General features: G+C 74.7%; 94 protein-coding genes and 2 pseudogenes (2 of these 96 only partly in view). 59 read left to right on the forward strand and 37 right to left on the reverse strand.

The features are described from left to right. On the reverse strand, window positions 1-546 hold the 5' portion of the coding sequence (locus ACQEU6_RS43795; protein ID WP_499339700.1) for an ABC transporter substrate-binding protein. 435 nt of this gene lie to the left of the window's left edge; the window shows 546 of its 981 coding nt (coding positions 1-546); the start codon lies at window positions 544-546; its stop codon lies off the left edge, out of view. Window positions 547-1,065: 519 nt separating this feature from the next. Between ACQEU6_RS43795 and ACQEU6_RS43800 the strand changes: the two genes are divergently transcribed. From ACQEU6_RS43800 to ACQEU6_RS43820, 5 genes are all read left to right on the forward strand, one after another. Then, a complete protein-coding gene (locus ACQEU6_RS43800) occupies window positions 1,066-4,194 on the forward strand; it encodes a nitrate- and nitrite sensing domain-containing protein (protein ID WP_499339701.1) in 3,129 nt (1,042 codons plus the stop codon). Then, the gene (locus ACQEU6_RS43805; protein WP_179836164.1) at window positions 4,191-4,637 is read left to right on the forward strand and encodes a roadblock/LC7 domain-containing protein; all 447 of its coding nucleotides are present in this window, start codon (window positions 4,191-4,193) and stop codon (window positions 4,635-4,637) included. Before ACQEU6_RS43800 ends, ACQEU6_RS43805 begins: the two co-directional genes overlap by 4 nt. Before the next feature lie 30 nt (window positions 4,638-4,667). Then, window positions 4,668-5,123 carry a DUF742 domain-containing protein gene (locus ACQEU6_RS43810; protein ID WP_499339702.1) on the forward strand — a complete coding sequence of 152 codons (456 nt, stop codon included), beginning with the start codon at window positions 4,668-4,670 and terminating at the stop codon, window positions 5,121-5,123. Between the two features lie 34 nt (window positions 5,124-5,157). Then, the gene (locus ACQEU6_RS43815; RefSeq protein ID WP_499340556.1) at window positions 5,158-5,772 is read left to right on the forward strand and encodes a GTP-binding protein; all 615 of its coding nucleotides are present in this window, start codon (window positions 5,158-5,160) and stop codon (window positions 5,770-5,772) included. A gap of 115 nt (window positions 5,773-5,887) precedes the next feature. Further along, window positions 5,888-6,661 (forward strand): SGNH/GDSL hydrolase family protein, encoded by a 774-nt coding sequence (locus tag ACQEU6_RS43820; RefSeq protein WP_499339703.1) that lies wholly within the window; start codon window positions 5,888-5,890, stop codon window positions 6,659-6,661. A gap of 10 nt (window positions 6,662-6,671) precedes the next feature. Here ACQEU6_RS43820 and ACQEU6_RS43825 read toward each other — a convergent pair whose 3' ends face one another. After that, window positions 6,672-7,010: an STAS domain-containing protein gene (locus tag ACQEU6_RS43825; protein WP_499339704.1), complete on the reverse strand. Its 339-nt coding sequence runs from the start codon at window positions 7,008-7,010 to the stop codon at window positions 6,672-6,674. 204 nt (window positions 7,011-7,214) lie between these two features. On the opposite strand from ACQEU6_RS43825, the gene ACQEU6_RS43830 reads away from it, so the two are divergent. From ACQEU6_RS43830 to ACQEU6_RS43860, 7 genes are all read left to right on the forward strand, one after another. Then, window positions 7,215-10,790: an AAA family ATPase gene (locus ACQEU6_RS43830; RefSeq protein ID WP_499339705.1), complete on the forward strand. Its 3,576-nt coding sequence runs from the start codon at window positions 7,215-7,217 to the stop codon at window positions 10,788-10,790. A 400-nt stretch (window positions 10,791-11,190) separates the two neighbouring features. Then, window positions 11,191-12,354 (forward strand): LCP family protein, encoded by a 1,164-nt coding sequence (locus tag ACQEU6_RS43835; RefSeq protein WP_499339706.1) that lies wholly within the window; start codon window positions 11,191-11,193, stop codon window positions 12,352-12,354. Window positions 12,355-12,418: 64 nt separating this feature from the next. Further along, the gene (locus ACQEU6_RS43840) at window positions 12,419-12,712 is read left to right on the forward strand and encodes a hypothetical protein (RefSeq protein WP_499339707.1); all 294 of its coding nucleotides are present in this window, start codon (window positions 12,419-12,421) and stop codon (window positions 12,710-12,712) included. An 85-nt stretch (window positions 12,713-12,797) separates the two neighbouring features. Next, window positions 12,798-12,956, forward strand: a complete 159-nt coding sequence (locus tag ACQEU6_RS43845) for a hypothetical protein (protein ID WP_179278923.1) — start codon at window positions 12,798-12,800, stop codon at window positions 12,954-12,956. 170 nt (window positions 12,957-13,126) lie between these two features. Beyond that, the gene (locus tag ACQEU6_RS43850; protein ID WP_396085507.1) at window positions 13,127-13,282 is read left to right on the forward strand and encodes a hypothetical protein; all 156 of its coding nucleotides are present in this window, start codon (window positions 13,127-13,129) and stop codon (window positions 13,280-13,282) included. 111 nt (window positions 13,283-13,393) lie between these two features. Further along, the gene (locus ACQEU6_RS43855) at window positions 13,394-13,882 is read left to right on the forward strand and encodes a glutathione peroxidase (protein ID WP_499339708.1); all 489 of its coding nucleotides are present in this window, start codon (window positions 13,394-13,396) and stop codon (window positions 13,880-13,882) included. Between the two features lie 181 nt (window positions 13,883-14,063). Beyond that, window positions 14,064-14,978 carry an oxidoreductase gene (locus ACQEU6_RS43860; RefSeq protein WP_499339709.1) on the forward strand — a complete coding sequence of 305 codons (915 nt, stop codon included), beginning with the start codon at window positions 14,064-14,066 and terminating at the stop codon, window positions 14,976-14,978. Here ACQEU6_RS43860 and ACQEU6_RS43865 read toward each other — a convergent pair. The 4 genes from ACQEU6_RS43865 to ACQEU6_RS43880 all read right to left on the reverse strand — a co-directional run bounded on the left by ACQEU6_RS43865 (window position 14,975) and on the right by ACQEU6_RS43880 (window position 20,314). Next, window positions 14,975-15,550, reverse strand: a complete 576-nt coding sequence (locus ACQEU6_RS43865) for a TetR/AcrR family transcriptional regulator (protein ID WP_499339710.1) — start codon at window positions 15,548-15,550, stop codon at window positions 14,975-14,977. The two genes, ACQEU6_RS43860 and ACQEU6_RS43865, sit on opposite strands and share 4 nt — an antisense overlap. Before the next feature lie 59 nt (window positions 15,551-15,609). Then, on the reverse strand, window positions 15,610-16,152 hold the full coding sequence (locus ACQEU6_RS43870) for a methylated-DNA--[protein]-cysteine S-methyltransferase (RefSeq protein ID WP_499339711.1): 543 nt from the start codon (window positions 16,150-16,152) through the stop codon (window positions 15,610-15,612). A 146-nt stretch (window positions 16,153-16,298) separates the two neighbouring features. Further along, entirely contained in the window at window positions 16,299-18,944 is a 2,646-nt protein-coding gene (locus ACQEU6_RS43875; protein WP_499339712.1) for a DUF6493 family protein, read from the reverse strand. Continuing rightward, on the reverse strand, window positions 18,941-20,314 hold the full coding sequence (locus ACQEU6_RS43880) for an SWIM zinc finger family protein (RefSeq protein ID WP_499339713.1): 1,374 nt from the start codon (window positions 20,312-20,314) through the stop codon (window positions 18,941-18,943). Before ACQEU6_RS43880 ends, ACQEU6_RS43875 begins: the two co-directional genes overlap by 4 nt. Window positions 20,315-20,502: 188 nt before the next feature. On the opposite strand from ACQEU6_RS43880, the gene ACQEU6_RS43885 reads away from it, so the two are divergent. The 3 genes from ACQEU6_RS43885 (at window position 20,503) to ACQEU6_RS43895 (ending at window position 22,267) form a co-directional block, all read left to right on the forward strand. Further along, window positions 20,503-20,859, forward strand: a complete 357-nt coding sequence (locus ACQEU6_RS43885; RefSeq protein WP_499339714.1) for a hypothetical protein — start codon at window positions 20,503-20,505, stop codon at window positions 20,857-20,859. Between the two features lie 88 nt (window positions 20,860-20,947). After that, window positions 20,948-21,271, forward strand: coding sequence for a DUF3817 domain-containing protein (locus ACQEU6_RS43890; RefSeq protein ID WP_499339715.1), 324 nt, complete (start codon window positions 20,948-20,950; stop codon window positions 21,269-21,271). Between the two features lie 72 nt (window positions 21,272-21,343). Further along, window positions 21,344-22,267 carry a bifunctional helix-turn-helix transcriptional regulator/GNAT family N-acetyltransferase gene (locus ACQEU6_RS43895; protein ID WP_499339716.1) on the forward strand — a complete coding sequence of 308 codons (924 nt, stop codon included), beginning with the start codon at window positions 21,344-21,346 and terminating at the stop codon, window positions 22,265-22,267. Between the two features lie 633 nt (window positions 22,268-22,900). Here ACQEU6_RS43895 and ACQEU6_RS43900 read toward each other — a convergent pair. The 3 genes from ACQEU6_RS43900 to ACQEU6_RS43910 all read right to left on the reverse strand — a co-directional run bounded on the left by ACQEU6_RS43900 (window position 22,901) and on the right by ACQEU6_RS43910 (window position 25,613). Next, on the reverse strand, window positions 22,901-24,127 hold the full coding sequence (locus tag ACQEU6_RS43900) for an MFS transporter (protein WP_499339717.1): 1,227 nt from the start codon (window positions 24,125-24,127) through the stop codon (window positions 22,901-22,903). A gap of 253 nt (window positions 24,128-24,380) precedes the next feature. Beyond that, complete coding sequence (locus ACQEU6_RS43905) at window positions 24,381-25,373, reverse strand: hypothetical protein (RefSeq protein WP_499339718.1); 993 nt, start codon at window positions 25,371-25,373, stop codon at window positions 24,381-24,383. Between the two features lie 66 nt (window positions 25,374-25,439). Beyond that, window positions 25,440-25,613 (reverse strand): hypothetical protein, encoded by a 174-nt coding sequence (locus ACQEU6_RS43910; RefSeq protein WP_499339719.1) that lies wholly within the window; start codon window positions 25,611-25,613, stop codon window positions 25,440-25,442. A 54-nt stretch (window positions 25,614-25,667) separates the two neighbouring features. Between ACQEU6_RS43910 and ACQEU6_RS43915 the strand changes: the two genes are divergently transcribed. Beyond that, on the forward strand, window positions 25,668-25,955 hold the full coding sequence (locus ACQEU6_RS43915) for a hypothetical protein (RefSeq protein WP_499339720.1): 288 nt from the start codon (window positions 25,668-25,670) through the stop codon (window positions 25,953-25,955). A gap of 213 nt (window positions 25,956-26,168) precedes the next feature. Here the strand turns inward: ACQEU6_RS43915 and ACQEU6_RS43920 are convergent, their stop codons facing one another. Both ACQEU6_RS43920 and ACQEU6_RS43925 read right to left on the reverse strand, forming a co-directional pair. Next, window positions 26,169-27,173 carry a phosphodiester glycosidase family protein gene (locus ACQEU6_RS43920; protein WP_499339721.1) on the reverse strand — a complete coding sequence of 335 codons (1,005 nt, stop codon included), beginning with the start codon at window positions 27,171-27,173 and terminating at the stop codon, window positions 26,169-26,171. A gap of 208 nt (window positions 27,174-27,381) precedes the next feature. Continuing rightward, window positions 27,382-27,780: a hypothetical protein gene (locus tag ACQEU6_RS43925; RefSeq protein ID WP_499339722.1), complete on the reverse strand. Its 399-nt coding sequence runs from the start codon at window positions 27,778-27,780 to the stop codon at window positions 27,382-27,384. 229 nt (window positions 27,781-28,009) lie between these two features. Between ACQEU6_RS43925 and lon the strand changes: the two genes are divergently transcribed. Both lon and ACQEU6_RS43935 read left to right on the forward strand, forming a co-directional pair. Beyond that, entirely contained in the window at window positions 28,010-30,406 is a 2,397-nt protein-coding gene (gene lon, locus ACQEU6_RS43930; RefSeq protein WP_499339723.1) for an endopeptidase La, read from the forward strand. Between the two features lie 129 nt (window positions 30,407-30,535). Further along, entirely contained in the window at window positions 30,536-31,021 is a 486-nt protein-coding gene (locus ACQEU6_RS43935; protein ID WP_499339724.1) for a VanZ family protein, read from the forward strand. Here the strand turns inward: ACQEU6_RS43935 and ACQEU6_RS43940 are convergent. Further along, a complete protein-coding gene (locus ACQEU6_RS43940) occupies window positions 31,018-32,529 on the reverse strand; it encodes a nitroreductase family deazaflavin-dependent oxidoreductase (RefSeq protein WP_499339725.1) in 1,512 nt (503 codons plus the stop codon). The two genes, ACQEU6_RS43935 and ACQEU6_RS43940, sit on opposite strands and share 4 nt — an antisense overlap. A gap of 169 nt (window positions 32,530-32,698) precedes the next feature. Between ACQEU6_RS43940 and ACQEU6_RS43945 the strand changes: the two genes are divergently transcribed. The 12 genes from ACQEU6_RS43945 (at window position 32,699) to ACQEU6_RS44000 (ending at window position 46,321) form a co-directional block, all read left to right on the forward strand. Beyond that, window positions 32,699-33,709: a Gfo/Idh/MocA family protein gene (locus ACQEU6_RS43945; RefSeq protein ID WP_499339726.1), complete on the forward strand. Its 1,011-nt coding sequence runs from the start codon at window positions 32,699-32,701 to the stop codon at window positions 33,707-33,709. Then, window positions 33,706-34,557, forward strand: coding sequence for a TIM barrel protein (locus ACQEU6_RS43950; protein ID WP_499339727.1), 852 nt, complete (start codon window positions 33,706-33,708; stop codon window positions 34,555-34,557). Before ACQEU6_RS43945 ends, ACQEU6_RS43950 begins: the two co-directional genes overlap by 4 nt. After that, window positions 34,554-35,489 carry a 5-dehydro-2-deoxygluconokinase gene (iolC, locus tag ACQEU6_RS43955; RefSeq protein ID WP_499339728.1) on the forward strand — a complete coding sequence of 312 codons (936 nt, stop codon included), beginning with the start codon at window positions 34,554-34,556 and terminating at the stop codon, window positions 35,487-35,489. Before ACQEU6_RS43950 ends, iolC begins: the two co-directional genes overlap by 4 nt. Continuing rightward, a complete protein-coding gene (iolB, locus tag ACQEU6_RS43960) occupies window positions 35,486-36,343 on the forward strand; it encodes a 5-deoxy-glucuronate isomerase (protein ID WP_499339729.1) in 858 nt (285 codons plus the stop codon). Before iolC ends, iolB begins: the two co-directional genes overlap by 4 nt. An 8-nt stretch (window positions 36,344-36,351) precedes the next feature. Continuing rightward, a complete protein-coding gene (gene iolD / locus ACQEU6_RS43965) occupies window positions 36,352-38,190 on the forward strand; it encodes a 3D-(3,5/4)-trihydroxycyclohexane-1,2-dione acylhydrolase (decyclizing) (protein ID WP_499339730.1) in 1,839 nt (612 codons plus the stop codon). Between the two features lie 45 nt (window positions 38,191-38,235). Beyond that, complete coding sequence (locus ACQEU6_RS43970) at window positions 38,236-39,225, forward strand: sugar ABC transporter substrate-binding protein (protein ID WP_499339731.1); 990 nt, start codon at window positions 38,236-38,238, stop codon at window positions 39,223-39,225. Next, window positions 39,222-40,274: an ABC transporter permease gene (locus tag ACQEU6_RS43975; protein WP_499339732.1), complete on the forward strand. Its 1,053-nt coding sequence runs from the start codon at window positions 39,222-39,224 to the stop codon at window positions 40,272-40,274. The genes ACQEU6_RS43970 and ACQEU6_RS43975 overlap by 4 nt, the downstream gene beginning before the upstream one ends. Next, window positions 40,271-41,113 (forward strand): ATP-binding cassette domain-containing protein, encoded by an 843-nt coding sequence (locus tag ACQEU6_RS43980; protein ID WP_499339733.1) that lies wholly within the window; start codon window positions 40,271-40,273, stop codon window positions 41,111-41,113. Before ACQEU6_RS43975 ends, ACQEU6_RS43980 begins: the two co-directional genes overlap by 4 nt. Before the next feature lie 144 nt (window positions 41,114-41,257). Next, complete coding sequence (locus ACQEU6_RS43985) at window positions 41,258-43,600, forward strand: ATP-binding protein (protein ID WP_499339734.1); 2,343 nt, start codon at window positions 41,258-41,260, stop codon at window positions 43,598-43,600. Beyond that, complete coding sequence (locus ACQEU6_RS43990) at window positions 43,569-43,742, forward strand: response regulator transcription factor (protein ID WP_499340558.1); 174 nt, start codon at window positions 43,569-43,571, stop codon at window positions 43,740-43,742. The genes ACQEU6_RS43985 and ACQEU6_RS43990 overlap by 32 nt, the downstream gene beginning before the upstream one ends. Before the next feature lie 108 nt (window positions 43,743-43,850). Further along, window positions 43,851-45,323, forward strand: a complete 1,473-nt coding sequence (locus tag ACQEU6_RS43995; protein WP_499339735.1) for a class I adenylate-forming enzyme family protein — start codon at window positions 43,851-43,853, stop codon at window positions 45,321-45,323. 65 nt (window positions 45,324-45,388) lie between these two features. Continuing rightward, the gene (locus ACQEU6_RS44000) at window positions 45,389-46,321 is read left to right on the forward strand and encodes an AMP-binding protein (protein ID WP_499339736.1); all 933 of its coding nucleotides are present in this window, start codon (window positions 45,389-45,391) and stop codon (window positions 46,319-46,321) included. A gap of 78 nt (window positions 46,322-46,399) precedes the next feature. On the opposite strand, the gene ACQEU6_RS44005 is transcribed toward ACQEU6_RS44000, so the two are convergent. After that, window positions 46,400-47,842 (reverse strand): aldehyde dehydrogenase, encoded by a 1,443-nt coding sequence (locus ACQEU6_RS44005; RefSeq protein WP_499339737.1) that lies wholly within the window; start codon window positions 47,840-47,842, stop codon window positions 46,400-46,402. A gap of 130 nt (window positions 47,843-47,972) precedes the next feature. Here ACQEU6_RS44005 and ACQEU6_RS44010 point away from each other — a divergent pair, with 130 nt between their 5' ends. Beyond that, window positions 47,973-48,569 (forward strand): mycothiol-dependent nitroreductase Rv2466c family protein, encoded by a 597-nt coding sequence (locus ACQEU6_RS44010; RefSeq protein ID WP_499339738.1) that lies wholly within the window; start codon window positions 47,973-47,975, stop codon window positions 48,567-48,569. Here the strand turns inward: ACQEU6_RS44010 and ACQEU6_RS44015 are convergent. After that, window positions 48,566-48,994, reverse strand: a complete 429-nt coding sequence (locus ACQEU6_RS44015) for a cytidine/deoxycytidylate deaminase family protein (protein WP_499339739.1) — start codon at window positions 48,992-48,994, stop codon at window positions 48,566-48,568. The genes ACQEU6_RS44010 and ACQEU6_RS44015 overlap by 4 nt on opposite strands. Beyond that, window positions 48,987-49,673: a RibD family protein gene (locus tag ACQEU6_RS44020; protein ID WP_499339740.1), complete on the reverse strand. Its 687-nt coding sequence runs from the start codon at window positions 49,671-49,673 to the stop codon at window positions 48,987-48,989. The genes ACQEU6_RS44015 and ACQEU6_RS44020 overlap by 8 nt, the downstream gene beginning before the upstream one ends. Window positions 49,674-49,789: 116 nt before the next feature. On the opposite strand from ACQEU6_RS44020, the gene ACQEU6_RS44025 reads away from it, so the two are divergent. Beyond that, on the forward strand, window positions 49,790-50,917 hold the full coding sequence (locus tag ACQEU6_RS44025) for an exonuclease SbcCD subunit D (protein WP_499339741.1): 1,128 nt from the start codon (window positions 49,790-49,792) through the stop codon (window positions 50,915-50,917). Further along, window positions 50,914-53,937 (forward strand): AAA family ATPase, encoded by a 3,024-nt coding sequence (locus ACQEU6_RS44030; protein ID WP_499339742.1) that lies wholly within the window; start codon window positions 50,914-50,916, stop codon window positions 53,935-53,937. Before ACQEU6_RS44025 ends, ACQEU6_RS44030 begins: the two co-directional genes overlap by 4 nt. 8 nt (window positions 53,938-53,945) lie before the next feature. Here ACQEU6_RS44030 and ACQEU6_RS44035 read toward each other — a convergent pair whose 3' ends face one another. Further along, window positions 53,946-54,314: a PH domain-containing protein gene (locus ACQEU6_RS44035; RefSeq protein WP_499339743.1), complete on the reverse strand. Its 369-nt coding sequence runs from the start codon at window positions 54,312-54,314 to the stop codon at window positions 53,946-53,948. Between the two features lie 47 nt (window positions 54,315-54,361). Next, window positions 54,362-54,814 carry a MarR family winged helix-turn-helix transcriptional regulator gene (locus ACQEU6_RS44040; protein WP_499339744.1) on the reverse strand — a complete coding sequence of 151 codons (453 nt, stop codon included), beginning with the start codon at window positions 54,812-54,814 and terminating at the stop codon, window positions 54,362-54,364. Between the two features lie 103 nt (window positions 54,815-54,917). Here ACQEU6_RS44040 and ACQEU6_RS44045 point away from each other — a divergent pair, with 103 nt between their 5' ends. Then, window positions 54,918-55,925, forward strand: a complete 1,008-nt coding sequence (locus ACQEU6_RS44045) for an SMP-30/gluconolactonase/LRE family protein (RefSeq protein WP_499339745.1) — start codon at window positions 54,918-54,920, stop codon at window positions 55,923-55,925. A gap of 78 nt (window positions 55,926-56,003) precedes the next feature. Here the strand turns inward: ACQEU6_RS44045 and ACQEU6_RS44050 are convergent, their stop codons facing one another. From ACQEU6_RS44050 to pdhA, 3 genes are read right to left on the reverse strand one after another with little or no spacing between them, the layout of a single operon-like run. After that, on the reverse strand, window positions 56,004-57,356 hold the full coding sequence (locus ACQEU6_RS44050; protein ID WP_499339746.1) for a dihydrolipoamide acetyltransferase family protein: 1,353 nt from the start codon (window positions 57,354-57,356) through the stop codon (window positions 56,004-56,006). Next, window positions 57,353-58,369, reverse strand: a complete 1,017-nt coding sequence (locus ACQEU6_RS44055) for an alpha-ketoacid dehydrogenase subunit beta (protein WP_499339747.1) — start codon at window positions 58,367-58,369, stop codon at window positions 57,353-57,355. The genes ACQEU6_RS44050 and ACQEU6_RS44055 overlap by 4 nt, the downstream gene beginning before the upstream one ends. A 1-nt stretch (window position 58,370) precedes the next feature. Then, entirely contained in the window at window positions 58,371-59,477 is a 1,107-nt protein-coding gene (gene pdhA, locus ACQEU6_RS44060; RefSeq protein WP_499339748.1) for a pyruvate dehydrogenase (acetyl-transferring) E1 component subunit alpha, read from the reverse strand. Between the two features lie 120 nt (window positions 59,478-59,597). Between pdhA and ACQEU6_RS44065 the strand changes: the two genes are divergently transcribed. The 6 genes from ACQEU6_RS44065 (at window position 59,598) to paaE (ending at window position 63,981) form a co-directional block, all read left to right on the forward strand. After that, window positions 59,598-60,107: an Lrp/AsnC family transcriptional regulator gene (locus tag ACQEU6_RS44065; protein WP_499339749.1), complete on the forward strand. Its 510-nt coding sequence runs from the start codon at window positions 59,598-59,600 to the stop codon at window positions 60,105-60,107. Between the two features lie 131 nt (window positions 60,108-60,238). Further along, window positions 60,239-61,219, forward strand: coding sequence for a 1,2-phenylacetyl-CoA epoxidase subunit PaaA (gene paaA / locus ACQEU6_RS44070; RefSeq protein WP_499339750.1), 981 nt, complete (start codon window positions 60,239-60,241; stop codon window positions 61,217-61,219). Further along, window positions 61,216-61,497 (forward strand): 1,2-phenylacetyl-CoA epoxidase subunit PaaB, encoded by a 282-nt coding sequence (gene paaB, locus ACQEU6_RS44075; RefSeq protein WP_089315753.1) that lies wholly within the window; start codon window positions 61,216-61,218, stop codon window positions 61,495-61,497. Before paaA ends, paaB begins: the two co-directional genes overlap by 4 nt. 8 nt (window positions 61,498-61,505) lie before the next feature. After that, window positions 61,506-62,423 carry a 1,2-phenylacetyl-CoA epoxidase subunit PaaC gene (gene paaC / locus ACQEU6_RS44080; RefSeq protein WP_499339751.1) on the forward strand — a complete coding sequence of 306 codons (918 nt, stop codon included), beginning with the start codon at window positions 61,506-61,508 and terminating at the stop codon, window positions 62,421-62,423. Beyond that, on the forward strand, window positions 62,417-62,920 hold the full coding sequence (gene paaD / locus ACQEU6_RS44085) for a 1,2-phenylacetyl-CoA epoxidase subunit PaaD (RefSeq protein WP_499339752.1): 504 nt from the start codon (window positions 62,417-62,419) through the stop codon (window positions 62,918-62,920). The genes paaC and paaD overlap by 7 nt, the downstream gene beginning before the upstream one ends. Before the next feature lie 2 nt (window positions 62,921-62,922). Then, a complete protein-coding gene (gene paaE / locus ACQEU6_RS44090; RefSeq protein WP_499339753.1) occupies window positions 62,923-63,981 on the forward strand; it encodes a 1,2-phenylacetyl-CoA epoxidase subunit PaaE in 1,059 nt (352 codons plus the stop codon). Window positions 63,982-63,988: 7 nt separating this feature from the next. Here paaE and ACQEU6_RS44095 read toward each other — a convergent pair whose 3' ends face one another. Further along, a complete protein-coding gene (locus tag ACQEU6_RS44095) occupies window positions 63,989-64,579 on the reverse strand; it encodes a TetR/AcrR family transcriptional regulator (protein ID WP_499339754.1) in 591 nt (196 codons plus the stop codon). A gap of 644 nt (window positions 64,580-65,223) precedes the next feature. Here ACQEU6_RS44095 and ACQEU6_RS44100 point away from each other — a divergent pair. Together ACQEU6_RS44100 and ACQEU6_RS44105 are read left to right on the forward strand one after the other, a co-directional pair. Further along, window positions 65,224-66,597: an OFA family MFS transporter gene (locus ACQEU6_RS44100; protein WP_499339755.1), complete on the forward strand. Its 1,374-nt coding sequence runs from the start codon at window positions 65,224-65,226 to the stop codon at window positions 66,595-66,597. A gap of 22 nt (window positions 66,598-66,619) precedes the next feature. Then, entirely contained in the window at window positions 66,620-66,778 is a 159-nt protein-coding gene (locus tag ACQEU6_RS44105; protein ID WP_499339756.1) for an MFS transporter small subunit, read from the forward strand. Here ACQEU6_RS44105 and pdxR read toward each other — a convergent pair. Continuing rightward, on the reverse strand, window positions 66,747-68,189 hold the full coding sequence (pdxR, locus tag ACQEU6_RS44110) for a MocR-like pyridoxine biosynthesis transcription factor PdxR (RefSeq protein ID WP_499339757.1): 1,443 nt from the start codon (window positions 68,187-68,189) through the stop codon (window positions 66,747-66,749). The genes ACQEU6_RS44105 and pdxR overlap by 32 nt on opposite strands. A gap of 80 nt (window positions 68,190-68,269) precedes the next feature. Between pdxR and ACQEU6_RS44115 the strand changes: the two genes are divergently transcribed. Both ACQEU6_RS44115 and ACQEU6_RS44120 read left to right on the forward strand, forming a co-directional pair. Then, the gene (locus ACQEU6_RS44115) at window positions 68,270-69,553 is read left to right on the forward strand and encodes an FAD-binding oxidoreductase (RefSeq protein WP_499339758.1); all 1,284 of its coding nucleotides are present in this window, start codon (window positions 68,270-68,272) and stop codon (window positions 69,551-69,553) included. 631 nt (window positions 69,554-70,184) lie between these two features. Further along, window positions 70,185-70,508 carry a histone-like nucleoid-structuring protein Lsr2 gene (locus ACQEU6_RS44120; protein ID WP_499339759.1) on the forward strand — a complete coding sequence of 108 codons (324 nt, stop codon included), beginning with the start codon at window positions 70,185-70,187 and terminating at the stop codon, window positions 70,506-70,508. A gap of 43 nt (window positions 70,509-70,551) precedes the next feature. Here ACQEU6_RS44120 and ACQEU6_RS44125 read toward each other — a convergent pair whose 3' ends face one another. The 6 genes from ACQEU6_RS44125 to ACQEU6_RS44150 all read right to left on the reverse strand — a co-directional run bounded on the left by ACQEU6_RS44125 (window position 70,552) and on the right by ACQEU6_RS44150 (window position 81,368). Next, the gene (locus ACQEU6_RS44125; RefSeq protein WP_499339760.1) at window positions 70,552-71,127 is read right to left on the reverse strand and encodes a helix-turn-helix transcriptional regulator; all 576 of its coding nucleotides are present in this window, start codon (window positions 71,125-71,127) and stop codon (window positions 70,552-70,554) included. Window positions 71,128-71,272: 145 nt separating this feature from the next. After that, entirely contained in the window at window positions 71,273-74,251 is a 2,979-nt protein-coding gene (locus tag ACQEU6_RS44130) for an ATP-binding protein (protein WP_499339761.1), read from the reverse strand. A gap of 102 nt (window positions 74,252-74,353) precedes the next feature. Further along, window positions 74,354-75,571, reverse strand: a complete 1,218-nt coding sequence (locus tag ACQEU6_RS44135; RefSeq protein WP_499339762.1) for an MFS transporter — start codon at window positions 75,569-75,571, stop codon at window positions 74,354-74,356. Window positions 75,572-75,892: 321 nt separating this feature from the next. Next, a complete protein-coding gene (gene fabG / locus ACQEU6_RS44140; RefSeq protein ID WP_499339763.1) occupies window positions 75,893-78,982 on the reverse strand; it encodes a 3-oxoacyl-ACP reductase FabG in 3,090 nt (1,029 codons plus the stop codon). After that, a complete protein-coding gene (locus ACQEU6_RS44145) occupies window positions 78,979-80,013 on the reverse strand; it encodes a beta-ketoacyl synthase N-terminal-like domain-containing protein (RefSeq protein ID WP_499339764.1) in 1,035 nt (344 codons plus the stop codon). The genes fabG and ACQEU6_RS44145 overlap by 4 nt, the downstream gene beginning before the upstream one ends. Beyond that, the gene (locus ACQEU6_RS44150; RefSeq protein ID WP_499339765.1) at window positions 80,010-81,368 is read right to left on the reverse strand and encodes a beta-ketoacyl-[acyl-carrier-protein] synthase family protein; all 1,359 of its coding nucleotides are present in this window, start codon (window positions 81,366-81,368) and stop codon (window positions 80,010-80,012) included. Before ACQEU6_RS44150 ends, ACQEU6_RS44145 begins: the two co-directional genes overlap by 4 nt. Before the next feature lie 244 nt (window positions 81,369-81,612). Here ACQEU6_RS44150 and ACQEU6_RS44155 point away from each other — a divergent pair, with 244 nt between their 5' ends. Together ACQEU6_RS44155 and ACQEU6_RS44160 are read left to right on the forward strand one after the other, a co-directional pair. Continuing rightward, the gene (locus ACQEU6_RS44155; RefSeq protein WP_499339766.1) at window positions 81,613-83,388 is read left to right on the forward strand and encodes an AMP-binding protein; all 1,776 of its coding nucleotides are present in this window, start codon (window positions 81,613-81,615) and stop codon (window positions 83,386-83,388) included. A gap of 135 nt (window positions 83,389-83,523) precedes the next feature. Then, a complete protein-coding gene (locus ACQEU6_RS44160) occupies window positions 83,524-85,167 on the forward strand; it encodes an HAL/PAL/TAL family ammonia-lyase (protein ID WP_499339767.1) in 1,644 nt (547 codons plus the stop codon). 131 nt (window positions 85,168-85,298) lie between these two features. On the opposite strand, the gene ACQEU6_RS44165 is transcribed toward ACQEU6_RS44160, so the two are convergent. The 4 genes from ACQEU6_RS44165 to ACQEU6_RS44180 all read right to left on the reverse strand — a co-directional run bounded on the left by ACQEU6_RS44165 (window position 85,299) and on the right by ACQEU6_RS44180 (window position 89,009). After that, the gene (locus ACQEU6_RS44165; RefSeq protein ID WP_499339768.1) at window positions 85,299-86,393 is read right to left on the reverse strand and encodes an acyltransferase domain-containing protein; all 1,095 of its coding nucleotides are present in this window, start codon (window positions 86,391-86,393) and stop codon (window positions 85,299-85,301) included. 100 nt (window positions 86,394-86,493) lie between these two features. Further along, a complete protein-coding gene (locus tag ACQEU6_RS44170) occupies window positions 86,494-87,600 on the reverse strand; it encodes an inositol-3-phosphate synthase (protein WP_499339769.1) in 1,107 nt (368 codons plus the stop codon). A gap of 1 nt (window position 87,601) precedes the next feature. Beyond that, on the reverse strand, window positions 87,602-88,699 hold the full coding sequence (locus ACQEU6_RS44175; RefSeq protein ID WP_499339770.1) for a DegT/DnrJ/EryC1/StrS family aminotransferase: 1,098 nt from the start codon (window positions 88,697-88,699) through the stop codon (window positions 87,602-87,604). A gap of 31 nt (window positions 88,700-88,730) precedes the next feature. Beyond that, window positions 88,731-89,009: an acyl carrier protein gene (locus tag ACQEU6_RS44180; protein WP_499339771.1), complete on the reverse strand. Its 279-nt coding sequence runs from the start codon at window positions 89,007-89,009 to the stop codon at window positions 88,731-88,733. Between the two features lie 240 nt (window positions 89,010-89,249). Between ACQEU6_RS44180 and ACQEU6_RS44185 the strand changes: the two genes are divergently transcribed. From ACQEU6_RS44185 to ACQEU6_RS44245, 13 genes are all read left to right on the forward strand, one after another. Then, window positions 89,250-90,113, forward strand: coding sequence for an inositol monophosphatase family protein (locus tag ACQEU6_RS44185; protein WP_499339772.1), 864 nt, complete (start codon window positions 89,250-89,252; stop codon window positions 90,111-90,113). A gap of 78 nt (window positions 90,114-90,191) precedes the next feature. After that, entirely contained in the window at window positions 90,192-90,848 is a 657-nt protein-coding gene (locus ACQEU6_RS44190; RefSeq protein WP_499339773.1) for a helix-turn-helix transcriptional regulator, read from the forward strand. A gap of 122 nt (window positions 90,849-90,970) precedes the next feature. Then, window positions 90,971-92,581, forward strand: a complete 1,611-nt coding sequence (locus tag ACQEU6_RS44195) for an arylsulfotransferase family protein (protein ID WP_499339774.1) — start codon at window positions 90,971-90,973, stop codon at window positions 92,579-92,581. After that, window positions 92,578-93,648, forward strand: a complete 1,071-nt coding sequence (locus tag ACQEU6_RS44200) for a hypothetical protein (protein ID WP_499339775.1) — start codon at window positions 92,578-92,580, stop codon at window positions 93,646-93,648. The genes ACQEU6_RS44195 and ACQEU6_RS44200 overlap by 4 nt, the downstream gene beginning before the upstream one ends. Beyond that, the gene (locus tag ACQEU6_RS44205) at window positions 93,638-94,288 is read left to right on the forward strand and encodes a hypothetical protein (RefSeq protein WP_499339776.1); all 651 of its coding nucleotides are present in this window, start codon (window positions 93,638-93,640) and stop codon (window positions 94,286-94,288) included. Before ACQEU6_RS44200 ends, ACQEU6_RS44205 begins: the two co-directional genes overlap by 11 nt. Further along, complete coding sequence (locus ACQEU6_RS44210) at window positions 94,289-95,641, forward strand: condensation domain-containing protein (RefSeq protein WP_499339777.1); 1,353 nt, start codon at window positions 94,289-94,291, stop codon at window positions 95,639-95,641. 44 nt (window positions 95,642-95,685) lie between these two features. Then, window positions 95,686-96,726: a type III polyketide synthase gene (locus ACQEU6_RS44215; protein WP_499339778.1), complete on the forward strand. Its 1,041-nt coding sequence runs from the start codon at window positions 95,686-95,688 to the stop codon at window positions 96,724-96,726. Window positions 96,727-96,795: 69 nt separating this feature from the next. Next, window positions 96,796-97,455: a sulfotransferase family protein gene (locus ACQEU6_RS44220; protein WP_499339779.1), complete on the forward strand. Its 660-nt coding sequence runs from the start codon at window positions 96,796-96,798 to the stop codon at window positions 97,453-97,455. Window positions 97,456-97,458: 3 nt separating this feature from the next. Next, a complete protein-coding gene (locus tag ACQEU6_RS44225; protein WP_499339780.1) occupies window positions 97,459-98,196 on the forward strand; it encodes a thioesterase II family protein in 738 nt (245 codons plus the stop codon). Between the two features lie 362 nt (window positions 98,197-98,558). Further along, window positions 98,559-100,247, forward strand: a complete 1,689-nt coding sequence (locus ACQEU6_RS44230; RefSeq protein ID WP_499339781.1) for a glycoside hydrolase family 3 protein — start codon at window positions 98,559-98,561, stop codon at window positions 100,245-100,247. Next, window positions 100,244-101,638: an MATE family efflux transporter gene (locus ACQEU6_RS44235; protein WP_499339782.1), complete on the forward strand. Its 1,395-nt coding sequence runs from the start codon at window positions 100,244-100,246 to the stop codon at window positions 101,636-101,638. Before ACQEU6_RS44230 ends, ACQEU6_RS44235 begins: the two co-directional genes overlap by 4 nt. A 170-nt stretch (window positions 101,639-101,808) precedes the next feature. Beyond that, a complete protein-coding gene (locus ACQEU6_RS44240; RefSeq protein ID WP_499339783.1) occupies window positions 101,809-103,188 on the forward strand; it encodes an arylsulfotransferase family protein in 1,380 nt (459 codons plus the stop codon). A gap of 49 nt (window positions 103,189-103,237) precedes the next feature. Beyond that, a complete protein-coding gene (locus ACQEU6_RS44245; protein ID WP_499339784.1) occupies window positions 103,238-104,326 on the forward strand; it encodes a hypothetical protein in 1,089 nt (362 codons plus the stop codon). A gap of 58 nt (window positions 104,327-104,384) precedes the next feature. Here the strand turns inward: ACQEU6_RS44245 and ACQEU6_RS44250 are convergent, their stop codons facing one another. From ACQEU6_RS44250 to ACQEU6_RS44270, 5 genes and pseudogenes are all read right to left on the reverse strand, one after another. Next, a complete protein-coding gene (locus ACQEU6_RS44250) occupies window positions 104,385-105,485 on the reverse strand; it encodes an alpha/beta hydrolase (RefSeq protein WP_499339785.1) in 1,101 nt (366 codons plus the stop codon). Next, window positions 105,482-107,833, reverse strand: coding sequence for a thioester reductase domain-containing protein (locus tag ACQEU6_RS44255; protein ID WP_499339786.1), 2,352 nt, complete (start codon window positions 107,831-107,833; stop codon window positions 105,482-105,484). The genes ACQEU6_RS44250 and ACQEU6_RS44255 overlap by 4 nt, the downstream gene beginning before the upstream one ends. After that, on the reverse strand, window positions 107,826-111,275 hold the full coding sequence (locus ACQEU6_RS44260; protein WP_499340560.1) for an HAD-IIIC family phosphatase: 3,450 nt from the start codon (window positions 111,273-111,275) through the stop codon (window positions 107,826-107,828). The genes ACQEU6_RS44255 and ACQEU6_RS44260 overlap by 8 nt, the downstream gene beginning before the upstream one ends. An 18-nt stretch (window positions 111,276-111,293) precedes the next feature. Beyond that, window positions 111,294-112,436 (reverse strand): annotated as a pseudogene (locus tag ACQEU6_RS44265) (SDR family oxidoreductase); the annotation flags it as partial. 61 nt (window positions 112,437-112,497) lie between these two features. Continuing rightward, window positions 112,498-115,066, reverse strand: a pseudogene (locus ACQEU6_RS44270) (type I polyketide synthase); its annotated part runs 998 nt beyond the window's last position; the annotation flags it as partial.

Consider the following 115,066-nt stretch of genomic DNA (forward strand, 5'->3'; position numbering starts at 1 on the left):
CGGGGGGACCTCGACGAAGTTCTTGTCCTCGTCGAATTCGACGCTCTGGGGCTTGCCGGCCGCGCGCACCAGCAGCGTGGCGACGTTGCGCTTGGTGTTCACGGCGATCTTCTTGCCGGCCAGGTCCTTGATCGTGTGGTACGGGGAGTCCTTGCGCACCATCAGCGTGTGCGTCTTCGGGGCGCTCTGCATGCCCTCGACGACGATCTTGGGCTTGAAGCCCGGGTCCTTGGACCCCGCGGTGAGCAGCGAGACGTAGTTGCTGATGCTGAAGTCCAGCCGTCCGCTCTTCAGCAGCGGGATGCCCGCGGCCCCACCCGGGATGACCTGGGTCTTGACAGTCAGGCCCTCGGCCTTGAACAGTCCCTTGGAGATGGCGAGCTGGACGGGCGCGGTGTCGGCGACGGTCATGTTGCCGAGAGTGATCTCGGACTTCTCCAGACCGTTGGCCGACTTCTTCTCTGAGGAGCCGCAGGCCGCGGCGGAGAGTGCCAGAGCGATCGCTAGCGCGCCGGTGACGGCTGTACGGCTGTGGGAAGCAGGCATGGCAAGGCTCCATTTTGCGGGGGAAGCACGTTGAACCTGATCTTTCAAACGAGGCGGGAGCGTAGCGCACTGTGGGCGTGGCTTGGGTGAGATGGGAGGATTATGTGCAATTATGTGAACATGAGTTAACAGTCTGTGACATTGGCATCTCTCGCATCACAAGTCCAGACTTGTGTGATCATTCGGGTTGGCCATGATGGTGGCTCTGTGTTGCAATATCTCGCGCTCGCCCCCAGTGGCGTGGGTGAGCGATGCGACCCGAATCCCGTTCAGGCCACTGTGACGCCGCGAGCGATCGACCCCATTGAGAGGTAGCGGAGGGCAGTGCGGAAAGCAGAAGGGGCCGAGATGGTCCCGCAATCCCCCCAGCCAGGCCCGTCTGCCAGGGACGACGCCCCGAAGCGAGGCTCCCAGGGCGGGCGGTACAAGCTGCGCAACTGGCGAGTGCGCACGCGCCTGTTCGCCCTCATTGCGGTGCCCACGATCGTGGCCGCGCTCTTTGCGGGTTACCGGGTTTCGGTGTCGTTGGACAACGCCGAAGGCTATAGCCGGACCGGCCAGCTGGCTACGCTCGGTAATCAGCTGACCGCGCTCGCGCACGACGTGGAAGCCGAGCGCGACGTGACGGCGGAACGGGCGGCGGGAGGCGGCCGCGCCGCCGGCGCCGAGGCCCTCGCCGCGCGGCAGGAGGCGGTGGACGCCGACGCCCGCAAGGTGCGCGCCGCCGCCGCGGACGTCGAGACGTACTCCTCCAGCCTGCGGCTGGCCGTCGGCAACGTCCTCAACCGGGTGGACGACCTGCCCGCGCTGCGCACGGCGTCCGCGCGCCTCGGGCCCGGGGTGATCATCGACAAGTACACCGAGTTCGTCGACGACTTCACCTCCTTCCACGTCCTGATCTCCCAGGACGCCCCGACGGCCGAACTCGCGCAGAGCGCCCTGGCGCTGGCCGACCTGGCGAACGCCAAGGACGCCGCGTCCCGCGAGCGGGCCCTGCTCTCCTCCGCGCTCTGGGACGGGCGGTTCGAGCCGCTCGACCGCGCCTCGGTCGACGACGCCCGCGCGGAGATGGACACCAGCATCAACGCCTTCCGGAGCTCGGCGACGCCGGCCCAGCTGCGGCTGTTCGAGGACACCGTCACCGGCCCCGAGCTGGACCGCGCGGAGGTCACCCGCCTCCAGACGCTGGCCGTCGCCGACTCCTCCCGGCAACTGCAGGTCAGGCTCGGCGTCCGCACGGCCCGGTCCTGGACGTCCGACTCGACCGCGCGGGTCGACAAGCTGCGGACGGTCGAGAAGAGCATCGCCGCCGACCTCGCCGCCAAGGCGGACGACGCCCGGTCCGGCGCGCAGACGGCGGCGATCCGGGACGGCGTGCTGCTGTTCCTCGTCCTCGCGGTCGTCCTGGCGACCCTGATCGTGATGGCCCGCTCGCTGGTGCGGCCGCTGCGCCGGCTGCAGTCCGGCGCGCTCGACGTGGCCAACGCGCGGCTGCCCGGCCTGGTCGACCGGCTGCGCGACCCCGAGGCCGCCGCGGGCGGCATCGAGGTCAAGCCGATCGAGATCGACTCCACCGACGAGATCGGCCAGGTCGCGCGGGCGTTCGACGAGGTCCACCGCGAGGCGGTCCGGCTGGCCGCCGACGAGGCCGTGCTGCGCGGCAACATCAACGCGATGTTCGTCAACCTCTCCCGCCGCAGCCAGTCCCTGATCGAGCGCCAGCTGCGGCTGATCGAGGAGCTGGAGCAGAGCGAGCGCGACGAGGAGCAGCTCGGCAACCTGTTCCGGCTGGACCACCTCGCCACCCGCATGCGTCGCAACTGCGAGAACCTCCTCGTCCTCGGCGGCCAGGAGCAGGTGCGCCGGTGGAACCAGCCCGTCCCGCTGATCGACGTCGTCCGGGCGTCGCTGTCCGAGGTCGAGCAGTACGAGCGCGTGGCGCTGCGGGTTCAGGGCGACATGACGGTCGCCGGCCCGGTCGTCAACGACCTCGTGCACCTGCTCGCCGAGCTCGTGGAGAACGCCACCGTGTTCTCCTCCGAGAACACCAAGGTGACGGTGTCGGGGCAGATGCTGAGCGGCGGCGGCTGCATGCTGCAGATCACCGACAACGGCGTCGGCATGTCGCCCGAGGAGCTGGAGCAGGCCAACTGGCGGCTGGCGAACCCGCCCGTCATCGACTTCTCCGCGGCCCGCCGCATGGGCCTGTTCGTGGTCGGCCGCCTGGCCGTCCGGCACGGGATCCGCGTCGAGCTGCGGGCCGCCCAGGGCGGCGGCCTCACCGCGTTCGTGGTGCTGCCGGACGCGGTGGTCACGCCCGGCGAGTCCGGCGGCATCGCCACCCGCGCCGGACTCGCCCCGCGCGAGGCCGGCTCCCACAACCAGCTCGCCGCGCTCACCACCACCGCCGCCGAGCCGCCCGCGGGCGGGTTCCGGCAGGACGACTACGGTCCCGCCGCCACCATGGGCGGCGGCACCGGAGCGCACCCCCTGACGGGGGGCACGGGCGCGCACCCGATGGTCGGCGGCACCGGGCCGCTGCGGCCCGTCCGCGGCGCCACCGGCCCGCAGCCGAGCATCGCCGAGACCGGGCCGATCCCGGCCCCGAGCCCGCACGACCCCTACGGCACGGGCGCGCAGCCCGCGGTCCCGCCCGCCGAGCGGCGCCCCGCGCGGGACCGGCGCCCTCCCGCGCACGACCCCTATGGCACCGGTGAGCAGCAGCCGCCGCGCAGACCGGGGGAGCTGCCGGTCCGGGAGCCGGGCACGCACCTGCAGGGCCGCCCGTCCGACGGCGGCTCCTCCAACGGCCTCTTCCAGCCGCGCAACGAGCGCCCGGACGAGGAGGACGCCGGCACCAACGGCGCCTACCGGCCGGGCGGGCGGACCGGGGCGCAGCCGGTCGTCCCGGAGGCGCAGCCGCTGGTGCCCGATTCCGGCGGCGGACGGCACATCCCGTGGGAGACCGGGCCGCTGGAGCAGGTCGGGGTGAACCCCGGCCAGGCGTCCGCGCCCTACGCCGAGGACGTCCCGCCCGTGCCCGCTCCCCGGCCGCCGGATGCCCGCGTCCACGAGCCACCACCCGTTCCCGAGCCGGCCGTGCGGGCCGCGGCGGCCGCACCGCCGGAGTCGAAGGCCCCGCCGCGGCTGCCCGAGCGCTCGCCCATCTTCGACGCGATGCAGTCGGAGTGGTTCATGCACAGGTCGGGCGGCGCGTCCGGCGAGACCCCGTCGAAGGGCTGGGAGTCCCCGGCGGACGCGGGCTTCCGCGCCGCCGAGGCCGCCCGCGAGCCGGTGGCGACGAGCCGCACCACCGTCGGACTGCCCAAGCGGGTGCCCGGCAAGAACCGCATCCCCGGGGCGGTCGGCCGCGGGGCGCAGGAGGCGCCCCAGACACCGGCGGGCCCGCTGCAGGGCCGCCCGGCGCCCGGCCACGGCCCGCAGGCGCCGACGCAGGGCATGCCGATCATCGGCGGGCAGCCGCAGGGACAGCAGGAGCAGGGCCACGGCCAGTCGGCCGACGAAGTACGCAACCGCTTCGCGAGCCTGCAACGCGGCGTCCACAGGGGACGCCATGAGGCTCGTGGTGCAGGCACGTCAGGTGAGGTGCCGTCACAGGGTGACGGCGAGACAGGAGGCACCCGGTGAGCGGGCAGGATCTCAACTGGTTGGTGACGAACTTCGCGGACCGTGTCGCGAAGGTCGCGCACGCCGTCGTGGTCTCCTCGGACGGACTGCCGATGGCCTACTCGGCGGGCTTCCCGCCCGAGCGGGCGGACCAGCTCTCGGCGATCGCCTCGGGGCTGATGAGCCTGACCCAGGGCGCGGCGAAGATCTTCGACGCCGGCGGGGTGAACCAGACCGTCGTGGAGATGGACCGCGGACTGCTGTTCGTCATGTCCATCACGAACGGTTCGGTGTTCGCGGTGCTGGCGGCTCCGGACTGCGACCTCGGGCTGGTGGCGTACGAGATGACGCTCTTGGTGGAGCGGGTGGGACGGGTGCTGACGCCCGCCCTGCGCGCCCAGGAGCAGCCCCCGTACTCGGGGCCTTCCGTGACCGAGATGGGCGCCGGGCCCGCCCGTTACTGACCGTGACTGACTCTGACGGAGGTCGGCGACATGGATCGAGGCAGTCCCTTCGGGGGCGGTCCCGGAGGCGGCGGCCGCTGGCCGGGTGACCAGGGGCGCGTCCCCGTACAGGGTCGTCCTCCCGAGCGGGATGAGAACGACGGCAGCTCGCTGGTGCGCCCGTACGCGGTCACCGGCGGGCGCACCCGGCCGCGGTACGACCTGGCCATCGAGGCGCTGGTCACCGCGGCGCCCTACCCGCCGCGGGACGTGGCCGTGCTGACCCCGGAGTACCGGGCGATCATGGACCTGTGCCGGTCGGCCCGCTCGGTCGCCGAGGTGTCCGCGCTGCTGCGCCTGCCGCTCGGGGTCGCGCGGGTCCTCGTGGCCGACATGGCCGTCGAGGGCCTGCTGCGCCTGCACCAGTCGCAGTCCCCCACCACCGCCGGCGGACAGCCGGACATCCGCTTGCTAGAAAGGGTGCTCAGTGGCCTTCGGAAGCTCTGACCACGTGCCGGGGCCGCACGGCGGGGAGGCCGAGCTGACCTCGGTCAAGATCGTCGTCGGTGGCGGCTTCGGTGTCGGCAAGACCACCTTCGTCGGTTCCGTCTCGGAGATCATGCCGCTCACCACCGAGGCGGTGATGACCGCGGCCAGCGCCGACGTGGACGACCTGTCGGCCGTCCCGGACAAGACGACCACCACGGTCGCGATGGACTTCGGCCGCGTGTCGCTCGACAGCGAGCTGATCCTCTACCTGTTCGGCACGCCCGGGCAGCACCGCTTCTGGTTCATGTGGGACGACCTGGTCCGCGGCGCGATCGGCGCCGTCGTGCTGGTCGACACCCGCCGGCTGGAGGACTGCTTCGCCGCGGTGGACTACTTCGAGGAGCTCGGCCTGCCGTTCGTGGTGGGGGTCAACGGGTTCCACGGCGAGTTCCAGTACGCCGTCGAGGACATCCGCGACGCGCTGTCGATCAGCGCGCACGTGCCGATCGTGCAGTGCGACGCGCGGAGCCGCGAGTCCACCAAGCAGGTGCTGATCACGCTGGTCAAGCACGCGATGACGGTGCACGCCGCCGGGGCGCCCGCCGCCGCGCCCGCGCCGGGCGCCCCCGGCGGGCAGCTCGGCACCACGTCCCCCAGCTGGACCTGAGCCGCCGCGCGCGGGGCGTGGCGGGGTCCGGCCGGGGGGCTACGGTCGCGTAGGTCGTGTGCACGATGCATGATTGTTCGTCGTGATCGAGCATGAATCCGCGCTGGGGGTTGCGATGAGCGAAGTGGAGAAGATCGGAACGTTCGTTGCCATCGGCGACAGCTTCACCGAGGGCCTGAACGACCCCTATCCCGGCGAGACCGACGTCTTCCGCGGCTGGGCGGACCGGCTCGCCGAGCACATCGCCGTGCTGAACCCGGGCCTGCGCTACGCCAACCTCGCCGTCCGCGGGAAGCTCGTGCGCCAGATCGTGGACGACCAGGTGCCGATCGCCGTCGGCCTCTCGCCCGACCTGGTCACGCTGTGCGCGGGCGGCAACGACATGATCCGTCCCGGGGCGGACCCCGACGCGGCCGCGGTCCTGTTCGACGACGCGGTCCGGCGGCTGCGCGCGACGGGCTCCCGCGTGGTGGTCTTCACCGGGTTCGACCCGCGCGGGCTGCGCTCCGGCGGCCGCATCCGGGGCAAGGCCGCCACCTACAACATGCACCTGCGCGCCATCGCCGACCACCACGGCTGCCCGGTGGTCGACCTGTGGCCGCTGCGCGTCTTCCACGATCCGCGCGCCTGGTACGAGGACCGCCTGCACCTGTCGCCCGAGGGGCACCGTCGCATGGCGCTCTATGTCGCCGGGACGGTCGGCATCCCGGTCGACGGCGACTGGCGCGAGCCCTGGCCGCCGCTGGACCGCGCCGACTGGCTCACGCTGAGGCGCGAGGACGTCCACTGGGCGCGGACCTACCTCCTGCCGTGGATCGGCCGCCGGGCCACGGGCCGCTCCTCCGGCGACGGCCGCGGCCCCAAGCGCCCCACCCCCCTCCCGCTCTAGGCCGCGGGCGCTAGGCGGGGTCGGGCTCGGTCGCCAGCGCCTCCTGCAGGGTCCTCTTGACGGGGATGCGCCGGTGCAGCCCGGTGATCTCCAGGGCGCGGCGGACGATGGGCCGGGGGCCGGCGAGGACGAGGCTGCCGCCCGCGGCGGTGGCGGCCTTGAAGCAGGCGACGATGACCGAGAGGCCGCCCGAGTCCATGAACTCCAGGTCGGTGAGGTCCAGCACGAGGTGGTCGCCGTGCTCGCGGCGGGCCTCGCTCAGGTGGACGCGCAGCTCCTGCGAGCCGGCGACGTCGAGTTCTCCGCACAGCCTGAGGACGGCGCGTCCGCCGTCCGGCCGTGTGGTCACTTCCAAAGGTGACACGGGGGGTTCCCCTCTTGTGTGCTGCTCCGGCCGGGATCACCCGGCGAATAGTTTCCGTTCGACAACTATCGCGGACGCCGGGCCGCCTGCCAACCCGCCGCAACAGGGGTGTGCGTGATCGTGACGCGCCGTAAGGTGCTTGTCGGATGTGATTGCCTCGACGATCCGCTGCGTAGGAGACGACCCCAGGTGAGTTCCCCCCGGCTGCCGGACCATCTCGAAGTGCTGCTCACTGAGGAGCCGGTCCTCGACGTGTACGCGTACGGCCCCTGGCGCGTGCCTGACGGTCTGTACGAGGAGATGCGCGAACGCGCGGTCGCCTACAACACCGACCAGCGCGCCGTCGTGCTGACCCGGCAGCTCAGCGACTTCTACGGGAGCGGCACCAGCGCGGCGGGCGCCGAGCAGTGGTCGCTGCTGACGTTCCTGCTGGGCGCGTCGGCGGTGCGCGGCGGGTCGCGCGGCGACGTCGACTACGAGCTGCTGTCGGCGTTCCTGGCCACGCCCGAGTCGGCCGTGCGGGACCCGGCGGCCTGGTTCACCCAGGGCGGGCGGTGGCGCCCGCCGGGCCTGTGGCTGCCCGAGCCGGCCGGGGACGACCGGGAGCGGCGCGCGGTGATGTTCGAGCTGGCGCGCGCCGGGCTGGACGTCTTCGAGGGCCTGGAGCCGCTGGAGCGGCGCCGCCGGGCCCTCATGGACCTGTTCGACCGCCGCGCCGCCGATCCGGCGCTGCGCGAGGCGGACATGAGCGTCCCCAACAGGCGGCTGGAGGACCTCTGGGTCTCCGGCCTGACCGAGGAGGAGCTCGCCGTCCTGCCCGAGCTGGCCGGGCCGGTGGGCTACCTCGGCTGGGTCTGCGAGGGGCTGGACGCCGCCCACCAGGGCCTCGCCGGCACCGTCGCCGACACCGTCGAGGCCGACGCGGCGCTCGCGCGTCTGCTGCTGGCGGCCGACGCCGCGGTCGTTCCGGCCGAACTGGCGGTCGTGCTGGGCACCGCCCGCTACGAGAACGTGGAGGAGCGGTTCCGCGCGGCGCGGGAGGGCTTCGCCGCCGAGGCCTGGCAGTACGACGTGCGGGCGTGGCTGGCGCGCGGCCTGGTCGCGGGCGAGGCGGACGCGGCCCGCGCCTGGCTGGACATGGCGGTGCGGTTCACCGGCGCGGTGCAGGGTCTGCCGGACGCGCCGGTCAGCCCGCGCAGCCGCGTGCCGGTGCGCCCGTTCCAGGCCGACCTGCGACGGCTGTTCACCGTCCGCCGGGTCTTCAACACCCTGAGGTTCGGCCCAGGCGAGGACGCGCCGCAGACCGCCGCCGGGCGCGCCGAGCCCGCCGCGGAGGGCGGGCCGCCGCTGGTCGGGCAGCCCGAGTTGTCGCGGGCGCTGCGGGACGCGGTGGCCGCCCGGCTGGCCGGGCAGCGGCCCGTCCGGCTGCTCGTCGCCGGCCCGGAGGGCACCGGCAAGGGCACCGCCGCCGAGATCGTCGAGGGCGCGCTCGGCGCGGGCGGCGCCGTCCGCGAAGCGCTGTGGATCTCCGACCAGGTCTTCGCCTCGCTCGGCGTGAGCGACGCCGTCCTGTGGCTGCAGGCCCGCGTCCGCGACTGCCTGGAGGGCCGCATGCTCCTGGTCGTGGACGACCTGGAGAAGCTCGCCGCGCACGAGCGGTGCGGCGCCGCCGCCGCCGAGGAGCTGCGGCGGCTCATGGCGCGCTCGCCGTCGCTCAACGTCGTCGCCCTGTGCCGCCCCGGCGGCGACCGGCGGCTCTTCGACGCCAACCCCGCGCTGGTCCGGGCGTTCGACGTCGCCCGCACCCGCGACTTCACCGAGGACGACTTCACCGAGCTGTTCGCCCTGGCCGTCACGCGGCGCGGCGCCCGCGCGGACGCGGAGGTCGCCGCGGCCGCGGGCGCCATGCTCCGCCGCACCCCGCCGATGCTGAACCTTCGCGGCGCGCGCCTGGTGGAGCACATGGCGGGGCAGGCCGTCGCCGCGGCGGACCGGCGGGCCGGGGAGGACGGGACGGACGCCGGCCCCCCGGAGGTCACCGCCGCGGACCTGCCGCAGCGGCTCATCGCCGGCCGTCCCGCCGAGTCCGACCCGTTCGCCGAGCTGGCCGCCTGCGTCGGCATCGAACCCGTCAAGCGGGAGGTCGACGCGCTCGTCGCCGAGGCCAAGGCCGCCCGGCTGCGCCGCGAGGCCGGCATGACGGCGCGGACCCGGCTGCGGCACCTGGTCTTCACCGGCAACACCGGCACCGGCAAGGGCAAGGTCGCGCGGATCCTCGGCCGCATCTACGCCGACCTCGGCGTGCTGTCGTCCGGCCACACGGTCGAGGTGGAGCGCGCCGACCTGCTCGGCGAGTACGCCAGCGAGAGCGTCCTGCGCGTCCGCCGGGCGGTGGAGCAGGCCCACGGCGGCGTCCTGGTCGTCCGCGACGCGCACGCCCTGGTGTCGGCCGCGGCCGACGCGGCGCGCGGCCGCGAGGTGCTGGACGTGCTGCTGACGAGCGTCCAGGCGCACACCGAGGACCTCGTCGTGGTGCTGACCGGCCCCGCCGCGGAGACGAACGGGCTGCTGAAGGCCCACCCCGACCTCGCCGCCTCCTTCCCCCGCACGCTGCGCTTCCCCGACCTCACCGACGAGGAACTGATCGAGGTGTTCACCGCCAACGCCGCCGACTCGGGGTTCGAGCTGGCCCCCGGCGTCCTGGACAAGGTGCGCGCGCTCGTCGAGGCGGCGCCGCGCGAGCGGGGGGTCGGCAACGTCCGCATCATGACGAACCTGCTCGAACGGGCCGTCGCGATGCAGGGGCGCCGCGTCCTGGCCGACGGGATCGTCGACGAGGACGAGTCCCTCGACGTGATCCTGCCGGAGGACGTCCCCGACACCCTCACCCGCGGCCGCGACGACGTCCCCGGCGACCCGCTCGCGGAGGTCGAGCGGCTGATCGGCCTCGCCGACATCAAGCGGGAGGTCGCCGCGCTGGTCGCCGAGGTCCGCGCCGAGCAGCTGCGGCGCGACGCCAAGGTGTCCCCGGCGCCCCCGGCCCGGCACATGGTGTTCGCCGGCAACCCGGGCACGGCCAAGACGACGATCGCGCGGCTGATCGCCGCCGTGTTCGCCCGGCTCGGCCTGCTGTCGTCCGGGCACCTGGTGGAGGTCACACGCGCCGACCTCGTCGCCGAGTTCATCGGGCAGACCGCGCCGCGCGTGCGGGACGCCGTCGGCCGCGCCCTCGGCGGCGTGCTGTTCGTGGACGAGGCTTACACGCTGGCGTCCGGCGGCGGCGACCGCCGCGACTTCGGCCATGAGGCGATCGCCGAGCTGCTGCGGCTGATGGAGGAGCACCGCGGCGACCTCGTGGTCATCGTCGCCGGCTACGACGCCCAGATGGAGCGCTTCCTGGACGCCAACCCCGGGCTGAAGTCGCGGTTCCCCAAGCGGCTGCGGTTCCCCGACTACTCCGACGACGAACTCGTCACGATCTTCGAGTACATGGCGGCGGAGGACGGGTTCGCGCTCGCCCCCGGCATCCTGGAGGAGCTGCGCCGCCTCGTCGCGGCCCAGCCGCGCGGCTCCTCGTTCGGCAACGCCCGGCTCGTCCGCAACCTGCTGGAGGCGGCGATCTCCCGGCAGGCCCAGCGCATCACCGCCAAGGAGGACGCGGCGGCCGGCGGGATCGACCCGGCCGAGGTGGCGCTGCTGCGCCCCGAGGACCTGCCCGAGGCCCCGCCCCGCGAGGAGCAGGGAGGCTACGGCCTCTACATCTAACCTGTGTTTCCAAGTCCCGGCCCTCTTCGCTCGCCTGGCGGCTCGCTACGTGACCAGCGATCATCGACGGCGGCCGCCGCGCGATCGTGGCCATGCCGGTCTCGGTCAGCTCCTCGTCCCGCGCGTGCCAGGACAGGACCACCTCGGGGAGCCCCGGGTCGGGGGCCGTCTCCCGGCGGTCGGCGCGGCGCTGGAACGCCCGGCGAAGCCCGTGCCGCCAGGACAAGACCCGTCGTGCACCCATGCGCCGCCCTTCGCGCGTACTACCGGCCAGGGGCAGTGTGCGTCTTAAGGGGGACGATGTCCGCTTCTTTTCTCACAGAGCGCGGTGATTTGTTGGTCTGGACAATCATGCGCCGGACGGACGCGCGGCACGCCCGGGTTGTCTAGGGTCTACGGCATGACCGACGGCTGGCCGCAGGGCCGGACAAGCAAGGAGGGCGACCGCGTGGGGCGAAGCAGGGAGAACTCCGCACGCGCGGAGCACCATCACGCCGCCTACGGGCGGGAGTCGTACGGGGACCCCTACGAGGACCCCTACGCCGGCGACCAGCTCGCCGGGGGACGAGCCGACCAGGGAGGCCCCCACGGCGGGGGCCCCTACCGGCGGCGGCGCCGGCGGCGCTGGCCGCGGGTGCTCGGCGCGCTCGTCGCCGTGGTCCTGGTGGTCGTCGTCGGCGGCTACTTCTACCTGGACTCCCGGCTGAAGCGCGAGTCGGTCCTCGTGGACTACGCGGGCCGGGTCGCCGACACGCCGGGCACGAACTGGCTGATCGTCGGGTCCGACAGCCGCGAGGGCCTGTCGAAGGACGACCAGAAGCGGCTCGCGACCGGGTTCGCCTCCGGGCGCCGCACCGACTCGATGATGCTGATGCACTACGGCTCCGGCGGGACGTCCCTCATCAGCCTGCCGCGCGACTCCTACCTCCCGATCCCCGGGCACGGCTCGAACAAGCTCAACGCGGCCTTCGCCTTCGGCGGGCCCAAGCTGCTCGTGCAGACCGTGGAGAAGGCGACCGGGCTCCGCATCGACCACTACGCCGAGATCGGCTTCGGCGGCTTCGTGGGCGTGGTGGACGCCGTCGGCGGCGTCGACATCTGCGTCAAGGAGAACATCAAGGACCACAAGGCGGGCCTGAACCTCAAGGCCGGGTGCCAGACGCTGAACGGCGGCCAGGCGCTCGGCTACGTCCGGACCCGCGCCTTCGCCCGCGCCGACCTCGAACGCGTGGAGCACCAGCGGCAGTTCTTCGGCGCGCTGATGAAGAAGGCCACGAGCCCCGGCACGATGCTCAACCCGTTCCGCGGCGTCCCCCTCGCCATGAACGCCACCAGCAACTTCCTGGTGGACGACGGCGACCACCTGTACGACCTGGTCCGCATGATGTGGGCGATGAAGGGCGTCAGCGGGGGGAGCGGCGTCACGACCACCGTCCCGATCGGGGGCACCGGAAGCTCGGCCTCCGCCGGGTCCTACATCACCTGGGACAGGTCCAAGGCGTCCACGCTCTTCGGCGCGCTGAAGCAGGACCAGGAGATCCCGCCGAACGTCATCACGAAGTGACGGGCCGGCCCGGAGCCCCGCCCGGCGCGGGGTGACGGGCCGGGCGCTCGAATAGAGTCGGGACATGTCCGAACAGACGCCGGACGGCGGGAATCTGGACGAGCTGACGTCCAAGGAGCTGTACGAGCGAGCGATGGGTCTCGCCAAGGAGCGGCGCGACGTCGGCTTCCTGTGGGACCTGCTGCGCGCGATCCCGGCCGCCGCGGCGGCCACGGGGGAGGTCGACCGCGCCGAGTTCGACCTCTTCCACGGCCTGTCGCTGCTGGAGGAGTTCACGCACGCGGGGGAGGGCGACATGGCCGACGCCCTCCGGCCCTTCTACATCGACTATCTCCGCCGGCACGCCAAGGGGACCTGACCCGGTCTTTGTCCCCTCTTGATCTCTCTTCGGCCACCCTGGGGAATCACTGAGAGTGAGTGATCGACCGCAGAGGGTGGTTGAAGTGAACAAGAAGCACATGAAGATCGCCGCCATCGCCTTCACGGCGTGGTACGTCATCAGCAGGCCCGAGGGGGCGGCGCATCTCGTCAACGGCGCCCTGAGCGGGCTCGGCAACGCCGCAGAGTCGTTGTCGCAGTTCATGAGCGCCATCCCGAACTGAGCGACGGCTCCCGGGCCCCGTGCCCCCGCCGGTACGGGGCTTCTCTTCGTGACGCCACCGTGCGATTGCCCGCACGCCACAGTAAAATCGCGCTTTGCGGGCAGACGCTGCTGGGCACAATGGGATCGGGTCGATTGTGTCGCGCGCTACGAACAGGGACGGCGTTACGGATGAAGAAGAACCTCCGCTATGTGGCGATCGCCTTCGTCATCTTCTACTTGCTGAGCTCACCGACGGATGCGGCAGGAGTGGTCAACAACGCCTTCTCCCAGCTGGGCGAGGCGGGCAACTCGCTCGCCGCCTTCGTGAACGCCTTGGGCAAGTGACCGGCGCCCTGGGGGCGTGAGGGCGGCCGGCGGCGGGAGACCCCCGCCCGCCGGCGGCGTCAACGGCGAGGACGGGGCCGATCCGCAGGGCCATCTCCTAGGATCGGCCGCATGTCTGTCTTCGACGTAGAGATCGAGGGCCTGCGTGGCGGGCCCGCTGACCTCGGGCAGTACCGGGGCAAGGCCGTGCTGGTCGTCAATGTCGCGTCCAAGTGCGGTCTCACCCCGCAGTACTCCGGCCTGGAGCGGCTGCAGGAGACGTACGCCGGACGGGGCTTCACCGTCCTCGGCGTCCCCTGCAACCAGTTCATGGGGCAGGAGCCCGGCAGCTCCGAGGAGATCGCCGAGTTCTGCTCGGCGACCTACGGGGTCACGTTCCCGTTGACCGAGAAGGTCGAGGTCAACGGCGACGGCCGGCACCCGCTGTACCGGGAGCTCGTCGGCGTCCCCGACGCCGAGGGCCACACCGGCGACATCCGGTGGAACTTCGAGAAGTTCCTGATCGCTCCGGACGGCGCCGTCGCGGCCCGCTTCGCGCCCCAGGCCGAGCCGGAGTCCGCCGAGGTCGTCACCGCCATCGAGAAGACCCTTCCCGCCTGACCCAGGGCGTGGCCTCCGGGTGAGGAACGCGCCCTCCGGGGCGGAGGGCGCGTTCGGGCCGGTGTGATCGGGCCGGTGTGAACCGCGCCACATCGTGCGGGCGTTGCCTCCTATTCGAGGGCCCGTCTAACTTGTGGGATTCGCGGTAGGACGGATTCGCGACGGGACGTGGAGGTGCCCCATGGGCGGATGGACGGCCGGCGACATCCCCGATCTGCACGGGCGGCGGGCGATCGTCACCGGGGCCAACAGCGGCATCGGCTACCACACCGCGCTCCAGCTCGCCCGGCACGGCGCCTCCGTCGTGCTGGCCTGCCGCAGCGCCGAACGCGGCCGGGCCGCGCTGGAGCGGATGCGGACCGCCGCGCCGCAGGCCGAACTCGTCCTGGACTCTCTGGACCTCGCCGACCTGGCGTCCGTGCGGGAGTTCGCGGCCCGGCACGGCGAGGCGCCCCTCGACGTCCTGGTCAACAACGCCGGGGTCATGGCGATCCCGCGCCGCTCCACCGCCGACGGCTTCGAGATGCAGTTCGGCACCAACCACCTCGGCCACTTCGCGCTCACCGGCCTCCTGCTGCCCGCGCTGCGCTCCGCCCCGTCCGCCCGCGTCGTCACCGTCACCTCGGGCTTCGCCTGGACGGGGCGTATCGACTTCGACGACCTGCAAGGCGAGCGCCGGTACCGAAAGTGGACCGCCTACAGCCAGGCCAAGCTCGCCAACCTCGTCTTCGCCAAGGAACTGGACCGGCGCGTGCCGGAGGTGACCAGCGCCGCCGCCCATCCCGGCTACGCCGCGACGAACCTTCAGCAGGCGGGGCCGCGCATGCAGGGCAACACGCTCATGGAGAAGGCCACCGGACTGGGCAACGCGGTGGTGGCGCAGTCCGCCGCCGCGGGCGCGCTCCCGTCCCTCTACGCCGCGACGGCGCCGGACGTGCGGGGCGGCGCCTGCTACGGCCCCCGCCTGTTCCAGTACCGCGGCGCCCCGGCCGAGGTCGCCACGCCCCGGCACGCGGACCGGCCCGGCCTGGGCGCGCGGCTCTGGGAGGCGTCCGAGGCCCTCACCGGAGTCACGTACGCCGAGGCGACCTCCTAGCGCAGCCCGCGGAGCGCCTGGGCCAGCGTCGCGGCCACGACGGTCTCGGCGCCGGACGGATCGCGCTGCGCGAGGACCGCGGCGGCGTCGACGAGCCCCTGGATCAGCCGGGCGCGCAGCGCGGGCTCGGGGACGCCGGCCTCCTCCAGCGCCGCGGCGAGCGGGCGCAGCAGCTGCGCGTGCCCGGCGCGGATCCGGTCGAGCGCGGGTTCGGCGAGGGCGTGCTCGACGAGCGCGACGGCGGCGGCGTGCCGCCCGTCCGCCATGACCTCCAGCTGGGTTCTGACGTACGCCTCGACCTTGCCGTCCAGGTCCGCCGGGCCGCTCAGCGCGCCCTCGACCACCGCCGCCCAGCGGGGCAGCTCCTCCTCGACGACGGCCGCGACCAGGTCGTCCTTCGACCGGAAGTACTCGTACAGGCTCGGCCGCGACAGGCCGACCCGCCGGGCCAGCGCGGCGAGCGTCAGCGCGTCGATGCCCTCCCGCGCGACCAGGTCCCGCGCGGCGTCCAGCAGGGTCCGCAGCTGGCGCGCGCGGTGCTCGGCGACGGTGGCCTCGCTGATCTTCGGCACGAGCCCATTCTAGGTTCGCGGGCCCCCGCCGGCAGGCCCCCGGGTGCGCGGCCGGCGGGTCACGGCCCCCGGTCGATGTCCCAGTCGAGGGTCGCGGGGACGGAGCCTTCGAGGGTGAGGAGCCAGCGCTTGACCTCGACGCCGGAGCCCCCGCTGTAGCCGCCGAGCCCGTTCGAGGCGACGACGCGGTGGCAGGGCACGATCAGCGGGATCGGGTTGCTGCCCATCACCTGGCCGATGACCTGGGCGTGGACGCCGGTGCCGCTGCGCTCTCCGAGGTCGCCGTAGGTGAGCACCTGCCCGTAGGGGACGGTCTCGTACAGCGTCGAGAGCACCTGCCGCTGGACGTCGGACGTGAGCCGCCAGTCGATGGGCGGCTCGAAGTGCTTCAGGTCGCCGGTGAAGTAGTCGCGCAGGGCCGCCAGGGCGGGGGCCAGGCGGCCGGGGGCGTCCACGACGGGCAGCCCGGCGGCCTTGGCGACGCGGGCGCGCCCGGCCGGGGTGTCGTGGAAGTGCAGCGAGACGATCCCCGTCTCGGTCTCGCCGACCAGCAGGCGGCCGAGCACGGTGTCGACCGTGCCGAACGCGAGGGTCTCGGTCATCGTTCAGCGCTCCTTCCCGCCGGGCTCAGCGTCCCACACCGGACCGGCACTCCCGCTCACACGCGTACTCCTGTCAACGCGCGTGCTTCTGTCAACGCGTGTGCTTCTGTCAACGCGTGTACTCCTGTCAACACCGCGGCGGACCCTCACGTTGCGAGCGTGCGGTGCAGGCGGGCGGACTCCTTCACCAGGCGGCTGGAACCGCCGCGGGCGGCCACGTCCTGGACGCCCGGCACCGGACCCCCGGCGCCGGTCGCCTCCGCCAGGCGGGTCGCCAGCGCGATGAGGTCGGGAACCCCGGTCGCGGCGCGCTCGCCCGGGGCGGGGAGCGCGTGCGGGAGCGCCGCGGCGAGGACCGTCCAGACGTCGGCGTGCCCGCCGCCGTCGGCGGCCGCCGTGAGGGCCTTCACGGCGCGGGGGAGGGTGAGGCGCCTCAGGGCGGCGAGCCGTCCGAGCGCCGTCCCGGTCTCGCTCGCCGGGAGGCCGCCCCGGGCGCTGAGGACGAGCAGGGCCTCGACGGCGTCCGCGCGCTCGCCGTGGCCGCGGTGGGCGAGCGCGCAGGCGAGCAGCGTCCCCGTGGCGGCGCCGGTGGGCCCGTCGGCCTCGGCCAGGTCGAGCATGACGGCGCCCTGGCCCAGCTCGTGTTCGCCCGCGCCCGCCAGGTTGGGGACGAGATGCGCGGCGGCCACCTCGCGGTGGGACGGCAGGACCGACGGCCAGAACTTCTGGGCCGCGCTGATCCCGTCCGTCCCGAAGTCCGTCCAGCCGGCTTCGGGGAAGGCGCACAGGTGGGCGATGTCGGAGTCGCCGGGGACGTCCACCGTGGACAGGATCCGGGTCGGCAGCCGGATCGTCCGGCCGCGAACGCTCGCGAGGGGCCGGTCGAGGACCGCGCACTCGACGGCGGGGTCGGCGAGGCCGCCGTCCGCCAGCCACGCCGCGAGGGTCCTGCCGGCCTTGGACTCCAGCCGTTTCGCGCGCACCGCGGCGGCCGGATCGATCTCGCGGGGCACGCGCAGCATCGCCTGCGTGAGGTCGGCCCGCCCGGGTTCGGCGCCCGCCGCCTCGATCCTTTCGAGCCGCGCGACCAGGACGCCGGGGTCGAGGTGGCCGCTTCCCTCGGTCGGGCTCGCGAGGAGGACGGGCGTCTTCCCGACCACCGACGCGATCTCGTGCCTGCGCAGGGTGAGGAAGCGCTCGATCTGCGGCTCGAACACCGTCCCCGCCTTGCGGGTGCGCCCCTTCAGGAGGGAGGCCAGCGCCTCCACGAGGCCGTGCGACTTCGGCGGGCGCAGGAGGCTCCGCACCGGCAAAGCGATCCAGCTCGCCCGGACATGGGCGCCCCAGTACCAGTGGCCGTCGGGCTCCGTGAGCCAGGAGGCGAGCTCGTCGGCGGGTTTCCGGAGCGCCGCGCGCGTCCCCTCCGGGTCGCGGTAGGCGAACTCGACGAGCGCGGCCAGGAAGCGTTCGGACGTGCGCCACTCCTCGTCGGCGCGCAGCAGGACCGCGAACTCCTCGGCCAGCTCGTCGAGGGAGCCGATCGGCGCGGGCGCCTCGCGCGGGGTGAAGGGCGGCGGGCCCGGGGACGCCTCGGGGCCGGCGGCCGCCTCGACCGCGCCGAACGCCGCCGACACGGGCTCGCGCAGGACGGCCGGCAGGTCCCGGGCGGCGGCGCGGACCTCCGCGTGGACGGCCTCGCTCGCGTGGCCCGCGTGCTTGGCCGCGACCGTGACGGCGCGCTCGCGCAGGTCGAGCGCGTCGGAGCCGAAGACGACCGTGACGGCGCGCAGCGTGGCATCGACCCGGTCGCGCTTGCGGGCCGTGCGGTCGAGCCAGGTCAGCGCGGCCTGGACGAGCTTCTTCTCGGGCCGGAACAGCACCGCGCCCGCGGCCTCCTCGAACAGCGCCGCGTCGAGCTCGCCGCGGTCGTCGACGCGGCGGACCTCGCGCAGGGCGAGGCCGGCGACGGTCGAGGGCGCGGTCGGGAGCAGGCGGACGTGGTCGCGCACGCGGGCGGCGGTCTCGCCCTCGGTGGGTTCCAGCGCGTCGTGCAGCGCGACGAACCAGCGGAGGTCACGGGCGGTGCCGCCGCGCAGGAAGCGGCGGACGCAGCCGTCGAGCAGGACCGCGCGGTCGAGCCGCCCGTCCGCGGCCAGGCCGGAGAGGACGCCGGCCCAGGTGCCCTTGCGGGAGCTGTCCCACTGGAGCCTCGCCTCGTCCTCGGCGAGGGCGCCGCCCACCGCGTTCACCTCGAACAGCTTCGGGACGAGCGCGTCCAGGAACGGGTCGTCGGCGTCCGGGAGGTCGCGCTCGGTCACCCAGCCGACCACGAATCCGTCCGAATCCGGCACCGTTCCGGCCGAGTCGGCCAGGGCCGCCGCCACGTGCCACAGCACGGCCTCGACGCCGGAGACGCGGATCCGGGCGGCGACGCGATGGGCGACCTCCGCGCGCCATTCGTCCGGGCGCGCGGCCAGGACCTTCCGCAGCGCCGCGCACAGCCGGTGGAAGCCGTCCCGCGCCCACCACAGGCGCAGGTCGCGGCGGCACAGCCACGTGGCCGCCGCCGCGGGTCCGCCGAGCGTTCCGGCCCCGGCGACCAGCAGCGGCTGCACCGCCTCCTGGGTCAGCTCGCCGTGGGGCGACGCGGCGCGCAACGCCTTCAGGCGGTCGGGCAGGCTCTTCGCGACGGCGCGGCGCGCGTCGTCGCCGAGCCCGGCGACCACGCGCGCCGTCCGCTTCGTGTCCTCGGCGAGGAGCGCCTTCTGGAGGTCGTCCGCGGGGGCGCTCATCGGGCCGCCTCCACGCTCGCCTCGCGGCGGACGATCCCGGCGGCGAGGACGTGCTTGCACGGCCCGCGCTCGCCCCGGTGGTCGTACCACCACGGGCAGGTGCAGGTGACCCGGTCGCCGTCGAACCGGACCCGGCGCTCGCCGCCGCCGCTCACGACGACCGCCGCGTCCTCGGAGGTGAACCGCACGGCGCCCTCCGCGACCAGTGCGCGCGCCGAGCGCAGCCGCGGGTTGAGGTCGGCCACCCGCGCCGGGTCGTAGGGCAGCTCGCGGTGGAAGAACGCGGCCTCGGCGGTGTCGAAGCCGACGCGGCCGGACGTCCCCAGCTGGACCAGCGCCGCCTTCGTCCGGTCGAGCGCGAGCCCCGACCGCTCGGCCAGCAGGCCCGGCTCCACCCGAGGCTCGAAGGACAGCAGCGCGCCGAGCAGGTCGGCGTCGCCCGCCGCCTCGTCGGTCGCGACGGCGTCCAGCACGGCGCCCTCCCCGGAGAAGCCGCGCGAGTGCTGCGGCGACAGCGTCAGGACGTACCGCATTCCGGGCAGCTCCAGTTCCCACACGCTCGGCACCGGCCCGCTCCCGCCGGCGACGGGCGGCCCGTAGACGCGCAGCGCCTTCGCGAACCGCAGCAGCGGCGGCATCGTCCGGAGCCGGTCGGGCCCCGCCAGGCAGACCGCACCGGGGGAGGGGCGCGCCGCGACCCGCAGGGTCCGGCCCGCGGGGACGACCCACAGCGGCTCGCGGCCCCCGCGCGGCAGGGACCGCAGGAACCGCACCGCGTCGGGGCCGTTCAGCTCCCCGCGCGGGTCGAACCCGGCCGTGATGACCTGGACCTCGGCGAAGCCGCGGAGCCAGCGGTCGGGCAGCGGGACCTTCTTCTCCACGACGGCCCCGTCCAGCGTGGTGACGGCCATCTCCCCGGCGCCGACCGCCAGGTGCAGCGGATCGGACCCGCCCACGCGGGCGAGTGCCTCGCGCAGGGGGCCGTTCACGTCCACGTTCGTCGTCCCGCGCTCGTGGACCTCGCCGTCCAGCGCCGGTTCCAGCACGTCCAGCCGCGCGTAGACGCCGCCGCAGGCGGAGAACGACTCCATCCGGATCCGGTCGCCGCCGCACGTGACCACCGGGTCCCGGAAGGAGGTGGGGCGCGGCTGGTGGTAGCGGGTCTGCGCGACGTCGGCCAGCGCGAGCAGGCCGGCCGCGCCGGCCGCCGGCTGCGTGAGCACGCCGCTGAAGAAGTGCGGATGCGCCTGCGGCCCGCTGGTGGTCGTCCCGCCGGACGTGGAGAGCCCCAGGAGCCCCTCGTCCAGCCCGGAAGGCCTCGTGTACCGGTACGCCTGCGCGGCCCCTGCCGCCACCGTGCTGCTCGCCATGCCGGAAACGTAGGGCTTCAGACTGACAAATTAGGCCGAATCTGGGATCAGGCGATCTGGCATGAGAAGAGCGGCGCCGGCGCGCCGGGGGGCGCCGGGGGGCGTCGGGGACCGCGCCCGCATGACGGCCGACGCGCCGGACCGGGGTCGGGGCCGGGGGCCGCGGGACCACGGGTAGGCTCAGTGACGTGCGACGGTTCCTCACCCCAGGCTGGCTCGGGCTGCACGCGCTCGCCATCGTGCTGTGCGGCGCGTTCCTCGGTTTCGGCTGGTGGCAGTTCGACCGGGCCCAGGGCGGCAACGACCGCAGCTGGGCCTACACGTTCGAGTGGCCGATCTTCGCGATCTTCGTGATCGTGATGTGGGTCAAGATGATCCGGGACGAGCGGGCCGGAGTGCGGCCCGCCCCGCGGATCATCGAGGAGCCCGCCGAGGCCGAGGTCAAGCGGGAGATCATCCGGCAGCAGGAGGAGGAGGACCCCGCCCTCGCCGCCTACAACCGCTACCTCGCGCGTCTCAACTCCGAGAGCGGCGGGCGCGGCTGACCCGCGTCCCCGCACGCTCCGTCCCCGCACGCCCCGTCCGCGGGGCCCCGCCCCGCCGAGGGGCACCCGAACGAAAGGTGCGATTGCTGTGGAAGGCGCGGTGACCAGGTACCGGATCCTGGCGCTGGTGGTCGGCACGCTGCTGGTGCTGCTGGTGATCGGCATGATCCTCAAGTACGGGCCCACCGACATGCCGGCGCTCGCGGGCGTCGTGGCCCCCGTCCACGGCTTCCTCTACATGGTCTACCTGGCGGTCGCGTACGACCTGTGGCGGCGCACCGGCTGGCCGCTGAGCCGGATGGTCGTGATCGTGCTGGGCGGCGTGGTGCCGCTGATGACGTTCTTCGTCGAGCGCAGGGTGGTCCGCGACGCGCGGGAGGCACGCCCCGCGAAGGTCGAAGCGAGCGTCTGAGGGCCCCGGGGCCTGGCATCCGGTGCCCGTCTCGCCTAATGTTTGACTGAGTCAAACGTTAGGAGGGCGGGCATGGAGACGACCCGGGAGGACGTCGGGACGGTCCGCGCGTTCAACCGCTTCTACACCGGAGTCATCGGCGTGCTCGGCGAGGGGCTCGTCCGGTCGCCGTACTCGCTCACCGAGGCAAGGGTGATCTTCGAGCTGGCGCAGCGCGAGGACAGCGAGGTGCTGGCCCTGCGCCGCGCGCTCGACCTCGACGCCGGCTACCTCAGCCGGATGCTGGCCCGGTTCGAGACCGACGGCCTCGTCGCGCGCGAGCGCGCGCCGGGGGACGCGCGGCGCCAGATCGTCCGGCTCACCCCGCGGGGCCGCGAGGTGTTCGCCCTGCTGGACGAGCGGTCCGTCGCCGAGATCCGCGAGCTGCTGGACGGCCTGGCCCCGGCCGACCGCCGGCGCCTGCTGGCGGCGATGCGCACCGTCCAGGACGTCCTCGGGGAGCGCCCCGGCCGGGAAGGCTTCGCCCTGCGCCCGCTGCGCCCCGGCGACCTCGGCTGGGTGGTGGAGCGCAACGGCGCCCTCTACGACGCGGAGTGCGGCTGGGACCGCACCTACGAGGCCCTGGTCGCCTCCGTCGTCGCCGACTACGTGCGCGGACACGATCCGGAGCGGGAGAACGCCTGGATCGCCGAGTCGGACGGGGAGCGGCTGGGCGCGGTGTTCTGCGTCCGGCGGGAGGACGACGTCGCGCAGCTCCGGCTGCTGCACGTCGAGCCGCGGGCCCGCGGGACGGGCGTCGGGGCGGCGCTGGTCGGCGAGTGCGCCGCCTTCGCCGCGAAGGCGGGCTACGCCGAGATCATGCTGTGGACCACGGCGCTCCAGCGTCCCGCGCACCGCCTCTACGAGCGGGCCGGGTTCGTCCTGCGCGAGCAGGAGGCGCCGGTGGAGCGCTTCGGGGACGTCGTGCACGGGCAGGTCTGGCGCAGAACGCTGTGAACGGGACCCGTGGAGGGTGTCGCTCCTCCACGGGCCCTGCTCCGCAGCGATCCCTGACTGCGTAGGCGGCCGGGACGGGGGTCGGACGGAGTACCGGCCGCCTGAGCTCACCGGCTGCGCGCCGGTTCGAGTCGGGTCTGGCTCCCACCTCCTTCCCGCGCCGCGCCGGACGCGGGCGCTCGCCCGGCGTTCGGGAGAGGGCGCCTGCGCGGCGCCCGGATGCCTGCGGCCGGACCGGCGTCGCGGCTGCGCGCCGCGGCCGGCCCGGCCTGTGGGGGCGCCGGTGCCGCGGGGGCGAGCGGCACGGGGCCCGGGGGAGGACGTCGGCGCCGGGCCGGTCCGGTACGGCCGAGGACCCGAGGTGTGTCGCCGTGCCCGCCCTCCGCGGCACCCGCTGGGGGGCGGGGCCGGCCGCGGTGCGGAACGCCGCGAACGTTCTCGGCCGTACGGACCGGGCCGCGCGGGGAAGGGAGCGCGGAGGCGGCCCGGTTCGCATGCTCGTTCATCCGCCGCCTCCCGCCGTTCGACCTGGGGCTTTGCCGCCCGAGTACCTGTCGTTCACCCTGCGTCACGATCTCGTTGCGTTAGGTACCCGCGCGTCATGCGCGCGTAAACCGGCCCCCGGGCAAAGAATCATGATCGCGAAGACGCCTTTGCCTCCTGTTGCCCCGCCGGGCGGCGCAGCAGGTGCCGCGCGAGCGCCACGCAGGCCAGCAGGGCGACGAGCGCGCAGACCGCCGTCCAGCCGTACCGCGTGCAGGCGCCCGCGCCGAGCCACGATCCGGTGCTGCCGCCGAGGAACGCGCACGTCATGTACGCGGTGTTGATCCGGCTGCGGGCGTCCGGGCGCAGCGCGAAGATCCGCGCCTGGTTCGCGATCATTCCGGACTGCATCGCGACCTCCAGCAGCAGCGTCCCGGCGCCGAGCGCCGCGAGCCCCGCCGCGCCGCCGAGGGCGCCCAGCGCCAGCACCCCGGCCGCCGTGATCGTCCCGGCGATGGCGACGAGGCTGACCGGGTCCGGGCCGCGCCGGTCGACCTGGCGCCCCGCGGCGGGCGTCGCGGCCATGGTGCCCGCGCTGACCAGCGCGAAGACGCCGACCGCCTGGACGCCGAACCCGTACTCGGGGCCCGTGAGGTACAGCGCGAGGCCCGTCCAGACGGCCTGGAACCCGCCGAAGAGCGCCGCCTGGTAGAGGCACGACCGCCGCAGATCGGGCTCCTCGCGCAGCAGCCGCAGCGGCGCGGCCAGCAGCGCCGGGTAGGACCGCCGCGACGGCGGGACGGTCGTCGGCAGCGCGAACGCCAGCGCCGCCGCGATCGCCAGGGTGGCGACCGCGGCGATCAGGTAGGGGGCCCGCCAGCCGAGCCGCTCCCCGGCGAGCCCGCCGAACGTGCGGGCCAGCAGGATGCCGCCGATCGACCCGGCCAGCAGCGTCCCCATCACGGCCCCGCGCCGTTCGGCGGCCACCAGGCCGGCCGCCATCGGCGCGATGACCTGCGCGACCACGGTCGTGACTCCGGCCAGGGCGCTCGCGCCGACCAGCCCCGCCAGGCCGGGCGCGCCCGCCGCGGCGAGCATCGCCGCGCCGGTGACGGCGAGCATCGCCACGATCAGCGGGCGGTGGGGGAACCGGTCCCCGAGCGGCACCAGCAGGAAGTTCCCGGCCGCGTACCCGAGCTGCGCCGCGGTCACCACCAGCGCCGCCGAGTCCGGCGCCACGTCCAGCCCGGACGCGACGAGCGGGCTGACCGCCTGCGGGAAGTAGATGTTCCCCACGGCGACGCCGCAGGTCAGAGAGAGAAGGAAGATCGTCCGGCGGCCGATCTGGGCATGCGCCGGAGGCGGGGAGGAAGACACGGACGCTCCACGTCGAGTCGTCACCGGCGCGGGATCCGCGCAGGCCGGAACGGCGGGGCCGAACCCCGCGGGAACCGCCTCCGCGTCGTGGAGCGGTGCCGGCCTAGGCCGCCGCGCGCCCCGTCGCCGAGACGCCGGTAGTGGCCTTGCCGGAAACGGTGAACACGCGCGGCCTCCCGTGGCGCACCCGAGATCTTCGCGCCGACCCTGGCACGCCCCTCACCCCGTCCGCAATCGGTTTTCCGCGCGAGGCTCAGCGCACGGGGGGACCGGGCTCGTCCATGTTCCACAGGGCGGGCAGGGAGTCCCCGCAGACGGCGCAGACGTAGTGGTCGTCTTTGACGATGGAGCGTTGGCGGCATCGGCGGCAACGCCGGAACACGATCGGGTGGGTGAACCCGCCGGGGTGTTCGAGGCCGGCTCGGTCGAGCGCCGCCGCGACGGCGGTCCAGGAGGACGGGTCGGGGCAGTAGCCGGTCGACTGGTTGCTGATCTCGCCGACCGTCCAGGTACCGCCGCTCGCCTCGAAGACGATCTCACCTGCGCCCAGCACCGGTTCGCGGCCCGCGCAGGCGACGTGCTCGCTGCGTTGCGGCGCCAGGCGCAGCGTCCCGGCCAGGTCGACGACGTAGGTGAACGGCTCCTCCGGGCCCTGCGCGGTCTGCCGCCCCAGCCAGGCGGCGAGGTCGCCCCGCGACGCGACCGCCTGCCCGCGCCGTCCCGGCCGCGCCTGTTCGAGGATGTCGTCCGGACCGACGTAGCGGTATTCGCGCGGCCTCAGCGGGCCCAGGGCCGCGACGAAGGCGGAGAAGGCCGGAGCGACCGTGCGCCATGCGCATCGGCGCGGGTCGGTGAAGAAGTCGCTGGCGACCACGCGGGGGTCGGACGCGCCGGTGCGGTAGTCCAGAGCGATGGCGACGTCATCACCGGCATGCCGGTTGACCGCGATGAGAACGGCCGCCTCGACGTCCAGCCAGGGCAGCTCCACCGGGGCGGCGTGGTCGCCACCCCGCTTCAGCCGGAAGAACTTCGCGATGGTCCCGGATGACAGGAGGCCCAGGAGTGACCCCGTCTCCCTGCGCATCTGGTCGTGGTCGACGAGGAAGTCCAGCGGGTCCTCGAACCAGGGCATGAGCTCGCGCAGCACGTCATCGCCGGGATGCCGCCACCGCCCCGTCTCCAGCAGTTCCACGAGAAGGTCCGGCAGCGCCAGCCCGCGAACCCGCACGTCCTCAGCCCGGTCCATGCGCCGAGCCTGCCACGTCCGGACGCGGTCGCCGGCCCTACGGCCCCGGACCGCCCCGGCGGGCGGTCAGGACCACTGCAGGGACGAGGTCCGGTCGTTCATCAGATCGCCGATGTAGGACCGGGTCGGTTCCAACGCGGTGCGGACGCCGTCGATGGGGCCGTCATGGATCGCGACCCGCGTGCGCCTCTTGCCGCCGGTCGTCGAGTCGAGGCGGTCGTTGAACGCCCGATCCGACACCGCGGCGGCCGGATCGAGGGGGCGTCGGCGACCCGCCCGCCGGTGGCGTCCGCGATGGCCTGGCGGAAAGTGCGGTGGCAGCTCATCCTGCCGCGCTCGGCCAGGCGGACCACGCAGTGCCTTCCGGCCGCCTGGGCCGGCCCGCGCTCGGCCCGCGCACCGCTCGCCGCCGCCGGCCGCGAGCCGAGGGCCGATGCCGCGACGGAGTGGGCGCCGAGCACCAGCCCGGCGGCCGCCGCGATCGTCGTGATCCTGCTCGTCATGGTCATCGGGTCCCCCGCCGATCCGCCGTCCGGCCGTCGAGATGCGCGACCTGACAGTCGAAGGACCGTCGGTCACTGAATGTCATCAGAACTTTGCTCAAAGTGCCCATTCGGTCGCCTGTGGCCGGCGGGTGCCGCTTCTGTATCTCCGGGTCGGTGGCCGGTGTCCGTTCCGCGTGAAGGTGGCGAGCGTGGGGCATTTCGGCGGGACTTGGGCCATGTGACCACGGTGCGCCGGGTGACCCGCGCCGACGAGCGGCATCCCACCCCCGGCCTTCGCCCCGAGGGTGGTTCAGCGCGGGACGGCCACCAGCGCCATCGGCAGGGCCGAACGCCGGAAGTCGACCAGCGGCCACAGCAACTGAAGTCGGCCGCCGTGCATGGCCAGCTCGTAACGCCCGCAGAAGTCCCGCCGGTACCCGCCGGCCGACACCTTCTGGCAGGCGACCGGCCCGCCGTCCAGGTTCAGGGCCAAGCGCAGGTCGAGCCCGGCCCGGGGCAGGAACGCGGCGAGCGAGGGCAGGGAGAAGTAGGCATCGCGGGTGGTGCCGACGATGATCCACCCAGCGCCGTCCTGTCCGAGGAAGCTGCGGTTGGCCAGCCATCGCTCGTCCGTGCCGTCGGTCCGGCCATGCCCGTCGGCTCCCAGCAGCATCGGGTAGGACACCATAGCCTGGCTCGTGCCGCCGATGGCCCGCCGCCAGTCGAGACCGGCCAGGTCGACCAGCCGGGCACCGCTTGGGCCACCGGACCCGCCGACCGCGAACGCCCCGTGCGTGGCCTGGTAGGACGCAGGACCGAGTCGGTGGCCATCGCTGACCACCGGGGTGTCCGGCGTCCCGTGACGGACGTAGTAGCTGCCGTTGACGACCAGCGCCGCCCCGGTGGCCGCCATCCAGTCACCGACGTCCCGGTCGCCTTCTGGGCGATTGAGCACACGGAACCGGTAGCGGGCCGGGTCGATCCGGCTGAGCAGCAGGGCGTCCACGGGTTGCCCGCCCACCCGGACGGGCAACTCGGTGACCTCCAGCCCGGTGGCGACCTGATGCCAGCGCACCGGTTCGGCCGCATCAGGCGTGCGCTGTCCGGCCAGCGACAATCGGATCCCCCGGGACAGCCGAGGGTCGTCCGGGGCCACGTCGCCCCAGACATTGGCGCCGCGACGCAGCATGACGTTGACGGCGTACCAGCCGCCCTTCCCGTATGCGACCCCCACCGCCACCGACGCCACCAGGACGGGAGCCAAGGTCAGCGCGACAATCCATCGCCACCATCGCAGGACTCTGGTCGAGATCATGCGAATTATGACGCGTGACTTTCGCAGCCGGTTCGGATCAGACGCCGTCTGCGCGGCGAGGCGGACAGCACCCTGGCAGTGGTGGCGGCGTGCGACGCTGTGCGCGAGGGCCCGGCGCGAGAGAGGCCCGACGCGACAGCGCGTCGGGCCTCGATGTGGGACAGACCGGCTCCTTGGCGCGGGTGCGTGGTCTGCAGTGTCGGCGGAGCTAGTGGGAGCAGGCCGCGTCAGAGGCGCTGGCCACCGCCCGACCGTACTGATTGGGCCGGTCGGAGTAGAACAGCACCGCTTCGGGGTCCTGCAGATGCGCGGGGACCCTGGTCAGAGCGAGGTTGTAGACCTCCTCACGGGTCGCGCCGTTCGGCTGCACCGTCAAGGTACCGCTGTGAAAGTGCCCCTGGTTCCAGACGGTGATCACCGTGTGGAGTTCGGCCGCTCCAGATCCGTCCTCCTCACCGATCTCGTTGGGCTCGGCGTAGAGGAACTGGATCATGCCGCGCTGCTCAGCCTCGGAAAGCCGTGCGAGCACCAGCCGGAGGAGTTGCGCGCGGGTCGCGGTTCCCTCGGCATACACCTTCTCGATGTAGCTGCGCGGCTCCAGCAACATCAGGTGATCGCGCTCCGGCCAGGACTCATACCCCACATGCGTGCCGAGCGTCGCCGACGATCACCGGCCCAGGTGGTCGCGCTGCCCCTTGTAGGAGACGAACCCGCGCCGGCCGGCTCGGCTGATCGCTGAGAGCGAACGTTGCTGAGGAAACAAAATGCTGCTCCGTTTTCTTGAGTGTGTATGACTCAATCTTGCGGTTGGGTGTCCTACTGAGTTGGAGCTGAGCATGAGCGAGACCCTGACGCTGCCGGTGCTGCCCCTGGAGGACGGGGTCGTTCTGCCCGGCATGGTGGTGCCCCTGGACCTGTCGGAGAGCGGCGAGGTCCGGGCCGCCGTCGAGGCCGCGCGGGCGGTGGCGCAGTCCAAGGGGCCGGGCATCCGGTCGGCGGCCAAGCCGCGGGTGCTGCTGGTGCCCCGGCTGAACGGGCAGTACGCCGGCATCGGCACGCTCGGCGTGATCGAGCAGGAGGGGCGGCTGCCCGGCGGCGAGCCGGGCGCGGTCGTCCGCGGCGTGCAGCGGGTGCGGATCGGCACCGGGACGACCGGGCCCGGCGCGGCGCTGTGGGTCGAGGGGACGGCGGTGGAGGCGCCGCCGGCGACCGGGCGCGCGCAGGAGCTGGCGAAGGAGTACAAGGGGCTGGTCAGCGCGATCCTGCAGAAGCGGGGCGCCTGGCAGGTCGTGGACGTCGTGCAGCAGATCGACGACCCCTCCACGCTGGCCGACAACGCCGGGTACGCGCCGTACCTCACCGACGAGCAGAAGATCGAGGTCCTGGAGACCGTCGACGTCGTGGAGCGGCTCGTCCTCGTGATCGGGTGGACGCGCGACCACCTCGCCGAGCTGGACGTGGCGGAGACGATCCGCAAGGACGTCCAGGAGGGCATGGAGAAGACGCAGCGGGAGTTCCTGCTGCGCCAGCAGCAGGAGGCCATCCGCAAGGAGCTGGCCGAGCTGAACGGCGACCCGGCCGACGAGGAGGACGACTACCGGGCCCGGATCGAGGCCGCGAACCTTCCCGAGAAGGTGCGCGAGGCGGCGCTGAAGGAGGTCGACAAGCTGGAGCGGTCGTCCGACGCCTCGCCCGAGGGCGGCTGGATCCGCACCTGGCTGGACACCGTCCTCGACATCCCCTGGAACGAGCGGACCGAGGACGCCTACGACATCGCGGGCGCGCGGGAGATCCTGGACGCCGACCACGCCGGCCTCGACGACGTCAAGGAGCGCATCGTCGAGTACCTCGCCGTGCGCAAGCGGCGCGAGGAGCGCGGGCTCGGCGTCGTGGGCGGACGCAGGAGCGGCGCGGTGCTGGCGCTGACCGGTCCTCCCGGCGTCGGCAAGACGTCGCTGGGCGAGTCGGTCGCGCGGGCCATGGGACGCGAGTTCGTGCGGGTCGCCCTGGGCGGCGTGCGGGACGAGGCCGAGATCCGGGGCCACCGCCGCACGTACGTGGGCGCCCTGCCGGGACGCATCGTCCGCGCCATCCGCGAGGCCGGGACGATGAACCCCGTCGTCCTGCTGGACGAGGTCGACAAGGTCGGCGCCGACTACCGGGGCGACCCGACCGCGGCGCTGCTGGAGGTCCTCGACCCCGAGCAGAACCACACCTTCCGGGACCACTACCTGGAGGTGGAGCTCGACCTGAGCGACGTGCTGTTCCTGGCCACCGCGAACGTGGTGGAGGCGATCCCCGGGCCGCTGCTCGACCGGATGGAGCTGGTCGAGCTGGACGGCTACACCGAGGACGAGAAGGTCACGATCGCCCGCGACCACCTGCTTCCGCGCCAGCTCGGCAAGGCGGGGCTGGAGGCGTCCGAGGCGGCCTTCGGCGACGACGCGCTGCGGCTGCTGGCGGCCGAGTACACCCGGGAGGCCGGCGTGCGGTCCCTGGACCGCTCGATCGCGCGGGTGCTGCGCAAGGTCGCGGCCAACGTCGCGCTCGGGAAGGCGGCGCTGCCCGTCCGGATCGGCGCGGACGACCTGAAGGACTACCTCGGCCGGCCGCGGTTCACCCCGGAGGTCGAGCTGAGCAGGAACGAGCGCCGCACCGGCGTGCCGGGCGTGGCGACGGGCCTGGCCGTCACCGGCGCGGGCGGCGACGTCCTCTACATCGAGGCGTCGCTGGCCGACCGGGAGACCGGCGACACCGGCGTGACGCTCACCGGCCAGCTCGGCGACGTCATGAAGGAGTCGGCCCGGATCGCGCTCAGCTACCTGCGCTCGCGCGGCGCGGAGCTGGAGCTGCCGGTCGGCGACCTGAAGGACCGCGGCGTGCACGTCCACGTGCCCGCCGGCGCGATCCCGAAGGACGGCCCGAGCGCGGGCATCACGATGACGACGGCGCTGGCGTCGCTGCTGTCGGGCCGCCCGGTGCGCTCGGACGTGGCGATGACCGGCGAGGTGTCGCTGACCGGGCGGGTGCTGCCGATCGGCGGGCTGAAGCAGAAGCTGCTGGCCGCGTCGAGGCTCGGCATCACCACCGCGATCGTGCCGAAGCGCAACGAGCCGGACCTGGAGGACGTCCCGGCCGAGGTGCTCGACACGATGACGGTGTTCGCTGTGAGCGACGTCCGCGAGGTGCTCGACCTGGCCCTGGAGCCCGCCACCACCCCGGTCGCCGTCTGATCGTCGCGGCGCGCGGAACGCCCGTACCGGGTTCGTCCCGGTACGGGCGTTCTGACTTCAATGAACTATTCGGTTGCCCGAAACCCCGGGCCGCGCATGGACCGCGCAGGACGGGGCAGACCGCGCCGCGTGTTGGTGGAGATGTGGCAGCCCGCGGCCGCGGGCGAGAGGGTCCCCTGGTACGTCGTCGCCCTGCGCGTGGTGGTCGTCATCGTCGCGTTGGGCTTTCTTGGCGTCTTCTTCTATTTCGCGTTCAGGCTCACGCTGACGCCCGTCCATGACAACGGGCAGGCGGGCGGGAACACCGATCCGGGCAGGTCGCTCCGGTTCTATCTGGACCGCCCGACGAAGGAGGCGATCCTCCAGATCGGCGGCAACGTGATACTCCTGGCTCCGCTCGGAGTACTGCTGCCCCTGGTCTGGACGACCCTCCGGGGCCCCGTGCGGCTGGCCCTGGTGAGCGGCATGCTCTCGCTGGCCATCGAGACCGTCCAGGGCACGTTCGTGATGGGACGGGCCTTCGACGTCGACGACGTCATCCTGAACGTCATCGGCGTCGTGCTCGCCTACCTGCTCATCGGCCGGAGGCTCTCCCTGACCCTCCGCGGCCGTTAGCGGGGGGTCAGGCGGAAGACCCTGAGCTGCCGTTCGGCGCGTTCCACGTAGCGGTCGTAGACGGGCCAGACGGCGGTGAGGCGGGGCCAGACCTCCTTGCGCTCGACGTCGTCCAGGAGGCGGGCGGTGACCGGGACGGCGCGGCCCTGGAAGCTGACCTGCGCGTCGGGGTTCTTCAGCAGGTTGCCCGTCCAGGCGGGGTGCTTCTCCCGGCCGAAGTTGGAGCCGACGACGTACCAGCCGCCCTCCCGGTCGGGCAGGCACGCGAGCGGCGTCTGCCGGGGCAGGCCGCTGACGGCGCCGGTCGTCGTCAGCACGAGGCTCGGCACGAGGAGCTGGCCGAGCATGAGCCGTCCGCCGGTGAGCCGGTGCAGCGTCCGGTCGACGGGCGGGACGACCTTGGGCCCCACCCTGGAGAACCATTCGGCGCCCGACACCCGGTGGAGCACGGGTCCGAAGGCGCGCTGGACGAGAGTCGGCATCGGGGCCTCCTTGGCGGCGAGCCGTCCGGCCCGTCGCGGGTTCAGATGGCCGCTCTCGGCCAGCCAGCGCAGGCCGTCGGCGACGGTCTCCTCGACGGGACGCAGTGTGAGGCCGAGCGCGTCCAGGACGGGACGGTCGTCGGTCGGCACCAGCGTGACCATGAACTCGGCGGCGTCGCGGGTGAGCGGGTAGTGGAAGCGGCGGACGCGCTTGGCCGCGTCCAGGGCGGAGCCCAGCGCGAGCATCACGCGGCTGGGGACGCGGACGCGGCGGCACCTGACCCCGGTGAGGCGGTCGCACAGGTCGGCGTACTGCGGCCAGGTCAGGTAGTGGCCGCCGAGCACCCAGCGGCTCGGGCCCTGCCGCGCCTCGACGGACCGTGCCAACGCCTCGCCGAGGTCGCGGACGTCGATGACCGAGACGCCGCCGCCCGGAAGCGGCCACACCTTGCCGAGCGCGGCGGCGAGGCCCTCCATCAGCGCGTCCAGCGTCGGCTGGTGCGGCCCGCACACGCCGCCGGGGTACACGATGGTGACCGGCGCGCCGTCCGCCTGGAGTCCGCGCACGTAGCGTTCGGCCGCCAGCTTGGACCTGCCGTAGTCGGTCCGGGGGCTCGCCAGCGCGTCCCCCGCGGTGATGACCGGGCCGGACGGCGGGACGAACACCCCGATCGTCGACACGTGGACCACCGGGGACAGGCCCTGCGCGACGGCGCCGCCGACCACGTTGCGGGTGCCCTGGACGTTCACCTCCACCAGGTCGCCGGCGCCCCCGGTCACCCCGATCGCCGCGGCGGTGTGGATCGCGGCGTCGCAGCCGCGGAGCGCCTCGGCGACCGCGTCCTCGTCCAGCATGTCGCCGGGGACGAGTTCGACGTCCCCGGGGTCGGCGCCGACCGCACGCAGGACCCTCGCCGCCCTGTCCGGGTCGCGGACCAGCGCCCGCGGGCGGTGCCCGGCGGCGAGCAGGGCGCGGACGGTGTGGGACCCGACGAAGCCGGAGGCGCCGGTGACGAAGATCCGCATAGGCCAAAACTAGCGCTTGGTATGACTCCGGCGACAGCCGAGGGCCCGAGTAACGGCCGGGATTTCGGACACCTCCATTACCGGAGAGGCGGACAGTCGGGGCGTTGACGCTTCTGGAACGCTCCATCAGACTCGTGTCTCCACCAGACGGCCGACCGGGAGAAGATCGATGAGGATTGGACTGGCCGGGGCGGGGCGCATCGGTGCGCGCCACGCCGCCGCACTGCGAGCGCTGCCCGAGATCGAGGCGGTGATCGTCGCGGACGCCGATCCGGGGCGCGCCCGCGACCTGGCCGCGCGCCTGGGCGGCGGGCCGCCCGAGGTCACCGCCCTGGACACCGTCGAGGGCCTGTTCGCCGCCGGGCTGGACGGCCTGGTCGTCGCGGCGGCCACGGACGCGCACGCGGACCTCGTGGAGCGCGCCGTCGCCGCGCGAACTCCCGTCTTCTGCGAGAAGCCGCTCGCGTCCGATCTAAATGGAACGTTCCAAATTGTCCGGGCGGCGGCGGGCGCCGGCGTCCCGGTGCAGGTCGGGTTCCAGCGCCGGTTCGACGCCGGGAACGCGGCGGCGCGCGAGGCCCTCGCGTCCGGACGGCTCGGCTGGCTGCACACCGTCCGCTCGTGCAGCTTCGACCCGGCGCCGCCGCCGGCCGAGTACGTCCCCACGTCCGGCGGGCTGTTCCGCGACTGCCTCATCCACGACCTGGACCTCATCAGGTTCGTCACCGGCCGCGAGGTCGTCCGCGTGATGGCGGCGGGCGCCAACCGCGGCGACGACTTCTTCCGCGAGGCGGGCGACGTCGACACGGGGTCCGCGCTGCTCATCCTGGACGACGGGGCGCTCGGCCAGGTCTCGGCCACCCGCTACAACGCCGCCGGGTACGACGCGCGCCTGGAACTGTTCGGATCCAAGGACAGCGTCATCGCCGGCCTGGACGACCGGACGCCCGCGACCGCGCTCCCGGACGGGGACCAGCCCAGGACCCCCTACGGCGGGTTCATGGAGCGCTTCTCCGACGCCTACGACGCCGAACTGCGGGCCTTCGCGGACGTCGTGGCGGGCCGCCGAGCCAACCCGTGCCCGCCGGAAGAGGCGCTGGAGGCGTTCTACCTCGCCGAGGCGTGCGAGCTCTCCATGCGGGAGGGGCGGATCGTCGAGGTCGAGGAGGTGCGGCGGTGAGGATCGCCGGCGCGCCGATCTCGTGGGGCGTGTGCGAAGTGCCCGGCTGGGGCCACCAGATGGAGCCGGGCCGGGTGCTCGCCGAGATGCGCGATCTCGGCCTCGCCGCCACGGAGCTCGGGCCGGACGGCTTCCTCCCCAGGGCCACGCAAGAGCGGGACGAGTTGCTGACGTCCTTCGGGCTGGGTCTTGTGGGGGCGTTCGTACCCGTCGTCCTGCACGACCCCGCCTTCGACCCACTGCCCGTGGTCGAGCAGGCCCTGGACGACATCGACGGTGTCCTCGTCTTGGCCGCCGCGACCGGACTCGACGGATACGACGAGCGGCCCGTCCTGGACACCAAGGCATGGGCGACGCTGCTCGCCAACCTCGACGCGATCGCCGCGCGTGCCGCAGACCGGGGCAGGCTCGCCACCCTGCATCCTCACGTCGGGACGGTCGTGGAGCGCCGCGCCGAGGTCGAACGGGTGCTGGGCGGATGCAGCATCCCGCTCTGCCTCGACACAGGGCACCTGCTGGTCGGCGGAACCGATCCGGTGTGGCTGGCGCGTTTCGCGGCGCCGCGCATAGCGCATGTCCATCTGAAGGACGTGGACGTGGGCCTTGCCCAACAGGTACTCAAGGGAGACAGCACGTACACGAACGCGGTGCGGGACGGCCTGTACAGGCCGCTCGGAGAAGGCGACGTCGACATCCCCGACATCATCCGCACCCTGGAGGCCGCCGGTTACGAGGGCTGGTGGGTGATGGAGCAGGACACCGTCCTGGCCGGCGAGCCCGCGCAGGGCGCGGGGCCGTACGGCGACGTCCGCAGGAGCCTGGACTACCTCGCCGGAGTGGCCCGATGACGTTCGACCTCATCACGATGGGGCGGGTCAGCGTCGACGTCTATCCGAACCAGGAGGGCACGCCGCTGGAGGACGTCGAGTCGTTCGGCAAGTACCTCGGCGGCAGCCCGACCAACGTGGCCGTGGCGGCGGCCAGGTACGGCCGCAGCGCCGCCGTCATCACGCGCACGGGGGAAGACCCGTTCGGCCGGTTCATCCACAAGGCGCTCCAGGGCTACGGCGTGGACGACCGGTTCGTCACCGCCGTTCCCGGCCTGCCGACCCCGCTGGCCTTCTGCGAGATCTTCCCGCCCGACGACTTCCCGCTGTACTTCTACCGCTACCCCAAGGCCCCCGACCTGGAGATCCGGACGGACGAGCTCGACCTCGACGCGATCCGCTCGGCGCGCATCGTCTGGGGGACCGTCACGGGCCTGTCGCAGGAGCCCAGCCGCGAGGCGACCTTGACCGCGCTGGGGGAGCACCCCGGCCAGACCGTCATCGACCTCGACTACCGGCCGATGCTGTGGGAGGACCCCTCGGAGGCACCCCACTGGGCAGGGCTCGCCTTGGAGCGGGCAACGGTCGCCGTCGGAAACCTGGAGGAGTGCGAGGTCGCCGTGGGGGAGCGGGAGCCGCACGCCGCCGCACGCGCGATCCTGGCCCGCGGACCGGAGATCGCCATCGTGAAGATGGGGCCGGAAGGCGTCCTCGCGGCGACGGCCGACGAGGTCGTGGAGGTGCCCCCGGTCAAGGTGGACGTTGTCAACGGCCTCGGCGCCGGGGACGCGTTCGGCGGCGCCCTCTGCCACGGCCTCCTCGCCGGGTGGGACCTGCGGCGGCTCGTCGAGTTCGCGGGCGCCGCAGGGGCGATCGTCGCGTCCCGCATCGCCTGCTCCGACGCGATGCCCGCGCAAGACGAGGTCGACGAACTCCTCAAGGAGAAGCGATGAAACACCACCTCCCCGCCGGAACAGCCGCGGAGTCCCCGTACGGGCTCGTCGTGACGCCGGAGTCGGCTGGTTGGGCGTATTCGGGACTGCGGATCCTGGAGCTTCCCGAAGGCGGGTCGCACGAGTTCGACACCGGCGAGTTCGAGACGATCGTCCTCCCGCTGGCGGGGTCGTGCGCGGTGGAGTGCGACGGTGAGCGGTTCGAGCTGGAGGGCCGCGAGAACGTCTTCGCCCGGGTCAGCGACTTCGCCTACGTGCCGCGCGACGCCCGGGTGACCGTCCGGGGGAGCGGACGGTTCGCGCTCGCGGGCGCCCGGTGCGAGAGCCGGCTCGTCCCCCGCTACGGGCCCGCCGGGAAGGTGCCGGTGGAGTTGCGGGGGGCGGGGGCGGCGAGCCGGCAGGTCAACAACTTCGGGACGCCGGAGGGGTTCCCGTTCGCCGAGAAGCTGATCGCGTGCGAGGTGCTGACACCGGCGGGGTGCTGGTCGTCGTTCCCGCCGCACAAGCACGACGAGCAGACGCCCGGCGAGTCGGTCCTGGAGGAGATCTACTACTTCGAGATCGATCGGGACGGCATGGCCTACCAGCGCGTCTACGGCTCGCCGGGACGTCCGATCGACGTGCTGGCGGAGGTCCGCAGCGGCGACGCCGTGCTGATCCCGCACGGCTGGCACGGCCCGTCGATGGCGGTGCCGGGTCATGACCTGTACTACCTGAACGTGATGGCCGGGCCGTCGCCGGAACGCGCGTGGCGCATCTGCGACGACCCCGCGCACGCCTGGATCCGCGACACCTGGGAAGGGCAGCCGGTCGACCCCCGGCTGCCGCTGACCTCCGCGGAGGGACGCTCGTGAGACTCACCGTGGGGCAGGCGCTGGTGCGTTTCCTGTCGGTGCAGTTCAGTGAGCGGGATGGTGTGGAGCGGCGGTTCTTCGCGGGCTGTTTCGGGATTTTCGGGCACGGCAATGTGGCCGGGATGGGGCAGGCGTTGTTGGAGTGCGGTGGTGAGCTGCCGTATTACATGGCGCGTAATGAGCAGGCGATGGTGCATGCGGCTGCTGGTTATGCGCGGATGAGTGATCGGTTGTCGACGTTGGCGTGTACGACGTCGGTGGGGCCGGGTGCGACGAACATGGTGACGGGTGCGGCGTTGGCGACGGTCAACCGGTTGCCGGTGCTGCTGTTGCCGGGGGATGTGTTCGCGACGCGTGTGGCGAATCCGGTGTTGCAGGAGTTGGAGGATGCCCGCTCCTATGACGTGTCGGTGAACGACTGCTTCAGGCCGGTGTCGCGGTATTGGGATCGGGTCAATCGTGCGGAGCAGTTGCCGGGGGCGTTGCTTGCGGCGATGCGGGTGTTGACCGATCCGGCCGAGACCGGTGCGGTGACGTTGGCGCTGCCGCAGGATGTGCAGGCCGAGGCGTTCGATTGGCCGGAGGAGTTGTTCGCGCGGCGGGTGTGGCGGGTCGCGCGTCCGGTGCCCGAGCCGGCCGCGTTGGAGGAGGCGGCGGCGCTGGTGCGGGGGGCGGAGCGTCCGTTGGTCGTGGCGGGCGGCGGGGTGATCTACTCCGGTGCGTCGGGGGCGTTGGCGGCGCTGGCCGGGCGGACGGGGGTCGCGGTCGCCGAGACCCAGGCGGGCAAGGGCGCGCTGGCGTGGGATCACCCGTGTTCGGTGGGAGCGATCGGCGCGACGGGGACGACGGCGGCCAACGCGCTGGCGCGCGAGGCCGATGTGGTGGTCGGGATCGGTACGCGGTACAGCGATTTCACCACGGCCTCCCACAGCCTGTTCGCCCGTCCTGGGGTGAGGTTCGTCAACATCAACGTCGCCCGCGCCGACGCGGTCAAGCTCGCGGGCTGCGCCGTCGTCGCGGACGCCCGGGAAGGCATCCGGGCGCTGGACGCCGCGCTGGCCGGGTACACCGTTCCGCCGAGCCACCGCAGCGACGCCCAGGCGCTGACGGCCGACTGGAACACCCAGGTCGACCGGGCCTGCGCCCCCCAGGACGGGGAACTGCTCACCCAGGCCGAGGTGATCGGGGCGGTCGACCGGGCCGCCGGGCCGCGGGACGTGGTGGTGTGCGCGGCCGGTTCGATGCCCGGCGACCTGCACAAGCTGTGGCGGGCCCGCGACCCCGAGGGCTACCACGTCGAGTACGGCTACTCCTGCATGGGCTACGAGATCGCCGGCGGCCTGGGCGTGAAGATGGCCGCGCCCGACCGCGAGGTGTTCGTCATGGTCGGCGACGGCTCCTACCTGATGATGGCCCAGGAACTCACCACCGCCGCCGCCGAGGGCATCAAGCTGGTGGTGGTCCTGGTCCAGAACCACGGCTACGCCTCCATCGGCAACCTGTCGGAGAGCGTCGGCGCGCAGCGCTTCGGCACCCGCCACCGCCTGCGCACCGCCACCGGCCTGGACGGCGACCCCATCCCGGTCGACCTCGCCGCCAACGCCGCCAGCCTCGGCGCCGACGTCATCCGCGCGTCCACCTCCGCCGAGCTGGCCGACGCCCTCCAGCGGGCGCGCAGGTCCTCCCGGACCACGGTCGTCCACGTCGAGACGAACCCCTTGGCGGGTACCCCCGACAGTGCGGCATGGTGGGACGTCCCGGTCGCGGAGGTGTCGGCGCTGGCCTCCACCCGCGAGGCCCGCGCCCGCTATGAGAGGGATAGGCGTACGCGCCATCATCATCTGTGATCAACTCCTCAGACCGACCAATCGGGGAGAAACGGAGAGCAGCCGATGAGAGGCGTTTTCGCGCGCGGGACGTCCAGGGGCCTCGCGGTGCTGGCCGCCGCGGGGCTGCTGGCGCTCAGCGCCTGCAGCAGCTCGGGCGGCAAGAAGTCCGAGGAGACGCCGGAGGGCGCCGGCCCCCGGTTGAAGATCGCGATGGTCACGCACTCCGGCGCGGGCGACACCTTCTGGGACATCGTCCAGAAGGGCGCGAAGGCCGCCGCCGCCAAGGACAACGTCGAGTTCCTCTACTCGGCCGACCCGGACGGCGGCAAGCAGGCCCAGCTCGTCCAGGCCGCGCTCGACAAGAAGGTCGACGGCATCATCGTCACCCTCGCCAAGCCGGACGCGATGAAGGACGTGCTGGCCCGCGCCGCGGCCGCGAAGGTGCCGGTCGTGACGATCAACTCCGGCGCCGAGGAGTCGGCGAAGCTCGGCGCGGTCGCGCACTTCGGGCAGGACGAGTCGATCGCCGGCGAGGCGGCCGGCACGGAGCTCGGGAGGATCGGCGCGAAGAAGGCGCTGTGCGTCGTCCACGAGCAGGGCAACGTCGGCCTGGAGGACCGCTGCGCCGGAGCGAAGAAGACGTTCGGCGGCGACCTGCAGAACCTGTTCGTCCAGGGCACCAACATGCCGGAGGTGAAGTCGTCCATCACGGCCAAGCTCCAGGCCGACAAGGGCATCGACGGGATCCTGACGCTCGGCGCCCCGTTCGCCGCGACCGCCGTCGACGCGGTCAAGGAGACCGGCGGCAAGGCGAAGATCGGTACGTTCGACCTGAACAAGGACCTGATCGCCTCGATCGACTCGGGCGCGATCGAGTTCGCCGTCGACCAGCAGCCCTACCTCCAGGGCTATGAGGCCGTCGACGAGCTGTGGCTGCTCAGGAACAACGGCAACGTGCTCGGCGGCGGCCGGCCCGTGCTGACCGGGCCCGCGATCGTGACCAAGCAGAACGCGGCCCAGCTGGAGGCGTTCGCGAACCGGGGGACGCGATGACCGAGGCGGTGGCCGGGCCGTCCGCGGCCCGCCCCGACGAGCGCCTGGCCCGGCGGTCGCCGCTGCGGCGGCTGCTGGGCCGCCCGGAGCTCGGCGCGCTGCTCGGCGCGGTGGCGCTGTTCGCGTTCTTCTCGATCGTCGCGGACGCGTTCCTGCGCGCCGGGTCGTTCTCCACCGTGCTGTACGCGGCCTCGACGTTCGGGATCATGGCGGTCGGGGTGTCGCTGCTGATGATCGGCGGCGAGTTCGACCTGTCCGCCGGGGTGATGGTGACGTCCTCGGCGCTGGTCGCCGCGCTGACCGCCTACCAGTTCACGCTGAACGTGTGGGCGGGCGTGGTGATCTCGCTGGTGCTGACGCTGGCGCTCGGCATGGTGAACGGCGTCCTGTACGTCCGGACGCGGCTGCCGAGCTTCATCATCACGCTCGCGACGTTCTTCATGCTCGCGGGCCTGAACCTCGGCGTGACGAAGGCGCTCACCGGCAACGTCGCGAGCGACTCCGTCCGCGACATGGACGGCTTCGCCTCCGCCCGCGCGGTCTTCGCCTCCGACGTGGACGTGCTCGGCGTCAACGTGAAGATCACGGTGTTCTGGTGGCTGCTGTTCACGGCGATCGCCACCTGGCTCCTGCTGCGCACCCGCGTCGGCAACTGGATCTTCGCGGTGGGCGGGGCCGCCGGCAGCGCCCGCGCGGTCGGCGTACCCGTCGACCGCGTGAAGATCGGCCTGTTCATGGGCGTGGCGTTCTGCGCGTGGTTCTCCGGGATGCACCTGGTGTTCGCGTTCGCGACCGTCCAGTCCGGGGAGGGCGTCGGCAACGAGTTCCTCTACATCATCTGCGCGGTCATCGGCGGGTGCCTGCTCACCGGCGGCTACGGGTCGGCGATCGGCGCGGCCATCGGCGCGTTCATCTTCGGCATGACGAACAAGGGCATCGTGTACGCCGAGTGGAACCCCGACTGGTTCCGGTTCTTCCTGGGCGCGATGCTGCTGATCGCCACCGTGGTCAACCTGGTCGTGCGGCGCAGAGTGGAGCGGTCGCCATGACGGACGCGAAGGAGGCGCCGCTCATCAGGCTCAGCGGCGTCGGCAAGAACTACGGCAACGTCATCGCGTTGCGCGACGTGGACCTGGAGGCCTCGGCGGGCGAGGTCACCTGCGTCCTCGGCGACAACGGGGCGGGCAAGTCCACGCTCATCAAGGTCGTCGCCGGGCTGCACCGCCACGACACCGGGACCTACGAGGTGCGGGGCGAGGCGGTGAGCTTCGGTTCGCCCCGCGACGCGCTCGACCGCGGCATCGCGACCGTCTACCAGGACCTCGCGGTCGTCCCGCTCATGCCGGTCTGGCGGAACTTCTTCCTCGGCTCGGAGCGGCGGGGGCGCCTCGGCGGCATGGACGTCGGGTCCATGCGCGCGACCACCCACCGGGAGATGGCCGCGATGGGCATCGACCTGCGCGACGTCGACCAGCCCATCGGGACCCTGTCGGGCGGCGAGCGGCAGTGCGTGGCCATCGCCCGCGCCGTCCACTTCGGAGCCGAGGCCCTCGTCCTGGACGAGCCGACCGCCGCGCTCGGCGTCAAGCAGGCCGGGGTGGTGCTGCGCTACATCGTGCAGGCCCGGGAGCGGGGCCTCGCGGTCGTCTTCATCACCCACAACCCGCACCACGCCTACCCGGTGGGCGACCGCTTCCTGATCCTGAACCGGGGGCGCGGCATCGGGTACCACACCAAGGAGGAGATCACCCGGGAGGAGCTCACCGGCCTCATGGCGGGCGGCGGCGAGCTGGAGGAGCTCGCCCACGAACTCGACGCGGCGGGCTCTCCGGCCTCCGCCGCCCGGCTGACCGAGGAGGCCGGGAGCCTGGGCCTCACCGACGACTGACGGCCCGCCCCGGGCCACTCCCCGTGGCCCGGGGCGGTCCTCACCGCGTGGACGCCCCGGAGGGATCGGCGCGGGCGCCCGTCCCCAGACCGAGACCGGGAAACCGTGGCGGATCACGCAGCGCGATGCCACACTCACAGAGCCGTGAAGACCAATCTCCCCGCCGAGCCCAACGCCTTCGTCGGCCGCGAACGCGACGCCGCCGACCTCGTCGGGCTGCTGGAGGGAATGCGGGCCGTCACCCTGTGCGGGGCGGGCGGCATCGGCAAGACGCGGCTAGCGCTGCACGTCGCGCACGCGGTCCTCGACGCGTCGCCGGCGGCCGGCGCGCAGGGCGGCGGCGTCTGGTTCGTGGAACTGGCCGACGTCCGCCCGGACGGGACGACCGAGCCCGTCGCGCGGCGCGCCGCCGCGGTCCTCGGCGTGGCCGAGGAGGACGGCCGGCCGCTCACCGAGACGCTCGCCGACGCGCTGCGCGCGCCCGAGGTCCTGCTCGTCCTGGACAACTGCGAGCACATCGTCGAGGAGTGCGCGAAGCTCACCGGCCTGATGCTGGCCCGCTGCCCGCGGCTGCGGATCCTCGCCACCAGCCGGGAGCCGCTGCGGATGGCGGGGGAGAACGTGTGGCGGGTGCCGCCCCTGGAGCCGGACGAGGCGGTCCGGCTGTTCCTGGAGCGCGCCCGGGCGGCGCGGCCCGGGTTCGCCGCGTCCGAGGCCGTCCACGAGGTCACCCGGGCCCTCGACGGGATGCCGCTCGCGGTGGAGCTCGCCGCCGCCCGGGTCCGGGTGCTGTCGGCCGAGCAGATCGCGCGGCGCCTCGCCGACCGGTTCCGGCTGCTCAGCGCCGGGGACCGCACGGCCCCGGCCCGGCAGCGGACGCTGCGCGCCGCGATCGACTGGAGCCACGAGCTGCTGGACGGCCCGGAGCGCGTCCTCCTGCGGCGCCTGTCGGTCTTCGCCGGCTGGACGCTGGAGCAGGCCGAGCAGGTCTGCGCCGACCCCGCGCCGCCCGGCGGCCCGGCCGAGGTCGCGCTGCACGCCGACGACGTCCTGGACACGCTCACCGCCCTCGTCGACAAGTCACTCGTGACGGTGACGGGGGAGGTCTGCGGGGAGGTCCGGTTCCGGCTGCTCGACAGCATCCGCGAGTACGCGGCCGAGCGGCTCGCGGGCGCCGGCGAGGAGGCGGTGTTCCGCGCGCGGCACCGCGACGCCGTCCTGACCGCCGCCGAACGCGACTGCCGGATCGCGCTCGGCGTCGAGCCCGCGCCCTGGACGGACCGGGTGGCGCTGTTCCACCGGTACGACACCGAGCTCGGCAACGTGCGGGCCGCGCTGGCCTGGTCGCTCGACCACGGCGACATCGCCGAGGGGCTGCGGCTGTGCACCGCGGGGCGGACGTTCTGGATCGCGCGCGGCCGCGTCGCCGAGTGGGCCGACCGGACCGACCGGTTCCTGGCCGCCGCCCGCGACCCCGGCCTTGGCGCCCTGGACCCGCGGGTCCTCGGCCCCGCGCTCGCCGGCCGCGCCCAGCTCGCCGTCGGGGGCCGCGACTTCGCCCAGGCCGCCCGGCACGCCGCCGAGGCGCTCGCCCCGTGCCGCGAGGCCGGGGACGACTTCATGACCGCGACCGCGCTGATCACCGGCGCCGAGTGCCTCGCCCGCGCCGGCCGCTTCGCCGACGCCGCCCGCCGCCTGGACGAGGCCGACGCCCTCGTCCGCGGGCCCGGCCGGGAGTGGACCCGCGCCTACGCGTGCGCGGCCCGCGGCTACCTGCTGATCCGGGAGTCGCGGCTGCGCGAGGCCCGCGAGAGGCTCGACACGGCCGCGTCCGTCATGCGGGACATCGGCCAGCTGTGGGGCGCCTCCCACGCCATGATCGGCCTCGGCAGGCTCGCCGAGCTGCGCGGCGATCCGGCCACGGCCCGCGGCCACTACGCCGCGGTCCTGCCGATCCTCGCCGAGATCGGCGCGCGTTCGGAGATGGCGCGGGCCCTCGCCGGCCTCGGCCGCGTCGCGCTCGCCGAGGGCGACCTGGCCGCGGCCCGTGCGGCCCTCGCCGAGAGCCTGGCGCTGAGCCGCGCGTCCGGCATCCGGCTGGACATGGCCCGCGCCCTGGACGCGTTCGCCGACCTGGTCGCCCGCGAGGGCGACGCGCGCGCCGCGGTGACGCTCGCCGGCGCGGCGTCGGCGCTGCGCGAGGCGACGGGCCGCGAGCCCGGCACCGGCGCCCGCCGCGAACGCACCCTCGAACCGATCCGCCGCAGGATCGGCGAGCCGCTCGTCGCCCAGTACTGGGGCGAGGGCCGCGCGATGCCCGCCGACGACGCGATCGCCCGCGCGCTGCGCGCCCCGGGACGCTTCCCCGCCCCGGCCGCCGCTGGAGGCCGGGGCCGCCGGCGACGCGGCCGGGCCGGCCACGCCGCCGAGCACCCTGACGGCCCGCGAGCGGCAGATCGCCCGCCTCGTCTCCCGCGGCCTCAGTAACCGCGGGGTCGCCGACGAGCTGGTCATCAGCCCCGCCACCGTCGCCCGGCACGTCACCAACATCCTGACCAAGCTCGGCTTCTCCTCCCGCGCCCAGATCGCGGCCTGGGCGGTCGACAACATCCCCGCGGAGGACGCCTGACCCGGGTGTGTACACACCGCGCGCGCCGTCCGGGCGCCCGCCGGATACGACGGTGGTTGCGCACTTCGGCGCATGTGCGGGCGGGCGCGCCGACCTAGCGTCGGCGCCATGCTCTCCAGAGGTGTGCACCCCGCCTACCCGGCGGTCACAGTGACCCGCGCGGTGTTCGGAGCCGCACCCGACCCCGGGAGGATCGCAGTCCTGGACGCGACGTCCGGGCGTTCCCTGTCCCACGCGGAGCTCCCCGCCCTGGTCGGGACCGCCGCCTCCGCCCTGGCACGCGCCGGATCGAGCCCGGGGGACGTGGTCGGCCTGCGCCTGCGCGAGCCCCTGGACCTCGCCGTCGCCCTGCACGCGGTGATCGCGGCCGGCGCCGTCCCCCTGCCCCTCACCGGCCCGGACACGTCCCGCCTGCTCGAAGAGACCGGAGCCCGCTCCGTCATCGCCGGCGATTCCGGCGGCGACGACGGCCCGCGCACCGGGGAGGCGCCCCCGCTGCGGCTCGCCGATCTGCTCGCCGGCCCGGCCTCCGAGGGCGCGGCCCCGTCCTCTGCGGCGGGCGGCCGCGCCTGCGGCGACGTCGCGCTGCTGGCGTGTACGCGGGGGACCGGCAGGGGGCCGGCCCGGACGGTGCGGCTGACGCACGCGGAGGTCGTGGCGGGCCTGGTGAGGGTCGCCGAGTCGGCCATGTTCGGCGGCGCCGACACGGTGCTGAGCGCGCTGCCGTTCGGCACCGTCCTCGGGCTGAACGGGGTGCTCAACCCGGTGCTGCGGCTCGGCGCCACCGCCGTCGCGTTCTCCGGGACGGGACGCCACGACCTGCTCCGCGCCCTGCGGGACCACCGGGTCACCGTCGCGGTGCTCCCGCCGGAGCTCGTGGAGGCCCTCGCCTACGAGCGCGCGGTCTGCCGCTACGACCTGCGCTCGCTGCGCGCCGTCGTGGCCGCCGGCGGACCGCTCGCGGCGGAGGAGGCGCGGGCCGCCGCGTCCCGGCTGGGCTGCCCGGTACGGCAGGCGTACGGGCTGGCCGAGGCCGGCGGGTTCACCCACCTCAACCTCCGCGCGGCCGAGGAGGGGACGCTCGACTCGGTCGGGCGCGGCCTGCCGGGCGTGGCGTGGCGGGTCGTGGATCCGCGCACCGGGGCGGCGCAGCCGTCCTACCAGCCGGGCGAGATGTGCGTGCGGCTCCCGGCGGCGCGGGCCGCCGCGGGGCCCGCGCGGTGGCTGCCCACCGGGGACTCGGCGTTCGCCGACGAGCACGGGCGGGTGTACATCCTCGGACGGCTCGCCGCCGCGCACCGCGAGCCGCCCGGCGACCCGGAGGCGGTGCTGGCCGCGCATCCGTCCGTGGCGGACGCCGTCGTGGCGCCCGCCCCCGACGACGACCTCGGGCTCGCGCCCCACGCGTTCGCCGTGCTGACCGAACCCGTGTCCGAGGCCGACCTCCTCGCCCACGTCAACGGGCGCGTGCCGAGGACCCGCGCGGTGTCGGCGGTGCACGCCGTGGACGAGATCCCCCGCACGGCCGACGGCCGGGTCAGGCGCCGGGAGCTCCTGGAGCGCGCCGGACTCGCCCCGTGACGTACACATGTGACTACACACTTCTTCGGATGCGGCGCCGGACGCGCGCGGCGTACCTTCGCCGCATGCCCGAGGCGAGCACTCCGGTCCACGACGCCACGATCACCGACGTGGTGCTGGAGGCGGCCCGGGAGGCCGCGGACAGAGCGGCCGCCTCCCGGCGCGGCGGGCGCGCGGCCCTCGTCGACCCCGCGGGCGAGCTCGGGCACGCGGGCTTCGCGCGGGCCGTCCCGGCCGCCGCGAACGGGCTGCGCCGCCACGGGATCCGGCACGGCGACGTCGGCGCGGTCCACGTCGCCGGCGTCCGCGAACTGGCCGTCGCCGCGCACGCCGTCACCGCCGCCGGGGCCGTGCCGGTCCTGCTTCCGCCCTGGGGGACCTCCGCCGGGCTCGCGGCGCTGATGAACGAGACCGGCGCCCGGTTCCTGCTGACCGGCGAGGACACCGCCGCCCTGTCGATGGCCGCCGTGGAGCGGTCGTTCGTCAGGCAGGTCTTCGCCTTCGGGGACGTTCCCGGCACGACCGCGTTCCGCCGCCTGCTGGAACCCGGGGCCGCACCGGACGGCGGGCCGCGCGGCCCGCTTCGGGCGCCGGCGCTGCGCGTGCCCGCCCCGCCGGAGGACTTCACGCACGCCGACCGCCTCGCCGACCTCTGCCGCCTGCGCGGGGCGCTGGACATCGCGGACGGCGACGTGCTCGCCCTGTGCGGCCCGGACGTCCCCGCGCTCACGCGGATGGGGCTGGTGGACCTGTGCCTCGTCCGCGGCGCCACTCTCGTGGGGGTCCCCGGCGGCGGCGCGGAGGACCTCCTCGAAGCGATCGTCGGCCACCGGGCGACCGCGGCCGTCGTCACCCCGGCCAAGCTCCGCGCCATCGCCTTCGACCACGGCCGCGTCCCCGTTCCGGGGGTCCGGCTCCTGGTGGCGGGCGCGCCGTCCGCCGAGGCCGTCCGCGCCTGCCGCGCCCGGCACCGCTGGCCGGTGGCCCCGCTCTGCTGATGGGGCGCTCTGCTGATGGGCCGCTGTGCTGGTGAGGCGTCCCCGCGCGTCCCGGGGGACGCGCGGGAACGCGGTGCGTCAGCCCGCGGGGGCGGGGTGGGGAATGGACTTGTGCTCCAGGTAGGCGTGCAGGCCCTCGGGGCCGAGCTCGCGGCCGAGTCCGCTGTTCTTGTAGCCGCCGAACGGGGTGTTCGGGTCGAGGGTGTACATGTTGACGCCGCAGCTCCCGGTGCGGATGCGGCGGGCGACCTCGACGCCGTGGTCGACGTCGGACGTCCAGACCGAGCCGCCGAGCCCGTAGTCGCTGTCGTTGGCGATCCTGACGGCGTCGGCCTCGTCCTCGTAGGGGATGAGGACCAGCACGGGGCCGAAGATCTCCTCGCGGGCGATGCGCATGTCGTTGCCGACGTCGCCGAAGACGGTGGGCGCGACGTACCAGCCGCGGTCGTGCGGGCGGTTCAGCCCGCCGGTGATCAGCTTGGCGCCCTCGTCCTGGCCGATCCGGATGTAGTTCTCCACGCGCTCCTGCTGCCGCCTGGCGACCAGTGGGCCGATCTCGCTGCCGTAGTCGGCGGGGTCGCCGACGGCGAGGCCGCCCACCATGGTCGCGAGGGCGTCGGCGACCTCGTCGTAGCGGCGGCGGGACGCCAGGATGCGGGTCTGCGCGGCGCACGCCTCGCCGTTGTTCATCAGCGAGGCCAGCTTGAAGCCCTCGACGGTGGAGGCCAGGTCCGCGTCGTCCAGGATGATCGCGGCGGACTTGCCGCCGAGTTCGAGGGTGACCCGCTTGAGCTGCTCGCCGCACACCGCGCCGATCTTGCGTCCGGCGGCGGTGGAGCCGGTGAAGGACACCTTGTCGACGTCCGGGTGCGCGACGAGGTAGGCGCCGACCTCGCGTCCGGCCGGGACGAAGTTGACGACGCCCTCGGGGATGCCCGCCTCGCGGATCCACTCGGCCAGCAGGTAGGAGTCGAGGGGGGTCTCGGGGGAGGGCTTGGCCACGACCGTGCAGCCGGCGATGAGCGCGGGCGCGAGCTTGAGCATCAGCGTGAACTGCGGGACGTTCCACGGGACGATCGCCGCGACGACCCCGACCGGCTCCTGCGTGACCGTGACCGGGCCGAGCATGCCCTGCCGGTCCTCCTCCCAGGTGTAGGAGGCGGCGAGGTCCACGTAGTACTGGAGCACCATCTGCGGGATGGCCGCCTGCCCGAAGACCGAGAACATGATGGGCGAGCCCATCTCGGCGGTCACGAGGTCGGCCATCTCCTGCTGCCGCTCGGCGTAGATCGCCGAGAGGCGGCCGACGGCCTCCGCGCGCTCGGCGGGGGTCATCCGCGGCCAGGGGCCCTCGTCGAAGGCGCGCCGGGCCGCCGCGACGGCCGCGTCGATGTCGCCCTCGGTGCCCTCGGGGACCCGCCCGATGACCTCCTCGGTGTGCGGGGAGACGACGTCGATCACGCCGGTCCCGGCCGGTGCGGCCCACTCGCCTCCGATGAACAGCCGATCGTGCTCGCGCATGCTGCTGTGCCTCCCCTGCCCGAGGGCCGACGCGGGTAACCGAATGCTTGCTTGGGCACAGCATCGCATGACGTCCCGGGGCGTTGGCAAGAGGAATGAGACTCCAGTCTCATTTGATAGAACGGGGGCCATGGCCGAGATCGCCGACGTCTGGTTCGACCCCTCCTGCCCCTACACGTGGATCACGTCGCGGTGGCTGGTGGAGGCCGCGAGGGTCCGGCCCGTCGAGCCGCGCTGGCACCTGCTGAGCCTGGCGGCGCTGAACGAGGGCCGGGACGACGACCCCGAGAACGACCCCGGGGGCTACCTGTGGCTGCCCGCCCGGGTCTGCGCCGCCGTCGCCGGCGAGGCCGGGCAGGAGGCGCTCGGCCGCTTCTACACCGCGTTCGGCGCCCGCGTCCACGAGCGCGGGGAGATGGAGCGGCGCACGATCCCCGGAGCGCTGGCCGAGGCCGGCCTGCCGGAGGAGCTCGCCGCCGCGGCCCTGGACGACCGGTACGACGACGCGGTCCGCGCCTCGACGGCCGAGGGGCTCGCGCGGGTCGGCCCGCACGTCGGCACGCCCGTCGTCGCGGTCGGCGCCCGGGCGTTCTTCGGCCCGGTGCTGTCCCGGATCCCGCGCGGCGAGGAGGCCGGGCGGCTGTGGGACGGGACGCTGCTCGTCGCCGGGACGCCCGGATTCCACGAGATCAAGGGGCCGCCCCACGCCGCCCCCGACCCCTCCTAGAGAAGGTGGGCGTTCGGGAGGCGGGCGCGCTCGGCGAGCTCGGGCAGCTCGACCGCCTCGACGCCCGCCGCCGCGAGGATCTCCGCGCCCGTGCCCGCGACGAACAGGGCCGGCTCGCGCCAGGCGAACACGGCGCGGCGGGCGCCCGAGGCGACGATCAGCTCCGCGCACGTGCGGGGACGCGACGCGCGGCGCCCGCACGGTTCGAGCGAGCTGTACACGGTCGCCCCGGCCAGGTCGCCGCGGGCCCGGGCGAGCGCGGCCTCCTCGGCGTGGTCGTGCGGGTCGTCCTCGCGGGAGAAGCCGCGCGCGACCTCCCGCCCGTCCGCCCCGACGATGACCGCGCCCACCGAGAACGCGGTGCGCGAAGGCGGGCACAGGGCCGCGAGGTCGCAGGCCAGGGCCAGCCAGCCGACGTCATCCACGCGCGCCTCCGACCAGGTAGCGCAGCAGGGCGAGGTCGCCGATGCGGGTGGCCTCCTGGAGCCGCATGGGCCGCTCCGGAGACTGCGGGAACACCCCGGACCGCACGAAGCGCGGAGCGGACGGGTCGCCGACGAAGAACGGCGCGACCACGAGCTGGAGCTCGTCCACCGCGCCGGCGGTGAGGAACAGCGTGTGGATCCCGCCGCCGCCCTCGACCATCAGGCGCCGGACGCCCCGGGACGCGAGGTCGCGGAGCACCGCGTCCAGCGCGAGCGGGTCGCCGGCGTCGACGACCTCGGCGAGGCCGGTCAGCCGGTCCGCCAGGGCGCCCGCCGTGCCGGCCGGGGCGTACACGAGCTTCGGAGACTCGCCCGTGGTGAAGAACCGCGCGCCGGGGTCCAGGTCGCCGCTCCAGGTCAGCGTCACCTTGGTGAGGTCGGGCGGCAGCCCGCGCGCGACCCGCTGCTCCCGCCGCGCCGCCGACCGCACGAGCAGCCTCGGGTCGTCGGCCCGGACGGTGCCCGCGCCGACGAGGATCGCGTCGCACCCGGCGCGCACCGCGTCGACCCGGTCCCAGTCCGCCGCGCTGGACAGCCGCAGCCGCTCCGGAGTCGCGTCGTCGATGTAGCCGTCGGCGGACATCGCGCAGCTCAGCAGCACGTAGGGACGCTCGCTCACGCCGCCACCCTACGGGAGCGCCGCGTCCTTGATCGCACCGCCCGCGCAGATCGTTTGAGGTGACTCGGCGTTTCTGCGCCGGATGTGTCGGAGGGGGTGCCTATGGTTGCTGCGACATGCGAATCCTGCACACCTCCGACTGGCATCTCGGCAGATCGTTCCACCGCGAGGACCTGCTGGCCGCGCAGGCGGCGTTCGTCGACCACCTGGTCGAGACCGTCGCGGCGGAGCGGGTCGAGTGCGTGCTGGTCTCCGGTGACGTCTACGACCGGGCCCTGCCCGCCGTCGACGCCGTCCGGCTGTGCAACGAGGCCCTGGAGCGGCTCGCCGCCCTCACCCGGGTCGTGCTCATCGCCGGCAACCACGACTCCGCGCGCCGCCTCGGGTTCGGTTCGGCGCTGATGGACGCCGCCGGCGTGCACGTCCGCACCGACTTCGCGACCGTGGGGGAGCCCGTCGTCGTCGGCGACGCCGCGATCTACGGCATCCCCTACCTGGAGCCCGAGCTCGTCCGCCACCCGTGGGAGCTGGACGAGCGCAGCCACGCCGCCGCGCTCACCGAGGCGATGCGCCGCGTCCGCGACGACGCCGCGCGCCACGACCGGCTCTCGGTCGTGCTCGCGCACGCGTTCGTCACCGGCGGCGAGTCCAGCGAGAGCGAGCGCGACATCTCGGTCGGCGGCTCCTCGCAGGTGTCGGCGTCGGTGTTCGACGGCGTCGACTACGCGGCGCTCGGCCACCTGCACGGCGCCTGGCGCATCGGCGACCGCGTCCGCTACTCGGGCTCGCCGCTGGCCTACTCCTTCTCCGAGGAGAGGCACGTCAAGGGCTCGTGGCTGATCGACCTGCGCGCGGGCGGCGTCGCGGCGGAGTTCGCGGAGGCCCCCGTCCCGCGGCGGCTGGCCCGGGTCCGCGGCCGCATCGACGACCTGCTCTCCGATCCGTCCTTCGACGAGGTCGAGGACCGCTGGCTCCAGGTCACGCTGACCGACGCGCGCCGCCCGTCCGCCGCGATGGAGCGGCTGCGCCGCCGGTTCCCGCACACGCTCGTGCTCGGCTTCGAACCCGAGGGCGGCGGCGCGGTGGACGCCCGCACCTGGTCCGAGCGCGTCCGCGAGCGCTCCGCCCCCGACGTCGCGGGCGACTTCGTCGCCGAGGTCACCGACGGGCCCGCCACCGGCGCCGAGCGCGCCCTGCTCCACGAGGCCTTCGAGGCCTGCCGCCAGAAGGAGGCCATGGCGTGAGGCTGCACCGGCTGGAGATCGCGGCGTTCGGCCCCTTCTCGGGGACGGAGGCCATCGACTTCGACGCGCTGTCGGACGCCGGGCTGTTCCTCATCCAGGGCCGGACGGGCGCGGGCAAGACGAGCATTCTCGACGCCGTGTGCTTCGCGCTCTACGGGCAGGTGCCCGGCGTCCGCAACGCGGTGAAGGGGCTGCGCAGCGACCACGCGCCGCCCGGCGCCGGGCCGCGCGTCGTGCTGGAGACGACCATCCGGGGCCGCCGCCTGCGCGTCACGCGCTCGCCCGCCTGGGAGCGGCCGAAGCTGCGCGGGTCCGGGACGACGACCGAGCACGCCAAGGTCGTCGTCGAGGAGTTCGAGCACGGCGGCTGGGTGGGGCTCACCACCCGGCTGGACGAGGCGGGCGACCTCGTGACCCGGATGCTCGGCATGACCGCCGTCCAGTTCTGCCAGGTGGCGATGCTGCCGCAGGGGGAGTTCGCCGGGTTCCTGCGCGCCGGCGCCGACGAGCGCCGCAAGGTGCTGGAGCGGCTGTTCGCCGCCGAGGTGTTCGCGCAGGTCGAGAAGTGGCTCGCCGAGCGCCGCGCCGCCACCGGCCGGGAGGCCGCGGGCCTCGGGGCGCGGGCGGTCTCGATCGCCGACCGGATCTGCGAGACGACCGGCGCCGCGCCGCCGCGCGAGCCCCGCCCGGCCGTCCCGCCGCCGCGCCGCGGGGAGCCGCCCGTGGAGCCGTTCGCCGAGGTGGAGGCGCTGCCCGCGTGGGCCGCCGAGCTGGCGGGCGGCCAGGAGGACGTCCGCGCCGTCGTCGAGGGGCTGCGCGCGGGCGCGGCGTCGGCGCTGCGCGCGGCGCGCGAGGACCTGGAGGAGGCGCGGGCGCTCGCCGACCGGCGGCGCCGCCGCGCCGAGGCGCTCGCCCGGCGCGACGCGCTGGCCGAGCGCGCGCGGGAGAAGTCGGAGCTGGCCTCGCGGCTCGACGCCGCCGCCCGCGCCGACCGGGTGGTCCCCCTGGTCAGGGACGTCCAGGCCCGGTACGGGGAGGCGAGCCGCGCCCGCCGCTGGGCCGAGGAGACCCGGTCCCGGGCCGCCGCGCTGCTGCCGCCGAAGGCGCCGCAGGACGTCCTCGCCAAGGCCGAGCGCGACCGGCGCGACGAGGTCGCCGCGCTGGAGGGCCGCAGGGCCGCCGCCGCCCGGCTCCGGCAGGTCGGCCGCGAGCGGGAGGCGCTGGCCGCGGAGCTGCTGCGGCTGGAGCCGGAGGACGCGCGCGTCCGCGCCGCGCTCGCCGATCTCCCCGCGCTCGTGGAGGGGCGCCGCGCCGAGCTGGACGAGGCCAGGATCGCCGCCGCCGGACGCTCCGGCGCCGCGGCCGCGGTCCGCGACGCCGGGCGCCGCCTCGACGCCGCGCGGCGCCGCGACCAGGTGGAGCACCGGCTCGCCGGGGCGGAGGCCGCGTACCGGACGGCGGTCGACGCGGCCCAGGACGCCCGGCAGGCCGTCCTCGACCTGCGGCAGGCGCGCCTGGACGGCATGGCCGCCGTCCTCGCCGAGGAGCTGGCGGACGGCGAGCCCTGCCGGGTCTGCGGCTCCACCGAGCACCCGGCCCCGGTCACCTCGCTCGCGCTGATCCCGACCGAGGAGCAGGTGGAGCGGGCCCAGGCCGAGGCCGACGGGGCCCAGGACGTCCGCGAGCGGGCCGGGACGGCGGCCGGGGAGCTGCGCACCGAGCGCGACAAGCTGCTGGAGATCGCCGGGGAGGCGGGCGCGGAGGCTCTCGCCGCCGAGCTCGCCGAGGCGGAGGCGGAGCTGGCGGGCGCGGAGGCCCGCGCGGCGGAGGCCGAGCGGCTGGAGGCGGCGCTCCATGCGCACGAGCAGGAGCTCGACCGGGTCCGCGGCGCGCAGGAGGAGACGGGCCGCGCCCTCACCGAGAACCGCACGCACGACCGGGAGCTGGCCGCCGAGCAGGCCCGCCTGTCCGCCGAGCTGGACGGGGCGCGCGGCGGCGACCCGACGCTGGAGGCCCGCATCGCCAGGCTCGCCGGCGAGGCCGACCTGATCGCCGCGGCGGTCGAGGCGGCCGGCGCGTCCGGGCGCGCCGGCGAGGAGCTGGCCGCCGCCCGCGCGAAGGCCGCGCAGGAGGCCGAGGAGCAGGGCTTCCGGACTCCGGAGGAGGTCCTCGAAGCCGCGCTGCCGGACGAGGACCAGGGCGTCCTGCGCGACCGGATCCGCAGGCTCGACGACGAGGAGGCCGAGGTCCGCGCCCTGCTCGGCGACCCGGACCTGGTCGCGGCCGCCGCCGCGCCCGCGCCCGACCTGCCCGCCCTGGAGGCGGCGGCGGACGCGGCGGACGCGGCGCACACCGGGGCCGCGAACGCCGCCGACCGCGCGCGGCACCGCTGCGAGCGCCTCGCCGAGCTGCGCGTGGACCTCGCCGCCGCCGTCGGCGCGTGGCGCCCCGCCGCCGGGCGGCACGAGGTCGCCGAGCGCCTCGCGGGGCTCGCCTCGGGCAAGCACGTCGCGAACCGGCACGACATGTCGCTGTCGGCGTACGTGCTGGGCGCCCGCCTCCGCCAGGTCGTCGCCGCCGCGAACGAGCGGCTGGACCGCATGTCCGGGGGCCGCTACGCCCTCGTGCACACCGTCGAGAAGGCGGCGGGCGACCGCGCCAGGGGGGCCGGGGGGCTCGGCCTGCGCGTCGCCGACTCCTGGACGGGCCTCATGCGCGACCCGGTCACCCTGTCGGGCGGCGAGTCCTTCATCACCTCGCTGGCGCTGGCCCTCGGCCTCGCCGACGTCGTCACCGCCGAGGCGGGCGGCACCGAGATCGGCACCCTGTTCGTCGACGAGGGGTTCGGCACCCTCGACGAGGAGACCCTCGACGAGGTCATGGACGTCCTGGACGGCCTGCGCGACGGCGGCCGGGCGGTCGGCATCGTCAGCCACGTCGCCGAGCTGCGCGCCCGCATCCCGGCCCAGCTCCGCGTCACCAAGGACCGCGCGGGCTCCACCGCCGCGGTCGTCCTCTGACGGCGCCCTCAGCCGGAGATGTACTGCAGGATCACGTTGTGCACGTGGTGGCTCTTGTCGGAGCCGCGGAACTCGACCTCGTAGGTGTGCGTGCCGACGTTGATCGCGATCGAGCCGGTGGAGAAGTAGGACCCGGCCCACGACTTGTTGCTGACCACGCTCACCGAGGTGATGCGGGAGTAGGGCACGCTGGTGATCGCGTACTTCTTGCCGGCGAAGCTGCGGTCCTGGACGATCACCCGGCGGTCGGTGAGCCCGATGAACCCGGTGCCGGCGCCGACCGCGTCGTAGACGGCGATGATCTGCTCGCCGGGCAGCAGCCCGCTCTCGATCTGCTTGAGCTGGCCCGACCTGTCGTGCTGGACCTCGTCGCCCATGGTTCCTCCGGTGTTCGCGGCGTTCGTCCCGTTCCGTAGGGAGTGTCTCAGCCGCCGGGCGCGGACCGGGCGGCTTCCAGGAAGCCGACGCACCGGCCGAGCAGATCGACCAGCGTCCGCCGCTCGGCGTCGGTGAACTCGGCGGCGAGCCCCCGCTCCACCTTGACCGCGCGGGCGTCGGCGCTCTCCAGGACCGCCGCGCCCTCGGCGGTGAGCCGCGTCTCCAGGATGTTGCGGTGCCACTCGTGCGGGGTGCGCTCGATCAGCCCGCGCTCCTGGAGGTTCTTCAGGACGGTGTTCATCGTCGGCGGGGTGACCGCGCACTTGCGGGCCAGCGCGGCGGCCGACATGCCCGGGTTGTCGTCGAGGTGCAGCAGGGCCGCGTACTGCGGGACCGTGAGCCCGCTCGGCTTCAGCGCCGCCTGCTTGGCGCCGTTGAGCGCCTGCTCGGCGCGCTTGAGGTGCGAGCCGAGCCGCTCGTGGGCGGGCAACGAGGTCATTCCCGCATGGTAGCGACCCTCCGGAGGGAAGACTGTTGACGAGCATTAGAGTTCTAACTATCGTAAGTGCGCGTACTAATGATGCAACTCGAACGGAGATGTCATGTCGCGCATCCAGCGCTCCACCGCGGCGGCCGCGGCGGGTCTCGCCGTCGCCGCTCTCGTCGCCGCGTCGCCCGCGTCCGCGGCCGCCGGTCCCGCCGCCGGCGCCTCCGCCGCCCCGCGGATCTCCACGGCCTACGTGCTGCCGGGCGACCGCGTGTACCCCGAGGGCATCGCCGCCGACCCGCGCACCGGCACGATGTACGCCGGGTCCTTCGAGGACGGCACCGTCTACCGCATGCGTCCGGGGCACCGCACGGCCGAGGTGTTCCTGCCCGCGGGCGCCGACGGCCGCCGCACCGCCAACGGCCTGAAGACCGACGCGGCCGGACGGCTGTGGGTGATCGACTCCTCGTCCGGCGTCGCGGTCTACGACGCCCGGAGCCGCGCCCTGCTGGCGCGGTTCGCCGTCCCCGGCGACGGCGCCCGGTTCGTCAACGACCTCGCCGTCGCCCCCGACGGCGGCGTCTACCTGACGGACAGCTCCCGCGCCGTCGTCTACCAGGTCACGCCGCGCGATCTGGAAGCGGCGCGGGGCGGGACCGGCACGCTGACCGTCCGTTTCGACCTGAGCGGCGTGCTCGAACCGCACAGGCCGGCCGAGTTCACCCTGAACGGGATCGTCGCCGACCCCACAGGGCGGTTCCTGCTGACCGACGACATGCTCGGCGGCGACCTCTACCGGCTGGACCTCGCCACCGGCGCGATCCGCAAGGTCGCTCTCAGCGGCGGCGACATGCACAACGCGGACGGCCTCGAACTCCAGGACGGGCGCCTCTGGACGGCCGACAACGTCGACAACGTCCTCACCCGCTGGCGTGTCGCGCCCGACGGGACCCGGGCCCGCCTTGAGCGCACGCTGGCGGACCCGTCCCTCCAGGTTCCGACGACGCTCGTCCGCCGCCACGGGACGCTCTACGTGGTCCGCTCGCAGTTCGACAAGGGCGGCCCGCTCGGCGACGGCACCCCGGAGATCCCCTTCACCGTCGCCGCCGTCCGGGGACTCTGACGCCCGCGCCCGGCCCGCCCTGCGCCGCCGGCCACGGGTCCGGGGGCGGCTCCGCCTTCCGGCGTCCGCCGCCCGCCGTCACAGGTTCGTGAGCAGGACGGCGGGGTTCTCCACGCAGTCGGCCACGAACCGCAGGAACCCGCCCGCCGCGCCGCCGTCGCAGACCCGGTGGTCGAACGTCAGCGAGAGCTGGGTCACCTTGCGCGGCACGACCGCGCCGTCCACGACCCAGGGGCGGTCGATGATCCGGCCGACGCCGAGCAGCGCCGCCTCGGGGTGGTTGATGATCGGGGTCGAGCCGTCCACGCCGAACACGCCGTAGTTGTTGAGGGTGAACGTGCCGCGCGTCAGCGCCTCGGGCGGCAGCCCGCCCTCGCGCGCGAGGCCGGTGAGCCGGGCCAGCTCGGCGGCGATCTGCGCGGTCGTCATCAGGTGCGCGTCCCGCACGACCGGCACGACGAGGCCGCGGTCGGTCTGCGCGGCGAAGCCGAGGTTGACGTGCCCGTACCGGACGATCTCCTGCCGGCCGGCGTCGACCGAGGAGTTCAGCTCGGGGAACTCCCGCAGGGCGGCCACGCAGATGCGGGCCAGCAGGGCGAGCAGCCCGACGCCGAGGTCGGGGCGGGTCCGCCGGAGCGCGTCCCTGGCCCCGACGAGGGCGGTGGCGTCGGCGTCCACCCAGGTCGTCGCGTCCGGGATCTCGCTGCGGCTGCGGGTGAGCTTGTCGGCCACCGCGCGGCGGAGCCCGCGCAGCGGGATCCGCTCGGGCATCGGACGGGCGGGCGCCGGCCTCTCCGCAGCCGTCTCGGCGGTGGTCTCGGCGGTGGCGACGGCCTGCTCGACGTCGCGGCGCAGGATCACGCCGCGGGGCCCCGTGGGGGCGACGGCGGCGAGGTCGAGGCCGTGCTCGCGCGCGATCCTGCGGACGAGCGGGGAGATCACGCGGGGGGCGTCCGCGCGGCGGGGCCCCGGAGCCGGAGCCACCGCGGCCGGGCCCGCCGGAGCGGGCGCCGCCGCCGGGGCCTTCGGGCCGCCCGCGCGGCGCCGTCCGCGCCGGCCCGGCCCGTGCCCGGTGCCGTAGCCGATCAGGACGTTGCCGGACCCGGCCCGCTCCTCCTCGCGGTAGCGGTCCGCGTCCGGATGCGCGTCGGCGGCCGGGGCGGGCCCCGTCCCGGCGTCGCCGGCGGGGCCGACCTCGATGAGCGGCTCGCCGACCGCGAGGATCGCGCCCGCCTCCGCGTGCAGCCTCAGCACGGTCCCCGCGTAGGGGACGGGCACCTCCACCGCCGCCTTGGCGGTCTCGACCTCCACCACGACCTGGTCGACCTCGACGGTGTCGCCCGCGGCGACCTTCCATTCGACGATCTCGGCCTCGGTCAGGCCCTCGCCGAGGTCGGGCAGGCGGAACACCTGCCGGGTGGCGGCGGTCACGACGCCTCCCTGTCCAGGTGCAGGACGTCGGGGGCGTCGTCGAACTGGAGCCGGTCGACGGCGTCCAGGACGCGGTCGGCGTCCGGCAGGTGCGCGTGCTCCAGCTTCGGCGGCGGGTAGGGGATGTCGAACCCGGAGACGCGCAGCACCGGCGCGGCCAGCGAGTGGAAGCAGCGCTCCTGCACCCGGGCCGCGATCTCCGCGCCGACGCCCGCGAAGCCCTGGGCCTCCTGGACGACCACGCAGCGGCCCGTCTTGCGCACCGAGGCGGCGACGGTCCCGTCGTCGAACGGGACGACGGTGCGCAGGTCCACCACCTCCAGGTCGCGTCCCTCCCGCGCGGCGGCCTCGGCGGCCTCCAGCGCCACCGGGACGCTCGGCCCGTAGGCGACCAGCGTCGCGTCCCGCCCCTCGCGGCGCACCACGGCCCGCCCGAACCCGGCGGCACGCCGGTTCTCGGGGCTGATGTCGCCCTTGGCCCAGTACAGCCGCTTGGGCTCCATGAAGACGACCGGGTCCGGGTCGGTGACGGCGTCGCGCAGCAGCCAGTACGCGTCGTCGGCGGTGGCGGGCGTGACGACCTTCAGTCCCGGCGTGTGGGCGTAGTAGGCCTCGCTGGAGTCGCAGTGGTGCTCGACGCCGCCGATGCCCCCCGCGTAGGGGATGCGGATCACCATCGGCAGCGACAGGCGGCCGCGGGTGCGGTTGCGGAACTTCGCCACGTGCGAGGCGATCTGCTCGAAGGCCGGGTAGGCGAAGGCGTCGAACTGCATCTCCACCACGGGGCGGAAGCCGCCCATCGCCATGCCGACGGCCAGGCCGACGATCCCCGCCTCGGCCAGCGGGGTGTCGAAGCAGCGGTCCTCGCCGAAGTCGCGGGTCAGCCCGTCGGTGATGCGGAAGACCCCGCCGAGCGGCCCCACGTCCTCACCGAAGACCAGCACCCGCTCGTCCTCGGCGAGCGCGTCCCGCAGCGCGGCGTTCAGCGCCTGCGCCATCGTCGTCGCGGCCATGTCAGTCCTCCCCGGGGAGCATCTCGGACGCCAGCAGGGCGCGCTGCTCGCGCAGCTGGGGCGTGGGTTCGGCGAAGACGTGGTCGAACAGCTCGAACGGGTCGGCCTCCGGGTCGGCGGCCATCCGGTCGCGCAGGCGCGCCGCGTACTCCTCGGCGGCCTCCCGCGCCGACGCGACGTCCTCCTCCGAGAGCAGGCCCCGCCCGCGCAGGTGGGTCTCCAGCCGCGCGAGGGGGTCGGCCGCCTCCCAGCGCGCGACCTCCTCGTCCTCGCGGTACCGGGAGGCGTCGTCGGCGTTGGTGTGGGAGTCCATGCGGTAGGTGTGCGCCTCGACCAGGAAGGGGCCGCCGCCGGAGCGGGCGTGCTCGACGGCCGCCGACAGCACCGACAGCACCGCGACGAGGTCGTTGCCGTCCACCTGCTCGGACCGGACGCCGTAGCCGATCCCCTTGTAGGCCAGCGCCGGCGCGGCGGTCTGCTTGGCCAGCGGCACCGAGATCGCGTACTTGTTGTTCTGGACGAAGAAGACCACGGGCGCCCGCAGGACCCCGGCGTAGTTGAGCGCCTCGTGGAAGTCGCCCTCGCTGGTCCCGCCGTCGCCGACGAACGCCATCACCACGCCGTCCTCGCCCTTGCGGCGCAGGGCGTCGGCCATGCCCACGGCGTGGATCGTCTGGGTGGCCAGCGGGGTGCACTGGGGCGCGACGCGCGTCGCCGCCGGGTCGTAGCCGCAGTGCCAGCCCCCGCGCAGCAGCGTGAGCACCTCGACGGGGTCCATGCCGCGGGCGACCAGCGCCACCGAGTCGCGGTAGGTGGGGAACAGCCAGTCGTCCTCGCGCAGCGCGAGCACCCCGGCGATCTGGCAGGCCTCCTGCCCGCGGCTGGACGGGTAGACCGCCAGCCGGCCCTGCTTGGTCAGCGCGGTGGCCTGCCGGTCGAACCGGCGGCCGAGCACCATCCGGCGGTAGGCCTCGACCAGCGCCGCGTCCTCCGGGGCGCGGTACCCGGCCGGCGTCCCGGCGTCCGTCCCGTCCTCGGCGACGAAGCGCACCGGGACGGAGGAGGGGAGGAGGCCCTCGATCCCCTGGTGAGGTGTCCGCACGGACATGGCGCCGCTCCCTTCCCGTGGACGGTTGTCGGTTCGATCGTCCGCTCGGACGACGATCTGCTCAAGACATCGGGCACAATGAGCGACAAATGGCTCGTTCAGTGACTCAGGGGGCGCCAAATGTCATCCGACCTGGGCGGCGAGGGCGTCCGGCCCGGACGTTCGGCCCCCCGGCTGGACGCCGTGGACCACGCGATCATCGCCGAGCTGCTGCGCGACGGCCGGCTGTCGGTGCGGGCGCTGGCCGAGCGCGTGCACGTCTCGCGCGCCAACGCCTACGCGAGGCTGACCCGCCTGCTGGACGAGGGCGTCATCACCGGCTTCACCGCCGAGCTCGCCCCGCACCGGGCCGGCCTCGGCACCAGCGCCTACGTCTCGGTCACGATCGAGCAGAACTCCTGGCGCTCGGTCTCCGCCCGGCTCCAGGACACCCCCTACGTCGAGCACTTCGCGATGGTCGGCGGCGACTACGACGTCCTGGCCCTGGTCCGGGCCCCCGACAACGAGGCGCTCCGGCACGTGGTGCTGGAGCGCATCCAGGACATCCCGGGCGTTCGCGCGACCCGCACCTGGCTGGTGTTCGACGAGGCGCGGGGCAGGGGAGCGCAGTGGGAGACCTGGGACGACTGAGGCCCCCGGTCGTGCCCCGAGCAGGGCGTTCCGCCCTTCTTGCACGCTCGCGCGGTCCTGTGTCACCCTGAATACAGACCGCTCGGTCAGTAAATAGGCCGAGTCCAGCCGGGTCCCCAGCGGAGGAGCCCATGACGACGCCGCAGGCCGCGCCCCAGCAGGCGCCCGCCGAGCAGTTCGAGGCGACGATCGCGCGCCACGACCGGATCGAGCCGCGCGACTGGATGCCCGACGCCTACCGCCGGACGCTGGTCCGGCAGATCGCCCAGCACGCCCACTCCGAGATCATCGGGATGCAGCCGGAGGGCAACTGGATCACCCGCGCCCCCTCGCTGCGCCGCAAGGCGATCCTGCTGGCCAAGGTCCAGGACGAGGCCGGGCACGGGCTGTACCTGTACTCGGCGTGCGAGACCCTGGGCGTGTCCCGCGCCGAGCTGACCGAGATGCTCCTCACCGGCCGGCAGAAGTACTCCTCGATCTTCAACTACCCCACGCTCTCCTACGCCGACGTCGGCACGATCGGATGGCTGGTGGACGGCGCGGCGATCTGCAACCAGGTCCCGCTGTGCCGGACGTCCTACGGCCCCTACGGCCGCGCGATGATCCGCATCTGCAAGGAGGAGTCCTTCCACCAGCGGCAGGGCTACGAGCTGCTGATGACGATGATGCGCGGCACCGCCGAGCAGCGCCGGATGGTGCAGGAGTCGGTGGACCGGTTCTGGTGGCCGTCCCTGATGATGTTCGGCCCGCCCGACGCGAACTCGCCGAACTCCGAGCGGTCCATGGCGTGGGGCATCAAACGCAACGGCAACGACGAGCTGCGCCAGCGCTTCGTCGACATGACCGTCCCGCAGGCCGAGGCCCTCGGCGTCACGCTCCCGGACCCGGACCTGCGCTGGAACGAGGAGCGCCAGGCCCACGACTTCGGCGAGCCGGACTGGTCGGAGCTCACCGCCGTCATCAAGGGCGGGGGGCCCTGCAACGCCCAGCGGCTGGCGCACCGCCGCCGCGCCCACGAGGACGGCGCCTGGGTCCGCGACGCCGCGACCGCCTTCGCCCGCAGGCAGGCGGACCGCGCCGGGGCCGGGCACGAGGAAGGAGCCGAGGCATGAGCGAATGGCCGCTCTACGAGGTGTTCGTGCGCGGCAAGCGCGGCCTCAACCACGTCCACGTCGGGTCGCTGCACGCCCCCGACGACGAGATGGCCGTCCGGCACGCGCGCGACGTGTACACGCGCCGCAACGAGGGCGTCAGCATCTGGGTCGTGCGGTCGGACGCCATCACCGCGTCCAGCCCGGACGAGAAGGACCCGCTGTTCGCCCCCAGCGGCGACAAGGTCTACCGGCACCCGACGTTCTACGAGATCCCCGAGAACGTCCCCCACATGTGAAGGCCGCCATGGAAAGTCAGCACGGCTCGGTGTACGACGGGCTCCTCGACGGCGACAGCTCCCAGTGGGCGTTCGGGACCGACTTCGAGGACCCGCTGGCGGGCGTCGACACGACCGTCCCGGACGGCGTCGACCCGCACGCGCTCGCGACGTACTGCCTGATGCTCGCCGACGACGCCCTCGTCCTTTCGCACCGGCTCTCCGAGTGGTGCAGCAACGCGCCCGACCTCGAAGAGGACATCGCCCTCGCCAACACCGCGCTGGACCTCCTCGGCCAGGCGCGGCTGCTGCTCGCCCGCGCGGCCACCGCCGACCCCTCGGTCGTCCCGCCGCTGCCGGAGGGCTCGCCGGTCCCGCCCGAGGACGCGCTGGCGTTCTTCCGGGACGCGGACGCCTACCGCAACGTGCGCCTCGCCGAACTGCCGAACGGCGACTTCGCGCACACCATGGCCCGCGTCCTGGTCTTCGCGACCGCCCGGCTGGCGCTGTTCGACCGGCTCACCGGCAGCCGCGACGCCGTCCTCGCCGCCGTCGCGGCCAAGGGCGTCAAGGAACTGGCCTACCACCGCGACTTCGCCGGACGCTGGTTCCTCACCCTCGCCCAGGGCACCGAGGAGTCGCGCCGCCGCGTCCTCGCCGGGCTCGACGACGTGTGGCGCCACCACGACGAACTGTTCCGCACCCACCCGGTGGAGCGGGCGCTCGCCGAGGCGGGCGTGGCCGTGGACCCCGCCGCCACCGCCGACGCCGCCGGCGCCGTCCTCGCGCAGGTCTTCACCGCGAGCGGCGTCGAGCCGCCCGACGTCCCGCAGACCGGGCTGCCCGGCGGGCGCGCCGGACGCGACGGCGTCCACACCGAGGCGCTGAGCCGGATGCTGGCCGAGATGCAGGTCGTCGCCCGCGCCCACCCGCTGGGACGGTGGTGACCGCCGTGCCCGCGACCGCCCGCGCCGTCGCCGCGTCCGTCCGGGACCCGGAGATGCCGATGCTGACCCTGGAGGACCTCGGCGTCCTGCGCCGCGTCGAGGAGCACGGCGCCGCCGTCACCGTGGCGATCACCCCGACGTACTCGGGCTGCCCCGCCCTCGCCACGATGCGCGACGACCTCGTCCACCGGCTCACCGACGCCGGCTACGCCGACGTGCGCGTCGAGATCGAGCTGTCCCCGCCCTGGTCGAGCGACTGGATCACCGAGCGGGGCCGGGCCGCCCTCGCCGCCGCCGGGATCTCGCCGCCCGGCCCGGCGCCGGCGCCGTCCGGACCCGTCGCGCTCACCCTCGCGCCGACCCGCCGGAGGCTGCGCTGCCCCCGCTGCGGCTCGGCGTCCGTCGAACTGACCTCGGAGTTCGGCTCCACCTCCTGCAAGGCCCTGTACCGCTGCACCGGCTGCCTGGAGCCGTTCGAGCACGTGAAGGAGATCTAGCGGTGGCGCCTGCGACGTTCCACCCACTGAAGGTCGCCGCCGTCGACCGGCTGACCGACGACTCGGCGGCGGTGACGTTCGACGTCCCGCCCGAACTCGCCGCCGACTACGCCTTCGCCGCAGGCCAGAGCCTCACGCTGCGCCGGATGGTCGACGGGCGGGAGCACCGCCGCTCCTACTCGATCTGCGCGCCGGCGGGCGCCCGGCCCCGGATCGGCGTCCGCGAGATCCCCGAGGGCCTCTTCTCCTCCTGGCTCGTGCGGGACGTCCGCCCCGGCACCGAGATCGACGTCCAGGTCCCGTCCGGCAGCCTGCGGGCCGACCCCGCCGAGCCCGGACGTCACCTGCTGATCGCGGCGGGCTCCGGCATCACCCCCATGATCTCCATCGCCGCGACGGTGCTCGCCAACCCGGGCACCGAGGTGCGGCTCCTCTACGGCAACCGCACGAGCGGGACCGTGATGTTCGCCGAAGAGCTCGGCGACCTCAAGGACCGCTACGGCCCCCGGTTCCAGCTCGTCCACGTGCTGAGCCGCGAGCCCCGCGACGTCGAACTGTTCTCCGGCCGCCTCGACGCCGGCCGCCTGCGCCGCCTGCTGAGCGCCGTGACGCCCGTCGACGACGTCGACCACGTCTGGCTGTGCGGCCCGCTGCCCATGGTCACCGGCGCCCGCGACGTCCTCGCCGAACTCGGCGTCCCGCGCGAGAAGGTGCACGTCGAGCTGTTCTACGTCGACGAGCCGCCCCCCGAGGTGCGGCGCGACGGCCCCGCCGCCACCGGCGAGACCAGCGAGGTCACCGTCGTGCTGGACGGCCGGTCGAGCACCTCGCCCATGCCCCGCGACCAGCGCGTCCTCGACGCCGCCCAGGCCACCCGCGCCGACCTCCCGTTCGCCTGCAAGGGCGGCGTCTGCGGCACCTGCCGCGCCCGCGTCACCGAGGGCGAGGTCGACATGGTCCGCAACTACGCCCTCGAACCCGCCGAGGTCGCCGCCGGGTTCGTGCTCACCTGCCAGTCCCACCCGGTCAGCGCCACCGTCACCGTCGACTTCGACGCCTGAGCCCCGCTCACGACGGCGGCGCCGCCAAACCCTCGAACGCGATGGCGGTGACGGCGTCCGAGAGGGCGTCCGCGCTCACCTCGCCCCCCGGCCGGTACCACTCCACCAGCGAGTTCACCATGCCGAACAGGAGCCGGCTCACCAGCTCCGGCGGCACGTCACCGCGCACCGCCCCCTCCGCGGCCGCCGCCCGCACCAGCTCCGCCAGCTGCGCGTCGATCCACCGCCGCCGCCGGAGCGCCGCCAGCTCCACCTCGCTGTTGCCGCGCACCCGCAGCAGCAGCGTCACCGCCGGCTGATGGGCCACCAGCACCCGCACGCTCTCCCGCACCACCGACCGCAACCGCTCGTAAGCGCTGCCGCCCGCCCCGTCCTGCGCCTCGCGGATCACCGCCGTCAACTCGTCGAGCGCCTCATCGAGAGCCAACGCGAGCAGATGCGACTTGCCCGGCACATGATGATAGATAGCCGACTTGCTGAACCCGAGCTCCTCCGCGAGGTCCCCCATACTGGTCCCCTCGTAGCCCTTCCGATTGAAGAGCTCGATGGCCCGCCGCAGAACCGTCCCCTGGTCATACCCAGGCCGGCCTCTCTTCATATTGCTTTTTCTCCTCCTTCGGGCCTTGGCGGCCCTCCATCGTCGATAAAGCTGGCGATCGCTGGCATCGCTTCGACTCGCCTGGCGGCTCGCTTCGCGATCAGGTTCTCGCAAGCTCGAACCTGCCTTCGGACGCGATCGCAACCATGAGGTTGTCACGGGGTTGCGGCGGTGGCTGAGGTTGGTGGTGTGGTTATTGCAGTGCCCTCTTCCTCGGGCCTGGCGGCCCTTCATCGTCGGGCACCGCGGCGGTGGCTGGGATCGCTTCGGCTCGCCTTGCGGCTCGCTTCGCGATCGGGTTCTTGCTTCGCTTGAACCTGCCTTCGGACGCGATCGCGGTTCCTCAGGGTGTCGCTTGGTTGGTGTGGCGGCTGAGGTCGTCGGGGTGGTGGGGTGCGGTGGGCGGGGTCGCTTCGGGCGTTCAGATTCTCGCAGGGTCTTCGCCGCCGTCGCGGTGCCTGATGGTGTTGCCGTGCTCTGCTCTTCGTTCCGGTGGTCGTGGTGGGAGGCGCCGGGTCGGTGTCGGGGGTTGGTTGACGGGTTGGTGGTGGAGAGGGGTTTTCATGTAGCACGTTTGTGTTTATGGTCGTCGGTGTCGGGGGTGCTGTACCTGTCCGGATACGCTCCCGAACCGGAGGCCCGCTGTGGCGCTCTCCTTTCTCGACCTGCGGCACACCGTCGCGAAACCGGGCTACAACCGCTGGCTGATCCCTCCCGCCGCGCTCGCCGTGCATCTCTGCATCGGGCAGGCGTACGCCACCAGCGTCTACAAGACCGCCCTCGTGAAGCACTTCGACGCCAGTCTCACCGCGGTCGGCGTCGTGTTCTCCATCGCGATCGTGATGCTCGGCGCGTCCGCGGCGGTCATGGGGACGTGGGTGGACCGCGTCGGGCCGCGGCGGGCGATGTTCACCGCGGCCTGCTTCTGGGCGGCGGGGTTCCTGGTCGGGGCGCTCGGCATCGCCGCCGGGCAGCTCTGGCTGGTCTACCTCGGGTACGGCTTCATCGGCGGCATCGGTCTCGGCATCGGGTACATCTCGCCGGTGTCGACCCTGATCCGGTGGTTCCCCGACCGGCCTGGCCTGGCGACCGGCATGGCGATCATGGGCTTCGGCGGCGGGGCGCTGGTCGCCTCGCCGCTGTCGCGCCGGCTGCTGTCGCTGTACGACCCGGACGGCGACCCCGCGTCCGGGGGCGCGGTCGCCCTGCTGTTCGTCACGCTGGGCGTCGCCTACTTCCTGGTGATGATGCTCGGCGTGTTCACCGTGCGGGTCCCGCCGCCGGGATGGCGGCCCGCCGGGGCCGCCTCCGCGGCGGAGCGCGCCGCCGCGCCGCGCGGCGTCTCGGCGGCGTCCGCGATCAGGACGCCGCAGTTCTGGCTGCTCTGGACGGTGCTGTTCTGCAACGTCACCGCCGGGATCGGGATCCTGGAGCAGGCCGGCCCGATGATCGGCGACTTCTTCCGCTCCGGCGGCTCGACCTCGGTGTCGGCGACCGAGGCGGCCGGGTTCGTCGGGCTGCTGTCGATGTTCAACATGGCCGGGCGGTTCGTCTGGTCCTCGACCTCGGACTACATCGGCCGCAAGCCCACCTACGTCGGGTACCTCGGCGTCGGGATGGCCGCCTACGTCCTGCTCGCGCTCTTCGGGGACGCCTCGACGGCGTTCTTCGTCGCGCTCGCCTCGCTGATCATCTCCTTCTACGGCGGCGGGTTCGCGACCGTCCCGGCCTACCTGCGCGACCTGTTCGGCACCTACCAGGTCGGCGCGATCCACGGCCGGCTGCTGACCGCCTGGTCGGCGGCGGGCGTCGCCGGGCCGCTGATCGTGAACCGGTTCCTGGACGCCCGCGGCGAGCCGGGCGCGCTCGTGGCCGCCGACTACCGTCCCGCCCTGTTCACGATGGTCGGGGTCCTCGCGATCGGCTTCGCTGCGAACCTGCTCATCCGCCCGGTCGCGGAGCGGCACCACGTTTCGGAGGCCGGACCCCGCGTACCCGAGCCCCGTCCCGCCACCTGATTCGAAGTGAAGGAGGAGGACCATGCCGCAGGCATCGGACCCCGCGCCCGAAGAGGGCGCATCCGCGGGCCCCGACCGGACCGTGCCGCGCCTCGTCGTCTCCTGGTCCGTCGTCGGCATCCCGCTGATCTACGGCGTGGTGGAGACGGTCAGGGCGATCCTGCCCCTCTTCGGCGGGTGACCTCGGGCCGCCGGAGGCTTCGCACGAGCGCTTGCAGCGCCGCCTCGAAGGCGTGGTCCGGGGGCGTCGCGTAGCCGACCACGAGGCCGTCGTCGGGCGGGAGGCGGGCGGCGGGGTGGCGGAACGCCGACAGGGCGTCGACCGCCACTCCCGCGCGGGCCGCGGCCTCCATGGCGGCGGACTCGGTGCCGGGCGGCAGGCGCAGGACGGCGTGCAGGCCGGCGGCGATCCCCGTCGTGTGGACGTGGGGCGCGTGCTCGGCGAGCGCGGCGACGAAGCGGTCGCGCCGGTCGCGGTACCGCTGGCGCATGCGGCGGACGTGGCGGTCGTAGGAGCCGGAGTCGAGGAAGTCGGCCAGGGCCAGCTGGTCGAGGACGCCCGCCCACGCTTCCCGCTCGCCCTTGGCCTTGAGGACGCCGTCTACCAGGCGGTCGGGCAGGACCATCCAGCCGAGCCGGACGGCGGGGGACAGGCTCTTGCTGGCGGACCCGATGTACAGGACCCGGTCAGGGGCCAGTCCCTGCACCGCACCGACCGGCTGGCGGTCGTAGCGGAATTCGCCGTCGTAGTCGTCTTCGATGATGAGCCCGTCCGATGTGGCGGCCCACTCGGCGACCGCCGTCCGCCTGCGCGAATGCAGCGGACCGCCCGTGGGGAACTGGTGCGCGGGCGTCAGAAGCACGGTGCGCTCGGTTTTGGAGAGTTCATCGATCCGGGCTCCGTCGCCGTCGACGGTGAGCGGACGGGTGCGCGTGCCGGCCTGCTTCAGCAGGGCCCGGTGGAAGGGCAGGCCGTACCCCTCGACCGCCAGCGGGCCGGACAGCACCCCGCCGCCGAACAGCAGCCGCAGGGCGTGCGCGAAGCCGGAGCAGACCACGATGTGGTCGGCGTCGGTCCGCACGCCGCGCGTGCGGGTCAGGTACGCGGCGAGCGCGCGGCGCAGTTCGGGGCGCCCGCGCGGGTCGCCGGGACCGAACGCCTCGTTCGGCGCCGCGGCGACCGCCCGGCGCGCCGACGCCAGCCAGGCGGCGCGCGGGAAGGACGCGGCGTCCGGCTGGCCTTGGCGCAGGTCGTGCGCCGGTTCGGGCGGACGGTCCGCGCCGGGCCGCGCCTTGGGGTGCGCCGGGGGCCGCGCGCTGAGCGCCACCCGCGTCCCGGAGCCCTGGCGGGCGGTCAGCCATCCCTCGGCGACGAGTTCGGCGTAGGCGTCGGCGACGGTGTTGCGGGCCAGACCGAGGTCGGCTGCCAGCGAACGGTAGGGCGGCAGCCGGGTTCCGGGGGCCAGCCGCCCGGAGCGGACCGCCGTGCGCAGCGCGCGCGTGAGGGCGGCTCGCCGCCCGCCGCCGCCCGGCAGGTCCAGGTGGAGGTCGGCTCCGATCCGCTCCGCCAGATTGACCCAGTTTTCCGTCACGAGATTGCACCCTACCGCCGGTCTTCTTCCTTCCTAGATTGAGGTGCAGAACCTGATCGACCTGCTGTTTCGGAGGAAAGATGAACGACTTGCGCACCGCTGTCCGCGGCCGGGTGCTGCTGCCCGGCGACGCCGGTTTCGACGCCGCCCGCCGTCCCTGGAACCTGGCCGTGGAGCAGCCGGTCGAGGCCGCCGACGCCGATGACGTCGCCAAGGTCGTCCGGTATGCCCGTTCCGCCGGGGTGGGCGTCGCCACGCAGCCCAGCGGGCACGGCGCCACGGGCCGGACCGAGGGCGCGATCCTCCTGCGCACCCGGCGGCTGGACGGCCTGGAGGTCGATCCCGCCGCCCGCCGCGCCCGGGTCGGCGCGGGCGTCGCCTCGGGACGGCTCCAGGCGGCGGTCGCGCCGCACGGCCTGACCGGGCTGCCGGGAAGCTCCCCGGTGGTCAGCGTCGCCGGGGTCGCCCTCGGCGGCGGGCTGAGCTGGTTCGGCCGCGCCCACGGCTGGGTCGCCGACAGCGTCACCGCCTTCGAGGTGGTCGACGGCGAGGGCCGCCGCCGGCGGGTGACCGCGGACGCCGATCCCGACCTGTTCTGGGCGCTGCGCGGCGGGGGCGGCGACGTCGCGATCGTGACGTCCCTCGACCTGGCGCTGCACCCGGCGCCGCAGCTGTACGGCGGCCGGATGCTGTGGCCGGCCGTGCACGCGCCCGAGGTGATGGACTCCTTCCGCCAGATCACCGCCGCCGCCCCGGACGAGCTGACCCTCTGGCTGGACCTGCTGCACTTCCCCGGCGCGGACCCGATGGTCGCCGTGGACGTCACCCACCTCGGCCCGGCGGACGAGGCGCGCGACCTGCTGCGTCCTCTGGACCGGCTGGCCCGGCCGCTGTCCGACGGCCGGGCGCCCATGCCGGTCTCCGAGCTGGGCGTGATCACGGCCGAACCCACCGACCCCGGCGCCGGACGCTCGCGTGCCGAACTCCTCACAGAACTGGACGACGGCGCGGTCAAGGCGCTGCTGGCCGCCCCCATCGCGCCATTGCTGAGCGTGCAGATCCGCCATCTGGAAGGCGCGTTCACCCGTCCCTCCGACAGCCCGCACGGCCCGCTCACCGAGCCTTATGCGCTGTACATGTTCGGCATCCCGGCCGACCCGGAGACAGCCGAGGCGGTCAAGGGCAAACAGGCCGCGCTCGCCGACGCCCTGCCCATCAGCGGACGCAAGCCCTTTACCTTCCTCAACCCCGAGGAGACCGCCGCGAACGCTTTCACCCCCGACGCGCTGGCCCGCCTCCGCCGCATCAAGGCCGCCCACGACCCGCACAACACCTTCCGCAGCAACTTCCCCGCCAATCCCTAACCCCCACCACCAGCCCAAGCACGCAGACCTCAGCCGACACCGCAACCACGCGACGACCTGGGGGGCCGCGATCGCGTCCGAAGGCAGGTTCGAGCGGAGCGAGAATCTGATCGCGTAGCGAGCCGCCAGGCGAGTCGGAGCGATGCCAGCGATCGCCGGCGGTGCCCGACGATGGAGGGCCGCCAAGGCCTGAAGGAGGAGAGCACTGCAGTAAACACCGCGATCGCGTCCGAAGGCAGGTTCGAGCGGAGCGAGAATCTGATCGCGTAGCGAGCCGCCAGGCGAGTCGGAGCGATGCCAGCGATCGCCGGCGGTGCCCGACGATGGAGGGCCGCCAAGGCCTGAAGGAGGAGAGCACTGCAATAGACACAGCGATCGCCCGCTTTATCGACGATGGAGGGCGTCCAGCGCCCGAAGGAGGAGAAAAAGCAATAGATTCCCCAAGAGTGGGTTCGAATCGGAGAAGCATCGTGTCCGTTTGGGGCTGTTGGCTTTATACCGGACATGGGGGCCGGTGCCTTGCCCGGCCGCGGCCATGGCCGGCGCGGTTTCGATGAGGTGGCCTGTTCCCCGGCGGCCTAGTATGAAGACGGGACCGTCATTCGTTACTGGACGAGGGGGAAGGCAATTCATGGCGCAGCAGGTCAAGGTTCGCCTGGTCGACGACATCAGCGGCGGTGAGGCGGTGGAAACCGTGTCGTTCTCGCTCGACGGCAGGTCCTATGAGATCGATCTGAACAAGAAGAACGCCGCCAAGCTGCGCAAGGTCATCGAGCCTTACCGGGAGCACGCCCGCAGGGCGCGGCGCGTCGCGGCGAGGGCCGCCGCGCGCACGGCGGGCAGCCGCGAGCGCAGCGCCGAGATCCGCCGGTGGGCGAGGTCGGCGGGGATCCCGGTCAACGACCGCGGACGCATTCCCGCCGATGTGATCCAGAAGTTCGAGGCCGCGCACTGACCCGGCGCCGCCGGCGCTCGGGGAGGCGCCGGGGACGCGCGGGTCAGACCAGGTCGGTGGCGGCCAGGCAGATGCCGAGTTCCAGCCGGCTGCGGGCCCCGAGCTGCTGCATCGCGTCGTGCACCTGGCGCTGGACGGTGCGCGGCGAGATCTTCAGAGCGTTGGCGGCCGCCTGGTCGGTCATGCCCACGGCCAGTTTGCGCAGGATGTTGAGCTGGAGTTCGCTCATCGGCCGCGCCGGGACGGGGGCGATGGGGAACGCCTGCTCCCAGTGGTTCTCGAAGAACGCGACCAGCCGGTCGATCTCGGCGGGCTGGACGACCGCGGGAGCGAGGTAGGGACCGTTGCGCCTGACCAGGGCGGTTCTGCGGTCCACCACGAGGAGGAAGGCCGGCAGGGCGCCGCCGAGCCGGATCTCGGACGGACCCTGTTCGCGGGCCGCCTGGAGGCGGCAGGAGCGGGAGACGACGATGCGGGAGCGGGGGCCGGCGGTGGTGCGGCGGCGCAGGTAGGCGTTGCGCAGCTGGGCCGGCCACGCCGGGACGAGCGAGAGGATCTCGTGCCGGGCCGTCGCGAGCAGACGTGCGACCTGCTTTTGATCATGTACCGAAAGGTGCATGCGTACCCTCGTTCGATCGGTGTGCTTATCACCAACTTCGGCATTGCCGGCGGGCGGGGGTGCAATGCGTCTTCGACGCTATAACCGCGGCCCTTACCGGACGCTAACCGGCGCGGTGGATCAATTGCCGTTATTGTCTACCGATTTACTGGGAAATCTTTCCGGTCAGGTCGTCCGCCTCGGTCCGGACGGCCTCGGCGGCGCCGTGGTCGCCCGCCTCGGCGTAGGCGTCGCCCAGCCGGCGCAGCGTCCGCGCGAGGAACGGGACCCAGCCGCGGGTGCGCCAGACGTCCACGGACTCCTCCAGGCAGCCGACGGCGGCGGCGGTGTCGCCCGCGGCCAGGTTCAGCTCGCCGAGGATGGCGAGGGCCTCGGCGAGATGGTGCCCGAAGTTGCCGGCCCGGCTGTAGGCGAGCGCGAGGTCCGCGGTGGCCCTGGCCCGCACGTCCCCGGTCGCGGTGAACAGCTTCGCGAGGTAGATGAGGGAGAACGTCTCCAGGTAGCGGTCGTCCAGCTCGCGGGCCATCGTGATCGACCGGTTGAGCATGTCCTGCCCGGTGCCGAGATCGCCCGCGAAGGCGTGGCCCACCCCGAGGAACTGGACGACCGTGGCTCTGAGCCGGGGGTTGCCGAGCCGCTCGGCGATCTTCAGTGCGCGCTCCAGGCAGGACAGGGCCCGGAGCGGGTCCTCCTCGCCGTGCGCCACCGCCTGGACCTGGAGCGCCCGCGCCTGCCCGCCCAGGTAGCCGGACGGCTCGGCGAGCCGCAGGGCGCGCTGCGCCGTGGCCAGGGCCTCCTCCTTGGCGCCCTGGGCCACCAGGCCCCAGCTGATCTGGATGAGGGCGTCCGCCGTCCCGCGGTCGTCGCCCAGCTCGGTGAACAGCCGCAGCAGCCGTTCCGCCGTCTCCCGCATCACGACCATCGCGGGTTTGGTGCGGCCCTCTCCCGTCCAGGTGATGACCTCCAGGAGCCCCCGCAGCAGGACGGCCTCGCCCCGCTTGTTGCGCGCCGCCCGGCAGAGCCGCAGCGCCCGCTCGTGGGTGTGCCTCCAGTCGTCGTAGGCGCCCCTGATGTCGCAGAACTTCTCCAGGGAGGCGGCGAGGTCCCAGGCCAGCTCGTCGAGTTTCAGGTCGCACGCCTGCCGGGCCGCGGCGGTCAGCGCCGGCAGCTCGGCGGCGAACCACTGCAGCGGGTCGGCGAGCAGGCGCGCGGCGGTGGCGGGGGAGAGGGGCCAGCGCGCCGCGGTGCCGTGCATGGAGGCGTAGGCGGGGCCGGGGATGCGCTCGGCCGCGTTCTCGGCGAGCCAGAGCCAGGCCCCGAGGGCCCGGGCGAGGGCGGCGGTGCGCTGGCGGAGGGCGTCCTCCGCCTCGGCGCACTCGCGCGCGTACAGCCGGATCAGCTCGTGCATGCGGTGCCGCAGGCCGCCGGTGGCGTCGGTGCCGACCACGTTCACGAGCTGGGCGTCGATGAGCCGCTCCAGGTGCGGGCGGGCCTCGTTCAGCGGGACGCCGAGGAGCGCCGCGACCGTCCACAGGGAGAAGTCCGGCGCGTCCAGCAGCCCGATCATCCGGAACGCCCGCCGGGTCGCGGGCGGCAGCGGCCGGTAGCTCATCCGGAAGCTCGCCCGGACCGCCAGGTCGCCGACCGACAGCTCGTCCAGCCGCCCGCGCTCGTCGCGCAGCACCTCGGCGAGGTGGGCCAGCGTCCAGTTCGGGCGGCCGACCAGCCGCCCCGCGGCGATCCGGACGGCCAGCGGGACGTGCCCGCACAGCTCCACGATCTCCACCGCGCCCCCGGGCTCGGCCGCGACGCGGCGCGGGCCGATGACGCGGGTGAGCAGGTCGACGGCCTGCGACGGCGACAGGACCTCCAGGTCCAGCAGCGTCGCGCCCTCCAGCCCGGTGAGGCGGTTGCGGCTGGTGACGAGCACGGCCGTGCCGGGGGAGCCCGGTAACAGGGGCCGCACCTGCTCCTCGTTCAGGGCGCCGTCGAGGACGACGAGGACGCGGCGCCCGGCGACCCGGCTGCGGAACAGGGCCGCGCGCTCCGCCGGCGTGGGCGGGACGCCCGAGCCGCTGACCCCGAGCGCGCGCAGGAACCGGTCGAGGACCTCCGAGGGCTCGGGCCGGGCGTCGGCGTCGCCGTTCAGGTTCGCGTAGAGCTGGCCGTCGGAGAACGCACCGGCCAGCAGGTGCGCCACGTGCACGGCGAGGGCGGTCTTGCCGATGCCGCCCATGCCCGCGATCGTGGTGACGGCCACGGTCCGCCCCCGCCCGTGCGCCGGGCCGGTGAGGCTTTCGGCGATGAGCGCGGCCTCGGCGGAGCGGCCGGTGAAGTCGGGGATGCCGGGCGGCAGCTGCGCCGGGACCGGGACGGCGGCGCGGTGGCCGGCGTCCGGCGCGGGCACGGCGGCGAACGGCCGGTCGCGGTCGAGGACGCGCAGGTAGGCGTCCTGGACCTGGCTGCTCGGCTCGACGCCGAGCTCGTCGGCGAGCCGTTCGGCGAGCCGCCGGTAGACGTTCAGCGCCTCGGCGGGCTGGCCCCCCGCGGCGAGCAGGTCGATCAGGGCCGCGTGCAGCGGCTCGTCGAAGGGCAGGTCGCCGGCCAGGGCGCGCACGGCGGCGATCGCGGGCTCGGGGTCGTCGACGCGCTGGGCCGCGGTCGCCAGGTCCATCACCGCCTCGCGCACGTGCTGCTCGACCGAGCGCAGCAGGACGTCGGCGCGGTCCAGGTACTCCATCCCGGTGAGGGCGGGCCCGCGCCGCAGCCGCAGGGCGGACACCAGCACGGCGGCGCGCGGCTCCGGCTCCTCCACCGCGCGGGCCCGCTCGATCAGCGTCCGGAATCGGTGCAGGTCCAGGTCGTCGCCGGGGACCGCCAGGCGGTAGCCGTCCTCGTAGTCGATCGACAGCCCGCCGTCGCCGAGCCGGCGGAGCCACTTGCGCAGCCGGGAGATCCCGACGTGCACCGACTCCCGGCTCGTCACCTCGGCGCGGTCGGCCCACACCAGCCGTGTGAGCCTCTCGGTGCGCAGGGGCTCGCCCTGGGCCAGCAGCAGCGCGCCGAGCAGCCCCTGAAGGACGTGGGACCGCGGCGGCGGCACCTCGGTCTCCCCGGCGCTCACCGAGAGCCGGCCCAGCACCCGGAAGGCCGGGCGGCTCGCGTCCTGTCTCGGTTCGGCGATGGGACACCTGCCCCTCGGTGGTGAGCGGTCTCGGCGGGCCGGTCAGCGGACGGATCTGACCGGCTGGATGGCCAGGCCGCCGGCGACGGCGAGGCCGGCTCCGGCCGTGAAGAGCGCGGAGAAGCCGCCCAGCAGGAGCGTCCCGGCGGCCACGAGCGGGGCGACGGCGACCGCGCCGCTGCCCGCCGCGTTGACCAGGCCGAGGTCCTTGGCGCGGTCCCGGTCCAGGGGCAGGACCTCGGTGACGAGCGCCTGGTCGATGGCGAGGTAGACGCCGTGCCCGGCGCCGAGGACGGCCGCCGACGCCAGCGCCGCCGGCCAGAGGGGGAGCAGCGCCATGCAGGTCAGCGCTCCGCCCATGAGGAGCGAGGAGAGGAGGACGAACGGTTTGCGCCGTCCGGTGCGGTCGGAGAGGCGCCCCGCGGCGAGGCTCGCGGCGACGACCCCCGCGGTGTAGAGCAGGCTGAGCACCGCCACGCCCCCGGCGGGGTCGTCCACGCGCACCTCGTCGCGCAGGAAGTAGAGCAGGTACAGCGTGGCGAGGGAGACCGACAGCTGGGAGAAGAACCGCCCCGACAGCGTCCAGGCGAAGTCGGGGTGCCGCCGGGGGCTGACGTACAGGTCGGCCGCGAAGACCCTGGGCGACCGGCGCGGGGCGCGCGCTCCGCCGGCCGGGCCGCCGAGGACGGGCGACCGGAGCGGCGCGCGCTCTTCGAGCATGACGTACGGGAGGACCAGCGTGAACGTCAGCCCGCCCATGAGCGCGTATCCGGCCCAGGTGGGGAACGCCGAGACGAGCATCGTCCCGACGACCAGCCCGACCGGCATCGCGAGCCCCGCGACGCCGGAGACCAGGCCGCGCCGGGCCGCCGGGACGCGGTCGGGGATCGCGGCGCACAGGGCCGCGCACATCGCGTTGGCGGCGCCGTGCACGAGGATCCAGCACGCGCCGACGCCGGCGACCGTCGTCTGGAGCGGCAGCGCGAACAGGGCCGCCGAGCAGACCAGGGCGGAGGCGAGCACCCAGGGCCGCCGCCGCCCGTCGCGCGAGGCGGTGCGGTCCGACAGGGAGCCGGCGACGGGGGAGGAGACGATGGCGGCGCCCGCGCCGAGGGCGGTGATCAGCCCGAGGTCCCAGACCTGGCGGGACGGGTCGAGCGATGCGAGCTGGGCGGGCAGCAGGATCTGGGCCGCGGCCAGCAGCCCGGTCCACATGGCGAGCGTCGCCAGGAAATAGGCGGTGATCCAATGGCGGGGCACGGTGGCGGCCGGAACCGGCCGGGCAGGGGCGGAGCCTTCTTTATAGGAGATCTCCATTTGAGATGACAGCCCTCGCATCGCGTCTTCTGTTGGCAGGAGCTCAACGCTCTGATTGGGAGCGTTCGTCAATCCGTGCTCGGACGTCTCTTGATCACATGCGGGGGCGAATAAAGGAGTCCGGTTGACATCATGACCAGTGGATCGTTGGACTGTCAACCAACTGTCAGTTTCGCCCAGACCGACGTGTTCCGGCGGTCAGTACCCCGTTCAGGCGGGGCCGCGTCCGGCTTTTCACGGCCCCGCCTGATGTGTCCCGGGGTATCAGTGCCCCAGGCTGCCTCCCCCGTCAACGGTGACCACCTGGCCCGTCACCGACGCGGCGCCGGCGGAGGCGAGCCAGACCGCGGCCGCCGCGATCTCGTCGAGCGAGGCGGTGCGGCCGAGCGGGACCTCGTCGAGGATCTGCCGCTTGTAGCGGTCGGTGAGCCCGCTGGTCATGTCGGTGTCCAGCAGGCCGGGCGCGATCACGTTGGAGGTGATGCCGCGGGCGGCCAGCTCGCGGGCCAGGGCCCGGGCGAGCCCGATCAGGCCCGCCTTGCTGGCGGCGTAGTTGGTTTGGCCGGGCACGCCCTTGGTCCCGGCCACCGAGGAAATGAAGATCATGCGCCCGTTCCGCCGGCGGATCATGTCCGCGACCGCGGCCTTGGCCACCCGGTACGCCCCGGTCAGATTGGTGTCGACCACGCGGGTGAACGACTCCTCCCGCATGCGCAGCAGCAGCGCGTCGTCGGTGATCCCCGCGTTGGAGACCAGGACCTCGACCGGCCCGTGCGCCTCCTTGATCTCCTCGAACGCCCGGGCGACCTGGCCCGAGTCGGTGACGTCGCACTTGACGCCGAGCAGCCCGTCCGGGGCGCCGGATCCGCGGTGGGTCACCGCGACCGCGTCGCCGGCGGCGGCGAACGCTCGGGCGATCGCCAGGCCGAGGCCGCGGTTCCCGCCGGTGACGAGTACGGAGCGGGTCATGAGTTCCCTCCGGCAAGGGCCGGCCGGGCCGGCTCGGCCACGGACGCGGCGAGGTCTCCGCCCCCGTCGATCGGGCGGTTCCACCAGAAGCGCCCGGTGGCGGCGAACACGTAGGGCGTGAGACGGCGCCGGACCCGCTCGTCCGGCTCGTAGAGCTCGTCCCAGTCGGGGTTCAGGCCGTCCCGGTAGAGCGACGCGACGATCCCGGCCAGCGCGTCCTCGCCGCCCGCGCCGTTCTCGCCGGGCAGCAGGCGCAGGCCGTCCGTGCGCTCGCCCATGACCTCGATCAGCCGGGCCGGCTCCGCGTCGCGGGCCGCCCGGAGCGCCTCGTCGAACCGCGAGCCGCCGCTCGGCGGCTCCGTCCAGAACGCGGCGTCGAGCAACGCGTCGTCGAGCCGTCCGCCGCGGCGGGCCGAGTAGAGCGGGGCCGCAGGAGGCCGGCAGGCGAGGTCCGCGGCGGCCGGAGGCTCGGCCGCGCCGTACGCGGCGACGAGCAGGCACGCGTCCTCCAGGTCGAACACGCCGGCCAGCACCGCGGCGGCGTGCTCGCCGACGCCCTCGCCGACCGTCCACGCGGGCTTGATCCCCACGTCGGCGAGCGTCCGCCCCGCGGCGTAGGCCGCGGCGAAGGCCACCGGCTCGGCGGCGGGCGGCTCCGCGCCGGACAGCAGGGCGTCCCGCACGGACCAGCCGAGGAGGGGCGGAGCGCCGCGTCCGCGGCGGCGAGCGCGCGCCGGTAGGCGGGGACCGTCTCGTGCAGCCGCGCCGGCAGGCCCCGCGCCACGCAGAGCCGCCGGAGATCGCCCATCCCGTCTTCGGCCGCGCTCCGGCGCGTCCGGACAGGGCGGCGAGCCGGTGGTCGTCCCCGGCCGCCTCCAGCAGCGCCGCCACGGCGGCCGCGTGGTCGGCCGCCGGGAGGGCGAACCGGACCGGCCCCGACGCCTTGACCACGTTGGACGTCCAGCTCAGCTGCGCGAGCCGTCCGGCGGGCGCGGCCGCGACGTCCTCGGCCAGCTGGCGGACCGCCCCGCGCAGGCCCTCGGTGTCGCGCGCCGACACGGTCAGGACCCCGTGGCGCGCGGGGCCCGGGGGCGCGGCGTCCGGCCGCGCGGCGGCCTCCGGGGCGGTGCCGAGCACGATGTGGGCGTTGGTGCCGCCGAGCCCGAAGCCGCTGACCCCGGCGTAGACCTCGCCGTCCGGCAGCGGCGTCGGCTCCTTCACGAGCCGGAGCCCGTTCGCCGCCAGCTTCAGCCGCGGGTTCTCGCTGTCGGAGAAGCGGCTCAGCGGGATCACGCGGTGGTGCAGGGCCAGCGTGGTCTTGATCAGCCCGGCGATGCCCGCCGCCCCCTCGGCGTGCCCGATGTTGCCCTTGACGGACCCGATCGCGCACGGCCGCTCCCGGGGGACGCCGTGCACCTTGCCGAGGGCGCGGGCCTCCAGCCGGTCGCCGAGCAGCGTCCCCGTGCCGTGCGTCTCCACGTAGGCGACGTCCTCGGGGCGGACCCCCGCGCGCCGGTACGCCTCGACCATCACGGCCTGCTGGGCGTGCGGGTTCGGCGCGGTGACGGTCGTGCTGCGGCCGCCGTGGTTGACCGCGCCGCCCTTGATGACCGCGTAGACGGGCAGGCCGTCGGCGAGGGCGTCGTCCAGGCGGCGCAGGACGAGCACGGCGACGCCCTCGGCGCGGCCGAACCCGTCGGCCTTCGCGCTGAACGGCTTGCAGCGGCCGTCCGGGGAGGCCACCTTGGCCTGGGCGAAGTAGATGCTGGACGAGGGGGTGATGAACAGGTTCACCGCCCCGGCCAGCGCCTGGTCGCAGACGCCGGCCCGCAGCGCGTGGCAGGCCTCCTCGGTCGCGACCAGGGACGACGAGCACGCGGTGTCGACGGCCATGCTCGGGCCCCGCAGGTCGAGGTGGTAGGAGATGCGGTTGGCGGCCATCGCGTAGCCGTTCCCGGAGCCCACGTGGCCGGTGATGCTGGTGAAGTTGGTCATCAGCAGGCTCATCCACTCCGAGCCCATGATCCCGACGTAGACGCCGGTCCTGCTGCCCGCCAGCGAGCGCGGGTCGATCGTCGCGTCCTCCAGGGCGCGCCACGCGGTCTGCAGCAGCAGCCGCACCTGCGGGTCGGCGACCTCGGCCTCCTCCTCGGAGAACCCGAAGAACGCGTGGTCGAAGGCGTCGGCGTCGTCGATGAAGCCGGCGTGGCGGGTGTTGGTCTTGCCGAGGCCGCCGTCGGGGTCGTAGTAGACGTCGGCGTTCCAGCGCGACTTGGGCACCTCGACGATCCCCTCGTCGCCGCGCATCAGCAGCTCCCACAGGGCGCCCGGATCGGGCGCCTTGGGGAAGCGGCAGTCGATGCCGACGATGGCGATGTCCGTCATGTTCCTGGTCCTCCTCGGCCGCCGGTCCGCAGCAAGCAGCACGCGGCGTGCCCGTCGGTGTCGATGGTGGTGATCAGTGCGAGACCACCGGCGGGGTCAAGGGAGGCTCGCGCTCGGCTTGCGTCGCGGACCGCGATCGCGGCGGCGACCTGGAGCGCGGCGGCGGCGCCGAAGGCGTCACCGACGATCTCCGAGGGCCGCAGGACGCGGGTGTGCGCCGGAAGGCGCACATCGGCGTCCTCCTGCCCGGAGGGCACGAGGAGGCCGACGTTCTCCGGGCCGGCGCCGCCGGTGCGCAGCGCCCTGCGCACGGCGGCGCCCAGCACGGCGGGGGCGTGGCAGGGCTCGTCGAAGACGCGGCTCTCCAGCGCGAGGATCTCGGCGAGCACCGGACGGCCGTGGGAGCGCGCCCGGTCCGCGGGCTCGACGAGGAACACGCCGCACCCCTCGGCGGGGCGGGTCCCGCGCCCGGCGGCCTCGGCGATCGCCGCGCGCCGGTCGTTCAGGTCCTCGTAGGCGCCGCACACCACGGCGTCGGCCCGGCCGGAGGCGAGCAGCCGCCGCGCGTACCGCAGCGCGGCGAGGCCGGTCGCGGCGCCGGCCGTGACGGTCGCGTTCGGCCCCTGGAGGTCGAACGCCATCGCGGCCTGCGCGCTGGCGTAGTTCATCACGCACGCCGGGACGAGCGCCGGGTTGACGTTGTCGGGCCGGGGGCGGGTGAGCGAGTCGCGGGTGAGCGTCATCGACTGGTCGATCCCGGCGGCGCCGCTGCCGAGCACGAGCGCCCGGCGGTGCGGCGGCCATCCGGCGAGGACGTCCGGGCCGAGGAGGTCCCCGATCGCGGCGAGCGCCATCGCGGAGGGGCGGTCGACCAGCCGGACGGGACGCGCGGACGGGCCGGGGGCCTCGGTGCGGAAGTCCTCGACCGCGCCGCCGGGGAGCGGCACGCCGGCGCGGATCGCCTCACCGAACGGGCCTGCGCCGACGCCCGCGGGCGACATCAGCGCCATCGCCGAGATGACGGTGTTCACGCGGCCCCCTCTTGCGTGGCGGTCCCCTGCCCGGTGGACGGTTCGTGTCGCGGGGACGGCTCGGGTCCGGTGGGCGGCCCGCCCGCGAGGGCGCCGGCGTGGCGCAGCACGACGGCGGCGTTGTTGCCGCCGACGCCGAGCGAGTTGACCACGACCGTGCGCACCCGGGCGGGACGGGGCGCGCCCGTCACGCAGTCCACCGGGCACTCGGGGTCGGGTGTGGAGAAGTTGACGGTGGGCGGGATGAACCCGTGCCTCATGCCGAGCACCGCGGCGATGCACGCGTGCGCGCCGGCCGCGCCCTGCGTGTGGCCGATCATGGACTTGAGCGCCGTGACGGGCGGCGGCGCGGCGCCGAACACGTCCGCGAACACGGCCGACTCCATCGCGTCGTTGATCTTCGTGCCGGTGCCGTGCGCGAACACGGCGTCCACCTCCGCCGGCGCCGCGCCGGCGTCGCGCAGCGCGCCCGACAGGCACTCGGCGACGCGCTCGCGCAGCGGCCGGGTGGGGTGCTCGGCGTCGCAGTTGAGCCCGAAGCCGGCGACCTCGGCCAGGACGGTCGCGCCGCGCCGGCGCGCGTGGCCGAGGGTCTCCAGGACGAGCATCCCGGCGCCCTCGCCGAACATGAACCCGTTCCGGTCGAGGTCGAAGGGGCTGCACCTCTGCGAGGCCCAGGCCCGCAGCCGGTAGAACCCGGCGAAGGCCATCCGGCTCACCGAGTCGGCCCCGCCGCAGATCGCGAACTCGGCCTCGCCGCCGCGCAGGGCGTCCAGGGCGTGGCCGACCGCGTAGTTGCCCGCGGCGCACACCGTCGGGATCGTGACGGCCTCCACGTCGGTGAGGCCGAGTTCGACGGCCACCGCGACGGGCAGGCGGCCGGGGTGCACCCGCCGGGCGCGCGGCGCCGGCAGCCGCCCGAGGCCGCCGGCGACCTCGGCGGCGGCCAGCGCGTCCACGTCGAGCGACTCGCCGCAGGTCGTGCCGACGGCGATGACGCCGGGCTCGTCCCGGACCGCCGCGGGGTCGAGCCCCGCGTCCCGCATCGCCATCCGCGCGGCGGCCGCCGCCTGGGCGCCGACCTTCCCGAACCGGCCCGGCTCGATCCGCCGCAGGCGCGTCTCGGGGTCGAACCCGGGCACCTCGTAGGCGCGGGCGTACCGGAAGCCCGTCGTGTCGAAGCCGCTGATGGGCGACGCGCCGCAGGCGCCCGCGCGCAGCGCCGTCAGGAAGTCCTCGCGGCCGATCCCGATGCTGGAGATGACGCCCAGCCCGGTGACGACGACCCGCGGCCGGGGATCACCTGCCGGCCCCCGCGCGTGGGGACGGTTCTGGGAAACGGCGGATTTTTCCAATTTGGCTCACCTCGAAGGGAGGATTTCGTGCCCCGGCGAACGGCTCAATGGCCGTTCGCGCGCCCTAACGCGCTGCGCGCATGGACATGCCCGCACTGGTAGGGCCGGGCCCCTGCCCGGGGATGGACGTGGACCGGCGAAAGAGCGGCCGAATCGGCAGTCCGCGAGCGGGCCGGCGCGTCTAGTGTGCGGGGGCGAAGTCGTCCCGGCATGGAGTGCCTTTGATGAATGGGATTCGAGTCGCATGGTGAATTCGAGTGGGCGGGTGTTCGCGGAGCCGAGGATCAGCGCCGCCCGGCGCCCCGACGGGACGGTGCTGCTGTCCTCGCGGGTGCCGCTGGAGCCCTACGACGCCGATCTCGCGCAGCCCCTGCGCCGGTGGGCGGCGGAGCGGCCGGACGCCGTCCTCGCCGCCGAGCGGCGCAGCGGCGGGTGGGACGAGCTGACCTACGGCGCGGCGCTGGCGGACGCCGGGGCGCTCGGGGAGGCCCTGCTGGAGCGCGGCCTCGGCCCGGACCGCCCGCTCATGGTGCTGTCGGGCAACTCGCTGCGGCACCTGCGGCTCACGCTCGCCGGGTACCTCGCCGGGATCCCGGTGGTCTCGCTCAGCACCGCGTACTCGCTGAGCGGCGGCCACGAGCGGCTGCGGACGGTCGCCGGCATCGCCCGGCCCGGCGCCGTCTACGCCGAGGACGGCCGGGAGTACGGCGCGGCGCTGGCGGCGCTGGCCGGGCTGGCGCCGCGCACCCTCGTCGGCCGGGAGGGCGGCGGGGAGCCGCTCGGCGAGCTGCTGCGCACCGCGCCGGGGGAGCGGCTCGCCGCGGCCCGGGCCGCGGTCGCCCCGGACTCCGTCGCCAAGATCTTCTTCACGAGCGGGTCGACCGGGCGCCCGAAGGCCGTCCCCAACACGCACCGGATGCTGTGCGCCGTCCAGCAGATGATGCGGCAGGTCTGGCCGTTCCTGGCCGAGACCCGGCTGACCCTCGTCGACTGGCTGCCGTGGAGCCACACGTTCGGCGGCAACCACAACCTGCACATGGTCCTGACGCACGGCGGCACCCTCGCCATCGACGACGGCGGGCCGACCCCCGAGCTGCTGCCGCGCAGCCTGCGCAACCTCGCCGAGTTCTCGCCGAACGTCTACTTCAACGTGCCCGCCGGCTTCGCGCTGCTGGCCGAGGCGCTGGAGTGCGACTCGGTGCTGGCCAAGACGTTCTTCGCCCGGCTGGGCCTGCTGTTCAGCGCGGGCGCCCCGCTGCCCGGCGAGCTGCGGGGGCGGATGCTGAGGCTGGCGGAGCGGTTCGCGCCGGGGAAGGTCCGCTTCACCTCCTCGTGGGGCCTGACCGAGACGGCGTCGGCCGTGACCTCCGCCCACCTGGACACCGACGTGCCGGGCGCGATCGGCGTGCCGCTGCCGGGGATCCGGCTCAAGCTGGCCCCGGTCGACGGGCGGCTGGAGATGCGGGCCGCCGGGCCCACGGTGATGACCGGCTACCTCGACGACCCGGACCGCACCGCCGAGGCGTTCGACGAGGAGGGCTTCTACCGGACGGGCGACGCCGGCGCCCCCGCCGCCGACGACGACCCGGACCGCGGCCTGGTGTTCCAGGGGCGCATCACCGAGGACTTCAAGCTGACCACCGGGACGTGGGTGCGGGTCGGGGCGCTGCGGGCGGCGCTGCTGGCGGCCGCCGACCAGCTCGGCGAGGTCGTGATCACCGGGTCGGGGCGGGCGCACGCGGGCGCGCTCGCCTGGACGCGGCGCGCCGGCGACCCGGCGGCGGTGCGCCGGGACCTGGCCGAGGCGCTGGCCGGGTTCAACGCCGGGCAGCGGTCCTCCCGGCGGATCGAGCGGCTGCTGCTGCTCGCCGAGCCGCCGGACCGCGACGCCGGGGAGCTGACCGACAAGGGCTCGGTGAGCCAGCTGGAGGTGCTCCGCAACCGCTCCGCCCAGGTCGACCTGCTCTACCGGGACCCGCCGCCGCCCGAGGTGATCCTGCCCGCCGACCACGCCGACTGAGCCGGACATGCCGGTAAAGGCCAGGCATGCCCATAAAGGCAGCGCGTGAGCGCGGCGGCATAGGGATTATCCGGTACCGGGGGCCCTGCACACAATTCCGGTACCGGACGCCTGAACGAGAATGGAGTTTGCAAAATGGCGGACAAGCTCTCCGCGGCGTTTTCCCCCTCGCATGACTCACCGGTGCTGCCGGTCGACGGCCACCGGCTGACCCTGGCCGAGACCGTGACGGTCGCCAGGGCGCCGCGCCGCCCCCGCGTCGGCCTGGCCGCCGAGGCCGTGGCGCGGATGGACGCCACCACGCGGGCCAAGACCGACCTCATCGCGGCGGGACTGCCGATCTACGGGGTGACCGCGGGCTTCGGCGACAGCAACACCCGCCAGATCCACGGGGACAAGAGCGCCGCGCTGCAGGAGAACCTGCTGCGCTTCCTGAACTGCGGGACCGGGGCGGCGGCCGAGCCCGACGTGCTGCGCGCGACGCTGCTGGTCCGTGCCAACTGCCTCGCCCGGGGCTACTCCGCGATACGGCCGCGCGTGGTGGAGCTGCTGCTGGACTGCCTCAACCATGACATCCTGCCGCTCATCCCGGAGCGCGGGTCGGTCGGCGCCAGCGGCGACCTCGTCCCGCTCAGCTACGTGGCCCGGATGCTGACCGGCGAGGGGGACGTCCTGCACGCGGGCGAGCGCCGCACGGCCGCCGCCGCCCTCGCGGACGCCGGGCTGGTCCCGGTGGAGCTGGAGGCCAAGGAGGGCCTGGCGCTGGTCAACGGCACGTCGTTCATGTCGGGTTTCGCCGTCCTCGCCGCCCACGACGCCGGCGAGCTGGCGTACACGGCCGAACTGTGCACGGCGATGGCGAGCCAGGTGCTGCTCGGCAACCCGGCGCACTTCGACGACTTCCTGTTCCAGCAGAAGCCGCACGAGGGCGTCCTCGCGAGCGCCCGCACGATCCGGGGGCTGCTGGCCGGCGGGGACGCCGGCGCCGGACCGGGCGCGGACGAGGCGTGGACGGGCGACGGCTACCGCCAGCTCGAACGGCCCATCCAGGACCGCTACTCGATCCGCTGCGCGCCGCACGTGGTGGGCGCGCTGCGCGACACCCTCATCTGGGCCGAGCAGATGCTGGAGATCGAGGTCAACTCCTCCAACGACAACCCGCTGTTCCACCCCGACGGGACGGTCCTGAACGGCGGCAACTTCTACGGCGGGCACGTCGGCCAGACGATGGACTCGCTGAAGGTCGCGGTGGCCAGCGTCGCCGACCTGCTCGACCGCCAGCTGGAGCTGGTCGTCGACGAGAAGTTCAACAACGGGCTGACGCCCAACCTCATCCCGCGCTACGAGGCCGGGAGCTGGGACGCGGGCCTGCACCACGGCTTCAAGGGCATGCAGATCAGCGCGTCGTCGCTGGTGGCCGAGGCGCAGCGGTGGACGATGCCCGCGACGTCCTTCTCCCGCTCCACCGAGGCCCACAACCAGGACAAGGTGAGCATGGGCACGATCGCCGCGCGGGACGCGCGGTCGGTCGTGGAGCTGGCGCAGGAGGTCGCCGCCATCCACCTGATCGCCCTGTGCCAGGCCGCGGACCTGCGGGGGCTGGAGCACCTGAGCTCCGCGACCGCCGCCGCCCACACCCTGGTCCGCAAGATCTCCCCGTTCCTGGACGGCGACCGCCCCCTCCAGGACGACATCCGGCGGGTCCGCGACGCCGTCCGCACCGGCGAGCTCCGCCGGGCCGTCGCCGAGAGCACGAGCGGCGTGCCCGCCCTCGGCTGAACGGCCGCGCCGAAGGGTGCGCGCGGGGGACCGCGCGCACCCTTCGCGTACGGCGTCGGCCCCCGCCCCTCCGGTCTCGCCGGGAAGGGACGGGGGCCGTCCGGTCGTGCGGGCCTACCGGTCGGTCCGGCTCATGCCGGGTCCACCCAGAACCGGCGACGCTGCCACGGCAGGGCGGGCAGCGGGACGCGCCGCCCGGCCGCCCGCACCCGCGACCAGTCGGGGGTGCGGCCCGCGGCGTAGACGGCGCCGAGCGCCGCCAGCAGGGTCTCCATCTCCGGCTGCCGGCGCACCAGGGACGCGACCGTCCCGGCCGCCGCGCCCGCCGCCTCGACGGCGTCGTCCACCGCCGAGACCAGCAGCGGATGCGGGCTGATCTCGACGAACAGCGCCGGCCCGCCGCCCGACAGCACGGACCGGACCGCGGGCGCGAACCGCACCGGGCGGCGGACGTTCTCCATCCAGTACCCGCCGTCCAGCTCCGGGCCCGCGACCGGGCGGTCCCAGACCGTCGAGTGCAGCGGGATCGCGGGCGCCTGCGCCCGCACCCCGGCGAGCGCCTCGCGCAGGCCGTCGCGGATCGGCTCGACCTGCGGCCCGTGCGAGGCGTACCCGACCGCCACGCGGCGGCAGAACACGCCGCGCTCGCGCAGCGGCCCGACGATCCGCGCGATGGCCTCCGGGTCGCCCGACAGGACGGTGAAGCGGTCGCTGTTGAGCACCCCGGCGCACACCAGGTCCGCGTGCTCCCCGATCGCCTCCTCGGCCTCCTTCTCGCCGATCCCCACCGCCCACATCGCGCCCGCCGCGCCGAGCTCCTGGAGCAGGACGCCGCGGCGGCACACGACCGCGGCGGCGTCCCGGACGCGCAGGGCGCCGGCGGCGGTGGCGGCGGCGATCTCGCCCATGCTGTGCCCGATGATGAGGTCCGGCTCGACGCCCCAGTCCCGCCAGACCGCGGCGAGCGCCACCTGGAACGCCCAGAGCGTCGGCTGGATCTCCGACACCGCCGCCAGCGGCGCGTCGCTCTCCAGCCGCCGGCGCGGCGACCAGCCGAGCTCCGCCTCCACGGCGGCGGCGCACTCCTCCAGCGCTCCGGCGAACACCGGGCTCGTCGCCAGCAGCCCCCGGCCCATGCCGACCCACTGGGCGCCCTGGCCGGGGAAGACGAACACCAGCCGCGGCGATCCGTCCAGGTCGGCGGTGATCGTGGTGGTCGTGTCCATCGGCGTCACCCTCCTCGCGTCGCCTTCTCGGACCCGTCCCCGGCCCGGGGACGGGAAGGGCCGGGCCGCTCGCGCGGCCCGGCCCGTCGTCACCGCGCCGTCACCGGCCGGTCTCGCCGGCGATCCAGCGGACGAGGCGCTGGCGGGCGACCTGGTCGGACTCCTGGGCGACCGCGCGCGGCGGCGCCTTGAACAGCCACGCCGACACCCACTCGTCGACGGCGGTGTCGCCGCGGTCCATGGCCAGCCTGGCGATCCGGGCGGCGTCGATGACGACCCCCGCCGAGTTCGGCGAGTCCGGGACGGTGAGCTGGATCTCCATGTCGATCGGCGCGCCGCCGAAGCCGCGGCCCTCGCACCGGATGAACGCCTTCTTGGTGTCGCCGAGGAACCTGACGTAGTCCGACGGCCCGATGTGGACGTCGTCCTCGCCGAGCTCGCCGTCGTAGGCGTCGGTGACCGCCGAGGTCTTGGACTCGCGCTTGGAGGCGAGGCGGTCGCGCTCCAGCATGTTGAAGAAGTCCATGTTGCCGCCGACGTTCAGCTGGTACGTCCGGTCCAGGGTGATGCCCCGGTCCGAGAACGCCCGCACCAGCACCCGGTGCAGGTAGGTGGCGCCGAGCTGCGACTTGATGTCGTCGCCGATGAGGGGCAGGCCCGCCTCGCGGAACCGGTCGCGCCAGTGGTCGCGGCGCGCGATGAACACCGGCACGTTGTTGACGAACCCGACGCCCGCCTCCAGCGCGACGCCGGCCCACCACTCGGTCGCCTCCTGCGAGCCGACGGGCAGGTAGTTGAGCAGGACGTCGACCTTCGCGGCCCGGACCTGCTCGACGATCGCGGCGCGGTCGCCGGCCGCGTCCTCGGCGACGGTGACCCGCTCGCGGTACTTGACGCCCGCGCCGTCCAGCGTCGGGGCGCGCAGCACGCGCACGTCCGCGCCGACCGGCAGCAGGTCGCCGCCGATGCCGACGGGGAGGTTCTGCCCGGCCGCGCGGGCGGTCCACAGGTCCTTGCCGACCTTCTCGACGTCGACGTCCCAGGCGGCGACGGGCTCCAGGGCGCCGGCGCCGTACGGGCCGACCTCGGGGAACATCAGGCCGGCGGTGGCGCCGGGCGAGGAGCGGTAGAAGGCCGTGCCCTCCAGCAGGGCGCGGGCGCAGTTCCCGACGCCGATGATGCCGACCCGAACGAGAGGAGTATCCATTTCAGCTTCCTATGATCGTTTCCAGGATGCGGCAGACCTGCTCTACCTCATCGTCGTTCCACGTCATGGGCGGCGCGGCCTCGGTGCCGAGGCACAGGGTGCCCGCCGCCGCGGCCTCCGCCACCGGGGGCCCCGCCCGTCCGGCCCCGCCGAAGGCGGGATGGCGGTTCAGCGGGACCAGGCCCCAGCGGTGCGTCGGGACCCCCGCGTCCGCGAGGACGCGCTCCATCCGGGCCGCCTCCTCCGGGGCCCAGCCGGGCGCCCCGAAGCGGATCTTGTGCCAGGCGGGCCGCGCCGCCTCCCCGGCCGACTGCCGCCACAGGCCGGTGCGGTCCATGGCCTCGTGCAGGCGGCCGGCGACGGCACGGGCCCGCGCCGCCCACCGGTCCAGGCCGTCCAGCCGGTGCGCCACCATGGCCATGCTCAGCTCGGACGGGCGCCAGTTGTGCCCGCCGGCGTGGACCACGGCCGCGTTCGAGCGCGACTCGCCGGCCGGGACGCCGTAGTCCCTCAGCTCCCGGAGCCGCTCCGCGGTCCCGGCGTCGCCGGTGGTGACGGCGCCGCCGTCGGGCGCGGCGACCAGCTTGGCGGAGGAGAACGACCAGGCGTGCGTCCCGTCCGCGCCGACGTGCCGGCCGTCCAGGACGCTTCCGATCGACTGGCACGCGTCGGTCAGCACGGGACGCCCGGCCGCGCGCACGCGGTCCAGCCCGTGGGGGACCCCGTGCAGGTCGACCGCGAGCACGATGTCGGCCTCGGGCAGGCGGCCGGTGACGTTGAGCGTTTCGGGATGGACGTCGGTGAACGCCAGGTCGGCGCCGATGTGCGCGGCCCCGGTGACGGTCCCGGCGAACGTCAGCGCCGGGACCGCCACGCGGGCGCCGCGCACGCAGCCCATCGCGTGGAGCGCGGCGTGCAGCGCCGAGGTGCAGCTGTTGAACGCCACCGCGTGGGGGGCGCCGGTCAGCCGCTCCATGCGGCGCTCGACCTCGGCGGTCCACGGCCCGTCCGTCCAGATCCGGGAGCGCGCCACCTCGGCGAGGAGCTTCAGCTCCGCCTCGGCGGGTTCCGGAGGCCAGCGCCGTTGTCCGAGGTTCATCGGCCGGCGCCTCCGCCGGAGGGGAGGACGGTCACCGGGACGCCTCGGCCTCGGCGGCGGTCCTGATGAGGAAGTCCGCCAGCTTGTCGATCGTGGGGTGGTCCCAGGCCAGGGTGGGCTCCACGACGAGGCCCATCTGGTCCTCGATGTCGTCGCAGAGCGTCAGCGCGGCCATCGAGTCCAGTCCCTGCGCCTCGAAGGTGGCCTCGGCGTCGATCTCCGCCGCGTCCTTCTCCAGGTACTCGGCGATCCGCTGGATGAGCCACGTCCGCAGCTCCTCGGTGGATGTGGTCAGGGTCGAGCCCGTCATGGGGTCTCCTTGCCTCGCTTGCTCGTCTCGTCTGAGAGCCGATTCCTGGCGATTGTCGCCACCATTCCCAGGGCGGCGTCACCCCTGACCATCCGCGCTTGTGTACTGCCTGGACGGGCATACCTGGAAAACGGAATTTCGTCGGGTCGAGCCTCCGGTGCAGGGAATCGCGTTTCCTCGCTCGAAGCGGTATGCCCGAATGGGCGGCCGGATTGTTCCGCGTGCGAATAATGTGCGCGAATGGACTTTCACGAAATGCACGGGGACGACGTCGGGGCCCTGGTCGGGGCGGCCGCGCGGGCGGCGCGGCGGGCCGGCCGGGCGCTGCTCGACGGCCCGGGGACGATGGCGGCCGCGCGCCCCAAGGCGGGCACGCACGCGCACGACGTGGTCACCGAGGCGGACGCCGCGGCGGAGGCGCTGATCAGGGCGGAGCTGACCGGGGCCTGCCCCGGCTCCGTCGTCGTGGGGGAGGAGGGCGGGGCCGGCGAGGCCGGGGACGGTGCCGGCGGGGACGTGCGCTGGTACGTCGACCCGATCGACGGCACGCACAACTTCTCGCGGGGGCTGCCGCTGTTCTGCGTGTCCATCGGCGTCACCCTGCGCGGGGAGCCGGTCGGCGGGTGCGTCTACGAACCCGCCCGGGACGAGACGTACACCGCCGCCGGCGGCCGGCTGCTGCGCGGCGGCCGCCCCGTGCCGCCGGGGCCGGCGCGGGCGGTGCCGATGGTGCTGACCGACCTGCCCCGGGCCGGGACCGTCCCGGACCCCGGCGAGCTGGCCCTGTTCGCCGAGCTGCTCGCCGCCGCCGACGTGCGGCGCATCGGCTCCGCGGCGCTCGCCCTCGCCTACGTCGCCACGGGCCGGGCGGACCTGGCCGTCACGCCCGACGCCTACGCCTGGGACTGCGCGGCGGGCCGGGTGCTGGTCACCGCCTCCGGCGGCACGTTCGCCGCGGTGCCCGCCGAGCCGTCCGTCCGCCGCCCCGGCGCGTTCGCCGCGTGGCGGCCGGGCCTGGACGACCTGGGCGCCGCGGTGGTCGCCGCGCTGGAGCGGTTCCCGTTCCTCCAAGGGTGGCTGGAAGACGACAACTCCCTGGCCTGAACGATCGGCGTCGCTTTTGATGGCGGAGGCCCCGCACGAACGGGCGCACGATCCGCCATGAGAGAAGAGCGTGGAGAAATGACCGAGAACATCGCGACCGACTGCCTGAACGTCGTGATCTACGTGGACAACGTGGTGGTCGGGCGCGGCCTGGAGGCCGTGCTGGACCTGTTGCCGAGCGTCGGATCCGTCCGGCACTGCACGACGCGGTGCTCGGTGGAGGCCGCCGTCGCGGAGGGAGGGGTCGACGTGCTCGTGGTGACGAGCGCGGAGGGCGCGGCGGCGTCCGAGCTCACCGCCGCGCTGCCGCGGACGAAGGTGCTGATGCTGCTGGACGAGATGGAGGCGTCCGGCTCGTCGTTCGGCGGCGCGGCCGTCGCCGACGGGTTCCTGATCCAGCAGGACCTGACCGCGCCGGACCTCGGCGAGGCGCTGGCCAGGATGATGCTCGGCGAGATGCCCATGCCCGCCCGGGTGGGCCGGGAGCTGCTGGCCCGCGCGGGCTCGCCGGTGCCGTCCGGGTCGGTGCGGCCCGCGGTGCTGACCCCGCGCGAGAACGAGACGCTCGCGCTGCTGGCCGAGGGGCTGAGCAACAAGCAGATCGCCCGCCGCCTGTCGATCTCCGACCACGGCGCCAAGCGGCTGGTCACCAGCGTCATGCTCAAGCTCGGCGCACCGAACCGGACCGCCGCCGTGGTGATCGCCATCCGGCAGGGAATGATCTCCGCGGCCTAGCCGCGGGCCGGCCATCCGGACATGCACATCCATCCGGCTGGTCGCGCGTCCATCGGTGCCTTACGCGTCCCGATCCCCCGGGCCGAGCATGGCGTGAGCCGGGCGGGAGACCGCTCGGCCCGATGGAGGAGAAGACGCGTGATCCGTATCGACCCGGGCTCGTCCGCCGCCGCCGGCGGACTGAGCCTGTTGATCGTCCTCGGTGGGGCGCAACCGGCCGGGACGCGGCCGGGCGCACCCCTCGCGCCCGCGGCGCCGGTGAGCGCCCCGGCGGGCGACGGCCCGGCGGCGCCCCGCTTCGACGTCCGAACGCTCCGGCCGGGGACCGCCCCCGGCCTGCTGTTCACCACCCCCAGCCCTCCGGCCCGCCCACGAGCGGCGGCGCGCAGGCCCCGGCGCAGAGCCCGGCGCAGGCGCAGGCGCAGGCGCAGGCGCAGGCGCAGGCGCAGGCACAGGCGGGGGCCCACCCCCAGGCGCCCGCGGTCACGGGCCCGCACGGTCCCGAGATCCTCGACGGGCGCGGGCGCCCGGTCTGGTTCCACCCGGTCCCGGACGGCCAGTTCGCCACCGACCTGCGGGTGCAGCGCTACCGGGGCCGCGACGTCCTGACCTGGTGGCAGGGCACGGTGACCACCCGCGGAGGCGGGATCGGCACCGGCTACGTCGCCGACGAGAACTACCGCGTCATCGCCACGGTGCGGGGCACGACGGCGCCCGCCGACCTGCACGAGTTCCGCATCACACCGCGCGGCACCGCGCTGGTCACCGGGTACCGGACCGTGCCGGCGGACCTGTCGCCGCTCGGCGGGGCCAAGGACGGCGAGGTGGAGGACAGCGTCGTCGAGGAGATCGACATCGCCACCGGCAGGACGCTGCTGAGCTGGAGCGCCCTCGCGCACGTGCCCCCCGCCGACAGCGACGCCCCCGTCTTCATGTACGGGACGCAGCCCTTCGACTACTTCCACGTCAACTCCGTGAGCGAGGACGCCGACGGCGACCTGCTGATCTCGGGCCGCCACCTGTCGACGGTGTTCAAGGTGGACCGCCGCACCGGCCGGATCATCTGGCGGCTCGGCGGCCGCCGCAGCAGCTTCCCGCTCGGGGCGGGCGTGCGGTTCAGCTGGCAGCACGACGCGACCCCGGCGGGCCGCGACACCGTCAAGGTCTTCGACAACGGGGCCAACCAGCTCATCCCGGGCTACGAGTCGCGGGTCGCCTGGATCCGCGTCGACCCGGCCCGCCGGACGACCCGCCTCGTCCGCCAGCTCACCCATCCCGCGCACGTCTCGTCGACGCACGAGGGCAGCGCGCAGGAGCTCCCCAACGGCAACACCTCCGTGAGCTGGGGTGCGGCAGGGCGGATCTCGGAGTTCTCGCGGAGCGGCGTCCTGCTCTTCGACGCGACGCTGCCCCGGGGCTGGACCTCCTACCGGCTCTACCGCCAGGCATGGAAGGGCCGCCCCGCCGGACCGCCCACCGTGGGCATGCGGGACGGTTCCCTGCACGCCGTCTGGAACGGCGCGACCGGCGTCGCCCGCTGGCGCGTCCTCGCCGGAGACGCCGAGGACGCTCTGAAGCCCTACGCCGAGGCCGGATGGAACGGCCTGGACACCGCGGTCCACCTGCCCTCGGGGGCGGGCGCGGCGCCGCGCTACCTGAAGGCCGAGGCGCTCGACGCCTCGGGCCGGGTCCTCGGGTCCTCGGCCGTCACCCCGAACCCGGAGGCGTCATGATCCGCGTCGGCGTCTCGATCATGTACCACCCGCGCCGGGCCGACCGCGTCCCGCCGCTCGTGCGGGACTGCGCACCGCTGGAGGCCGCGCCGGTCCGCGACCCCGACCCGGACGGCGCGCCGAGCCCGCTGCGCACCGCCAAGCGCGCCTGGGCGCGGATCCAGGACGGCGTCACGCACCACATGGTGCTCCAGGACGACATCGCCCTCGCCCCCGGGTTCGCCGAGCAGGTCCACGAGGCGGTCGCCCGGCATCCGGAGGACGGCGTCTCGTTCTACTCCCACTGGAACAGCCCGCAGAACTCCTACCTGGTCCGGCGCGCGGCGGTCGCGGGCGCCTCCTACGCCCCGCTCTCCCTCACCGAGTGGACCCCGTGCCAGGGCTTCGTCCTCCCCGTGGACCGGGCCCGGGAGCTGGCCGCCTACCTGGCGGAGATCCCCGACGAGGTCCAGGACGACGACGAGATGGTCGCCGTCTTCTGCCGCAAGCAGGGGATCCCCGTCGTCGCGACGGTGCCGCACCTGGTGGACCACGGCGTGGACGAGACGATCGTCGGCCACCGGGGCGAGTTGCGCGCGACCGTCTTCGCCCCCGGCGAGCCGGCGCCCGCCGCCCACTGGACGGGCCGGACCGCCGCCGATCCGGGCCCGTACACGGTCGAGCTGCTGGAGTCGCGGTGCGGCCTCCGCATGGTGGACCGCGACCCGGTCGAGCACAAGTTCGCCTGGCACTGGTACGACGCCTGCGGGCTGGCCGGGGTGGACCCCCGGGCGGTGCTGGACGCGGCCGGACCGCACATCGGGGGGCTGCCCGACGCGCTCGTGCCGGTGGCCGCGGAGGTGTGGGCCGCGGGGCACCTCCTCGGCGCCGACGCCGCCGGCCACCCGCCGGTCCCGCCCGGCGGAGGGCCGTTCACCCGCCACGCGATCGGGTCGTGGGTCGACTCGGGGCTGGCCGAGCCGGACCGCGCCCTGCTCGGCGGCACCGGCCGGGACGTCCTCGTCGCGCTCGGGGTCGCCGCCGTGCGGCACGGCCTCGCGCACCCCGGAGGCCGCGATGCACGATGAGCTGAGGGAGCGCGCCGCCGCGATGGCCCGGCGCGAGGCCGCCGCCCAGCTGCGGCCCGCTCCGTTCGTCCCCACCGACGGGACCGGGACGCTCGTCGCGGTCCGGCTGGTGCCGTGCCGCTCGTGCGGCGCCCGCCCGCGGGAGCGGCACTGGGCGCCGCCGTTCACGTCGCTCGCGCAGGACGCGCCCGCCGGGACGCGGGCGCCGGAGCGCGGGCCGGTGCTGGCGATGCTCGCCTGCGAGGCGGTGACCGCGCGCGCCGTGCTGCCCCTCGTGCGGACGGCGGAGCGGTTCCCCGAACTGCGCGAGGCGCGGTACCGGACCCGCGCCGTCCTCTGGGACGCGCTCTCGCCCGCGACGCCCGCGGCGGAGGCGCTGGCCCTGGTGGACGCCTCGGAGCGGTGGATCGACGCCCCGGGGGAGGCCACGGACGGCGACGCGGCGGTGCCGGACGGCGAGCCGGCGCGGACGCTGCCCGCCTCGACCCGTCCCCACCGGCGGCCGAGCGGCTGGCGCTGGCACCGGGCCGACCTCGTCCCGCACTTCCTCAGCCCGCACCGGACCCTGCCCACCCGGATCGGCGAGCACTACGCCGCCGAGCTCCGGGCGGCGCTCCGCACCGGACACGAAGGATCATAGATGACCGAGATCACCGTTCACCGGGTCCCGTTCCGCGGCGCGCGCGGCGGGACCGGCCCGTTCACCTGGGGCCAGCTCGACATGTGGGCCGAGGCGCGGCTCAGCATGGCCGGCCTCCCCTCGTTCGCCAACGTGCTCGGCGGCGGCCCGCTGCCGCCCGGCCTCAAGACCGACCGGGTGCTGGAGGCGTTCGGCCTGCTGATCGAGCGGCACGAGTCGCTGCGGACCCGCTTCCGGCCGGGACCGGACGGGGAGCCCCCGGTGCAGGAGGTGCTGCGCGCGGGCGAGCTGGAGGCGGAGGTCGCCGCCGTCGACCCGGACCAGAACCTGTTCGCGATCGTCGGCGGCTGGTGGCCGCAGATGCAGGACACCCCCTACGACCTGGTGGGCGGCCTGCCGCTGCGCGTGAGGATCGGCGCGGTCGGCGACGAGCCGGTGATGGTGATGTTCGGGATGTCGCACATGGCCTCGGACTTCCTCGGCACGCGGGTGGTGTACGGGGAGCTCCTCGACCTGCTGGAGGGCCGCGAGCCCGAGGGCGAGGCGACGCAGCCGCTGGACCTGGCGGAGGCGGAGCGGTCGGAGGCCGGGCGGCGCGTCCTGGAACGCGCCCTCGACCACTGGCGCGCCACGCTGGACGCCGCGCCGCCCGCCATGTTCCCCGCCCCTTCCCGGACGCCGGAGGAGGCGCGCTACTGGCGCGGGGACCTCTGCTCGCAGACGGCCGCGCGGGCCCTGCGCCGCGCCGCGGACCGCTGCGGGGCCGGGACCTCCACCGTGCTGCTCGCCCTGACCGCGGCGCTGATCGGCAGGCACACCGGGCTGGACCGCTGCGCGCTGCGGATGCCGTCCGGCAACCGGGGCCGTCCCGAGCTGCGGCGCATGGTGTCCACCCTCAGCCAGGAGACGCCGCTCGTCATCGACCTGCGCGCGGAGACCCTGCAGGAGGTCGTGGCGGCGGCGCGCACCGCCTCCCTGCACGCGCAGCGCAACGCCCGCTACGACCCCGAGCCGGTCGCCGCGATCAGGGACGCGTCGGCCACCGTCCTCGACGTGTGCTTCAACGACATGTGGACCCCGGTCCGCGCCGGGCGGCCCGCCGCGGACCCGGACGCGCCGCCGGCCGCGTCGGCCTTCGAGTGGAACGAGAAGGTGGACCGCGCGACCGTGGCGTTCTTCCTGGAGGCGTTCGAGGTGCTGGAGGACCCGGAGGCCATCCGCCTCAGCCTCTTCGCCGACACCGCCCACGTGTCGCCCGCGCGGATCCGGTCCTTCCTGGACGCCGTCGAGCGCCTGCTCGCCGTCTTCGCCGAGCGCGACCTCCGCCTCGACGAGATCGACCCCGTCTCCTGACCCGCCACCCCACCGAACGCACCGCAGCAGGAAGGGCGTCCGCGATGCCGCCAGCCAGGATCACCCACGTCACCTTCGCCGCGCCGCCCCAGCTCAAGATGGACGAGCTGGCCACGTTCCTGCGGGACGACGAGGGCGGTGACGCGGTCGGCGACATCGTCCGCAACTCCGCCATCGAGACCAAGGGCATGGCGGTCAACCCGCTCGTGGAGGACCCGCGCGCCTGGGGCACCGCCCGCCGGATGCGGCGCGCCCTCGCCGAGGCGCGCGCCCTCGGGCGGGAGGCGGTCGGCCGCGCGCTGGACCGGGCCGGGCTGCGCCCGGACGAGGTCGGCCTGCTGGTCACGACGACCACCACCACGCACTCGGCCCCCGGCCTGGAGTCCCTGGTCCACGATCTCGGCATGGGGCCGGACACCGAGTTCCTCTCGCTCGGCCCCATGGGCTGCTACGCGGCGGCCCCCACGCTGGCCGCCTGCCGGAACTGGGTCGAGGCGCGCGGCAGGCCCGCGGTGGCGCTGTGCGTGGACCTGTTCTCCCCGCACCTCCAGCCGCCGCCCTACGACAAGGAGCAGGCCGTCGTGCTCACCCTGTTCGGCGACGGCGCCGCCGCCGTGGTGATGCGGCCCGGCGGCGAGGGGATCGCGGGCCTGGACGTCCTCGACACCGGGCTGGTGTCGGTGCCGCGGTACGCCGGGGACCTCCAGGTCCACGTCGGCGACTCCGGCATGGACGTCCGGCTCGCCCCGACCATGCCCGACGTCACCGCCGCCGCGGCGGCCGCCCCCACCGACGCGCTCCTGGCCCGCAACGGACTCACCCGGGCGGACGTCGCCTGGTGGGCCGTGCACCCGGGCGGCCGGCGCATCATCGACCGCGTCTCCGAGGAGCTGGAGCTCCCGGCGGAGTCCGTGGCGGAGTCGCGCGCGGTGATGCGCGAGTACGGCAACACCGCGGCGCCGGCCGTCCTGGCCGTCCTCGGGCGCCTCATGGACGCCCGCCCGCTCCGGCCCGGGGAGCACGGCGTCGCGATGGCGTTCGGCCCCGGCGCCACCGTCTGGAGCGTCCTGCTGCGCGGCGCCTGACCGTCCGCCCGGAGACGCGGCGGATCCGAGACCCCGACCAGTACCGCAACGACCACCGAAGGAGCCCTCATGCTCGAAGTCATCGGCGCCGGGTTCGGCCGCACCGGCACCTTCTCGCTCAAGGCCGCGCTGGAGACGCTCGGCTTCGGCCCGTGCCACCACATGCTCGGGATGCTGGAGCGTCCCGAGGAGATCCCGCTGTGGCGGCAGGCCGCCCAGGGCGGGCCCGTCGACTGGGACGAGGTCTACCGCGGGTACCGGTCCAGTGTCGACTGGCCGGGCACCCGGTTCTGGCGGGAGCTGACCGAGTTCTACCCGAAGGCGAAGGTCATCCTCACCGTCCGGGACCCCCGGCGCTGGTACGACAGCGCGGCGTCGACGATCCACCGCGCCGCCATGGACCCCACGCCCCCCGCCACCCCCGTCCTCGCCCAGATGCGGACGATGTCGCGGGAGGTCGTGTGGGACGGCCAGTTCGGCGGGCGGTTCACCGACCCCGACCACGCGCGGGGGGTGTTCACCGAGCACAACGAGGCGGTGCGGGCCGAACTCGACCCGGACCGGCTGCTGGTCTTCGAGGTCGCCCAGGGCTGGGAGCCGCTGTGCGACTTCCTCGGCGTCGCGGTGCCGGACGAGCCGTTCCCCCGCTCCAACGACCGGGACGACTTCGAGTCGCTGCTGCGCGAGCACGTCACCGGCGGCGACCCCGACGCCGTCCCGGCGTCCTGAGCGATGCCCGGAGCGCTTGGGGGAGAGGCCGGGTGGTTCCGCCGGTTCCACCCGGCGGACGAGGGGGCGCCGCGGCTGCTGTGCTTCCCCTACGCGGGCGCCTCCGCGAGCGCCTACCACGGCCTCTCCGAGACGCTCAGCCCGGCCGCCGAGGTCACCGTCGTCCAGTACCCCGGACGGCAGGACCGCCGCCGGGAGCCGGTGCCGGTCGACCTCGCGGAGCTGGCCGGCCGGCTCGCGGCGCAGGTCGCCGGGCTGCCGCCGGCGGCGTTCTTCGGCCACAGCATGGGCGCGATCGTGGCCTTCGAGGTGGCGCGGCGGCTCGCCGCGCCGCCCCCGGTGCTGTTCGTCTCGGGGCGCCGCTCCCCGGCGCGCAGCCGCCAGGAGCGCACGCACCCCATGAGCGACCGCGAGCTGCTGGACGACATGGCCCGGCTCGGCGGGACGGACGCGCGGCTGCTGGGCAGCCCCGCGTTCGTCCGGATGATCATGCCCGTGGTGCGCGGCGACTACCAGGCGATCGACACCTACCGCTACGTCCCGGGCCCGCCGCTGGCCTGCCCGATCGTGGTGCTGGCGGGCGACGCCGACCCGATGACCCCGGTCGAGGACGCGCTGGCCTGGCGGGAGCACGGCGCCGGTGACGGCGCCGAGTTCGTCCTCCCCGGCGGGCACTTCTTCCTCGACGAGCACCGGGAGGCGGTCGCGGAGATCGTGCTCGACCGGCTGGCGGCGGACTAGCGGGGCGGGACGGACCGAGGGCGGCCGGCGCGGGCCGGTCGCCCCGTCCCGCATGCCGCCGCGCCCTGCTCCCGCCTGCCCCGGCTGCCCCGGGCTGCCCGATGGGGCAGGACAAGAGGAGGAACCGATGGAGGCTCCTCAGCCGCGGCCGCCCCGTGGAGCCTCGGTGTCTTGTGGACGCCATCGAGAAAGCCGCCGCCCGAGCAGTGCCCCATGACCGAGCAGCGCCTCATGACAGCTCCGGACCCCATGACAGGGCCGCACCTCATGACAGCGCCGCACCCCACGACGACGGAGACGCCCCGCTGTACCGCGACCCCCGGGCGCCGGTCGCGGCCCGGGTCGAGGACCTCCTGGCCCGGATGAGCCTGGACGACAAGATCGGCCAGATGACCCAGGCGGAGCGCCTGGAGGCCGGCGCGGCGGACGTCACCGCGTACCGGCTCGGCTCGGTGCTGTCGGGGGGCGGGTCGGTGCCCGCGCCGAACGACCCGGTGACCTGGGCGGACATGTACGACGACTTCCAGCGCGCCGCCCTGGCGACCCCGCTCGGCATCCCGATCCTGTACGGCGTCGACGCCGTGCACGGGCACGGCAACGTGGTCGGCGCGACGCTCTTCCCGCACAACATCGGGCTCGGCGCGACCCGCGACCCCGCGCTGGTCCGCGACATCGGCGCCGCGGTGGCCGAGGAGGTGTCGGGCACCGGCATCACCTGGAACTTCGCGCCGTGCCTCGGGGTCGTGCGCAACCCGCGCTGGGGACGCACCTACGAGTCGTTCGGCGAGCTGCCCGAGCTGCCGACCGCCATGACGTCGTTCATCAGCGGGCTCCAGGGCCCGCGCGTCGGCCCCCGGCCCTCGGTCATGGCGACCGCGAAGCACTTCGTCGGGGACGGCGGCACCAAGGACGGCGACGACCAGGGCGACACGCGGCTCGCCGAGGAGGAGCTGCGGGCGCTGCACCTGCCGCCGTTCCTCGCCGCCCTGGAGCGCGGCGTCGGATCGGTCATGATCTCCCACAGCTCGTGGAACGGGCTGCGCCTGCACGGCCACCGGTACCTGGTCACCGAGGTGCTCAAGGAGGAGCTCGGCTTCTCCGGGATCGTCGTGTCCGACTGGAACGGCCTCGACATGATCTACGAGGCCGACGCGTTCGGCCCGGCCGAGGTCCGCGCGGCGGTCAACGCCGGCATCGACATGGTCATGGTCCCCGAGGAGTGGCGGCGGTTCATCGCGACGCTGCGCGCCGAGGTGCTGGCCGGGCGGGTGCCGATGGCGCGCATCGACGACGCCAACCGGCGCATCCTGACCAGGAAGGTCGAGCAGGGCCTGTTCGAGCATCCGCTGACCGACCGCGCCTACACCGCGCGGATCGGCGGGCCCGAGCACCGCGCCCTCGCCCGCCGGGCCGTGGCCGCCTCCCTGGTGGTCCTCAGGAACGAGGGGGGCCTGCTCCCGCTCGCCCCCGGCCTCGACGAGATCTTCGTCGCCGGGCGCAGCGCCCACGACATCGGGATGCAGTGCGGGGGCTGGACCGTGAGCTGGCAGGGCGAGCCCGGGCCCGTCACCGCGGGGACGACGATCCTGGACGGCATCCGCGCCGCCGCGGGCCCCGGCACGACCATCCGGTACCACCCGGACGGCCACGGCGTGAGCCCCTCCTGCAAGGTCGCCGTCGCGGTCGTGGGGGAGGAGCCGTACGCCGAGGACGAGGGCGACCGGCCGGCCGGGATGGGCCTGGACCCGGTGGACCTGGAGACCATCGCGAGGCTGCGCGCCTCCGGGGCCCCCGTCGTGGTGCTGCTGGTGAGCGGGCGTCCCCTGGACGTCGCGGCGGAGCTGCCCGGCTGGGACGCGCTGGTCGCCTGCTGGCTGCCCGGCACCGAGGGGCGGGGCGTCGCCGACGTGCTGTTCGGCGCCGCCGCCGCCACCGGGAGGCTGCCCGTCACCTGGATGCGCAGCGCCGACCAGCTGCCCGTCAACCACGGCGACGGCCAGGACCCGCTCTTCCCCTACGGGTTCGGCCTGACCTACCCGGCCCGCCCGTGACCGCGCACACGGAGCGCGGGGCGCGGCCGCCGCGGGAGGCGCGGGCGGCGCACCGGCGGCGGATCGCCCGCCTGGCGGTGCCCATGGCGGCCGCGCAGCTGCTCGCCATCATGGTGCCGATCGCGATCGTCGCCATCCTGGGCTGGATGGGCGACGAGGCCATCCGCGTCCGCTCGCTGTACTTCCCGCTGGCGTTCCTGTTCTTCGGGGTCCAGGTCGCGTTCGACGTCACCAACCAGACGATCACGGCGCTGCGGACGGGGCGCGGCGAGCGGGACGTGGGCGCCACGACGATGAGCGTGGCCCTGGTCTGGGCCGGCACGGGGCTCGCGCTCGGGATCGGGCTGAGCGTCGCGGCGCCGGCCCTGGCGGACGTCCTCGGCGCGGACGCGCAGGGCGGGGACCTGTTCGTTCGGTTCCTGCGGTGGATGTCGCTCGCCAACCTCACGCTGGCGTGGCCGGTGCTGTGCGCGTCCGCGCTGCGCGGCGCGGGCCGCGCCGGACCGGCGGCACTGATCATGCTGGTGGGCAGCGCGGTGGAGGTCGCCGGGCTCGCGGTGCTGGGCTTCGGCTGCGGGCTGGACATCGCGGCGCTGCCGCTGGCGACGGCCCTCAACGGCCTCACCGCCGGGGCGTTCGGCATGGTCGTCCTCGCCCGGACGGGGCTGCTGCGGGAGTGGGGCTGGCGGCCGGAGGTCCTCGGCTACCTGCTGCGGACCGGCGTGCCGGTCAGCCTCACCAACATCGTGATGTTCGGCATGAACTTCGCGTTCGTGATGATGCTCAAGCCGTTCGGCCCGGACGTGATCGCCGGTTTCGCGACCGCGACGACGGTCCAGAACCTCGTCATCATGCCGGCCGTCGTGCTCGGCTCGGCCGCGGCCATCGTGATGAACCAGAGCCTCGGCGCGTCCGGGCGGGAGCAGGTCGCCGCGGTGCTCGGCGCCGCGCTGCGCACGACGCTGGCCGTGTACGCCGTGATCGTCCCCGTGCTGTGGCTGCTGCGCGGCGCCATCGGCCACCTGACGGCGGAGAACGCGCGGATCGCGAGCGAGACCGCCCGCTACCTCGCGATCGTGGGCCCGAGCTTCGTGGTCCTCGGGCTGGTGCTCACCGCGCTCATGGCGCTGGAGCAGACCGGCGGCGCCCGCCTCGCGCTCGCCGCGTCGGCGGTGTACGTCGCCGGGTCGGTCGGCATCGGCGCGCTGGCCGGCCGGGGCGCCGGCGGCCCGGTCCCGCTGTACGCGACGATCGGCGCCATGAACACCGCCGGGGTCCTCGCGGTGCTCGCCGCGGTGGCGTTCGTGCGCGCCCAGGACCGGCGCAGGAGGACGTCGCGCGAGGAGCCCGCCTGGGGCGCCGCGCCGCCGTCCCCCGTCGGCCCTGACTGACCGGCGGACCGGCGGACCGGCCGGCCGTCCGCCCGGACGCGCCGCGCCGTCCCGTCCCCTCGAAGGTGCGCCCGATCGGCGCTGGGCGGGCCGCGCGGGCGTGCATAGCGTGAGCCGCGCCTGCCCGTCCGGGCGGCCCTGCCCGGACGCCGCCGCAGCGAGAGGACACCATGGGCGAGACGACCGAACCCGCGACCGCGGCCATGCCGGACTACGCCGCCATCCGGCGGATCAACGTGACGACCCTGCGCGACGGGGTGGCGCCCGGCCACCTGTTCCTGTCGCCGCAGTCCATCATGGAGCCCGGCGCCCCGCACGGCCTCCAGATCACCGACGACCGGGGGCGGGTGGTCTGGTACCTCCCGCTGCCGGAGGGGGAGTTCGCCACCAACCTGCGCGTGCAGCGATACCGGGGTCGGCCGGTGCTGACCTGGTGGCAGGGGGAGGCGAGCGACACCGGAGTCGGCACGGGCACCTGCTACGTCGCCGACGCCTCCTACCGGGTCATCGCCTCGGTCCGGCTCGGCGGCGGCCTGCCGGTCGACCTGCACGAGTTCCTGCTGACCGACCGCGGCACCGCGCTGGTCGTCGGCTACCAGAACAGGCCGTGGGACCTGTCGCCGGTCGGCGGCTCCGCCGGCGGCACGGCGATCGACAGCGTCGTCGAGGAGATCGACGTGGCGACCGGCGAGGTGCTGCTGCACTGGAGCGGCCTGGAGCACATCCCCCTCGGCGAGAGCGACCTGCCCGTGGCGCTGGCCGGGGACGGGCCCTGGGACCACCTGCACGTCAACGCCGTCGGCGTGGACGACGACGGCGACCTGGTGATCACCGCCCGCAGCTCCCAGGCGGTGTACAAGGTCGACCGGCGGACCGGCGAGGTGCGCTGGAAGCTCGGCAGCGGCGCCAGCACGTTCGCGCTCGGGGTGGGGGTGCGGTTCAACTGGCCGCACGACGCGCAGCCCGTCGGCGGGAACGTCCACCGGATCTTCGACAACGGGGCCAACATCGGCATGCTCGGATACGAGTCGCGGGTGGTGTGGGTGCGCGTCGACCCCGAGAACGGGGTCGCCGCGCACGTCAGGCAGATCACCCACCCCGAGCACCTGTCGTGCCCCGTCGAGGGCGGCGCGTTCGGGCTGCCGAACGGCAACACGCTCGTGGGCTGGGGAGCCGCGGGGAGGATCTCGGAGTTCTCCCCGGACGGCGAGCTGCTGTTCGACGCCGAGATGCCCGAGGGGCCCCTCTGGAGCACCTACCGCGTCTACCGGCACGAGTGGGACGGGCGGCCGGACGCGCCGCCGGAGGCGCGCCTCGACGGCGGCCAGGTCCACGCGGTCTGGAACGGCGCCACCGGCGTCGCCCGGTGGAGGCTGTCGGCCGGTCCGTCCCGGGACGGCCTGCGCGAGGCCGACACCGTCGAGTGGGACGGCTTCGACACCGCGATCAAGCTGCCCGACGCGCACGGGGCCGCCTTCGTCAGGGTCGACGCGCTCGACGCGGACGGGCGCACGATCGGCTCCTCGCCGGTCACGCCGACCGAGCGGTGACCGGTCGCAGGAGCGCTCGGACGGCGACCGACGGAGCCGGAGGCCGGGCATGAAGGTGTGGGAGACCCAGGAGTTCCTCTTCGACGACGGGCCGGACGCCAGGGTCCTCGACTATCCGTTCTACGGGCTCGAACTGGCCCTGGCGCGCCTCCGCCGGCGCAACCCGCCCGCCGCGCCGTGGTGGAGGAGGTACGTCCGGACGTGGCAGAGGTTCGAGCCGGGCCGGGCGCTCCCGAGCGGGTTGGACGCACAGGAGGGCGAGCCGCTCATCTACGGCCTCTCCCAGGTCTGGAACGAGGACGACGTCATCTACGCGACGGTCAGGAACCTCTTCCTGGAGGGGGCCGACGAGGTCTTCGTCCTGGACGACGCCTCCGACGACGACTCGGCGTCGGAGGCGGAGGCGGCGGGCGCGACCGTCCTGCGGGACCGGAGCGACGGCAGGTTCGACGAGCTGCGGCGCAGCAGGAGGATGCTGGAGGTCGTCGACGAGCGGACCCGGGCCGCGGGGCGCCCGGTGTGGTGGGTCGTCGTGGACGCCGACGAGTTCCCGCGCGGTCCGGAGGGGGCCACGATCCGCGACCTCGTCCGGACGCTGCCGCCGTCGGTGGACACCGTCGGCAGCCGCGTCCTGGAGCACTACCCGGACCGGACGTCGGCGCCGAAGCCCCGGCACCACCCGCTGGACGAGCTGCCGAACGCCCGCCGGCACGACAACCCGTCGTGCCCGGCGGGGCACTGGAAGCACCAGCTGCTCCGCGTCCGCGAGCCCGGCTCGCTCCGCTTCATGTTCGGCCGGCACACCATCGCCGCCCCGCCCGGCGGGAGGCCCGTCGTGGAGAGCGAGGCGTCGCTGCTGATGCACCACTTCCCGCTGCGGGGCCGGGAGTGGACGGAGGAGAAGTTCCGGCTGGCGGGCTCGGCGACCGGCCGCTACGGCGCGAGCTCGGACTCGTTCGTCAAGCGGCGGCTGGAGAAGCGGCTGCGGATGCTCGGCCTCGCCTACGCGGAGGAGTACCACCTGCTGCCCAACATGTTCCCGGGGGAGCCGAGGACGGGCACGCCGGTGCGGGACTGGCGGGAACTGGTCCCGCCGGCGGAGCGCGCCTGCCGGCACGAGCCCGGCGCCCCCATGTGAGGACCGGCGCGAGGGACGCCGGGGCCGGGCGGCTGCGCGAGCCGCCCGGCCCCGCCCGTCACCGGTGCTCGTCGAGGAAGCCGACGATGTCCCCGAACACGTCCAGGGCGGCGCTGCGCCCGATGAACGGGTCCACGTGCCCGTAGCCGGGGATCTCGACGTAGCGCACGTCGAGCCGCGGGTGCCGGGCCGCCAGGACGTCGTGGCACAGCTTGTTGGCGTCCAGCCAGAGCCCGTTCTCGCTCCCGGACATCAGCAGGACGGGGCAGTCGATGCGGTCCGCGCTGTCCAGGGCGTTCTCCGGCAGCGCGCGGTAGCGGCCGTCGGAGAGGTTCCACCGCACCACGGTGTGCGCCAGCTCGATGCGCCGCAGGTGCGGGATGACGCACATGGGGGCGCTGCCGAACAGGTCGGCCAGGCGCTCGTGGGTGCGCCGGTCCAGCTTGTCGTGGACGAACAGCGACGCGCCCACGCTCCAGGCGGAGTTGTGCAGCATCTGGCAGGTGGGATCCGGGCAGTCCGCCCCGAGGGACGCCAGGGCGAACAGCGGGGTGTACTTCGACCGGAACCCGGCCTTGCGGAAGTCGACGGGGACGTGCCGGATGCGCCGTCGCAGCACCTCGAAGCCGAAGTGCATGCGGAACCGCGTCGTGGCGGCCAGCTTCGGTGTCAGGAACACCCCCTGCGCCACCACGCCGGCCAGTCCCGGCACGAGGCCCGCCGTCATGCTGAGCGACAGCGACAGCGCCCCGAGGCAGTGCGCCACGACGAACAGCCGCCGCCCGCCGATCCGCTCCCGGACGCGCGCCACCGCCTCGGGGATGTCGTAGAGCGCGACGTCGTCGAAGCTGTAGCCCGCGCCGTCGTCGTCGTTGTAGGGGAGCCGGCAGCTGCCGCGCCAGTCCAGCAGCCACGGCTCGTAGCCCGCGTCGAGCAGGACGTCCACCAGGTTGCGGGTCTCCGGCAGGACGAACATGTCGGAGGACGCCGTGAGGCCGTGCAGCAGCAGCACCGCCGGCCGGTCGCCGTCGGAGCCGCCGTCGGAGCCGTCCGCGCGGGTCACGCGGGCCAGCGCGAGACCGGTCCCGTCGGACGCCCGGAACGGGATGTGCTCGATCGCGGCGGCGCCGGGCCGCGCGTTGAGAAGTCGTGCCGTCATCGGATCTCCCTCGTGCGCTGCTTCACGTCCCGGCGCAGGTCCAGCAGCTCCGCCCCGGCGCGCAGGCTCGGTTCGAGCAGACCCCAGCCGACCTGGGCGAAGAACCATCCCAGCCACATCAGCTTGGCCAGGCGCTGCTCCGGCGGCGGCAGCGCCGGATCGACCTCGATGCCGTCGACCTGCTCGCGGACGTAGCCGTCGGCCGGCACGACGACCTCGCCGGCCAGGCTCGCCGGCTCGCCCTCGCGGCCGACCTCGACGGCCAGCGTGCGGGCCTGCCGCCAGAAGTCGCGGCGCGCGCGGGCGGTCTTGACGCCCTCCAGCCACCAGCCGCGCCCGTCCGCGTCGCGGAGCGCGAGCCGGTACCGCAGCAGCGGATGGCGCAGGCCGTGGCGCAGCGGGATCCCGTCCTCGGGGCGGACGACGATGTCGCCCGACTCCACGGTGAGCGGTTCCGGGTGCAGCCGCGCGCACGTCATCTCGCCGCGCACGTCCACGCGCCGCTCCCTGACGAGCTGGTACATCCCGGCGATCGACAGGGTCAGCGACAGCGAGCAGACCGTGTCGGTGACCCGTCCCGCGGGCCCCAGCGTCCCTTCGAGGGTCTCGTGGAACGACAGGTACGGCGGGTCGTCGCGGCCGGGCAGCCGCGCCAGGCCGGCCTCCGCGAGCCGCTCGTAGGTCCTCAGCTGCGCCTGCGCGCCGTAGCGGACCGGTTCGGGCAGGCCGTGCCGCGCCGCGAAGGCCTCGGTGCGCTCGCCGGTCGCGGCCGGGCCGAGCAGGGTCGCCTCGACCAGCTTGACGGCCGTCGCGCTGCGCAGGACCCGCGCCAGGAACTCCAGCTCCGGGACGGGCTCGGCCTCCATCGCGGCCAGGAAGGCGGCCCGCCACTCCTCCCAGCCGAGCACCGGGACGCGCATCCCGCCGAACCGCATGTCGTGCAGGACGTCCGGCAGCGTGTTGGGCCGGCCGGTGAGGTTGTAGGTCGTCCCCCAGCCGTCCGGCTCGTGCACCACGGCGGCGGCGACCTTGCTGACCCAGTCCACCGGGGCGGCGTTGACGGCGCGGAACGCGGGCACCTTGCGGAACCGGGAGAACGCCGACAGCAGGCCGCTGCCGATGTCGGTCGGGTTGTGCGCGCCGGTGAGGGTGTGCCCGCCGATGGCCCCCGGACGCAGGAGCGTCACGGTGAGGCCGTGCTCGCGCGCCCGCCGCAGCGCCACCTCCGACGCCCATTTCGACCGGTCGTAGCCGGTGGCGAGGCGGTCGACGCGGGCGAGCGGGTCGTCCTCGCCCATGGAGGCGATGCCGACCTCGTTGAACACCGCGACCGAGGAGATGTGGTGCAGCGGCTTGGACGGCCCGGTCGCCGCCAGCTCGGCCAGCGTCAGCGGCCCGAGCACGTTGGCGCGCCGCAGCGAGGGGTAGCCGCGCAGGAAGTCGACGGCCGCCGCGACGCTGACGATCGAGTCCACCTCCCGCGCCAGCTCCTCCCACCGGTCGCCGTCGAGCCCGAGCCGCGGCTCGGCGATGTCGCCCGGCAGCACCGTCACCCGCCGCCGGACCTCCGCGGACCACGGCAGCCGGAAGCCGGCGAGCGCCTCGCCGAGGCGCCGCTCGCCCTCCCGCTCGCCGGCGGCCCGCACCAGGCAGACGACGTGCGCGTCGCCCCGCCGCAGCAGGTCGAGCAGCAGGTGCCCGCCGAGGAAGCCGGTCGCGCCGGTGAGCAGGATCCGGCGGGGCGGGGCCTCGGCGGCCGGGCCGGTCCAGGGCAGGCGGTCCGCGCGGGCCAGGTCGGCCGCGACCAGGGCGAGATCCTCGTCCTCGACCTCTCCCGCGCTCCCGCCGCCGGCGGCGTCGCCGGTCTCCCCGTGCGGCCCGCCCGTCGCGGACGCCAGGCCCAGCCGCGCGAGGCGGCGCGGCCGGGCGTCGGCGAAGACGTCGTCCAGGCTGAGCCGCAGGCCGAGGTCGCGGTTGAGCGCCGCGGCGAACCCGGCGGCGTCGACCGACGACGCGCCGGCATCGAAGAAGTCCACGTCCACGCCGATCCGCCTGCCGCCGAGGAACGGCGCCGTCCGGGCGGCGATGGCCGAGGCCAGCCCTTCGAGGTCCCATCCCGCGCCGCCCTCCGCCGGAGCTCCGTCCGCTCCGGCCGGGGGCGCCTCCGCGCCCGGAGGGGCGCCGCCTCCCGGTCCGAACCGGGCCAGCAGGTCCGCCACATCGCTCTGTCCCGGGCCGCCCCGCTCCAGCAGTTCGCCCTCCCGGCGGCGGTCGGGCGCCGGGGCGAGCCCGGTCCCGTCCGCGTCCGCTCCGTTCACCGTCTCCACGTCCTTCCTCGATTCACTCACCGTCGGCCTCCGGGGCGCCTTCCGCCGCGCCGGACCAGGACCGGAACGTCCGCAGGCGCCGCGGCCCGACCAGCACGTCCAGCCGCCGGCCGGGGTCGTCCACCCCCGCGAGGGCGGCGACCAGGCGCCGTGCCGGGGCGTTGCGGGGCGTGTGCTCGGCGACCAGCCGCACGGCCCCGCACCCGAGGGCCTCGGCGCGGTCGGCGAGCCAGCGCAGCAGCCGCTCCTCCACCCCGCGGCCGAGCACGCGGCAGCTCAGCATCCAGGCCGCGACCTCCAGCGCGCCGCCGTCCGGGCGGATCGCCAGGACGCCGACCTGCCCGTAGTCGCCGAACCGGTCGCGCGCCGAGACCGTCCAGACCTCGCCGCCGCGCCGCGCCCGGTCGAGCGCCGCCGGGTCGAGGACGGCGGGGCGCAGGTTGAACTGGTTGGTCCGGCGGCTCAGCTGGACGGACCGCTCCGTCGTCGCCTCCGACAGCGGCTCGACGTCCACCTCCAGTTCGAGCCTGTCGAGGAACTCGGCGAAGCTCGTCCCGGCCCGCGCCTCGTCGCGGTCGCGCTCCTGCCGGTAGAAGTCGGCCCGCGCCGCGTCCTCGCGGGTCGCCGGCCACGGGGTGGCCGGCCAGAGCCGCCGCACGAAGGCCTCCAGCTCGCCCGCGGGCGGGCACGTCACCGACAGGACCTCCGGGAGGTCGGACCGCACCGCGGCGATCTCGGCCGGGTTGTCGTCCAGGAACAGCACGCCGTCCGTTCCGAGGCCCAGCTCGTCCGCGGCGGCCCTGATCCTCTTGGCCTTCGGGCCCCAGCCCGCGGCGATCACGCTGAAGTGCCCGGGCCGCAGGACGCCGTCCGGCCGCTCCAGCACCGCCCGCACCGTGGCCTCGTCGTTGTTGGAGACCAGCACCAGCAGGACGCCCGCGGCGCGCCAGGCGAGCAGCCGCCGGGCCAGGACCGCGCGCGGCCCGTCCAGCTCGACCGCGTCCGGGCCGATCTCGCCCGCGACGCCGCCCCACAGGGTCTCGTCCCCGTCCACCGCGATCACCTTCGGCGGCGGGCGCCGGACCGCCAGGACCGCCTCGGCGGCGGTGAGCGCCACGGCCGCCTGGAACCCGGCCGTGAAGGGCAGGTGCGCGAGGGCCTCGGCGGCCTCGTCGAAGCGGTCGGCGACGGGACGGTCGCGCGTCCAGTCGTCCGGCCCCACGACCGCGACGCCCGGCCGGCCCTCCAGCCGGGACATGAGCTCCTCCTCCCACCGCCGGAGCCTGGCGTCGCCGGCCCGGGACGGCAGGACGCCGACGATCACCGGTTTCCGGGTCCGCTCGTGCAGGGCGCCGACGGCGGCCGGGTACTCCTCGGCCAGCTGCGCGAGCAGCTCGTCCGTCACCGGGCCGGAGCGGGCCAGGTCGGCGCCGCGCAGCAGCACGATCCCGGCCGCGGTGGACGGCCCGGCGAACGGGCCGCCCGGGGCCAGGACGCTCGCCAGCGGCTGCTGGTCCGGCGCCGCCACGACGGCCGGCGCGTCGCCGCCGGTCCCGGCGAGGGCGCCGCCGAGGAGGTCGGGCAGGCGGCCGAGGGCGAACGTGGCCGCGACCGCCACGGAGGCGGCGGGCCGGTCGGGCGCGCCGGTGGCGGGTAGGGCGGGCTCCGCCGCGCCGCCGTCCGCCACCCGCGCGAGGAGGCCGAGGTAGCCGCGGCCGATGCGGGTCGCGGCCGCCTCGTCGAGGACGTCGAGGCCGTAGTCGAGGCGCAGGTGCCCGAGGCCGGGCCCCATGCTGACCATCAGGTCGAGATCGAGGTACCCGGTGCCGGCCGGCACGATCTCCGGCCCGCCCGGCGTGGGCGCCTGCGCCCGGATGTAGTTGAAGTACGCCTCGACCAGCGGCGCGCCGGCCCGGTGCAGGCCCGCCTCGGCGAGGGCGGCCATCGCGCCGGAGAACGAGGCGCCCTTCTCCAGCACACGCTTGAGCCGGGCGTCGGCGCGGGCGACGACGTCGGCGACCGGCTCGCCGTCGTTGACCTCGGCGGCGAGCGGCACCGGGACCCCGAAGTAGCCGAGCGCGCCGGCCGCGCCCGCGTGCATGCGGGAGTCCACCGGGACCGCCAGCACGAAGCGGCTCCGGTCCCGCAGCCGCGCGAGGAACACCTGGAGGGCGCCGAGGCAGAGGGCGGCCGGGGTCACGCCCAGCCTCCTCGCCTGGTCCGCCACCCGGTCGAGAAGCCCGCCGGGCATGTCGACGGCCAGGGTGCCCGCCCGGAACGTCCGCTTCGCCGGGCGGGTCTCCGCCAGGTCGAGCCGCCGGCAGCCGGCGAACTCCTCCCGCCACCGCGCCGCGGGCCCCTCGTCCTCCTCGCGCGGCCCCGCCGCACGGGCCTCGATCAGCAGATCGATGTCGCCGCGCCGGGGCCCGGCGGCCGGGGGAGCGCCGGCCAGCGCCGCGCCGATCTCCTCGACGGCGAGGATCAGCGACCGCACGTCGCTCACGGCGTGGTGGGCGCCGAAGACCAGGACCTGGTCGCCGGACGCGGACTCCACCAGCTCGAAGCGCCACAGCGGCGGCGCGGCGAGGTCGAACGGAGGCTCCATCAGCCGCTGGAGCGCGGCCTCCGCGTCCACGTCCGCCGCGGCCGACCAGCGCAGGAGGCCCTCCGCGGGCCGCCGGTGGACGGCGAACCGCGTGCCGTGCTCGGGGTCCCGCACGATCGCCGTGCGCAGGGCGGAGTGCCGGGCCGCGAGCCCGGCGACGGCCTCCGCCAGCGCCTCCCGCGTGACGGGCGAGCCCAGCCGGACGGCCATGCCGATGTGGTGGGCCACGCCCGGCGTGCCCTGCTGCTCCGTCCGCAGCAGGCGCGTCACGTCCGCCGGGACGGGCCGGAACACGACCTCCGCCGTGTCGCCGCCGGGATCCCCGGCCGGTTCGCCCGGCGCGGTCCCGCTCCCGGTGACGGGCGCCTGGACGAGCTTGGCGGCGAGGCTCCGCACGTCCATGGTCGCCAGCGCCGACAGCGACGTCCCCACGCCGAGCGTGCGGGTGATGGCGTCGTGCAGCACGACGAGCGAGTGCGAGTCGAAACCGAGCTCCTGCATCGACCTGCCCATGGGCACCTCGGCGGCGGCGTCGCCGGTGACCTCGGCCACCGCGCCCCGCAGGAACTCCTCGACCAGGCGGGTGCGCTCGGCGTCCGTCGCCGCCGCGCGGATCCGGCCCGCCGGTCCCTCGCCGGACGGGCCGGCGGTGGGACGGCCGGCCAGCTCGGACAGGATCGGATGCACCGCGGCGAGCCCGGCGGGATGCTCCAACGCCGCCCGGTCGAACGCGATGGGCGCCAGGCGGCGCCGGGACGAGCCGAGCAGGCGCTCGAACAGCTCCCCGCCCTCCGCCGGGGAGAGGCTCCCCATGCCGGACCGCGCGAGCGCCGGGAGCCGGTCGGCGGCCGCGGCCATGCCGACCTCGGACCAGGCGCCCCAGTCCAGGCTCAGCGCCGGTCGCCCGGTCGCGGCGAGCGCGTGGGCCCAGGCGTCCAGGAAGGCGTTCGCGGCGGCGTAGGAGCCCTGCCCCGCCGGTCCGAGCAGGCCGGCGGCCGACGAGAACAGGACCACGAAGTCGGTGTCCGGCACCAGTTCGGCGAGCAGCGCGGCGCCCAGCACCCTGGGCGCCAGCACCCCGGCGATCCGCTCGGCGGTCAGCGTCCGCAGGGTCGCGTCGTCCAGGACGCCGGCGGCGTGCACGATCCCCGCGACCGGGGGCGCCTCCCGCCGCAGGCCGCCGAGCGCGGCCTCCAGGGCCGCGCGGTCCGCGACGTCGGCGCGGACGGTGTGGACGGCCGCGCCCCGCGCGGCGAGCCCGGCGATCCACTCGGCCGCGCCGGCGTCCGGCCCGCCGCGGCCGAGGACCGCCACGTGCCGCGCGCCGAGCGCGACGAGCCGCTCGGCGGCCACCCGGCCGAGGCCGCCGAGGCCGCCCGTGACCAGGTACGTCCGGTCCGGACGCAGCGCGGCGCCGCCGCCGTCGGGACGGGTGCGCGCGAGCCGCGGCACCAGCCGCCCCGCGTCGCGCAGCGCGACCCACGGCTCCTCGTCCGCGTGGCGGAGCTGGTTCCACAGCGCGTCAGCGCCGCCGTCGGCGGGCATGTCGACGAGCGTGGCGCGCAGCTCCGGGTACTCGTGGGCCACCGTGCCGCCGAATCCCCATCCGAGCGCCTGCTGCGGGTTGGCCACCCGCGCGCCGGGCCCCGCCGCCTGGCTGCCCCGGGTGACGAGGAACAGGCGCGGGGCGGGCTCCTGCGAGCGGTCCGCCAGCGCCTTGACCAGGTGCAGCGTGGTCGTGCAGCACAGCAGGGCCGCCTCCGCCATCGACGCGGCCGAGGTGATCGCCGGCGCGTCCAGGCCGAACAGCTGGACGACCCGTTCGGGCGGGCCGTCGCCGAACGCCTCGTCGAGCAGCCGTCCGAAGTGCGCCGGGTCCCGGGGGTCGACGGTGTAGCCGCCGGAGCCGTCCGGGCCGAACGCGGCGCCGCGCCGGACCAGCACGTGCGGTACCGGCCCGAGCCGCCGGGCGAGGTCGTCTCCGACCCCGGAGCCGTCGGCCAGGATCAGCCACGGCCCCGGCCGGCCGCCACTCGACCTCGAACAGCGACCGCTCCGCCGGGGAGGGCGCGGCCAGCTCGAAGCCCCGGACGTCCAGGACGAGCCGTTCGTCCTCGTCGAGGAGCCGCAGGTCCAGCACCGCCGCCCGGGAGGTCAGCGACCGCACGCGGCAGGCGGCCCAGACCGGCCGCGACCGCGCGCCGCTGAAGCGCACCCGGCCGGCCCCCGCGGGCACGAACACTCCGCCGGCCGGGACGTCGCTCGGCAGCGCGCCGGTGCGCAACGCGGAATCCAGCAGCGCGGGGTGGAGCAGGTAAGACGACCCGGGCGTCTCCGCCAGGCGCCCCAGCGCTTCGTCCTGCCCCCTCCAAGCCGCCTTCAGGGCCCGGAACGCGTCGCCGTAGTCGATCCCCGCGGTCGACATCGCGGCGTACAGGTCCGGGAGCCCCACCTCGTCGGTGCACCGGCGCCGCAGCTCGGCGAGGGGCTCGGTCTCTTCGGGCTCCTGCACGTCCGCGGGCTCGAACCGTCCCGCGACGTGGTCGGTCCACGGCGCCCGCGGGTCGCCGGAGGGGCGGGAGGCGATGGTGAACGCGCGCCGCCCACCGGAGTCGGCGGGCTGGACGACCAACTGGAGGCGGACGGGCTCGTCCTCGGGCAGCCGCAGCGGGCGCTCGAACCGCACACCGGCCAGCTGCACCGCGCCCTGGAGCGCGGTGGACGCCTCCAGCGCCATCTCCAGGAACGCCGAGGCGGGCAGCCAGACCGTCCCGCCGACGCGGTGGCCGGCGAGATAGCCGAACCGGTCGTCGCGCAGGTCGACGTCGGCCTGGGCGATGTGCCGGCCGGGGACCTCGCTGTCCTCCACGTGCCGGTGCAGGAGCGGCATGCCGCTCCGCCCGGCCGCCGGGGCGGCCTTGGCGGAGGTCCAGTAGCGCCCGCGCTCGAAGGCGTAGGTGGGCAGGTCCACGTGGGATCCCGCCGGGGCCGCCCTCGACCAGTCGGGCGCGTACCCGTCCGCGACCAGCAGCGCCAGGTTGCGCAGGACGCCGTCGTGCTCGCCGCCGTCGCGGTTCAGGGAGCCCGCGACCGAGACCTCGACGCCCTCCTCGGCGGCGACGGCCTTGATCGACGACAGCAGGGCGGGATGCGCCCCGACCTCCACGAAGGAGCGGAAGCCGTCCGCCAGCATGCGGCGCACGGTCGCGGCGAACCGGACGGGCTCGCGCAGGTTGCGGGCCCAGTAGCCGGCGTCGAGGGCGTCCCCGGGCACCGGCTCGCCGAGCACCGTCGAGTAGAGCGGCGTCCGGGAGGGCGCACCCGAGATGTCGCCGAGCCGTTCCCGCAGCTCGCCGCCGACCGGGTCCATGTGGAAGCTGTGCGTGGCGAAGCCCACCGGCACGTCCTGGACGGGGACCTGGTCCTGCTGCAACTGCGCCCGCAGCGCGATCAGCGCGTCCAGGTCGCCCGAGACGGTGGTGGCCCGGCCGCTGTTGACCGCCGCGACGTCGAGGCGCGTCCCGTACTCGGAGAGCATCTCCCGCACGCTCTCCTCGGGCAGCCCCACGGCCAGCGACCCGCCGAGGCCCGCGGCCGGCCGCACGGCCAGGCCGCGCCGGGTCACGACGGCGGCGGCCTCGTCCAGCGTGAGGGCGCCCGCGGCGTGCGCGGCGGTGATCTCCCCGAGGGAGTGCCCGACGACCGCGCCCGCCTCGACGCCGAGCGACCGCCACATCCGCGCCAGCGCGCAGCCGAACGCGAACAGCACCGGCTGCGTCACGTCCGGCCGTTCGAGGTCGGGGGCCCCGTCCCCGCCCCGCAGGGCCGCGATCACCGACCAGCCCACCTGGCGGCGGATCGCCTCGTCGCACTCGCCGAGCGCGTCGGCGAACGCGTCGGAGCGGGCCATCAGCTCCGCGCCCATGCCGGTCCACCGTGCGCTGTGGCCGGGGAAGACGAACGCGAGCCCGCCCGTGACCGGTTCGCGGGACGGCGACAGCACGAGCCCGGGGGCGGGCCGCCCGGCCGCGGCGGCGTTCAGGCCCGACACGAGCGTCTCGCGGTCGCCGGCCAGCACGACGGCCCGGCGGTCGAAGTGGGTCCGCCGGTTGGCGAGGGTGTGCGCGACGTCCGGCAGCGGGGCGTCCCGGCCCCCGTCCTCCAGATGCGCCGCCAGCCTGCCCGCCTGGCGGCGCAGCGCCGACCCGCCGCGCGCGGAGACCACGAACAGCCCGGGTTCCCGCGTCCGCGGCGCCGCGGCCCGCGGGCGCGGCTCCTCCGGCGCCTCCTCCACGATGACGTGCACGTTCGTGCCGCTGATCCCGTAGGAGTTCACCCCGGCCCGGCGGGGGCGCTCGCCGCGCGGCCAGGCCGCCGGCTCCCCGACGAGCCGCAGGCCGCTGCGCTCCCAGTCGACCCGGCGGGTGGGCCGCTCGGCGTGCAGGGTGCGCGGCAGCGTCCCGTGCCGCAGCGCGAGCACGACCTTCATCAGCCCCGCCAGGCCGCTGGCGGCCTGCGTGTGCCCGATGTTCGACTTGACCGAGCCGATCCGCAGCGGACGGTCCGGGGGGCGGGTGCCCCCGAACACCCGCGCCAGCGCCCTGGCCTCGATGGGGTCGCCCAGGGTGGTCCCGGTGCCGTGCGCCTCG

Origin of the sequence: Spirillospora sp. CA-108201 (assembly GCF_050936235.1) — a bacterium.
GTDB lineage: Bacteria > Actinomycetota > Actinomycetes > Streptosporangiales > Streptosporangiaceae > Spirillospora.

Coding starts and splice junctions, on each gene's coding strand:
- ACQEU6_RS43905 (WP_499339718.1), bottom strand. CDS start 25,373: ATGGACCGGGCTGAGGACGTGCGGGTTCGCGGGCTGGCGCTGCCGGAC.
- ACQEU6_RS44245 (WP_499339784.1), top strand. CDS start 103,238: ATGAAGGTGTGGGAGACCCAGGAGTTCCTCTTCGACGACGGGCCGGAC.
- ACQEU6_RS44155 (WP_499339766.1), top strand. CDS start 81,613: ATGGTGAATTCGAGTGGGCGGGTGTTCGCGGAGCCGAGGATCAGCGCC.
- ACQEU6_RS44095 (WP_499339754.1), bottom strand. CDS start 64,579: ATGAAGAGAGGCCGGCCTGGGTATGACCAGGGGACGGTTCTGCGGCGG.
- ACQEU6_RS43870 (WP_499339711.1), bottom strand. CDS start 16,152: ATGACCGAGACCCTCGCGTTCGGCACGGTCGACACCGTGCTCGGCCGC.
- ACQEU6_RS44175 (WP_499339770.1), bottom strand. CDS start 88,699: ATGAACCTCGGACAACGGCGCTGGCCTCCGGAACCCGCCGAGGCGGAG.
- ACQEU6_RS43970 (WP_499339731.1), top strand. CDS start 38,236: ATGAGAGGCGTTTTCGCGCGCGGGACGTCCAGGGGCCTCGCGGTGCTG.
- ACQEU6_RS44220 (WP_499339779.1), top strand. CDS start 96,796: ATGCTCGAAGTCATCGGCGCCGGGTTCGGCCGCACCGGCACCTTCTCG.
- iolC (WP_499339728.1), top strand. CDS start 34,554: ATGACGTTCGACCTCATCACGATGGGGCGGGTCAGCGTCGACGTCTAT.
- ACQEU6_RS43915 (WP_499339720.1), top strand. CDS start 25,668: ATGGCCTGGCGGAAAGTGCGGTGGCAGCTCATCCTGCCGCGCTCGGCC.
- ACQEU6_RS44000 (WP_499339736.1), top strand. CDS start 45,389: ATGCCCGAGGCGAGCACTCCGGTCCACGACGCCACGATCACCGACGTG.
- ACQEU6_RS43840 (WP_499339707.1), top strand. CDS start 12,419: ATGTCCGAACAGACGCCGGACGGCGGGAATCTGGACGAGCTGACGTCC.
- ACQEU6_RS44040 (WP_499339744.1), bottom strand. CDS start 54,814: ATGACCTCGTTGCCCGCCCACGAGCGGCTCGGCTCGCACCTCAAGCGC.
- ACQEU6_RS43820 (WP_499339703.1), top strand. CDS start 5,888: ATGAGCGAAGTGGAGAAGATCGGAACGTTCGTTGCCATCGGCGACAGC.
- ACQEU6_RS43810 (WP_499339702.1), top strand. CDS start 4,668: ATGGATCGAGGCAGTCCCTTCGGGGGCGGTCCCGGAGGCGGCGGCCGC.
- paaA (WP_499339750.1), top strand. CDS start 60,239: ATGACGACGCCGCAGGCCGCGCCCCAGCAGGCGCCCGCCGAGCAGTTC.
- ACQEU6_RS43945 (WP_499339726.1), top strand. CDS start 32,699: ATGAGGATTGGACTGGCCGGGGCGGGGCGCATCGGTGCGCGCCACGCC.
- ACQEU6_RS44240 (WP_499339783.1), top strand. CDS start 101,809: ATGGGCGAGACGACCGAACCCGCGACCGCGGCCATGCCGGACTACGCC.
- ACQEU6_RS44195 (WP_499339774.1), top strand. CDS start 90,971: ATGGAGGAGAAGACGCGTGATCCGTATCGACCCGGGCTCGTCCGCCGC.
- ACQEU6_RS43975 (WP_499339732.1), top strand. CDS start 39,222: ATGACCGAGGCGGTGGCCGGGCCGTCCGCGGCCCGCCCCGACGAGCGC.
- ACQEU6_RS43995 (WP_499339735.1), top strand. CDS start 43,851: ATGCTCTCCAGAGGTGTGCACCCCGCCTACCCGGCGGTCACAGTGACC.
- ACQEU6_RS44125 (WP_499339760.1), bottom strand. CDS start 71,127: ATGCACCTTTCGGTACATGATCAAAAGCAGGTCGCACGTCTGCTCGCG.
- ACQEU6_RS43835 (WP_499339706.1), top strand. CDS start 11,191: ATGACCGACGGCTGGCCGCAGGGCCGGACAAGCAAGGAGGGCGACCGC.
- ACQEU6_RS43850 (WP_396085507.1), top strand. CDS start 13,127: ATGAAGAAGAACCTCCGCTATGTGGCGATCGCCTTCGTCATCTTCTAC.
- ACQEU6_RS44165 (WP_499339768.1), bottom strand. CDS start 86,393: ATGGACACGACCACCACGATCACCGCCGACCTGGACGGATCGCCGCGG.
- ACQEU6_RS43880 (WP_499339713.1), bottom strand. CDS start 20,314: ATGGCGAGCAGCACGGTGGCGGCAGGGGCCGCGCAGGCGTACCGGTAC.
- ACQEU6_RS44215 (WP_499339778.1), top strand. CDS start 95,686: ATGCCGCCAGCCAGGATCACCCACGTCACCTTCGCCGCGCCGCCCCAG.
- ACQEU6_RS43875 (WP_499339712.1), bottom strand. CDS start 18,944: ATGAGCGCCCCCGCGGACGACCTCCAGAAGGCGCTCCTCGCCGAGGAC.
- ACQEU6_RS44190 (WP_499339773.1), top strand. CDS start 90,192: ATGACCGAGAACATCGCGACCGACTGCCTGAACGTCGTGATCTACGTG.
- ACQEU6_RS44185 (WP_499339772.1), top strand. CDS start 89,250: ATGGACTTTCACGAAATGCACGGGGACGACGTCGGGGCCCTGGTCGGG.
- ACQEU6_RS43980 (WP_499339733.1), top strand. CDS start 40,271: ATGACGGACGCGAAGGAGGCGCCGCTCATCAGGCTCAGCGGCGTCGGC.
- ACQEU6_RS44005 (WP_499339737.1), bottom strand. CDS start 47,842: ATGCGCGAGCACGATCGGCTGTTCATCGGAGGCGAGTGGGCCGCACCG.
- ACQEU6_RS44115 (WP_499339758.1), top strand. CDS start 68,270: ATGAACGACTTGCGCACCGCTGTCCGCGGCCGGGTGCTGCTGCCCGGC.
- pdhA (WP_499339748.1), bottom strand. CDS start 59,477: ATGTCCGTGCGGACACCTCACCAGGGGATCGAGGGCCTCCTCCCCTCC.
- ACQEU6_RS44210 (WP_499339777.1), top strand. CDS start 94,289: ATGACCGAGATCACCGTTCACCGGGTCCCGTTCCGCGGCGCGCGCGGC.
- ACQEU6_RS44205 (WP_499339776.1), top strand. CDS start 93,638: ATGCACGATGAGCTGAGGGAGCGCGCCGCCGCGATGGCCCGGCGCGAG.
- ACQEU6_RS44065 (WP_499339749.1), top strand. CDS start 59,598: ATGTCATCCGACCTGGGCGGCGAGGGCGTCCGGCCCGGACGTTCGGCC.
- paaB (WP_089315753.1), top strand. CDS start 61,216: ATGAGCGAATGGCCGCTCTACGAGGTGTTCGTGCGCGGCAAGCGCGGC.
- ACQEU6_RS43855 (WP_499339708.1), top strand. CDS start 13,394: ATGTCTGTCTTCGACGTAGAGATCGAGGGCCTGCGTGGCGGGCCCGCT.
- ACQEU6_RS44010 (WP_499339738.1), top strand. CDS start 47,973: ATGGCCGAGATCGCCGACGTCTGGTTCGACCCCTCCTGCCCCTACACG.
- ACQEU6_RS44230 (WP_499339781.1), top strand. CDS start 98,559: ATGAGCCTGGACGACAAGATCGGCCAGATGACCCAGGCGGAGCGCCTG.
- ACQEU6_RS43860 (WP_499339709.1), top strand. CDS start 14,064: ATGGGCGGATGGACGGCCGGCGACATCCCCGATCTGCACGGGCGGCGG.
- ACQEU6_RS44170 (WP_499339769.1), bottom strand. CDS start 87,600: ATGGATACTCCTCTCGTTCGGGTCGGCATCATCGGCGTCGGGAACTGC.
- ACQEU6_RS44225 (WP_499339780.1), top strand. CDS start 97,459: ATGCCCGGAGCGCTTGGGGGAGAGGCCGGGTGGTTCCGCCGGTTCCAC.
- ACQEU6_RS43920 (WP_499339721.1), bottom strand. CDS start 27,173: ATGATCTCGACCAGAGTCCTGCGATGGTGGCGATGGATTGTCGCGCTG.
- ACQEU6_RS44250 (WP_499339785.1), bottom strand. CDS start 105,485: ATGACGGCACGACTTCTCAACGCGCGGCCCGGCGCCGCCGCGATCGAG.
- ACQEU6_RS44160 (WP_499339767.1), top strand. CDS start 83,524: ATGGCGGACAAGCTCTCCGCGGCGTTTTCCCCCTCGCATGACTCACCG.
- ACQEU6_RS44120 (WP_499339759.1), top strand. CDS start 70,185: ATGGCGCAGCAGGTCAAGGTTCGCCTGGTCGACGACATCAGCGGCGGT.
- paaC (WP_499339751.1), top strand. CDS start 61,506: ATGGAAAGTCAGCACGGCTCGGTGTACGACGGGCTCCTCGACGGCGAC.
- lon (WP_499339723.1), top strand. CDS start 28,010: ATGAGCGAGACCCTGACGCTGCCGGTGCTGCCCCTGGAGGACGGGGTC.
- ACQEU6_RS43940 (WP_499339725.1), bottom strand. CDS start 32,529: ATGCGGATCTTCGTCACCGGCGCCTCCGGCTTCGTCGGGTCCCACACC.
- fabG (WP_499339763.1), bottom strand. CDS start 78,982: ATGACGGACATCGCCATCGTCGGCATCGACTGCCGCTTCCCCAAGGCG.
- ACQEU6_RS44055 (WP_499339747.1), bottom strand. CDS start 58,369: ATGGCCGCGACGACGATGGCGCAGGCGCTGAACGCCGCGCTGCGGGAC.
- ACQEU6_RS44045 (WP_499339745.1), top strand. CDS start 54,918: ATGTCGCGCATCCAGCGCTCCACCGCGGCGGCCGCGGCGGGTCTCGCC.
- ACQEU6_RS44200 (WP_499339775.1), top strand. CDS start 92,578: ATGATCCGCGTCGGCGTCTCGATCATGTACCACCCGCGCCGGGCCGAC.
- ACQEU6_RS44025 (WP_499339741.1), top strand. CDS start 49,790: ATGCGAATCCTGCACACCTCCGACTGGCATCTCGGCAGATCGTTCCAC.
- ACQEU6_RS43925 (WP_499339722.1), bottom strand. CDS start 27,780: ATGTTGCTGGAGCCGCGCAGCTACATCGAGAAGGTGTATGCCGAGGGA.
- ACQEU6_RS44260 (WP_499340560.1), bottom strand. CDS start 111,275: ATGGCCGCGGCCGCCGACCGGCTCCCGGCGCTCGCGCGGTCCGGCATG.
- ACQEU6_RS44035 (WP_499339743.1), bottom strand. CDS start 54,314: ATGGGCGACGAGGTCCAGCACGACAGGTCGGGCCAGCTCAAGCAGATC.
- ACQEU6_RS43895 (WP_499339716.1), top strand. CDS start 21,344: ATGGAGACGACCCGGGAGGACGTCGGGACGGTCCGCGCGTTCAACCGC.
- ACQEU6_RS44180 (WP_499339771.1), bottom strand. CDS start 89,009: ATGACGGGCTCGACCCTGACCACATCCACCGAGGAGCTGCGGACGTGG.
- ACQEU6_RS44105 (WP_499339756.1), top strand. CDS start 66,620: ATGCCGCAGGCATCGGACCCCGCGCCCGAAGAGGGCGCATCCGCGGGC.
- iolB (WP_499339729.1), top strand. CDS start 35,486: ATGAAACACCACCTCCCCGCCGGAACAGCCGCGGAGTCCCCGTACGGG.